Annotated in this window: 107 protein-coding genes, 4 tRNA genes, 1 rRNA gene and 2 pseudogenes (1 of these 114 only partly in view); 70 read left to right on the forward strand and 44 right to left on the reverse strand. The window is 51.7% G+C overall.

Features of this window, described 5'->3' with window-relative positions; genetic code table 11:
- Nucleotides 1-9: 9 nt before the first annotated feature.
- Nucleotides 10-125, forward strand: a 5S ribosomal RNA gene (gene rrf, locus BZK41_RS17720).
- Between the two features lie 332 nt (nt 126-457).
- Nucleotides 458-2,179, forward strand: coding sequence for a SulP family inorganic anion transporter (locus tag BZK41_RS17725; protein WP_079939023.1), 1,722 nt, complete (start codon nt 458-460; stop codon nt 2,177-2,179).
- A gap of 219 nt (nt 2,180-2,398) precedes the next feature.
- Here the strand turns inward: BZK41_RS17725 and BZK41_RS17730 are convergent, their stop codons facing one another.
- From BZK41_RS17730 to aspA, 7 genes are all read right to left on the reverse strand, one after another.
- Complete coding sequence (locus BZK41_RS17730) at nt 2,399-4,060, reverse strand: fatty acid--CoA ligase (protein WP_079939024.1); 1,662 nt, start codon at nt 4,058-4,060, stop codon at nt 2,399-2,401.
- A 406-nt stretch (nt 4,061-4,466) separates the two neighbouring features.
- A tRNA-Phe gene (locus tag BZK41_RS17735) sits at nt 4,467-4,542 on the reverse strand.
- A 152-nt stretch (nt 4,543-4,694) separates the two neighbouring features.
- On the reverse strand, nt 4,695-5,270 hold the full coding sequence (locus BZK41_RS17740; protein WP_008785982.1) for a transcriptional regulator: 576 nt from the start codon (nt 5,268-5,270) through the stop codon (nt 4,695-4,697).
- 36 nt (nt 5,271-5,306) lie between these two features.
- On the reverse strand, nt 5,307-7,016 hold the full coding sequence (locus tag BZK41_RS17745; protein ID WP_079939025.1) for a protein-disulfide reductase DsbD: 1,710 nt from the start codon (nt 7,014-7,016) through the stop codon (nt 5,307-5,309).
- Entirely contained in the window at nt 6,992-7,339 is a 348-nt protein-coding gene (gene cutA, locus BZK41_RS17750; protein ID WP_079939026.1) for a divalent cation tolerance protein CutA, read from the reverse strand. Before cutA ends, BZK41_RS17745 begins: the two co-directional genes overlap by 25 nt.
- A gap of 128 nt (nt 7,340-7,467) precedes the next feature.
- A complete protein-coding gene (dcuA, locus tag BZK41_RS17755) occupies nt 7,468-8,769 on the reverse strand; it encodes an anaerobic C4-dicarboxylate transporter DcuA (RefSeq protein WP_003025449.1) in 1,302 nt (433 codons plus the stop codon).
- A gap of 115 nt (nt 8,770-8,884) precedes the next feature.
- Nucleotides 8,885-10,321 carry an aspartate ammonia-lyase gene (aspA, locus tag BZK41_RS17760; RefSeq protein WP_048215096.1) on the reverse strand — a complete coding sequence of 479 codons (1,437 nt, stop codon included), beginning with the start codon at nt 10,319-10,321 and terminating at the stop codon, nt 8,885-8,887.
- A 338-nt stretch (nt 10,322-10,659) separates the two neighbouring features.
- On the opposite strand from aspA, the gene BZK41_RS17765 reads away from it, so the two are divergent.
- The gene (locus BZK41_RS17765; protein ID WP_079939027.1) at nt 10,660-11,136 is read left to right on the forward strand and encodes an FxsA family protein; all 477 of its coding nucleotides are present in this window, start codon (nt 10,660-10,662) and stop codon (nt 11,134-11,136) included.
- A 49-nt stretch (nt 11,137-11,185) separates the two neighbouring features.
- Here BZK41_RS17765 and yjeH read toward each other — a convergent pair whose 3' ends face one another.
- Nucleotides 11,186-12,451, reverse strand: coding sequence for an L-methionine/branched-chain amino acid transporter (gene yjeH / locus BZK41_RS17770; protein WP_079939028.1), 1,266 nt, complete (start codon nt 12,449-12,451; stop codon nt 11,186-11,188).
- A 275-nt stretch (nt 12,452-12,726) separates the two neighbouring features.
- On the opposite strand from yjeH, the gene BZK41_RS17775 reads away from it, so the two are divergent.
- The 3 genes from BZK41_RS17775 (at nt 12,727) to BZK41_RS17785 (ending at nt 15,313) form a co-directional block, all read left to right on the forward strand.
- Complete coding sequence (locus BZK41_RS17775; RefSeq protein WP_000027827.1) at nt 12,727-13,020, forward strand: co-chaperone GroES; 294 nt, start codon at nt 12,727-12,729, stop codon at nt 13,018-13,020.
- Nucleotides 13,021-13,063: 43 nt separating this feature from the next.
- Entirely contained in the window at nt 13,064-14,707 is a 1,644-nt protein-coding gene (gene groL, locus BZK41_RS17780; protein ID WP_003830576.1) for a chaperonin GroEL, read from the forward strand.
- 252 nt (nt 14,708-14,959) lie between these two features.
- Nucleotides 14,960-15,313 (forward strand): DUF4156 domain-containing protein, encoded by a 354-nt coding sequence (locus BZK41_RS17785; protein WP_003025468.1) that lies wholly within the window; start codon nt 14,960-14,962, stop codon nt 15,311-15,313.
- 179 nt (nt 15,314-15,492) lie between these two features.
- On the opposite strand, the gene yjeJ is transcribed toward BZK41_RS17785, so the two are convergent.
- The gene (gene yjeJ / locus BZK41_RS17795; RefSeq protein WP_079939030.1) at nt 15,493-16,356 is read right to left on the reverse strand and encodes a YjeJ family protein; all 864 of its coding nucleotides are present in this window, start codon (nt 16,354-16,356) and stop codon (nt 15,493-15,495) included.
- A 183-nt stretch (nt 16,357-16,539) separates the two neighbouring features.
- A complete protein-coding gene (gene epmB / locus BZK41_RS17800) occupies nt 16,540-17,568 on the reverse strand; it encodes an EF-P beta-lysylation protein EpmB (RefSeq protein WP_079939031.1) in 1,029 nt (342 codons plus the stop codon).
- 41 nt (nt 17,569-17,609) lie between these two features.
- Between epmB and efp the strand changes: the two genes are divergently transcribed.
- The 3 genes from efp to ecnB all read left to right on the forward strand — a co-directional run bounded on the left by efp (nt 17,610) and on the right by ecnB (nt 18,622).
- Complete coding sequence (gene efp, locus BZK41_RS17805; protein ID WP_003025478.1) at nt 17,610-18,176, forward strand: elongation factor P; 567 nt, start codon at nt 17,610-17,612, stop codon at nt 18,174-18,176.
- Nucleotides 18,177-18,233: 57 nt separating this feature from the next.
- Nucleotides 18,234-18,368, forward strand: a complete 135-nt coding sequence (ecnA, locus tag BZK41_RS17810; RefSeq protein ID WP_079939032.1) for a lipoprotein antitoxin entericidin A — start codon at nt 18,234-18,236, stop codon at nt 18,366-18,368.
- Between the two features lie 107 nt (nt 18,369-18,475).
- Nucleotides 18,476-18,622 carry a lipoprotein toxin entericidin B gene (gene ecnB / locus BZK41_RS17815; RefSeq protein ID WP_016151395.1) on the forward strand — a complete coding sequence of 49 codons (147 nt, stop codon included), beginning with the start codon at nt 18,476-18,478 and terminating at the stop codon, nt 18,620-18,622.
- 30 nt (nt 18,623-18,652) lie between these two features.
- Here ecnB and BZK41_RS17820 read toward each other — a convergent pair whose 3' ends face one another.
- A complete protein-coding gene (locus tag BZK41_RS17820) occupies nt 18,653-19,252 on the reverse strand; it encodes a LuxR C-terminal-related transcriptional regulator (protein ID WP_003830562.1) in 600 nt (199 codons plus the stop codon).
- 256 nt (nt 19,253-19,508) lie between these two features.
- Here BZK41_RS17820 and sugE point away from each other — a divergent pair, with 256 nt between their 5' ends.
- Nucleotides 19,509-19,826: a quaternary ammonium compound efflux SMR transporter SugE gene (gene sugE / locus BZK41_RS17825; RefSeq protein WP_000118520.1), complete on the forward strand. Its 318-nt coding sequence runs from the start codon at nt 19,509-19,511 to the stop codon at nt 19,824-19,826.
- Here sugE and BZK41_RS17830 read toward each other — a convergent pair.
- Complete coding sequence (locus tag BZK41_RS17830; protein ID WP_001221666.1) at nt 19,823-20,356, reverse strand: lipocalin family protein; 534 nt, start codon at nt 20,354-20,356, stop codon at nt 19,823-19,825. The two genes, sugE and BZK41_RS17830, sit on opposite strands and share 4 nt — an antisense overlap.
- 93 nt (nt 20,357-20,449) lie before the next feature.
- Complete coding sequence (gene blaCMY, locus BZK41_RS17835; RefSeq protein ID WP_079939033.1) at nt 20,450-21,595, reverse strand: CMY-2 family class C beta-lactamase; 1,146 nt, start codon at nt 21,593-21,595, stop codon at nt 20,450-20,452.
- A gap of 131 nt (nt 21,596-21,726) precedes the next feature.
- Here blaCMY and ampR point away from each other — a divergent pair, with 131 nt between their 5' ends.
- A complete protein-coding gene (gene ampR, locus BZK41_RS17840; protein WP_079939034.1) occupies nt 21,727-22,602 on the forward strand; it encodes a LysR family transcriptional regulator AmpR in 876 nt (291 codons plus the stop codon).
- 43 nt (nt 22,603-22,645) lie between these two features.
- Here the strand turns inward: ampR and frdD are convergent, their stop codons facing one another.
- Genes frdD through frdA form a run of 4 tightly spaced genes read right to left on the reverse strand, consistent with a single transcriptional unit; the run spans nt 22,646 to nt 25,936 of the window.
- Nucleotides 22,646-23,002 carry a fumarate reductase subunit FrdD gene (gene frdD / locus BZK41_RS17845; RefSeq protein WP_032937775.1) on the reverse strand — a complete coding sequence of 119 codons (357 nt, stop codon included), beginning with the start codon at nt 23,000-23,002 and terminating at the stop codon, nt 22,646-22,648.
- Nucleotides 23,003-23,012: 10 nt separating this feature from the next.
- Nucleotides 23,013-23,408, reverse strand: coding sequence for a fumarate reductase subunit FrdC (gene frdC, locus BZK41_RS17850; protein WP_003025537.1), 396 nt, complete (start codon nt 23,406-23,408; stop codon nt 23,013-23,015).
- Nucleotides 23,409-23,418: 10 nt separating this feature from the next.
- Nucleotides 23,419-24,153, reverse strand: a complete 735-nt coding sequence (frdB, locus tag BZK41_RS17855) for a fumarate reductase iron-sulfur protein (protein ID WP_079939035.1) — start codon at nt 24,151-24,153, stop codon at nt 23,419-23,421.
- Entirely contained in the window at nt 24,146-25,936 is a 1,791-nt protein-coding gene (gene frdA, locus BZK41_RS17860; RefSeq protein ID WP_003830519.1) for a fumarate reductase (quinol) flavoprotein subunit, read from the reverse strand. Before frdA ends, frdB begins: the two co-directional genes overlap by 8 nt.
- Nucleotides 25,937-26,260: 324 nt before the next feature.
- Here frdA and epmA point away from each other — a divergent pair, with 324 nt between their 5' ends.
- Entirely contained in the window at nt 26,261-27,238 is a 978-nt protein-coding gene (gene epmA / locus BZK41_RS17865; RefSeq protein WP_079939036.1) for an elongation factor P--(R)-beta-lysine ligase, read from the forward strand.
- Between the two features lie 214 nt (nt 27,239-27,452).
- On the forward strand, nt 27,453-28,955 hold the full coding sequence (gene yjeM, locus BZK41_RS17870; protein ID WP_079939037.1) for a glutamate/gamma-aminobutyrate family transporter YjeM: 1,503 nt from the start codon (nt 27,453-27,455) through the stop codon (nt 28,953-28,955).
- 94 nt (nt 28,956-29,049) lie between these two features.
- Here the strand turns inward: yjeM and mscM are convergent, their stop codons facing one another.
- The 3 genes from mscM to rsgA form a co-directional block, all read right to left on the reverse strand.
- A complete protein-coding gene (mscM, locus tag BZK41_RS17875) occupies nt 29,050-32,364 on the reverse strand; it encodes a miniconductance mechanosensitive channel MscM (RefSeq protein ID WP_079939038.1) in 3,315 nt (1,104 codons plus the stop codon).
- Nucleotides 32,365-32,381: 17 nt separating this feature from the next.
- Entirely contained in the window at nt 32,382-33,350 is a 969-nt protein-coding gene (gene asd / locus BZK41_RS17880; protein ID WP_003830511.1) for an archaetidylserine decarboxylase, read from the reverse strand.
- Nucleotides 33,351-33,442: 92 nt separating this feature from the next.
- The gene (gene rsgA / locus BZK41_RS17885) at nt 33,443-34,495 is read right to left on the reverse strand and encodes a small ribosomal subunit biogenesis GTPase RsgA (RefSeq protein ID WP_172313226.1); all 1,053 of its coding nucleotides are present in this window, start codon (nt 34,493-34,495) and stop codon (nt 33,443-33,445) included.
- 105 nt (nt 34,496-34,600) lie between these two features.
- Here rsgA and orn point away from each other — a divergent pair, with 105 nt between their 5' ends.
- The 4 genes from orn to BZK41_RS17905 all read left to right on the forward strand — a co-directional run bounded on the left by orn (nt 34,601) and on the right by BZK41_RS17905 (nt 35,752).
- Nucleotides 34,601-35,146: an oligoribonuclease gene (gene orn, locus BZK41_RS17890; RefSeq protein ID WP_020996267.1), complete on the forward strand. Its 546-nt coding sequence runs from the start codon at nt 34,601-34,603 to the stop codon at nt 35,144-35,146.
- Between the two features lie 185 nt (nt 35,147-35,331).
- Nucleotides 35,332-35,407: transfer RNA gene (locus BZK41_RS17895), tRNA-Gly, on the forward strand.
- Nucleotides 35,408-35,563: 156 nt separating this feature from the next.
- Nucleotides 35,564-35,639, forward strand: a tRNA-Gly gene (locus BZK41_RS17900).
- Between the two features lie 37 nt (nt 35,640-35,676).
- Nucleotides 35,677-35,752 (forward strand) — tRNA-Gly (locus BZK41_RS17905).
- A 269-nt stretch (nt 35,753-36,021) separates the two neighbouring features.
- Here the strand turns inward: BZK41_RS17905 and queG are convergent.
- Nucleotides 36,022-37,161 carry a tRNA epoxyqueuosine(34) reductase QueG gene (gene queG, locus BZK41_RS17910; protein WP_079939040.1) on the reverse strand — a complete coding sequence of 380 codons (1,140 nt, stop codon included), beginning with the start codon at nt 37,159-37,161 and terminating at the stop codon, nt 36,022-36,024.
- On the opposite strand from queG, the gene nnr reads away from it, so the two are divergent.
- The 15 genes from nnr (at nt 37,160) to BZK41_RS17985 (ending at nt 54,882) form a co-directional block, all read left to right on the forward strand.
- Nucleotides 37,160-38,707, forward strand: a complete 1,548-nt coding sequence (nnr, locus tag BZK41_RS17915; protein ID WP_079939041.1) for a bifunctional ADP-dependent NAD(P)H-hydrate dehydratase/NAD(P)H-hydrate epimerase — start codon at nt 37,160-37,162, stop codon at nt 38,705-38,707. The two genes, queG and nnr, sit on opposite strands and share 2 nt — an antisense overlap.
- Entirely contained in the window at nt 38,679-39,140 is a 462-nt protein-coding gene (gene tsaE / locus BZK41_RS17920; RefSeq protein WP_008786002.1) for a tRNA (adenosine(37)-N6)-threonylcarbamoyltransferase complex ATPase subunit type 1 TsaE, read from the forward strand. Before nnr ends, tsaE begins: the two co-directional genes overlap by 29 nt.
- Before the next feature lie 16 nt (nt 39,141-39,156).
- Nucleotides 39,157-40,488, forward strand: coding sequence for an N-acetylmuramoyl-L-alanine amidase AmiB (gene amiB, locus BZK41_RS17925; RefSeq protein WP_079939042.1), 1,332 nt, complete (start codon nt 39,157-39,159; stop codon nt 40,486-40,488).
- 9 nt (nt 40,489-40,497) lie between these two features.
- A complete protein-coding gene (gene mutL, locus BZK41_RS17930) occupies nt 40,498-42,372 on the forward strand; it encodes a DNA mismatch repair endonuclease MutL (RefSeq protein ID WP_079939043.1) in 1,875 nt (624 codons plus the stop codon).
- The gene (gene miaA, locus BZK41_RS17935; protein ID WP_003830497.1) at nt 42,365-43,315 is read left to right on the forward strand and encodes a tRNA (adenosine(37)-N6)-dimethylallyltransferase MiaA; all 951 of its coding nucleotides are present in this window, start codon (nt 42,365-42,367) and stop codon (nt 43,313-43,315) included. Before mutL ends, miaA begins: the two co-directional genes overlap by 8 nt.
- A gap of 84 nt (nt 43,316-43,399) precedes the next feature.
- The gene (gene hfq / locus BZK41_RS17940) at nt 43,400-43,708 is read left to right on the forward strand and encodes an RNA chaperone Hfq (protein ID WP_003025584.1); all 309 of its coding nucleotides are present in this window, start codon (nt 43,400-43,402) and stop codon (nt 43,706-43,708) included.
- Between the two features lie 74 nt (nt 43,709-43,782).
- Nucleotides 43,783-45,063 (forward strand): ribosome rescue GTPase HflX, encoded by a 1,281-nt coding sequence (hflX, locus tag BZK41_RS17945; RefSeq protein ID WP_003830495.1) that lies wholly within the window; start codon nt 43,783-43,785, stop codon nt 45,061-45,063.
- A gap of 189 nt (nt 45,064-45,252) precedes the next feature.
- Nucleotides 45,253-46,506, forward strand: coding sequence for an FtsH protease activity modulator HflK (gene hflK / locus BZK41_RS17950; protein WP_003025593.1), 1,254 nt, complete (start codon nt 45,253-45,255; stop codon nt 46,504-46,506).
- A gap of 2 nt (nt 46,507-46,508) precedes the next feature.
- Nucleotides 46,509-47,513: a protease modulator HflC gene (gene hflC, locus BZK41_RS17955; protein ID WP_003830491.1), complete on the forward strand. Its 1,005-nt coding sequence runs from the start codon at nt 46,509-46,511 to the stop codon at nt 47,511-47,513.
- An 82-nt stretch (nt 47,514-47,595) separates the two neighbouring features.
- The gene (locus BZK41_RS17960) at nt 47,596-47,793 is read left to right on the forward strand and encodes a DUF2065 family protein (RefSeq protein WP_003025602.1); all 198 of its coding nucleotides are present in this window, start codon (nt 47,596-47,598) and stop codon (nt 47,791-47,793) included.
- A gap of 102 nt (nt 47,794-47,895) precedes the next feature.
- Entirely contained in the window at nt 47,896-49,194 is a 1,299-nt protein-coding gene (gene purA / locus BZK41_RS17965) for an adenylosuccinate synthase (protein ID WP_079939044.1), read from the forward strand.
- A 216-nt stretch (nt 49,195-49,410) separates the two neighbouring features.
- Nucleotides 49,411-49,836 carry a nitric oxide-sensing transcriptional repressor NsrR gene (gene nsrR, locus BZK41_RS17970; RefSeq protein WP_003830485.1) on the forward strand — a complete coding sequence of 142 codons (426 nt, stop codon included), beginning with the start codon at nt 49,411-49,413 and terminating at the stop codon, nt 49,834-49,836.
- Between the two features lie 38 nt (nt 49,837-49,874).
- Nucleotides 49,875-52,337 (forward strand): ribonuclease R, encoded by a 2,463-nt coding sequence (rnr, locus tag BZK41_RS17975; protein ID WP_079939045.1) that lies wholly within the window; start codon nt 49,875-49,877, stop codon nt 52,335-52,337.
- A gap of 70 nt (nt 52,338-52,407) precedes the next feature.
- Entirely contained in the window at nt 52,408-53,139 is a 732-nt protein-coding gene (rlmB, locus tag BZK41_RS17980) for a 23S rRNA (guanosine(2251)-2'-O)-methyltransferase RlmB (protein ID WP_003830482.1), read from the forward strand.
- A gap of 120 nt (nt 53,140-53,259) precedes the next feature.
- Complete coding sequence (locus BZK41_RS17985) at nt 53,260-54,882, forward strand: isovaleryl-CoA dehydrogenase (protein ID WP_079939046.1); 1,623 nt, start codon at nt 53,260-53,262, stop codon at nt 54,880-54,882.
- An 86-nt stretch (nt 54,883-54,968) separates the two neighbouring features.
- On the opposite strand, the gene yjfN is transcribed toward BZK41_RS17985, so the two are convergent.
- Together yjfN and bsmA are read right to left on the reverse strand one after the other, a co-directional pair.
- Complete coding sequence (gene yjfN, locus BZK41_RS17990) at nt 54,969-55,244, reverse strand: DUF1471 family protease activator YjfN (protein WP_079939047.1); 276 nt, start codon at nt 55,242-55,244, stop codon at nt 54,969-54,971.
- A gap of 147 nt (nt 55,245-55,391) precedes the next feature.
- The gene (bsmA, locus tag BZK41_RS17995; RefSeq protein WP_008786010.1) at nt 55,392-55,721 is read right to left on the reverse strand and encodes a biofilm peroxide resistance protein BsmA; all 330 of its coding nucleotides are present in this window, start codon (nt 55,719-55,721) and stop codon (nt 55,392-55,394) included.
- Nucleotides 55,722-55,902: 181 nt separating this feature from the next.
- Between bsmA and yjfP the strand changes: the two genes are divergently transcribed.
- Nucleotides 55,903-56,652 (forward strand): esterase, encoded by a 750-nt coding sequence (gene yjfP, locus BZK41_RS18000; protein ID WP_079939048.1) that lies wholly within the window; start codon nt 55,903-55,905, stop codon nt 56,650-56,652.
- Here yjfP and ulaR read toward each other — a convergent pair.
- The gene (gene ulaR / locus BZK41_RS18005) at nt 56,649-57,404 is read right to left on the reverse strand and encodes an HTH-type transcriptional regulator UlaR (protein WP_003025646.1); all 756 of its coding nucleotides are present in this window, start codon (nt 57,402-57,404) and stop codon (nt 56,649-56,651) included. The genes yjfP and ulaR overlap by 4 nt on opposite strands.
- A gap of 106 nt (nt 57,405-57,510) precedes the next feature.
- Nucleotides 57,511-58,575, reverse strand: a complete 1,065-nt coding sequence (gene ulaG / locus BZK41_RS18010; RefSeq protein WP_079939049.1) for an L-ascorbate 6-phosphate lactonase — start codon at nt 58,573-58,575, stop codon at nt 57,511-57,513.
- Between the two features lie 367 nt (nt 58,576-58,942).
- Here ulaG and ulaA point away from each other — a divergent pair, with 367 nt between their 5' ends.
- From ulaA to BZK41_RS18040, 6 genes are read left to right on the forward strand one after another with little or no spacing between them, the layout of a single operon-like run.
- Nucleotides 58,943-60,340 carry a PTS ascorbate transporter subunit IIC gene (gene ulaA, locus BZK41_RS18015; RefSeq protein WP_003830456.1) on the forward strand — a complete coding sequence of 466 codons (1,398 nt, stop codon included), beginning with the start codon at nt 58,943-58,945 and terminating at the stop codon, nt 60,338-60,340.
- Between the two features lie 15 nt (nt 60,341-60,355).
- A complete protein-coding gene (gene ulaB, locus BZK41_RS18020; protein ID WP_003025655.1) occupies nt 60,356-60,661 on the forward strand; it encodes a PTS ascorbate transporter subunit IIB in 306 nt (101 codons plus the stop codon).
- Nucleotides 60,662-60,672: 11 nt separating this feature from the next.
- Nucleotides 60,673-61,140 carry a PTS ascorbate transporter subunit IIA gene (ulaC, locus tag BZK41_RS18025; RefSeq protein WP_079939050.1) on the forward strand — a complete coding sequence of 156 codons (468 nt, stop codon included), beginning with the start codon at nt 60,673-60,675 and terminating at the stop codon, nt 61,138-61,140.
- A gap of 12 nt (nt 61,141-61,152) precedes the next feature.
- Nucleotides 61,153-61,803 (forward strand): 3-keto-L-gulonate-6-phosphate decarboxylase UlaD, encoded by a 651-nt coding sequence (gene ulaD, locus BZK41_RS18030; protein WP_003025660.1) that lies wholly within the window; start codon nt 61,153-61,155, stop codon nt 61,801-61,803.
- 9 nt (nt 61,804-61,812) lie between these two features.
- Nucleotides 61,813-62,667: an L-ribulose-5-phosphate 3-epimerase gene (locus tag BZK41_RS18035; RefSeq protein WP_079939051.1), complete on the forward strand. Its 855-nt coding sequence runs from the start codon at nt 61,813-61,815 to the stop codon at nt 62,665-62,667.
- Nucleotides 62,667-63,353 carry an L-ribulose-5-phosphate 4-epimerase gene (locus tag BZK41_RS18040; protein ID WP_079939052.1) on the forward strand — a complete coding sequence of 229 codons (687 nt, stop codon included), beginning with the start codon at nt 62,667-62,669 and terminating at the stop codon, nt 63,351-63,353. The genes BZK41_RS18035 and BZK41_RS18040 overlap by 1 nt, the downstream gene beginning before the upstream one ends.
- A gap of 131 nt (nt 63,354-63,484) precedes the next feature.
- On the opposite strand, the gene yjfY is transcribed toward BZK41_RS18040, so the two are convergent.
- Nucleotides 63,485-63,760, reverse strand: a complete 276-nt coding sequence (yjfY, locus tag BZK41_RS18045) for a DUF1471 family protein YjfY (RefSeq protein ID WP_079939053.1) — start codon at nt 63,758-63,760, stop codon at nt 63,485-63,487.
- Between the two features lie 299 nt (nt 63,761-64,059).
- Here yjfY and BZK41_RS18050 point away from each other — a divergent pair, with 299 nt between their 5' ends.
- The 7 genes and pseudogenes from BZK41_RS18050 (at nt 64,060) to BZK41_RS18075 (ending at nt 67,488) form a co-directional block, all read left to right on the forward strand.
- Nucleotides 64,060-64,824 (forward strand): TSUP family transporter, encoded by a 765-nt coding sequence (locus BZK41_RS18050; protein WP_079939054.1) that lies wholly within the window; start codon nt 64,060-64,062, stop codon nt 64,822-64,824.
- Between the two features lie 10 nt (nt 64,825-64,834).
- Nucleotides 64,835-64,912: pseudogene (locus BZK41_RS27575) on the forward strand (hypothetical protein); the annotation flags it as partial.
- A gap of 70 nt (nt 64,913-64,982) precedes the next feature.
- A complete protein-coding gene (gene rpsF, locus BZK41_RS18055; protein ID WP_003025672.1) occupies nt 64,983-65,378 on the forward strand; it encodes a 30S ribosomal protein S6 in 396 nt (131 codons plus the stop codon).
- A gap of 6 nt (nt 65,379-65,384) precedes the next feature.
- Entirely contained in the window at nt 65,385-65,699 is a 315-nt protein-coding gene (gene priB, locus BZK41_RS18060) for a primosomal replication protein N (RefSeq protein WP_003025674.1), read from the forward strand.
- Nucleotides 65,700-65,703: 4 nt separating this feature from the next.
- Complete coding sequence (rpsR, locus tag BZK41_RS18065; protein ID WP_000135199.1) at nt 65,704-65,931, forward strand: 30S ribosomal protein S18; 228 nt, start codon at nt 65,704-65,706, stop codon at nt 65,929-65,931.
- A 41-nt stretch (nt 65,932-65,972) separates the two neighbouring features.
- Entirely contained in the window at nt 65,973-66,422 is a 450-nt protein-coding gene (gene rplI, locus BZK41_RS18070; RefSeq protein ID WP_003025676.1) for a 50S ribosomal protein L9, read from the forward strand.
- Nucleotides 66,423-66,564: 142 nt separating this feature from the next.
- Entirely contained in the window at nt 66,565-67,488 is a 924-nt protein-coding gene (locus tag BZK41_RS18075; protein WP_079939055.1) for a DMT family transporter, read from the forward strand.
- A gap of 64 nt (nt 67,489-67,552) precedes the next feature.
- Here the strand turns inward: BZK41_RS18075 and BZK41_RS18080 are convergent, their stop codons facing one another.
- Nucleotides 67,553-68,203, reverse strand: a complete 651-nt coding sequence (locus BZK41_RS18080) for a LysM-like peptidoglycan-binding domain-containing protein (RefSeq protein WP_079939056.1) — start codon at nt 68,201-68,203, stop codon at nt 67,553-67,555.
- 219 nt (nt 68,204-68,422) lie between these two features.
- Between BZK41_RS18080 and fklB the strand changes: the two genes are divergently transcribed.
- Nucleotides 68,423-69,043 (forward strand): FKBP-type peptidyl-prolyl cis-trans isomerase, encoded by a 621-nt coding sequence (gene fklB, locus BZK41_RS18085; protein ID WP_032934269.1) that lies wholly within the window; start codon nt 68,423-68,425, stop codon nt 69,041-69,043.
- Between the two features lie 308 nt (nt 69,044-69,351).
- Complete coding sequence (cycA, locus tag BZK41_RS18090) at nt 69,352-70,761, forward strand: D-serine/D-alanine/glycine transporter (RefSeq protein ID WP_003830438.1); 1,410 nt, start codon at nt 69,352-69,354, stop codon at nt 70,759-70,761.
- Between the two features lie 164 nt (nt 70,762-70,925).
- Here cycA and ytfE read toward each other — a convergent pair whose 3' ends face one another.
- Nucleotides 70,926-71,588: an iron-sulfur cluster repair protein YtfE gene (ytfE, locus tag BZK41_RS18095; RefSeq protein ID WP_003025690.1), complete on the reverse strand. Its 663-nt coding sequence runs from the start codon at nt 71,586-71,588 to the stop codon at nt 70,926-70,928.
- A gap of 244 nt (nt 71,589-71,832) precedes the next feature.
- Between ytfE and BZK41_RS18100 the strand changes: the two genes are divergently transcribed.
- A complete protein-coding gene (locus BZK41_RS18100) occupies nt 71,833-73,386 on the forward strand; it encodes a methyl-accepting chemotaxis protein (RefSeq protein WP_079939057.1) in 1,554 nt (517 codons plus the stop codon).
- Between the two features lie 61 nt (nt 73,387-73,447).
- Here BZK41_RS18100 and BZK41_RS18105 read toward each other — a convergent pair whose 3' ends face one another.
- The 3 genes from BZK41_RS18105 to BZK41_RS18115 all read right to left on the reverse strand — a co-directional run bounded on the left by BZK41_RS18105 (nt 73,448) and on the right by BZK41_RS18115 (nt 76,244).
- Complete coding sequence (locus BZK41_RS18105; RefSeq protein ID WP_048236274.1) at nt 73,448-74,413, reverse strand: DMT family transporter; 966 nt, start codon at nt 74,411-74,413, stop codon at nt 73,448-73,450.
- A 76-nt stretch (nt 74,414-74,489) separates the two neighbouring features.
- A complete protein-coding gene (locus BZK41_RS18110) occupies nt 74,490-75,314 on the reverse strand; it encodes an AraC family transcriptional regulator (RefSeq protein WP_079939091.1) in 825 nt (274 codons plus the stop codon).
- 81 nt (nt 75,315-75,395) lie between these two features.
- A complete protein-coding gene (locus BZK41_RS18115) occupies nt 75,396-76,244 on the reverse strand; it encodes an SDR family oxidoreductase (RefSeq protein WP_060682842.1) in 849 nt (282 codons plus the stop codon).
- 90 nt (nt 76,245-76,334) lie between these two features.
- On the opposite strand from BZK41_RS18115, the gene BZK41_RS18120 reads away from it, so the two are divergent.
- Complete coding sequence (locus tag BZK41_RS18120; protein ID WP_032934267.1) at nt 76,335-76,715, forward strand: helix-turn-helix domain-containing protein; 381 nt, start codon at nt 76,335-76,337, stop codon at nt 76,713-76,715.
- Between the two features lie 47 nt (nt 76,716-76,762).
- On the opposite strand, the pseudogene BZK41_RS18125 reads toward BZK41_RS18120, so the two are convergent.
- Nucleotides 76,763-77,083: pseudogene (locus BZK41_RS18125) on the reverse strand (2',3'-cyclic-nucleotide 2'-phosphodiesterase); the annotation flags it as partial.
- A 427-nt stretch (nt 77,084-77,510) separates the two neighbouring features.
- Here BZK41_RS18125 and BZK41_RS27770 point away from each other — a divergent pair.
- Nucleotides 77,511-77,678 carry a CZB domain-containing protein gene (locus BZK41_RS27770; RefSeq protein WP_172313229.1) on the forward strand — a complete coding sequence of 56 codons (168 nt, stop codon included), beginning with the start codon at nt 77,511-77,513 and terminating at the stop codon, nt 77,676-77,678.
- 736 nt (nt 77,679-78,414) lie between these two features.
- Here BZK41_RS27770 and BZK41_RS18135 read toward each other — a convergent pair.
- Nucleotides 78,415-79,881 carry a PLP-dependent aminotransferase family protein gene (locus BZK41_RS18135; protein WP_079939059.1) on the reverse strand — a complete coding sequence of 489 codons (1,467 nt, stop codon included), beginning with the start codon at nt 79,879-79,881 and terminating at the stop codon, nt 78,415-78,417.
- 476 nt (nt 79,882-80,357) lie between these two features.
- Between BZK41_RS18135 and torC the strand changes: the two genes are divergently transcribed.
- Genes torC through torD form a run of 3 tightly spaced genes read left to right on the forward strand, consistent with a single transcriptional unit; the run spans nt 80,358 to nt 84,634 of the window.
- Complete coding sequence (torC, locus tag BZK41_RS18140) at nt 80,358-81,485, forward strand: pentaheme c-type cytochrome TorC (protein ID WP_079939060.1); 1,128 nt, start codon at nt 80,358-80,360, stop codon at nt 81,483-81,485.
- A 31-nt stretch (nt 81,486-81,516) separates the two neighbouring features.
- Nucleotides 81,517-84,030, forward strand: coding sequence for a trimethylamine-N-oxide reductase TorA (gene torA / locus BZK41_RS18145; protein ID WP_079939061.1), 2,514 nt, complete (start codon nt 81,517-81,519; stop codon nt 84,028-84,030).
- Nucleotides 84,017-84,634, forward strand: a complete 618-nt coding sequence (gene torD, locus BZK41_RS18150; protein ID WP_079939062.1) for a molecular chaperone TorD — start codon at nt 84,017-84,019, stop codon at nt 84,632-84,634. Before torA ends, torD begins: the two co-directional genes overlap by 14 nt.
- A gap of 345 nt (nt 84,635-84,979) precedes the next feature.
- Here the strand turns inward: torD and cpdB are convergent, their stop codons facing one another.
- Nucleotides 84,980-86,923, reverse strand: coding sequence for a 2',3'-cyclic-nucleotide 2'-phosphodiesterase (cpdB, locus tag BZK41_RS18155; protein WP_139762623.1), 1,944 nt, complete (start codon nt 86,921-86,923; stop codon nt 84,980-84,982).
- Between the two features lie 188 nt (nt 86,924-87,111).
- On the opposite strand from cpdB, the gene cysQ reads away from it, so the two are divergent.
- A complete protein-coding gene (cysQ, locus tag BZK41_RS18160; protein ID WP_079939064.1) occupies nt 87,112-87,852 on the forward strand; it encodes a 3'(2'),5'-bisphosphate nucleotidase CysQ in 741 nt (246 codons plus the stop codon).
- Here cysQ and BZK41_RS18165 read toward each other — a convergent pair.
- Complete coding sequence (locus BZK41_RS18165; RefSeq protein ID WP_003830421.1) at nt 87,842-88,399, reverse strand: YtfJ family protein; 558 nt, start codon at nt 88,397-88,399, stop codon at nt 87,842-87,844. The two genes, cysQ and BZK41_RS18165, sit on opposite strands and share 11 nt — an antisense overlap.
- A 328-nt stretch (nt 88,400-88,727) precedes the next feature.
- Between BZK41_RS18165 and BZK41_RS18175 the strand changes: the two genes are divergently transcribed.
- The gene (locus BZK41_RS18175; protein ID WP_003025710.1) at nt 88,728-88,934 is read left to right on the forward strand and encodes a DUF1107 domain-containing protein; all 207 of its coding nucleotides are present in this window, start codon (nt 88,728-88,730) and stop codon (nt 88,932-88,934) included.
- A 67-nt stretch (nt 88,935-89,001) separates the two neighbouring features.
- Here BZK41_RS18175 and BZK41_RS18180 read toward each other — a convergent pair whose 3' ends face one another.
- Complete coding sequence (locus BZK41_RS18180) at nt 89,002-90,342, reverse strand: hemolysin family protein (protein WP_079939065.1); 1,341 nt, start codon at nt 90,340-90,342, stop codon at nt 89,002-89,004.
- Between the two features lie 273 nt (nt 90,343-90,615).
- A complete protein-coding gene (gene msrA, locus BZK41_RS18185; RefSeq protein ID WP_079939066.1) occupies nt 90,616-91,254 on the reverse strand; it encodes a peptide-methionine (S)-S-oxide reductase MsrA in 639 nt (212 codons plus the stop codon).
- 212 nt (nt 91,255-91,466) lie between these two features.
- On the opposite strand from msrA, the gene tamA reads away from it, so the two are divergent.
- The 3 genes from tamA to BZK41_RS18200 are packed head-to-tail and all read left to right on the forward strand — an operon-like array spanning nt 91,467 to nt 97,320.
- Nucleotides 91,467-93,200: an autotransporter assembly complex protein TamA gene (tamA, locus tag BZK41_RS18190; RefSeq protein WP_003025718.1), complete on the forward strand. Its 1,734-nt coding sequence runs from the start codon at nt 91,467-91,469 to the stop codon at nt 93,198-93,200.
- Nucleotides 93,197-96,973: an autotransporter assembly complex protein TamB gene (gene tamB / locus BZK41_RS18195; protein ID WP_079939067.1), complete on the forward strand. Its 3,777-nt coding sequence runs from the start codon at nt 93,197-93,199 to the stop codon at nt 96,971-96,973. The genes tamA and tamB overlap by 4 nt, the downstream gene beginning before the upstream one ends.
- A 2-nt stretch (nt 96,974-96,975) precedes the next feature.
- Nucleotides 96,976-97,320: a gamma-glutamylcyclotransferase gene (locus BZK41_RS18200; protein ID WP_003025723.1), complete on the forward strand. Its 345-nt coding sequence runs from the start codon at nt 96,976-96,978 to the stop codon at nt 97,318-97,320.
- A gap of 58 nt (nt 97,321-97,378) precedes the next feature.
- Here BZK41_RS18200 and BZK41_RS18205 read toward each other — a convergent pair whose 3' ends face one another.
- The 3 genes from BZK41_RS18205 to ppa all read right to left on the reverse strand — a co-directional run bounded on the left by BZK41_RS18205 (nt 97,379) and on the right by ppa (nt 101,269).
- On the reverse strand, nt 97,379-99,388 hold the full coding sequence (locus tag BZK41_RS18205) for a TonB-dependent receptor (RefSeq protein WP_079939068.1): 2,010 nt from the start codon (nt 99,386-99,388) through the stop codon (nt 97,379-97,381).
- An 84-nt stretch (nt 99,389-99,472) separates the two neighbouring features.
- Nucleotides 99,473-100,543, reverse strand: coding sequence for a YncE family protein (locus BZK41_RS18210; RefSeq protein ID WP_079939069.1), 1,071 nt, complete (start codon nt 100,541-100,543; stop codon nt 99,473-99,475).
- Between the two features lie 198 nt (nt 100,544-100,741).
- Complete coding sequence (gene ppa / locus BZK41_RS18215; protein WP_004098041.1) at nt 100,742-101,269, reverse strand: inorganic diphosphatase; 528 nt, start codon at nt 101,267-101,269, stop codon at nt 100,742-100,744.
- A gap of 309 nt (nt 101,270-101,578) precedes the next feature.
- Between ppa and ytfQ the strand changes: the two genes are divergently transcribed.
- The 5 genes from ytfQ (at nt 101,579) to BZK41_RS18240 (ending at nt 107,399) form a co-directional block, all read left to right on the forward strand.
- On the forward strand, nt 101,579-102,535 hold the full coding sequence (gene ytfQ / locus BZK41_RS18220) for a galactofuranose ABC transporter substrate-binding protein YtfQ (RefSeq protein WP_008786033.1): 957 nt from the start codon (nt 101,579-101,581) through the stop codon (nt 102,533-102,535).
- Between the two features lie 121 nt (nt 102,536-102,656).
- A complete protein-coding gene (ytfR, locus tag BZK41_RS18225) occupies nt 102,657-104,159 on the forward strand; it encodes a galactofuranose ABC transporter, ATP-binding protein YtfR (protein ID WP_079939070.1) in 1,503 nt (500 codons plus the stop codon).
- A gap of 13 nt (nt 104,160-104,172) precedes the next feature.
- Nucleotides 104,173-105,195, forward strand: coding sequence for a galactofuranose ABC transporter, ATP-binding protein YtfT (gene ytfT, locus BZK41_RS18230; RefSeq protein WP_008323019.1), 1,023 nt, complete (start codon nt 104,173-104,175; stop codon nt 105,193-105,195).
- A complete protein-coding gene (yjfF, locus tag BZK41_RS18235; protein ID WP_008786036.1) occupies nt 105,182-106,183 on the forward strand; it encodes a galactofuranose ABC transporter, permease protein YjfF in 1,002 nt (333 codons plus the stop codon). Before ytfT ends, yjfF begins: the two co-directional genes overlap by 14 nt.
- 103 nt (nt 106,184-106,286) lie before the next feature.
- Nucleotides 106,287-107,399 (forward strand): methyl-accepting chemotaxis protein, encoded by a 1,113-nt coding sequence (locus BZK41_RS18240; protein WP_079939071.1) that lies wholly within the window; start codon nt 106,287-106,289, stop codon nt 107,397-107,399.
- A gap of 76 nt (nt 107,400-107,475) precedes the next feature.
- Here the strand turns inward: BZK41_RS18240 and fbp are convergent, their stop codons facing one another.
- Complete coding sequence (gene fbp, locus BZK41_RS18245) at nt 107,476-108,474, reverse strand: class 1 fructose-bisphosphatase (RefSeq protein ID WP_003830390.1); 999 nt, start codon at nt 108,472-108,474, stop codon at nt 107,476-107,478.
- Between the two features lie 175 nt (nt 108,475-108,649).
- Here fbp and mpl point away from each other — a divergent pair, with 175 nt between their 5' ends.
- On the forward strand, nt 108,650-110,026 hold the full coding sequence (mpl, locus tag BZK41_RS18250) for a UDP-N-acetylmuramate:L-alanyl-gamma-D-glutamyl-meso-diaminopimelate ligase (protein ID WP_079939072.1): 1,377 nt from the start codon (nt 108,650-108,652) through the stop codon (nt 110,024-110,026).
- Between the two features lie 32 nt (nt 110,027-110,058).
- On the opposite strand, the gene BZK41_RS18255 is transcribed toward mpl, so the two are convergent.
- The 3 genes from BZK41_RS18255 to yjgA all read right to left on the reverse strand — a co-directional run bounded on the left by BZK41_RS18255 (nt 110,059) and on the right by yjgA (nt 111,804).
- Nucleotides 110,059-110,424: a hypothetical protein gene (locus BZK41_RS18255; RefSeq protein ID WP_139762624.1), complete on the reverse strand. Its 366-nt coding sequence runs from the start codon at nt 110,422-110,424 to the stop codon at nt 110,059-110,061.
- A gap of 185 nt (nt 110,425-110,609) precedes the next feature.
- Complete coding sequence (locus BZK41_RS18260; RefSeq protein ID WP_079939074.1) at nt 110,610-111,053, reverse strand: DUF2628 domain-containing protein; 444 nt, start codon at nt 111,051-111,053, stop codon at nt 110,610-110,612.
- A gap of 199 nt (nt 111,054-111,252) precedes the next feature.
- A complete protein-coding gene (gene yjgA / locus BZK41_RS18265; protein ID WP_079939075.1) occupies nt 111,253-111,804 on the reverse strand; it encodes a ribosome biogenesis factor YjgA in 552 nt (183 codons plus the stop codon).
- A gap of 95 nt (nt 111,805-111,899) precedes the next feature.
- Between yjgA and pmbA the strand changes: the two genes are divergently transcribed.
- From pmbA to BZK41_RS18290, 5 genes are all read left to right on the forward strand, one after another.
- Complete coding sequence (gene pmbA / locus BZK41_RS18270; RefSeq protein ID WP_003830385.1) at nt 111,900-113,252, forward strand: metalloprotease PmbA; 1,353 nt, start codon at nt 111,900-111,902, stop codon at nt 113,250-113,252.
- Nucleotides 113,253-113,338: 86 nt separating this feature from the next.
- Complete coding sequence (gene cybC, locus BZK41_RS18275) at nt 113,339-113,725, forward strand: cytochrome b562 (protein ID WP_003025756.1); 387 nt, start codon at nt 113,339-113,341, stop codon at nt 113,723-113,725.
- Nucleotides 113,726-114,057: 332 nt separating this feature from the next.
- Nucleotides 114,058-114,366: a glycine dehydrogenase gene (locus BZK41_RS18280; protein ID WP_049002370.1), complete on the forward strand. Its 309-nt coding sequence runs from the start codon at nt 114,058-114,060 to the stop codon at nt 114,364-114,366.
- A 10-nt stretch (nt 114,367-114,376) separates the two neighbouring features.
- On the forward strand, nt 114,377-114,739 hold the full coding sequence (locus tag BZK41_RS18285) for an SFCGS family glycine-rich protein (RefSeq protein ID WP_003830384.1): 363 nt from the start codon (nt 114,377-114,379) through the stop codon (nt 114,737-114,739).
- Nucleotides 114,740-114,741: 2 nt separating this feature from the next.
- Nucleotides 114,742-114,924 carry the 5' portion of a DUF4312 family protein gene (locus tag BZK41_RS18290; protein WP_003025762.1) on the forward strand. 117 nt of this gene lie beyond the right edge of the window, so 183 of the gene's 300 nt are visible here — the first part of the coding sequence; it begins with the start codon at nt 114,742-114,744; its stop codon lies off the right edge, out of view.

Genomic DNA, 114,924 nt, shown 5'->3' on the forward strand with positions numbered 1-114,924 from the left:
CAGAATTTGCCTGGCGGCTGTAGCGCGGTGGTCCCACCTGACCCCATGCCGAACTCAGAAGTGAAACGCCGTAGCGCCGATGGTAGTGTGGGGTCTCCCCATGCGAGAGTAGGGAACTGCCAGGCATTAATTAAAGTGAAGAAGCCCATCCTGACGGATGGGCTTTTTTGCGTCTGTGCGGGATAAAAACCGCCGGATGCGGCGTGCCGCCTTATCCGGCCTACAGCCGTTGTTACCTGGGTGTAGGCGCTGATAAGCGCAGCGCATCAGGCACATCACGACACCGCACCATCGGGTGCAAAGCCATATTCTGAGCCTCCGTAACACAAGCCATCCTGCGGCATACGCGGTAAACCCCCAATATGAATTTTCTGTATTACCTCCCGAAAATATCAGGATCTCCTGCGACAGTTACGTGTACCTTTATCTATTAGTAAGGGTCTATCCGGAGAATAAAGTGTTCGGAAAAATGGTATTAAACTACATGCCGGGACTGAAAAATTTATTAGCGTACGATAAAAGCTGGCTAAAATATGATGTTAAAGCCGGGTTATCCGTTGCTGCCGTAGCACTACCGGTTGCGATTGCTTACGCTGAGTTGGCGGGAGTCGGGGCAATCGTCGGGTTATATTCCTGCGTTTTGCCAATGCTAGCTTATGCGCTGTTTGGTTCTTCCCGCCAATTGATTGTTGGCCCTGATGCCACGACCTGCGCGGTGATTGCGGCCGTTGTGGTTCCTCTTTCTGCCGGAAACCCAGAACTTCACTGGCAGTTAACAATCGTCATGACCGTGATGATGGGGGGATGGTGCCTGCTTGCCAGTAAATTTCGCCTGGGCGCGCTTGCTGACCTGCTTTCGCATCCCATTCTAACGGGTTTGCTTAACGGCGTTGCCGTGACGATTATTGTCGGGCAACTCGGTAAAGTGTTGGGGATTACGCTTGATGAAGAGCAAGTGATTGAGAAGATCATTGCCCTGCCAGGCCGACTCTCAGAAATTCATTTATTAACCTTAGGGATCTCCATCCTAACTTTAGCGATTTTAATTGCTATCAAAACGTTTCGTAGTCAATGGCCAGCACCGTTGATTGCTATTGTGATAACAACGGCACTGGTATGGATCACATCTGCGCAGCAGTATGGGATTGCTACTATTGGGGGATCGGGCTTCCAGCCTGGTTTGCCTGTCGTTCACTGGGGATCGTTTCAGCCTGGTCTGGCGCGTGATTTATTGATCCCTGCGCTGAACTTGGCATTAGTCAGTTTTGTTAGCCTGATGCTAACCGCTCGCAGTTTTGCCGCGAAAAATGGATACGAAATAAATGCTGATGCTGAGTTCAGGGCTTTAGGGGTCGCGAATCTGATGTCTGGCTTATCTCAGGGGTTTGCGATTAGCGGAGCCGATTCCCGGACTGCGGTAAATGATTCCTCTGGAGGAAAAAGCCAGCTGGTTTCCGTTGTTGCAGCCTTAATCATCGGAATCGTTGTAGTATTTTTCACGCAGCCATTACCATTTATTCCGGTATCTGCATTAGGTATTGTTCTAATTTATGCATCGTGGTCATTGATTGATTTACGCGGACTCTGGAATCTGAGACGAAGAAATAAGTCCGCATTTCGCCTGGCATTCTTCACCTTTGGTTGTGTTCTGATTATTGGTGTTATTCAGGGGATTGGCCTTGCGGTATTGCTGGGTCTGTTGCAGTTCCTGCGCACAGTTTTTCGTCCTACTGAACACTTATTGGGAATTGACGAAAATGGGATGATTCACTCATTAGGTAATTCAACTGATGTGAAAATGATCCCTGGCGTGTTGATGTACCGATTTAACTCACCGCTGACCTATTTTAATGTGGCCTATTTTAAGCGCCGTGTTTTAAATTTAGTCGATGGTGCAGTACTACAACCTAAATGGGTGGTCATTGACGCCGTTTCTTGCTTTACCTATTCAGATATCAGCGTTCTGGCAACCATTAATGAGTTAAAACGGGACCTGAATGGGCGGCAGATTAAGTTAATTCTTGCGGGCCGGAAAACGGAGTTAACACGCTGGTTTAAGGAGAGTCGACCGACAATGAAAGACGACGACATGATTCTGGCACCAGACCTTTATTTGGCGCTCCGGTTCATTCAAAGCAAAGAAAGCATGAGTGAGGATGAATCTGGCGTTGTTGAATAAAGCAGATTTAGGTAAGTGATCAGGCTGGATGGAAGGGTTGGGGGCGGATTTTTCATCCAGCAGGACCTGACATCGACCGGAACCCCAAGTTACTAAAAGGGGGAACAGCATCCGCGCGGGGACGGTGAGTTCCCCGGCAGAGCATTGATATTGGCAAGCTACCTGAAATATAAGCAGTGTGACTGTTGTTAACCTTACGCAGTGAATGCGACAAATCACTTAAATGCTATCCTTCCCATTGCTGGCTTCAAGCTCCCGAATCAGGCGCTTGTTGATCTTGCCGACGCTGGTTTTGGGAATATCTGGGACTATCCTTATCTGTCGTGGGATCGCCCATTTAGTGATGTGGCCGCGGTCGACGAATCCTTGTAGATGTGCCGCTATGGTCTGCGGCTCCAGGTCTTCCCCTTCCTTGCACACCACCAAAGCCAGGGGGCGTTCGCCCCACTGTTCATCAGGTATCCCGACGACGGCTACCGACCTGACCGCCACGTGTGAGCTGATGAGGCTCTCCAGCTCCAGCGTGCTTATCCACTCACCGCCTGTCTTGATTACGTCTTTGATGCGATCCTTGATTTCTACTATCCCATGGGGATCGATAGAGGCTATATCGCCGGTGTGCAGCCAACTGCCATTCCATAGCTCAGCCCCTTTTTCGGGTTCCTTCAGGTAGCCCTGAGTCAACCAAGGGGCTCGCACCACTATTTCGCCCAGGGTTTCTCCGTCGTGCACCACCTCCCGGCCTTCACTATCGACGATACGCAGATCCACCAACGGGACAGGCAGGCCGGTCCGAATCCGCAGGGGTAACTGTTCATCCATGGGAAGGGCCAGCTCGGCATCGCTTAAGTGGGTCATACAGAGCAGGGGACAGGTCTCAGACATGCCATAGCCGGCGTGAATGCGTATGCCTCTATGGTGGGCTTGTGTCGCCAGTCCAAGGGACAGTGAACTGCCACCCAGCAACATCTTCCATCTCGATAGATCGGTCTGTGTGGCTTCGTCGCACTCAAGGATCATCTGCAAAATGGTTGGTACACAGTGCGAGAAGGTTACACCCTCATCGTGATACAACCGCACCAGCTTGTTGGGTTCGTAACGGCCGGGGTATACCTGCTTCACGCCCAGCATTGTTGCGACATAGGGGGCGCCCCAGGCATGCACGTGGAACATAGGAGTGATCGGCATGTAGACATCGTGCGATCGTAGCAGCGACTGTCCCTCGTGGGCTGCCAGGAGGCCCAGCTCATTGAGCGTGTGCAGGACCAGCTGGCGATGGCTGAAGTAGACACCCTTGGGATTCCCCGTGGTTCCTGTGGTGTAGAACAAGGTAGCTATCGAGTTTTCATCGAAGTCGGGGAAGTCAAAGCGATCCCCCGCTGAGGCCAGCAGGGTCTCATATTCCCCTTGCACAGGCAGGTTGGTCGCCTTCGATTCTTCGTCGCTAAGCTGGATGTATCCCCGGGCAGTGGTCAGCGTCTCTGCCAGTGACTCGACAACCGGTAAGAAGTCGTCGTGCACCAGTACCAGGTTGTCCTCGGCATGATTCATGGTGTAAGCGATTTGGTCCGCCGAGAAGCGGACGTTCACCGTGTGTAGCACGGCGCCAATCATGGGCACCGCGAAGAAGCACTCGAGGGCGCGATGGCTGTCCCAATCTAGCAGGGCGACGGTGTCCCCAGGCATGACACCGGCCGCTGTCAGCATGTTTGCCAGGCGATGGATGCGCAGTTTGAGGGTGCGATAGTCGTAACGCAGTTTATCGGCGTAGACGATTTCTCGCTCTGGATGAGAGCGCCCACCCGACAGCAGTAGGCTCTTGATCAGCAGCGGATAGGCATGGGCTCCCTGCGCTGACTGTATGATTCTTGTTTTCACCATCCAGATTCCTCGTTGACTCACTATTTGCTCGGTATGATGGCAATTGTAGATGAAGGTTGGCCTTTGCTCCCTGGCGTTTGCTTCAGATGTCGAGGCGGCGCACCAACTCCAGCCCCTGGGGATGAATGTGCGTACCCTGTAACGCCATCTGGAAGAGAGCGGTGCGACCTGGCGCTTCCGCAACAGTATTGTGCCCAAGGTTGTTCAGATATGGCCTACGGTTAAGCACGCCAGAAAAAGAGGTGTTCCTGATACCGCTATATTTTTTACAGTACCATCGTGGTGCCAGTGAAAGGTTTAAGTGTCGTGATGAGGTAGGGTTGGAGTCGCTGTGGACAAAACAATCAGAAATCTGGCGGACCCCAGAAAGCAAAAAACCAGCCCTAAGGCTGGTTTTTCTAAATAGTGGTGCCCGGACTCGGAATCGAACCAAGGACACGGGGATTTTCAATCCCCTGCTCTACCGACTGAGCTATCCGGGCAACGGGGCGCATTAAACCGTATTCACGTCTGTCAGTCAATCAAATTTCTGGAAACATTGTTCAACCGCTTAATATTGCGGCAATCCGCATGGTTGTGCCTGAAGTTTGCACAAATCTTTCCGACAGATGCGACGAAAACAGATAATGCTCACTTAGGTTAGTGCACCGCCCATTCGGCACTGGGCAAAGCGCAGGATATCTTCAGCCAGACGGTGTGCCGTTTCGACATCAGCATGGCTACGATTAACCAGCATGCGGCTCAGGCAGCCCTCCAGCACCAGTTCCATCTGTTTGGCGACCATTGCCGGGTCGTCAACTTCCAGCGTCGTCAGCAGTTCATGGGTGAAGTCATGTGCTGCCTTTTTTTGCTGATCGGCTAACTGATGGATCGGATGCCCGGGATCAGGGTAAAACGTACAGGCGGCGATGAACAGACAGCCGGGATAGCGATTATTGCTCACGCATTCGGACAGCGCAGTGTAGCGCGCCAGTAATTTCTGCTCAGCGCTCAGCGTGTCATCCAGCAAAAGCTGACGCCGCCAGATATCCACCCGCTGGCTGAGGTAACGTAACGCATCGTACAGAATGGCCTCTTTATCGGGCCAAAAGCGCTGCAGTTCATCCAGAGGATAATCGATACGTTCGGCCACCATTTCCAGCGTGGTATTGGCTATCCCTTGCACCTCAAGTAATTTCAGGGCTTCTCCCAGGACATCTTCACGTTGCACGGTATTCTCCTCCGTATTTCCTGTTGCAAGTGTCGCTCACGGTTGGCGATCGCGCAAATGTGCGCTGAAGGTCGCGGCATCCATAAAGCCCGTAACCCGAGCTTCCGGGTGCTCTTTCCCCTCGGCATCAAAGAACAAGATAGTCGGCAAACCTAAAACCTGTAGATGTTTTAGCAAAGCGACATCCTGGGCATTGTTTGCCGTTACATCCGCCTGCAACAGCACTGTGTCGCCTAGCGCTTGCTGAACCTGTGGATTGCTGAATGTATACTTCTCAAACTCTTTACAGGCTACGCACCAGTCGGCATACAGATCCAACATCACGGGCTTGCCTTTGGCTTGCGCCAGAGCCTGATTTAACGCATCCACCGATGCCACTGGCGTGAAGTTAAGGTGTGTCTGGGTTTGAGCATGCGGCGCGCCGAACGCCCAGTCCTGCAATGGACGCACGCTTACCAGTGCTGCGGCTAACAGGACAATCTGTGCGATACGCATCCAGGCGTGCTTTGCCTGTAGGCTGGTGATGAACGCCCAGCCAAAGAACGCGACGCCTAACAGTGACCATAAGCGAACGTCCCACTCGTCGCCAACGATACGTTCGAGTAAGAAGACGGGAAGCGCCAGAATGACAAAGCCAAAAGCGGTTTTGACATGTTCCATCCATGGGCCACTTTTAGGCAGCAGGCGGTTGCCAAATACGGTAATCAGCATCAGGGGTAATCCCATCCCCAACGCATACAGATACAGTGTGCCGCCTCCCAGCCACATGTTCCCGCTCTGAGCGATATACAGCAAAATCGCGCTTAGCGGGGCCGTTGTGCAAGGAGAACAGATGAGGCCAGCAATTGCCCCCATCGCAAAGACGCTGCCGGGAGATCCACCTTGCTGGCGGTTACTCATTAGCGTGAGACGCGTTTGCAGCGATGAAGGCAGTTGCAGTGTGAACAGGCCAAACATCGACAGAGCCAGCAGCGTAAAGATGACGGCAAGGCCAATCAGGACGTAGGGATGCTGAAGCGCTGCCTGGAACTGTAAACCGGCGGCTGCAACAACCAAACCCAGCGCGGTATAGGTGAGCGCCATCCCTTGAACGTAGATAAACGTCAGCAGCAGTGCCCGTCCGGTTGATAAGCGTTGCTTACCACCCAGTACGATACCGGAAATCAGTGGATACATCGGCAGTACGCAGGGCGTAAATGCGATACCAATTCCGATCAGCAATGCCCACAGCGCGGAGAAGGGGAGTTGGGCCGTGGGCTGCGGTTTCTCTTGCGGATCTGCAGTGGCTGGGGCTGGTGCAGGGGCTGCCGCGGAACCGGCAGACACTTCACTTAATGGCACCGTTTTTGTTTCTGGTGGATAGCAAAATCCGGCGTCGGCGCAGCCCTGGTATGTGATCGTTAATGTTGCGCCAGACTTAGCCTGATTGACCGTGATCGGGACAGCCAGCTGTTTACGGTAAATCTCACTTTTGCCGTAAAACTCATCTTCATGCCAGACGCCTGGCGGCAGTTTTACCTCGGCAATATCGGCCTGAGATGGCGTAATGCTTATTTGTTTGCGATACAGATAGTAGCCATCTTTAACCTGCCATGTGAGGTTTAGATCGTGTTGGTTTTGCTGAAAATCAAAAACAAACGCCCGATCGGCAGGAACAAACTGCGAGCGGCCAGGCGCGTCAAATAATCCGGCAAAGGTAGATGTGCTGCACAGCAGCAGGATCAGCGTAAGGATGCGTTGAGCCATGAGCGGTAATCAAAGTCTCCGTGAGTGACGGGTAAAACCAGAAGTTCAGGCGTTTGATACGGATGATGTGACTTCAGGCAATCGAGAAGGGCTTGCTGGTGTGTGACGGTGGTTTTTAAAATCATCTGGACTTCATATTCCTGTTCCAGTTTGCCTTCCCAATAGTAGAGGGAGGTCGCACCGGGTAGCAGGGTCACGCAGGCAGCCAGCTTTTCCGCCAGCACTTTGGCGGCGAGATCCTGGGCGGTTGCTTCATCCGGAGCGGTACAGAGCACCACAACGGTATCGGGGATGGCAATATCCTGACTCTTTACATCAAGCATAAACACCTCGAAAGAACAGAGTAACCAGCAAAAGAATGGTCACTATACAACGGACGAGGGAAGGATGTTAGTTAAAGCGGGGTGGGGAGGAGGAACTGCAGGGCGCCCAGGCACCCTGCAGGAAAAACTTACAGCATGAAGCTGCCCAGCAAGAAGCCGAAGCAGACAGCCAGAACCACACCCAGGGTGCCTGGGATGAAGAACGGATGGTTAAAGACGAATTTACCGATGCGGGTTGTACCGGTGTCATCCATCTGAACTGCCGCAACCAGAGTTGGGTAGGTTGGCAGAATGAACAGGCCAGAAACAGCTGCGAAAGACGCAACAGCGGTCAGTGGGGAAACGTTCAGAGCCAGAGCCATCGGCATCAGTGCTTTAGCGGTTGCAGCCTGAGAGTACAGCAGCGCAGAAGCAAAGAAGAAGATGACAGCCAGCAGCCACGGATGACCCTGAATTACGCTACCTGCAGTATCTTTGATCCAGTCAATGTTGTGAGATACGAAGGTATCACCCAGCCATGCAACACCCAGGATACAAATACAGGCGCTCATACCGGCTTTGAAGGTGCTGGAGTTCAGGATGGAGTCAGTTTCAACGCGGCAGACGATCGTGGTCAGCGTTGCGACGCTCAGCATGATGATCAGAATTGCGTTGGTGGTGTTCATCAGCGGTTTAGCGACCAGGCCAAGGCTTGGGCTGTTGATGATGGCGTATACAACGACGCAAACCACGCCCAGCAGGAACAACCAAACGGAGGTTTTCGCGCCAGCTTTGATTTCAACTTGTCTTTCACCGCGCAGTTCAACCAGGCCTTCTTCCAGACGCTTACGATAAATCGGGTCGTCAGACAGTTTGGAGTTGAACAGTGCAGTGATCAGGAAGGACATAACCAGAACAGCCAGCAGGGTGGACGGAATGACCACGGACAGCAGGTGAATGTAGCTGATGCCATGACCTTCCATTACAGAAGACATGTAAACTACGGCTGCGGAGATTGGAGAAGCCGTAATTGCAATCTGTGCAGAAACCACTGCGGTAGAGAGCGGGCGGCAAGGTTTGATCCCTTGTTCCTTCGCAACTTCAGCGATAACCGGCAGCGTTGCCAGAGAGATGTTGCCGGTACCTGCGAAGATAGTCAGGAAATAGGTCACGATAGGTGCAAGGATCGTGATGTATTTCGGGTTCTTACGCAGCAGTTTTTCAGTTTGATGAACCAGATAGTCCAGACCACCTGCAATCTGCATAGCTGAAATGGCAGCGATAACCGCCATGATGATGGAAATAACATCGAACGGGATATTACCGGGTTTTACGCCGATAGCGGCGAGAACCAGGACACCCAGCCCACCTGCAAATCCAATACCGATACCCCCAAGTCTGGCACCTAAAAAGATTGCCAGCAAAACGATGATAAGTTCTAAAACTATCATATTAGCCTTCCTTGTTGTTTAACAAGTTGATATTAAATTGTTGTTTTTAAGTAACTTCGAGTAAGAAAAAAGGCACGTCATCATGACGTGCCTTCTCCGGTACTACCCTACACGATTACTGTTCGCTTTCATCAGTATAACGTTTTGCTTTATAAGCAGGGTGCATCAGGTTCTGTGCAGAGAAGATATCGTCCAGTTCAGACTCGGTCAACAGACCGCGCTCAAGGACAACTTCACGTACGCTCTTACCGGTTTCGGCACAAATTTTACCGACGATGTCGCCGTTGTGGTGACCGATGAACGGGTTGAGGTAAGTAACGATGCCGATGGAGTTGAATACAAACGCTTCACAGACTTCTTTGTTAGCAGTGATACCACTAACGCATTTTTCCAGCAGGTTGTAGCAAGCATTGCTCAGAATGTGAATGGATTCAAACATTGCCTGGCCAATGACCGGCTCCATTACGTTCAGCTGCAGCTGACCAGCTTCAGATGCCATGGTAACAGTGATGTCGTTACCGATGACTTTGAAGCACACCTGGTTTACTACTTCCGGAACGACCGGGTTCACTTTAGCTGGCATGATAGAAGAACCAGCCTGCAGTTCCGGCAGGTTGATCTCGTTCAGACCCGCACGCGGACCAGAGGAGAGCAAACGCAGGTCGTTACAGATTTTGGACATCTTCACAGCCAGACGTTTCAGTGCGCCGTGCACCATAACGTATGCGCCACAGTCAGAAGTTGCTTCAATCAGGTCTTCTGCCGGAACACAGGCGAAGCCGGTGACTTCAGCCAGTTTCTGTACTGCCAGCGGAGAGTACTCTTTCGGCGTGTTCAGACCAGTACCGATTGCAGTCGCGCCGAGGTTAACTTCCAGCAGCAGCTCAGCGGTACGGCTAATGTTTTTCACTTCTTCTTTCAACAGTACGCTAAAAGCATGGAATTCCTGACCGAGGGTCATCGGTACAGCATCCTGCAGCTGGGTACGACCCATTTTCAGGATGTCCTGGAATTCAACAGCTTTTTTCTCGAAGCCTTCACGCAGCTGGTTCAGTGCATCAATCAGTTTGATGATGGATGCGTATACAGCGATACGGAAGCCAGTTGGGTATGCGTCGTTGGTAGACTGACATTTGTTAACGTGGTCGTTCGGGTTCAGGTACTGATATTCACCTTTCTGGTGACCCATCAGTTCCAGACCGATATTGGCCAGAACTTCGTTGGTGTTCATGTTGACGGAGGTACCCGCACCACCCTGGTAAACGTCTACCGGGAACTGATCCATGCATTTTCCGTTATTCAGGACTTCATCACACGCCGCGATGATGGCATTTGCCACACTCTTAGGAATGGTTTGCAGCTCTTTGTTGGCCATTGCCGCTGCCTTTTTAACCATTACCATACCGCGAACAAATTCAGGAATATCGCTGATTTTGTTGTTGCTAATGTAGAAGTTTTCAATCGCTCTCAGAGTGTGGACACCGTAGTAGGCGTCCGCTGGAACTTCCCTGGTACCCAACAAGTCTTCTTCGATACGAATGTTGTTTAACATGTGAACCTTCTTTTTCAAGCTGCCAATGATTTGACTAAACACACAGGATATATGTGATTTCGATTGTTTCTCGACCGACGATTATCCCCTGCATCGGTCTGATACCCGAGATCATATGCTGGTTAAGGATTTCTACCGTAATCTGGATCACTTAAAGCGTGGAATTTACCCCTTATTTATTATTCTGTGAAATGGATCACCCCTTTGTGATTAACCCCAAATATTAGTGTACAAGCCACTTGAAATTTTGCTAACCACCACAATATCAAATCGATGCGATTAACATAATTTTTCGAACAGAAGTTGAACAAAACGGCTGTTATTAACAGGAGATCCCTTTGCGCTGGATACCATTACTTGCCATTTTTCTCTATGTTTATATAGAGATATCCATTTTTATTCAGGTTGCCCATGTGATGGGTGTCCTGATGACGCTGATTTTGGTTATTTTTACGTCGGTTATCGGTATGTCTCTGGTTCGTAATCAGGGATTTAAGAACTTTTTACTGATGCAACAAAAAATGGCGGCTGGTGAAAGTCCGGCTGCAGAAATGATCAAAAGTGTATCGCTGATTATCGCTGGCCTGCTGTTGGTGCTGCCTGGTTTTTTCACCGATTTCCTCGGTCTTCTTCTTTTATTACCCCCGGTGCAAAAACATCTGACGATGAAACTGCTGCCACATTTACGTTTTTCGCGTATGCCTGGCGGTGGTTTTAGCGCCGGAACGGGTGGCGGTGAGACTTTTGATGGTGAATTTCAGCGCAAGGATGACAAGCACGACAGCATCGAACATAAAGACGATCGTCGGGATTAAGCATCAGTATGAAGGCCGGATAAGCGTTAGCGCCATCCGGCAATAGTATTTATAGGCCGGATGATGGCGTCAACGTTGCCTTATCCGGCCTGCGGGGTAAAAACAGCCACAGTCCTGCCAGCATAATCAACGCGTACAGGCTCTTCCAGCCGACCATCGCCAGTAGCAGTAGGCACAGCAGACCTCCAATGACCGCCAGTGCGCGATAATGCCCTTTCAGTAATCGACACCCCGCCAACATGCACAGCAAATAAATCATAATAAAGATGCCGTTGGCGTAGACGATTAACGCATCGAGATTGATTTGCAGCATATAGATGCACAGAGTACTGACTACGCAGCAGCCCAATACGGCGTTTAGCGCATTGCGCGGAAGGTGGCGGGGGGACAGGCGAGCCAGATAACTCTCCGGCTTATACTGCGCTTGCGACCAGACCAGTCGGGCGAAACTTTGAATATAAATGTTGAGGCTGGCAAAACAGGCCAGATAACCAATGATGCAGGCGACCCACAGTGCCTGCACACCAAACAGTTGCACGACGATTTCTGGCAGCGACGCTGCGGCCGCCATTTGCTCGCCATAGGCACCAAAATGGAGAACGACGACGGTGCATGCCCAATAAACAGACCCTGCCAGCAGCAGGCCAATCATCAGTGCGCGTGGGAAGTCTCGTTCCGGATTTTTGAATTCAGACGCCAGGTGGGCAAACGCTTCAAGGCCGACAAAACACCAGAACATCACCGACAGCGCGGCGAACAGGCCGGGAAACTCGATATCGGTAATCGCAGGGAAGGGGATTTCGCCTGGTTTCAGATCGCCTGCCCACCAGATAGCGACTATGAGGGCAACAATCAATCCGGCAATGACCGTTTGCAGATTAGCGCTTGAGCTTGCGCCGCGGGAGCCGATGTACCAAACCAATGCCAGCGTACCGAGCTCAGCCAGCAGAAGCTGCTCGTCATGCCAGCCAAACATCGCCTGACCGAATCCGGCGGCGATATGCAATGCTGCAGGCAAACCGACAGGAATGACCGACAAAAATAACCATCCGGTGACGCGCTCCAGACGTGAACCAAAGGCCATGCCGACAAAATGTGCCACACCGCCTGCACTGGGAAAATGACGCCCCAGTACGGCGAAGACAATCGCCACGGGAAAGACCAAAACAATCAGCGCCGGCCATGCCCACAGGCTGTTGTTGCCCGCAACCAGTGCGGCCAGCGCGGGGACGGCAAAAACGCCTGTACCTAACAATGATGTCGACAACAGGCCAACGCCCTGAGCCAGTCCCAGCTCTTGTTTCAGTCCGCTCATAAATTGTTATCCGGTTATGCCCATTGACCGGGCTACAGCGCAGATTTTTGATGGTATCACAATCAGATTTGCTTATGACGACGTGGCTGAAATCGTTATGAAATGTGAGGTGCGTCGGCGTTTTGACGGGATTTTCTGCTGATAAAAAATTTTTTTCGCTTGCCCCCTTGAAGGCACAAAACCCCATCCCCATCTCTCTGGTCACTAGCCGGGAAACCGTTTACGGGCCGGCGTCACCCATAACTGATAAAGACTTTCTCAAAGGAGAGCTATCAATGAGTATTCGTCCGTTACATGATCGTGTGATCGTCAAACGTAAAGAAGTTGAATCAAAATCTGCTGGCGGCATCGTACTGACTGGTTCTGCAGCAGGTAAATCAACTCGTGGCGAAATCATCGCTGTCGGTAAGGGTCGCATCCTGGACAACGGTACCGTACAGCCGCTGGACGTGAAAGTCGGCGATATCGTTATTTTCAACGATGGCTACGGAGTTAAATCTGAGAAGATCGACAATGAAGAAGTGTTGATCATGTCTGAAAGCGACATCCTGGCAATTGTTGAAGCCTAATCCGCGAACGACACTGAACATACGAATTTAAGGGAAAGAGAAAATGGCAGCTAAAGACGTAAAATTCGGTAACGACGCTCGTGTGAAAATGCTGCGCGGCGTAAACGTACTGGCAGATGCAGTGAAAGTTACCCTCGGTCCAAAAGGCCGTAACGTAGTTCTGGATAAATCTTTCGGTGCACCGACCATCACTAAAGATGGTGTTTCCGTAGCACGTGAAATCGAACTGGAAGACAAGTTCGAAAACATGGGTGCGCAGATGGTGAAAGAAGTTGCCTCTAAAGCGAACGACGCTGCAGGTGACGGTACCACCACCGCAACCGTACTGGCTCAGTCCATCATCACTGAAGGTCTGAAAGCCGTTGCTGCGGGCATGAACCCGATGGATCTGAAACGTGGTATCGACAAAGCTGTCGCTGCTGCTGTTGAAGAACTGAAAGCACTGTCCGTACCGTGCTCCGACTCTAAAGCTATTGCTCAGGTTGGTACCATCTCCGCTAACTCCGACGAAACCGTAGGTAAACTGATCGCTGAAGCGATGGACAAAGTCGGTAAAGAAGGCGTGATCACCGTTGAAGACGGTACCGGTCTGCAGGACGAACTGGACGTGGTTGAAGGTATGCAGTTCGACCGTGGCTACCTGTCTCCTTACTTCATCAACAAGCCGGAAACTGGCGCAGTAGAACTGGAAAGCCCGTTCATCCTGCTGGCTGATAAGAAAATCTCCAACATCCGCGAAATGCTGCCGGTTCTGGAAGCTGTAGCGAAAGCAGGCAAACCGCTGCTGATCATCGCTGAAGATGTTGAAGGCGAAGCGCTGGCAACTCTGGTTGTTAACACCATGCGCGGTATCGTGAAAGTCGCTGCGGTTAAAGCACCTGGCTTCGGCGATCGTCGTAAAGCAATGCTGCAGGATATCGCAACCCTGACCGGTGGTACCGTTATCTCTGAAGAGATCGGTATGGAGCTGGAAAAAGCAACTCTGGAAGATCTGGGTCAGGCGAAACGCGTTGTTATCAACAAAGACACCACCACCATCATCGATGGCGTGGGCGACGAAGCTGCAATCCAGGGTCGCGTGACTCAGATTCGTCAGCAGATCGAAGAAGCAACTTCTGACTATGACCGTGAAAAACTGCAGGAGCGCGTAGCGAAACTGGCAGGCGGCGTTGCAGTTATCAAAGTTGGTGCTGCGACTGAAGTAGAAATGAAAGAGAAGAAAGCCCGCGTTGAAGATGCCCTGCACGCTACCCGTGCTGCGGTAGAAGAAGGCGTGGTTGCTGGTGGTGGTGTTGCGCTGATTCGCGTAGCGTCTAAAATTGCCGGCCTGAAAGGTCAGAACGAAGACCAGAACGTAGGTATCAAAGTTGCGCTGCGCGCAATGGAATCCCCACTGCGTCAAATCGTACTGAACTGCGGCGAAGAGCCGTCTGTAGTGGCTAACACCGTGAAAGCTGGTGACGGTAACTACGGTTACAACGCTGCAACTGAAGAATACGGCAACATGATCGACATGGGTATCCTGGATCCAACCAAAGTAACTCGTTCTGCTCTGCAGTACGCGGCTTCTGTTGCGGGTCTGATGATCACCACCGAGTGCATGGTTACCGACCTGCCGAAAGGCGATGCGCCTGACTTAGGTGCTGCCGGTATGGGTGGTATGGGTGGAATGGGCGGCATGATGTAATTGCCCACCCCCTGCATCCTTCAGGCTGCAGATGCGTTGGCTGCGTTTGCTAACCCCAGTCACTTACTTGAGTAAGCTTCTGGGGATTAACAAACTGGCCGCCTTCCTGCAACCAGAATGATTTGGGTGCTCATCTCCCAGAATTGAGAAACCCTCGGGCAGAAATGTCTGGGGGTTTTTCTTTTGGTCATCTTTTTAGTATATGATTCAGCTACGGACATAACGTCCAACTAATTGATTATGGGGAATGACATGCACGTGAAATATTTAGCAGGGATCGTTGGTGCCGCGCTACTGATGGCGGGTTGTAGCTCCAGCAATGAACTGAGTTCAGCCGGGCAAAGCGTACGCTTCGTCGAAGACAAGCCTGGCGCAGAGTGCCAATTGATAGGCACTGCAACCGGTAAGCAAAGCAACTGGCTTTCTGGCCAGCACGGCGAAGAGGGCGGCTCAATGCGTGGCGCAGCAAACGATCTGCGTAACCAGGCTGCGGCAATGGGCGGTAACGTGATTTATGGCGTCAGCAGCCCATCACAGGGAATGCTGTCCAGCTTTGTTCCTACCGCCAGTGAGATGATTGGACAGGTTTATAAGTGCCCTAACTGATTACACTTCATCCTTCAACCAGCCTCTTTGTTGGCTGCGCTGTGAAACCCCAGTCACATAGTTATCTATGCTCCTGGGGATTTTCTTCGCTTGCCGCCGCGATGCAGATTGAATGATTTTGTGTAATAAAGTGGCCTGGACAGGCTCATACAATCGTAGGCCTGATAAGCGCAGCGCCATCAGGCATTCTGAGTCTTATGCGCAGACTGAACGCGTAAATGATGCAGCGCGCGCAGGCACTGATCCTGATTGAGCTTTTGTGTCTTATCACCCGTCAACGTTCTGACAAACACCTGGCACGGTACACCGGCAAGTTTTTTCAGCCGCGGGCTGAAGTCGAGAAGACGGCGAGTAATGGCTTCGGCTTCTTTGCTACCGGAAAGGGCGCGAGTTTTCACTACCGAACCACAGAACTGAGCTTTTCCTTTATCATCCGTATAGAGGTAAATAACTGCCAGATAATGATTAAACAGGTTATGTTTCCATTCGGGGTGTGTATAAGCGTCGTATTCCAGATTGTCGTTTTGCTGACAATCAACATCGTACAGCGGCAGGAAATCCAGCAGCGATGTTATTCGTAACGCGAGTTCTCGCATGCCAGCATTATTTATTGCGTGAATAATTGCATGTGCCAACACCTGAATCTGTAATTCATTAACCCGTAATTCGTCTGTTTTCCCGTCATGCAGCGTCAGAGAAAATGCTAAGTTTTCCCCTTTGTCATCCACTAACATCAGTGAATTTATGCGACGGTTAATATCCGCATTTTTTAGTTCGTCCTCCTGAATTAATGGAATATTTTCGTGCATTTTTTTGCTGGCTTTTTCGCATTCTTTCTCATATTGCGCACGCTCGTTTTCGCTAAGCTGATGTTTAGCAGAGAGCCTGCTTTCCAGGGCGATAAGCAAGTCTCTTAACCCAAGCGGAGAAAGAAAAAACAACGATTCCTTATTTCTTGGCTCTTTTATCTTTAATGCCAGAGCAATGAATTCATTCTTTTGGCGAATCACGCCGGTATTAATACCCTTAATACTTATAGCCATAACAGGTTCTCCCTAACCATATATTTATTAATATTCTGCATTTGAAACTATTGATAAAATCTACGAATGAATAATTTAACAGAGCTAATTAAAATAGCACAGATTAAAAGTGTGACTCCACTTGCGGGGATTTAAATAATAAGTAATCGTGGAGAGTGTCCGGAATCGGACACTCAATAATGGTTATTGTTGGCGTAACTGCAGGTCCAGCGGCGTTTTACTTGGCTCTCCGCCAATTTCTCGCGCCAGTTTGGGGACCATGTAACCGGAAACCAGCGTTAGCAGTTCACGCATAATTTGACGCGCTTCATCATCGCTGACCATAAAGTGGGCGGCACCCTGCACTTTATCCAGCACGTGCAGGTAATAGGGCATCACACCCGCATCAAACAGTGCGTTGCTAAGGTTGGCGAGCGTTTGTGCGTTATCGTTCACACCACGCAGCAATACGCTTTGGTTGAGTAGCGTAACGCCCGCGGCGCGCAGACTGCTCATCGCCTGGCGAAACGTCTCATCAACTTCATTGGCATGGTTAATGTGATTGACCAGCAGAATCTGCAAGGAGGAGTGTGCAAAGCGCTCGACCAGTCCTTCTGTAATGCGAGCCGGGATAACAATCGGCAAACGGCTGTGAATACGCAGACGCTTAATGTGCGGAATAGCTTCCAGTTGCGTGAGCAACCAGTCCAGTTCGTGGTCCTTGGCCATTAACGGATCGCCACCGGAGAAGATGATCTCATCCAGCTCAGGATGCGCGTTAATGTAGTCGAGGGCGACCTGCCAGTTGCGCTTATTGCCCTGGTTTTCGGCGTATGGGAAGTGGCGGCGGAAGCAATAGCGACAATTTACCGCGCAACCGCCTTTGACCAGCAGCAGTGCCCGATTGCGATATTTATGCAGCAGACCGGGAACCACGCTGTGCTGTTCTTCCAGCGGATCGGTCGAGTAGCCAGGTGCGGCAACAAACTCTTCCTGTGAGGTAAGCACCTGACGCAAAAGCGGATCGTCCGGGTTGCCTTTCTCCATGCGGGCAATAAACGCGCGCGGCACGCGCAGGGCGAAAAGCCGTCTCGCGTCGCGTCCGGCCAACAGTTTTTCATCTGCGTCTATATTCAAAAGATGCAGAAGTTCATCAGGATCGGTCACAACATCGGCAAGTTGCGATAACCAATCTTCTCTGGATGGGGTATTTAGGGTTACAATATGCGCCATTTTGTGGCTTAGCTACCAGTTAACAATTTTCAGAGGGCCTTATGGCAACGTACTATAGCAACGATTTTCGTGCTGGTCTTAAAATCATGTTGGACGGCGAACCTTATGCGGTTGAAGCCAGCGAATTCGTTAAACCAGGTAAAGGTCAGGCGTTTGCGCGCGTTAAGCTGCGTCGCCTGCTGACCGGTACTCGCGTAGAGAAAACCTTCAAGTCTACTGACTCCGCTGAAGGCGCAGACGTAGCCGACATGAACCTGACCTTCCTGTATAGCGACGGTGAGTTCTGGCACTTTATGAATAACACCACTTTCGAACAGCTGGCTGCAGACGAGAAAGCGGTAGGCGATAACGCTAAATGGCTGCTGGACCAGGCTGAATGCATCGTGACCCTGTGGAACGGTCAGCCGATCTCCGTAACTCCGCCGAACTTCGTTGAGCTGGAAGTTGTTGAAACCGACCCAGGTCTGAAAGGCGATACCGCTGGTACTGGCGGCAAACCGGCTACCCTGTCTACCGGCGCAGTCGTTAAAGTTCCGCTGTTCGTACAGATCGGCGAAGTGATCAAAGTGGATACCCGCTCCGGCGAATACGTTTCTCGCGTAAAATAAGTCTTCTATTTGATCTTATGGCGCAGGTTGCTGCGCCATACTTTTTCCAGGGCAGGAATGATGAAACGTCTTCTCGGTCTTGTAATACTACTCCTTTTCACCAGCACCCTCCTGACGGGTTGCAATACCGCGCGCGGCTTCGGTGAAGACATCAAACATCTTGGCAATTCAATCTCTCACGCCGCCAGCTAATCCTTTCATATAGTCTTAAAAACGGTTGTTTATCCATCACACTCCCAGATCTTGTCTATTATTAAGTAGCTATACACAAACAATATTGGCTAGAAAAGGAAGACGTTATGGTTAAGAAGACAATTGCTGCGATCTTTTCTGTGTTGGTTCTTTCTTCAGTGTTGACTGCGTGCAATACAACAAAAGGTGTTGGGCAGGATATCTCTGAAGGCGGTAGCGCAATCTCTGGTGCAGCGACAAAAGCTCAGCAATAATCATGAACGGTACGACGTCGTGTCGTACCGTTAATCTCCCTTCCCAGGGAGTGAAAGGAACGGCGAGAAGCGGTTCCCCAGGTGCAGTTTCATACGGATATTCCGCTTATAGGTGTAGACCGTTTTGCCATGAATGCTGAGCGCGGCGGCAATGGCATTGTTACTCACACCATCCATCCACATTGATAATACTTTCTCCTCTTGCGGCGTAAGCAAAGGCGTGGCGTTTTTGGCTATTTCTAATGCGGGGCGAACCTGAAGCGCTTCCTGAATTGTGTGGGAGAGTGTGTTCAGCGTGGTGTGCTTGGTTAAGACCGAATGGGCGACGGATTGAGAGGGCACGATAGGGGCATGCTGTCTGTCTGCTGATTGCAGTAAAATCAGTGGGATGACGCCACAACTCATAAAAAAAGGTTTAATTGGCGGACTGGAGTGCGTCTCGCTAATAAAACTGTATAAATCCGCGATCACCAGATGCGGTTTCCATTGCAAAATATGCTCTTTTGCTAACAGGAGATTATTGATTCCTGATACCAGAAATGAAGAGCTGAACCTGCCAGAATGATTAAGCAAGGCCTCTATCCCTGTGCGGGTAAAGTGGCACCGGTCAATCACTAAAATTTTAAGCATAAACGTTTCGCATTCAGAAGAGGAGCAATCGACTTTCTGGTTTCAGAAAGCCCTTCATCATAGAGAACTCCGATGAGTGCCAAATGCGGGAACTACGCCGCTAATTATGCTTAATTCTTGCTTTTAGCAGGCAGTGAATAAAAAGGTTGAAATTCATTTTCTTCCGGGCAAAAATGCCATTTCACACATCAGCTTTGTAGGACGACCTGCAAACGCTTCTTTCACCGGGGACGGCCCCATAGTTCTGGAGCCTGATATGTCCTGGATCGTTTTATTAATTGCAGGTTTGCTCGAAGTCGTCTGGGCGATTGGCCTGAAATACACCCATGGTTTTACGCGTTTGACGCCAAGCATCATCACTATTGCGGCTATGATCGTCAGTATCGCCATGCTCTCCTGGGCAATGCGCACATTACCTGTAGGAACCGCTTATGCGGTCTGGACCGGTATTGGTGCTGTTGGGGCGGCCATTACAGGGATTTTACTGCTGGGTGAGTCTGCCAGCCCGGCGCGTTTGCTGAGCCTTGGGCTGATCGTTGCTGGCATTATTGGTCTGAAGCTGAGTACTCACTAAGCGCCAGGCTGTTTCACCCAAATAAGTTTATTCACCTCAAACCCTTCCCGGGTCGCGATGGCTAACATTTGCTGTTTCATTTCATCTGAAATAGTCGGGGTCCGTGAAAGGATCCACAGGTAGTCGCGATCCGGACCGCAAACCAGTGCGTGACGATATTCCCGGTCGAGTGCAATTACGTTATATCCGCCATAGAAGGGGCCGAAGAACGAAACCTTAAGCGCGGCTCTGCTTGGATCTCCAGTGAAATAGGCTTTCCCTTCCGTTTTCTGCCACATCTCCCTGTCAGGGTTATAGCCTTTATTGATCACGTTGATGCCGCCGTCGTCGCGCAAACTGTACGTTGCGGTCACTTTATCCAACCCGCGCTCGAAACGATGGTCGAAACGCGCTATTTCATACCAGGTGCCCAGATAACGTTTGGCATCAAAGTTGTTCACCACGGTAACGCCTTTCGGCGGTGTCGGGGAACTACACGCGACAACCAGAAATGCAGCCGTAACTGCAGCAACGACGGGCAAAATGCGCATGGGATTTTCCTTGCTGTATTTTTGTTAAGTGTAGATGACAACAGGAAAAAAAGAGAAAGAAAGGAGGCCCAATATCCTGGGCCTCCTTGTCAGTTATTGCAGTTTTTCAAGAATACGCCAGGCTGCATCGACGCGGGCAGGGTTAGGATAGCTTTTGTTTGCCAGCATCACGATGCCAAGGTTTTTTTCTGGAACGAAGGCAACGTAGCTGCCAAATCCACCAGTGGATCCCGTTTTATGTACCCATGAGGCTTTCACTGCGGGGGCGGGCGGGTTTACCTCAACGGCGGGAAGCGCTGCCAATGCCACTTTGCTGTCGCTACCGTTGATGATCGAATCAGCTTTCAGCGGCCAGTTCAGCATCTCCCAGCCTAATCCCTGGTACATATCGCCAATACGCCAGTAGCGAGACTGCGCAAGCTCAATGCCCTGCTGGAGTGTTTTCTCCTGAACCTGGCTGGCGTCCATGTTGGCCTGAACCCAGCGGGCCATATCAATAACGCTGGATTTCACACCATAGGCTTCGGCGTCAAGTTGTCCCGGAGAAACGTGTACGGGCTTCCCTTCGCGATAGCCCCAGGCATAATCTTTTTGTTCGCTTTGCGGGACCGTAATCCAGGTATGCGCCAGTTTTAATGGTTGCAGGACGCGTCTGGTCATCGCCTCTTCGTAGCTCATACCTGAGGGTTTCACCGCCAGCGCGCCAAACAGACCAATGCTGGAGTTAGCGTAAAGACGCTTAGCGCCCGGAGTCCATTGTGGCTGCCAGTTTTGATAAAAGCGCAGTAATGCGGCTTTATCCGTAACGTCATCGGGGATCTGCAGCGGCAGGCCACCTGCCGTATAGGTGGCTAAGTGCAGCAGGCTGATACCCTGCCACTGTTTGCCTGTCAGTTCTGGCCAGTATTTCGTGACCGGATCGCTGAGCTTAATTTCGCCGCGGGCGATAGCGTCGCCGCCCAACACGCCGTTAAACGTCTTACTGACCGACCCTAGCTCAAACAGCGTTTGCTGCGTGACTGGGTGGTTATTGGCGATATCGGCTTTACCCCAGGTGAAATAATAGGGTTTACCCTGGTAGATAACCGCAACGGCCATACCCGGAATAGCCTGCTCCTGCATCAACGGGGTGATGGTGTGATTAACGATATCGGCAATCTGTTGTTCTGTTTTTGCGGCGGCAAACGTGGAGAAAGAGGCTGTCAGCAGCAGAGCGCAGCATAACGATTTTTTCATCATGAAATCAGTTCCGTAATTAAAAGCGAAAGGGTGTCCGGGCCCGTCAGACGCAATCAGTGTGTTTGATTTGCATCGTGTTGACAAACGGTTAAATTTAGCAGCAGATATAAGTTTTTCTAACAGGCCGGATGATGACGCGTAGCTATATCCCTCTTAACTCGCTGCGGGCTTTTGAAGCCGCGGCCAGACATCTCAGTTTTACCCGCGCCGCGATTGAGCTCAACGTGACGCATTCTGCCATCAGTCAGCATGTAAAAGCGCTGGAGCAGCAGCTAAATTGTCAGCTTTTTGTGCGGGGCTCTCGTGGGTTAATGTTGACGACAGAGGGAGAAAGTCTGTTACCTGTACTTAATGATTCTTTCGATCGTATGGCGGGGATGCTGGATCGTTTTGCCACCAAACAGACCCAGGAAAAACTTAAAATTGGCGTGGTGGGGACTTTTGCGATCGGTTGTCTTTTCCCTCTGCTGAGCGATTTTAAGCGCAGTTACCCGCATATTGATTTGCATATTTCTACCCATAATAACCGCGTGGATCCCGCTGCCGAAGGGCTGGATTATACCATTCGTTACGGAGGGGGAGCCTGGCACGATACCGATGCGCAATATTTATGTAGTGCGCTGATGTCTCCGCTGTGCTCGCCAACATTGGCTTCGCAGATTAAAGCACCTGCGGACATCCTGAAATTTCCATTATTGCGATCGTATCGACGTGATGAATGGGCGCTTTGGATGCAGGCGGCCGGAGAGGCGCCTCCGTCACCGACGCACAACGTGATGGTGTTTGATTCGTCCGTCACCATGCTGGAAGCCGCTCAGGCGGGGATTGGTGTGGCAATTGCACCAGTCAGAATGTTCACGCATTTACTCAGCAGTGAACGTATCGTTCAGCCGTTTTTAACGCAGATTGATTTGGGAAGCTACTGGATAACGCGTTTGCAATCGCGCCCGGAAACACCGGCGATGCGTGAATTTTCCCGTTGGTTGACCGGGGTGCTGCACAAATAAAAAAAGGCCCGCCAATGGCGGGCCTGATCATTAACGCATGTACTTAGATGGTCAGAATACCAATCGCCGTTACAACGGTCAGGATAGCTGCCAGTCCGTAGAATACCCATTTGCCAGCAGGCACGTGGATTTTCAGGTCATGCATCGCGTGGTGCATACGGTGTAAACCACACCACAGCGGCAGAACGATCATCAGGAACAGAAACGCACGTCCGATGAAGCTCTGAGCGAATGCCAGTATGCGTTCATAGCTGAAAGCATCAGGAACAAAGCCCAGCGGCAGCATAATGCCTACCAGCAGGATCATTACCGGCGCAATGATTGCGCTCCACATACCGCCTGCACCAAACAGGCCCCAGAATACGGGTTCGTCAGAGCGTTTTGGATTTGGATTAATCATTCCGGACTCCTTACCAGAACAGGGCAACAAACAGTATGACTACTGTCGCAACCACAGTAACTGCCCAGAGACCTTTGATGATCGGCTCTGGCCCCATTTTTTCGTCTTTTACGATGATGTTGGCTGCTTTTGGCGCCAGCTCAAACCAGGTTTTGGTATGCAGCAGCGCTGCAGCTAGGGCGATAATGTTAAGGATTACCACCACCGGGTTTTGCAAAAAGGCGACAAAGCCCATCCAGGACTCTGCACCATGCTTGAGTGCAAACAGGCCGATAATCAGTTCAATGCTGAACCAGACTGCCGGAACTGCCGTGCCTTCACGCAGCATGTAAAAACGATAAAATGGCAGCTTTTTCCACCAGGTGGACGTCATTGGCCGCACATAGGCTTTACGTTTAGTCGTCATCGTGCACTCCTTAGCGTGGTTTCAGGGTAGCGATAAGAAAGTCTTTTGAACTTTCAACTTTACCCTGCTGAATGGCCGCAGCCGGATCGACGTGTTTCGGGCAGACTTCGGAGCAGTAGCCCACAAAAGTACAGGTCCACACGCCGTTCGGGCTGTTCAACTGAGCCATACGCTCCTTCTTACCGTGGTCGCGGCTATCTTCGTTGTAACGATGCGCCAGCGTAATCGCAGCCGGTCCAATGAACTCAGGGTTCAGGCCGAACTGCGGACACGCGGCATAGCACAGACCACAGTTGATGCAACCGGAGAACTGATGATACTTCGCCATCTGCGCCGGAGTCTGGGTGTTTGGACCCTGATCCGGTGTACGCGGGTTACCGATAATGTACGGTTTGATCGCTTCCAGGCTTTCGATAAAGTGCGTCATGTCGACGACCAGATCGCGCTCAATCGGGAAGTTGCCCAGCGCTTCAATCTTCATGCCGTTGGTGTAATCACGCAGGAAGGTTTTGCATGCCAGTTTCGGTACATTGTTGACCATCATGCCGCAGGAGCCGCAGATCGCCATACGGCAGGACCAGCGGTAGCTCAGGTCCGGTGCCAGGTTATCCTTGATGTAGCCCAGCGCATCCAGCAGTGACGTGGTTTCATCATAAGGAACTTCGTAGAAAGCACTGTGCGGCGCGGTATCGGTTTCCGGGTTATAGCGCACCACCTCAACTTTCAGGTTTTTCATCTCAGCCATTCGCCTTCTCCTTCTTATCGGCTGCTTCCGCTTCGCCACCGTAAACACGTTTAGCCGGTGGCAGAGTGGTGATTTTCACGTCGCTGTATTCCAGGCGAGTCGTGCCGTCAGCATCGCGGAAGGCGAGGGTGTGTTTGAGGAAGTTCACATCGTCACGCTCGGTGCAGCCTTCATCCAGACGCTGGTGCGCGCCGCGGGATTCTTTACGCGCCAGAGCAGAGTGCGCCATACATTCAGCAACGTTCAGACCGTGACCCAGTTCGATGGTATACAGCAGGTCGGTGTTGAAGACGCTGGAGGTATCAGTGATACGTACGCGCTTGAAGCGTTCCTGCAGTTCCGCCAGCTTATCAACGGTTTTCTGCATGAGTTCCGGCGTACGGTAGATACCGCAACCTTCTTCCATGGACAGGCCCATTTCGTCACGGATCTTAGACCAGTTTTCGTTACCTTCCTGGTTAACCAGATCTTTCAGACGTTTTTCAACGCCAGCAACCTGTGCGTCAAGAGCGGCACTGTTTGCAGCGCCAGCCGTTGCAGCGCGTTCTGCAGCCTGCTCACCGGCCATACGACCGAAGACCACCAGTTCTGCCAGGGAGTTAGAACCCAGACGGTTAGCGCCATGCAGACCAACAGAGGAACATTCGCCGACAGCGAACAGACCTTTAATGCGGGTTTCACAGTGCTGATCGGTTTCGATACCGCCCATGGTGTAGTGCGCGGTCGGACGTACCGGGATCGGTTCTTTAACCGGATCGACACCCACGTAAGCTTTCGCCAGTTCGCAGATGAACGGTAAACGTTCGAGCAGTTTTTTCTCGCCGAGGTGACGCAGGTCGAGGTGAACCACATCGCCACGCGGAGTGGAAATGGTGTTGCCTTTGCGCCATTCGTGCCAGAACGCCTGAGAAACTTTGTCGCGCGGACCGAGTTCCATGTATTTGTTTTTTGGCTCGCCCAGCGGGGTTTCCGGACCCATGCCGTAGTCTTGCAGATAACGGTAGCCGTTTTTGTTGACCAGAATACCGCCTTCACCACGGCAGCCTTCCGTCATCAGGATACCGGAACCTGGCAGACCTGTTGGGTGATACTGAACGAATTCCATATCACGCAGCGGAACGCCGTGGCTCAACGCCATGCCCATACCGTCGCCGGTTACGATGCCGCCGTTGGTGTTGTAACGGTAAACACGACCTGCGCCGCCCGTTGCCATAACAACAGCGTTAGCACGGATCTGCACCAGAGTGCCTTCCATCATGTTCATGGCAACCAGGCCGCGAGCATGACCGTCGTCAACCAGGATATCCAGAACGAAGTGTTCGTCAAAGCGCTGAATCTGCGGGAACTGCAAAGATGTTTGGAACAGCGTATGCAGCATGTGGAAGCCGGTCTTATCCGCGGCAAACCAGGTACGCTCGATTTTCATGCCGCCGAAGCGACGTACGTTGACGCTACCGTCTTCACGACGGCTCCATGGGCAGCCCCATTGTTCCAGCTGCGTCATTTCAGTTGGGCAGTGGTGGACAAAGTAATCCACGACATCCTGCTCACACAGCCAGTCTCCGCCTGCTACCGTATCGTGAAAATGGTAGTCAAAGCTGTCATGATCCTGCGCGACAGCAGCAGAGCCGCCTTCGGCAGCAACGGTATGGCTGCGCATTGGGTACACTTTTGAGATCAGTGCGATTTTAGCGTTGGGATTTGCTTGTGCGGCAGCAATTGCAGCACGTAATCCCGCGCCACCGGCGCCTATAATGGCAAGATCGGCTTGAAAGGTTTGCACGACATTCCTCCAGATTGTTGTTATTTCATCCCTGCCTGAAATCAGATGCTTCATCGGCTTCAAACAGGTTATGAACGCGTTTCCACTGCTCCTTTATAGGTACAATAGTATAGTCTTAGGGATGTGCGGGAAATTTGACGTGTTCGATTTTTTTAGCGTGTCACAGGGGGGAATTATCATTGAATTTGATTAATTTAATTACTAAACCACCCTATGTCGCTTTTTTTATCCAATTGCCAGCGCTGATTACTGCTGCCTGAAATTTGTCTCGTTAGCGCGATACGAGTAGACTTCGTGCCCTTGTCTTAAATCGGAGAAACAACCATGAGCGAAACGGCAACCTGGCAGCCGAGCGCGTCCATCCCCAATCTGTTGAAACGTGCAGCAATTATAGCGGAGATTCGCCGCTTTTTTGCCGATCGTGGCGTGCTTGAGGTTGAGACCCCTTGTATGAGTCAGGCAACGGTAACGGACATCCATCTGTTCCCGTTCGAAACGCGTTTCGTCGGCCCTGGACACTCCCAGGGAATGAATCTCTATTTAATGACCAGCCCTGAATACCATATGAAGCGCCTGCTGGTGGCAGGATGCGGCCCGGTGTATCAATTGTGCCGCAGCTTCCGTAATGAAGAGATGGGGCGTCATCACAACCCTGAATTCACCATGCTTGAGTGGTATCGTCCGCATTACGATATGTATCGCCTGATGAATGAAGTGGATGACCTGCTCCAGCAGGTGTTGGACTGTTCACCTGCGGAAAGCCTTTCTTACCAGCAGGCCTTCCAGCGTCATCTGGAGATAGACCCGCTGTCTGCGGATAAAACCCAACTGCGGGAAGCAGCGGCGAAATTGGATCTCAGCAATATTGCCGATACCGAAGAAGACCGGGACACCTTACTGCAATTGCTGTTTACGATGGGCGTTGAACCGCATATTGGTAAAGACAAACCGACGTTTGTGTATCATTTCCCGGCCAGCCAGGCATCACTGGCGCAAATCAGTACCGAAGATCACCGCGTGGCTGAACGTTTCGAGGTTTATTACAAAGGTATTGAGCTGGCGAATGGTTTCCATGAGTTGACCGACGCGCGCGAACAGCAGCAACGGTTTGAACAGGATAACCGCAAACGAGCCGCACGAGGCTTACCGCAGCAACCTATCGATACCAACCTGCTGGAAGCGCTGAAAGTGGGCATGCCGGATTGCTCAGGCGTGGCGCTGGGCGTTGACCGTCTGGTGATGCTGGCGCTGGGCGCAGAGAGCCTGGCCGAGGTTATCGCATTCACCGTCGATCGCGCATAATTTACTCTTCTGCAATACAAAGTGGCGACTTAATCGCCACTTTGTAGCATATTTTTTCATTTCCCCTCTAATAGCCACAATTTACACCTGGATATTTGATATCGTTTAGGTATCAATTCTGTGTTGATTTTTTTATCGCTGAACTCTGCAAAGAGAGCAGTGCCAACCGGTGAGCGGCATTTGTTAAACGCTTGCCAGAGTAAGGGATGGTTTAATGACCCAAACAATAAAAAAGATGAGCCTGATAGGTCTCATTCTCATGATATTTACGTCTGTTTTCGGTTTTGCTAATAGCCCCTCCGCGTTCTATTTAATGGGGTATAGCGCGATTCCGTGGTATATATTTTCTGCATTATTATTCTTTATTCCATTTGCTTTAATGATGGCGGAAATGGGTTCTGCCTATCGGAAAGAAGAGGGTGGAATCTATTCGTGGATGAATAATAGCGTTGGACCGCGCTATGCGTTTATCGGCACGTTTATGTGGTTTTCATCTTATGTGATATGGATGGTAAGTACTGCGGCGAAAGTCTGGGTACCTTTTTCAACCTTCTTGTTTGGCGCAGACATGACGCAGCACTGGCGTGTCGCGGGGCTTGAGCCTACGCAGGTTGTCGGACTGCTCGCCGTCGGCTGGATGATTCTGGTGACCTGCGTAGCCTCCCGGGGTATTAATAAGATTGCGCGTATTACGGCTGTAGGTGGAATTGCCGTAATGTGTCTTAATTTAGTTCTGTTGTTAGTGAGTGTCGCTATTTTGTTATTAACTGGTGGCCACTTTGCACAGGATATTAATTTCATCTCCTCGCCTAATCCGGGATATCAGTCCGGGCTGGCTATGTTGTCATTTGTTGTGTTTGCTATTTTTGCTTATGGCGGAATTGAAGCTGTGGGTGGACTGGTTGATAAAACAGAAAAACCAGAAAAGAACTTTGCTAAAGGCATTGTCTTTGCCGCTATTGTCATTTCTGTTGGTTATTCACTGGCCATCTTTTTATGGGGCGTTAGCACCAACTGGCAGCAGGTATTAAGTAATAGCTCAGTTAACCTCGGGAATATTACTTATATCCTGATGAAAAGCCTCGGAATGACGTTGGGTAATGCGCTGCATCTTTCCCCTGATGCCGCAATGGTGATGGGCGTATGGTTTGCACGTATTACCGGGCTTTCCATGTTCCTTGCCTATACCGGCGCTTTTTTCACCCTCAGCTACTCACCGCTGAAAGCGATTATTCAGGGCACGCCGAAGGCGTTGTGGCCCGCACCGATGACCAAACTGAATGCCGTAGGGATGCCGACGACGGCAATGTGGTTACAATGCCTGCTGGTGAGCCTGTTTATCCTGTTGGTTTCATTTGGTGGCGATACGGCTTCAGCGTTCTATAACAAACTGACGCTGATGGCGAACGTCTCGATGACGCTGCCGTATCTCTTCCTGGCGCTGGCGTTTCCGTTCTTTAAATCCCGTCCGGGTCTGGAAAGGCCGTTTGTGGTCTTTAAAACCCGAGCAGCGACGCTGCTGGCAACGGGTGTGGTCGTGCTGGTGGTGACGTTTGCCAACGTGTTCACCATCATCCAGCCGGTGATTGAAGCCGGGGACTGGAACAGCGCACTGTGGATGACCGGCGGTCCGATCTTCTTCTCACTGCTGGCGATGGCGATTTATCAGAACTACAGCCGCCGCATGGCTAACGAGCCTGAGTGGGCGGTGGAATAAACGACCTGCCTAATCCGGCCTACAAAGAAGCATCTTCGTAGGCCGGATAAGACCCAACGGGTCGCCATCCGGCATTTCTTGCCAACATCATGCGCTACAAACTTCCCGCCGGGCGACTGCCTCTGCCCGCAGAACTTAGCGTTCTCCCTGTTTGCTTACCGCCGAGGCTCTCCAGACGCATCTGGAATGGTGGGAACGGCATATCAATACCGTGCTCGCGGAAGCCTGCCAGAATCAGCTGGTGGATTTCATGGCGCAGCGGCATGCGATGCCCCATTTCAGCGGCATAAATACGCAGTTCGAAGATTTGAATCCCCTGCTGCAGGTCAACCAGGAAGACTTCAGGTGCCGGATTATCGATAACCAGCGAGCAACGGTGTGCGGCAGTCAGCAGGATCTGCGTAACCTCCTCGCTGTTAGCCTCCGACGGTGCCGGGATGGTTAACACCACACGGGTAACGGAATCGGATAACGACCAGTTGATAAACTGTTCGGTGATAAAGGCTTTGTTGGGCACGATGATCTCTTTGCGGTCCCAGTCGCTGATAGTGGTGGCACGGGTATTAATTTTCGTCACGCTACCGGTAAGATCGCGAATCGTCACCGTGTCGCCAATGCGGATTGGTTTTTCAAACAGGATAATCAGGCCGGAAATAAAGTTGGCGAAGATCTCCTGCAAACCAAAGCCCAAACCGACACCAAGAGCCGCCACCAGCCATTGCAGTTTGGACCATTCAATACCGATCATCGAGAAGCCAACCAGACCGCCAATCAGCATCAGCAGATACTTGGTGATGGTGGTGATGGCGTAACCAGTGCCGGGAGTTAAATCCAGATGTTGCAGCAGCGCCAGCTCCAGCAGTGCGGGTAGGTTACGCACCAACTGGGTGGTGATGATGAATACCAGAATCGCGATAAGCACCGCGCCCAGCGTTATTGGTTCTAAGCTTTCCACACCCTGCACTGTGGAGGTCACATCCCACAACGAGATGTTTTCCAGGAAGCCGAAAGCGGAATGAATTTCTGACCACAGTACAATGACCGAGAGCAGGGCGATAAGCATCAGGATTGAGCGCACCAGGCGCAGCGATTGCGCGCTGATAGCATCCAAATCCACTTCGCTTTCATCAACGTCAATCGCGCCTTCAAGGCTGGTGGAATGCGGTGGTTCTTCTTCGCCCCGCGCGCGCTGTGCCAGCATTTCAGCGCGTCGATGCTTGGCGCGGTCAAACGCCAGGCGGCGGCGCTGGATCAGCATCCAGCGGCGGATGACGTGGTAAACCACCAGTAATAAGAACCAAATCGCCACGGACGTTTCCAGACGCGCCAACAACGCTTGTGACGTGGCAAGATAACCTACTGCCGCGGCGAGAATAGCAATCAGCGGCGCGCCCATCAGCATATTCCACAGCATGCTGTTGACCATGTTATCGCTGTTGCCCTCTTTATCGAGGTACAGCGGTATCCCGGCGCGTTTCAGGCTCAGGGTTACGACCGCCAGCGCACCGCAAATCAGAATAAAGCACAGACGTCCCAGTGAGGCAGAGAATTCCCGGTCATTGAGGTTATCAAACATAATCACCGCCATGATCAGCGGGACAATCAGCCCGATGCTCATCAGGTAATAGTGCATGGCTTTCGCGACGCGGTTCCGTGGCCAGCCAAAGTGAGCAATGAACAGACCATTGGGGCGTGCAAAGGTGGCGCAGATCATTACCGCCCACAGCATAGGCACCGTGGCGGTAACGCCATCACCGATCGCGACAGCCAACGGATAAGGCCAGGCTTCCTGCAATCCGTAACCGAGCGTTGCCCACAGCACTGGCAACGGTGAAGCGACGAGTATTGACCAGAATACCGTGCGTATTGTCAGCCAGAAATGGTCCTGGGTGACTTTCCCGACCCGCGCGGACGAGCGTTCAAGGAAACGGGTGAAGTGTTTGCGCGAAGAGAGGCTAAAGCCAACTAACACCAACGCCGCGAACAGCGGTAGCAGCGTTTCTTTGCTGGTCAGCATCATGATGCTGGCTTGGCCCAACTGATTAAACGTATCTAATGAGATCAGACGCCGCAGATCCTGAACGATGTCGACAGGCCAGGAGAGCGAGATAGGGCTAACGTCTGACGTCCAGAACAGATAGCGGTGCGTCGCTTCATTGACCTCTTTTAGCGCATCTTCCAGTTGGCTGTTGGAAACTTTGAGCTTGGTCAGCTCAAGGATCAGCGTATCACCGCCCTGTAACAATGAGTTCAGCAGCTCACGCTGGGTGCGTAGCTGGGCGTTGAGGATGCTGCTCTGTTCAGCGGTCAGCGGTTGTCCATCGGCCTGATGAATCTGACGCAGCTGCGGCTGTTTGTTGAGGAGGTCCTCATAGCGCATGCGATGCACGCGAAGCTGCGCCATTTCGGTATCCAGTTGCTGAGGTTTGGGCATTTCCGGCAGACGGGATACCTGCGCTCGCAGCGCTTCTCCCAGCATATTTGAAACCCCAAGCCACTGAGACTGCTCTCTCAGCGTATTTAATGCCTGACGCACCTGCAGCGTTTGGCTGGCGGCCTGACGCTGTTGCGAGGCGACCAGGTCCATACGCTGTGCTTGCTGGTTTAAGGCCTGAGACAGCTCGCGGTTCACCTTGAACTGGTCGACAATACCTTCCGGCAGTCCCGCGCTGTTTTCCGCCAGCAGTTCGGTGCTTTCCAGCGCTCGCTCGGCTTCACGCTGACGTTGACTGTTGAGTTGATTGCGCAAAGCCTGCAGGTAAGCGTCGAGTTGTTGACTCTGTTTTTCCGCCAGTTCGGAGCGCATACGCGCCAGTTCCTGACGGTTATTGGCGGAAAGCTGCGCCAGCTCCAGTTCATCGACCTGGGCTTTAAGTTTGGCGGATTCAGCCTGCATCGCTTGATTCTGCGCGGAATTGCCGTTGGCGGTACCAATGCGTCGCTCAAGCTCATTGAGCTGGCGGCGGGCATCGGTTTGCTGTTGAGGAAGCTGGCTTAACGAGTCGGCGATTTCCCGGGCGCGATCCTGCTCCTGCTGGGCTTGACGACTCTTTTCCAGCAGTTGGCTGCTAACCTGGAGGATCTCCTGGTTTAACGCATCGGTAGTGAGCCCGGTTGGCACATTGCGCGGTTCATCGCGCAGGTTGCTAAGCTGCGCGCGTAACGTTGCGGACAGCTTGGGGAAGTTATCAATAACCTGCTGATATTGCTGGGCACGCTCGAGAGAGCCTTTACGCTCCTCAAGGGCATTCAGCGCGGACTGGAGCGCCTCGACGGTTTCTGGCTGAGCGGGTTTTGCCGCTTTTGCCTGCTCCAGTTCCTGGGTGAGTTGTTTGGCATCGGGGGCCGTCGCAGCGTACGCCCCCAGGCTGAGGCACCAGGCCATCAGAAAAGTGATAATCAGGCGCACAGCAGCGATTCCTATGTTTAACTTTCGTCTTTTTTGTCGTCAACCAGCGGGCTGGCATCGTGTTCTGCTTCGATCTCTTCTTTTGCCAGCGGGGCCGGTTCTGCCTCTGGCGTCACGAAAGTCTCGGTCGAGATGGCCATTGGTTGGCCGATTTTGGTCACGGAAAGATCCTGCAACTGCTCAACCAGGTTAACTTTGCCAGGTGCGAACAGATTGATGACGGTGGAACCGAGCTTAAAGCGGCCCATTTCCTGACCTTTCAGCAGCGCCACCGACCCTTCGCTTTCGCCTTCCGGCCAGGTCCAGCGCTTGATAACGCCTTCACGCGGAGGGGTAATGGTGCCAGCCCATGTGGTTTCAATGCTGCCGACGATGGTCGCGCCGACCAGAATCTGCACCATCGGGCCAAATTCGGTATCAAACAGACAGATTACACGTTCGTTGCGGGCAAACAGGTTCGGTACGTTTTGCGCAGTCAGGATGTTTACAGAGAAGAGATCGCCCGGCACATACATCATTTCACGCAGGATACCGTTACACGGCATGTGTACACGGTGGTAATCGCGTGGAGATAAGTAAGTGGTTACAAACGTACCGTTGCGGAATTTATCCGCCATCTGGTAGTTGCCTGCCAGCAGCGCTTCAAGGGTATAGCTGTGCCCTTTAGCCTGCAGCAGTTTGTCTTCTTCGATGTTGCCTAACTGGTTGATCACGCCGTCAGCGGGCATGACCAGTACGTTTGGATCAGTGTTAATCGGGCGTGCATCGTCGCGCAGTGGGCGAACAAAGAAGTCGTTAAAGGTGCGATAGCTGGCGGTGTCCGGCTTTTGCGCCTCTTTCATATCGACCTTGTAATATTTCACGAACAGATCGATAACCAGTTTGGTCAGCCATCCCGCTCGTTTGCTCGCACCCCAACCCGCCAGGCGAGTGAGCCATAGTTTCGGCAGAATGTATTGTAGCGAAAGCTTAAATGAGTTTAACAAGGTAGCCTCCAGGCCATAATTTGTTCCCGATCCGGCATGTGGGCCGGATCCTGAAAAAAGGGGGACGATTCTAGCGATGCTTAGCTTAGTTGTCAGTTGTCTGTATCAGAAAAGTTTTTACGCGTTTTTACCTGCGCCATGCTTTCCAGGATGCGGTGATAATTTTCAAACCGGGTTTCGGCTATGCCCCCTTGTTCTACAGCCTCACGGATAGCGCAGCCTGGATCGGTATCATGTTTGCAGTCGCGGTATTTGCAATGGCCCAGGTAGTCATGGAATTCGACAAAGCCATGCGTGATTTGTTCCGGCTCCAGATGCCACAGTCCGAACTCACGTACGCCAGGGGAGTCGATAACGTCGCCGCCGTGCGGGAAATGATACAGGCGAGAGGCCGTGGTGGTGTGCTGTCCAAGGCCGGAGTTGTCGGAGACATCGTTGGTCAGGATCTCTTCCTGCAGGCCGAGAAGATTATTGAGCAGGCTGGATTTACCTACGCCTGACTGACCGGCAAAAATGCTGATGCGATCGGTTAATGCTTCTTCAAGCGGTTTCAGGCCGTCTTTAGTGCGGCTTGATACCATCAACACCCGATAGCCAATGTTGCGATAGATATCCATCTGTTCGTTAACGAAGGCCATGCCTTCATCATCCAGCAGATCGATCTTATTCAGCACGATAATCGGTTCAACGTGTAGCGTTTCGCAGGCTACCAGATACCGGTCGATAATATTAAGTGACAGCTCGGGTAAGATGGCTGAGACAATAACGATCTGGTCGATGTTGGCGGCAATGGGTTTTACCCCGTCGTAAAAGTCGGGGCGTGTCAGTACCGAGGTACGATCGTGTACCGCTTCAACGATACCTTTGACATTCACGCCTTCAGCTGCCGCTTTACCCGGGCGCCAGACTACGCGATCGCCAGTAACCAGCGAGCGAATGGTACGGCGGATGTTGCAGCGGTGAATTTCACCGTCAGCAGACTCTACGTCGACATGCATGCCAAAACGGCTAATAACGATGCCTTCAGCGGTTTCGCCAAACAGGTTGTCGTCGTAGTCAGGCTTCTCCGTGGACGTTTTAAGACGACGCTGGTGATTGGCGTTCACACGGCGCTGTTGGCCTTTGGAGAGTTTATTCTTACTCAATCGGACTGGCTCCTGGTCGCCCATGATGGGCAAAACATTTATGATACACACAATTTTAGATCAATGTAGTCACACTGAATGTGACGCTGAAGGGTGGAAAATAGCATGAGTGCCAATGAAAACAACCTGATTTGGATCGATCTGGAGATGACAGGTCTGGATCCCGAGCGCGATCGCATTATTGAGATCGCCACGCTGGTGACGGATGCCAATCTGAATATTCTGGCTGAAGGGCCGACAATTGCGGTGCACCAGTCCGACGAACAGTTGGCATTAATGGATGACTGGAACGTACGTACACATACCGGTAGCGGGCTGGTGGAGCGCGTGAAGGCGAGCACCATGGGCGATCGTGAAGCTGAACTGGCCACGCTGGCTTTTTTGAAAGAGTGGGTTCCGGAAGGGAAATCACCTATCTGTGGCAACAGCATCGGTCAGGATCGTCGTTTCCTGTTTAAATACATGCCGGAGCTGGAGGCGTATTTCCATTATCGCTATCTGGACGTCAGCACGCTCAAAGAACTGGCGCGTCGTTGGAAGCCGGAAATCCTTGCGGGCTTCACCAAGCAGGGAACACATCAGGCGATGGACGACATTCGTGAATCTGTTGCTGAGCTTGCTTACTATCGCGAACATTTTATTAATCTTTGATTTTGTTCTCCGGTGGCTTGCGTCACCGGGTTTTTGACGCTAAATTGTTCAGCTTGATTGTAAATTAATCACTTGAACGAATTTTCGAAAAAAACGCTTTCAGGGGGGTTGCAGCTAAACGGATTTCTCGTATAATGCGCCTCCCGTAACGACGCAGAAATGCGAATTACGACAGCAACAAATTTGCGGGAATAGCTCAGTTGGTAGAGCACGACCTTGCCAAGGTCGGGGTCGCGAGTTCGAGTCTCGTTTCCCGCTCCAAAATTTGAAAGTGCTTGTTAAGCACAGACCACCAATCGCAGAATTTCGAATTGCGACAAGGCGGCAACTGAATGAGTCCTTAGGAGCTTACTAAAGTAAGTGACTCAGGCGAATGAAGGCAGCCAACGCAGTAGCGGTTCGAAAGACGAAGATTATGCGGGAATAGCTCAGTTGGTAGAGCACGACCTTGCCAAGGTCGGGGTCGCGAGTTCGAGTCTCGTTTCCCGCTCCAAAATTTGAAAGTGCTTATTAAGCACAGACACACCCAAGCGGGAATAGCTCAGTTGGTAGAGCACGACCTTGCCAAGGTCGGGGTCGCGAGTTCGAGTCTCGTTTCCCGCTCCAAATTCTTACCCCAATAAAAATATCCACAACGAATAATCGCGTTGGGGACGTTTTGTTTCGTCGTTGACATACTATTGTAAACAGACTTATCCACAGGATCAGGTATTATTCCCGTAATGCAAAAAACTTCGCCGGGTGAATAGTATCATTTTAACCAGTTGAAATTACTGCATTAATTATCATTTCAAATTGTTAGTGCGATCACTTGACGATTTTTTCCCTCTTGAATATCAATGTGTTTTTATTTTTATACACAAGCTGTGGATGACTTAAGCGTCGCGCGGCAGACCTTTCTCAATGACCCTAACCAAACGTTGTTTCTTCGGTAACTGAACCTCAACTACGCAGGCATTTCGCTTCTCGATTTGCTGAGCAACCGCCCAGTCTATGTGTTCGTCGAGAAGTGGGTGCTCACCTCTGCGACTTTCCAGTGCGTGCAGAATGGCTTCATCCCAGGGAGCATTACCCAGCGCAACGGCGATATTTCGCAGCCAGCGCAGGTGGCCAATACGACGAATGGCAGACCCCTCCGTGACTTTTAAAAACCACGCTTCGTTCCAGCTAAATAGCTCTATCAACTCCGGAGCATGAAGCTGCTTGCGCGGGTTGAAGTCATCCTCTGCCGTCAACTGTGAATAGCGGTTCCACGGGCAAATGAGCTGGCAATCATCACAGCCGTAAATTCGATTTCCCAACAATGGACGAAACTCTTCCGGGATCGCGCCTTCCAGTTCGATAGTGAGATAAGAGATACAGCGGCGCGCATCTACGGTGTAGGGCTCAACGATGGCCCCGGTGGGACAGATGGTCATGCAGGCAACGCATTTCCCGCATCCTTCTTCTACCGGTTGGTCGATCGGCAGGGGTAAATCGATCAGTAATTCCCCGAGGAAGAAAAATGAACCGGCTTCGCGATTGAGGATAAGTGAGTGCTTACCTGTCCAGCCAAGCCCGGCTTTTTCCGCTAACGGACGCTCAAGAATGGGCGCAGAATCGACAAAAGGTCTAAAATTCAGCGAAACGCAGTGCTGTTGAATCATCTCTCCCAGCTTTTTTAAGCGGTTACGCAGCAGCTTGTGGTAGTCGCGGCCAAGCGCGTAACGGCTGACGTAACCCAGAGAAGGGTTCTTCAACGTGCTGGCGAAGGCTGCATTGGCAGGAAGATAGTTCATACGTACGCTGATGACACGTAGCGTACCGGGCAATAATTCGTGAGGGCGGGCGCGCATCATGCCGTGACGGGCCATCCAGTCCATCTCGCCGTGGTATTGTTTATCCAGCCAGGCCTGCAGTTTGGGCTCCGCTTCGCTGAGGTCGGTATCGGCAATACCGACCTGCTGAAAGCCAAGCTCCAGCCCCCACTGCTTAATATTTTGCGCTAACTGATTGAGATCGAGGGGCTCTGACATGACGGACCATACAATGAAGAAAAACCCCGCAAGTATACCACACTCCATCTGGCCCGCCGATGACATCAGGCGGATGGAGCGAGAGGCGGCAGACAGTTCAGGGCTTACGCTGTACGAACTGATGCAACGGGCGGGAGAGGCGGCGTTTCAGGTCACTCGTGAGGCTTATCCGAACGCCCGGCACTGGCTGGTGCTATGCGGTCATGGCAACAACGGCGGTGATGGTTACGTAGTGGCAAGACTTGCCAAAGCGCTGGGTCTTGAAGTCACTTTGCTGGCGCAGGAGAGTGATAAACCGCTCCCCGAGGAGGCGCAGCAGGCACGTGATGCCTGGCTTAACGCGGGTGGCGTCATTCACGCGGCTGATATCAATTGGCCAAATAACGTGGACGTTATTATCGACGCACTGACCGGCACTGGCTTAAAACATGCGCCGCGTGAGCCTCTCTCAGTATTGATTGAACGTGCCAATTCTCACTCAGCCCCCACCGTGGCGATAGACATTCCCTCTGGCCTGCTGGCGCAGACGGGGGCGACGCCGGGCGCGGTCATCAACGCAGCGCATACCATTACCTTTATTGCACTCAAGCCGGGCCTGCTCACCGGTAAAGCGCGCGATGTCACCGGGCGTCTGCATGTTAACGCACTTGGGTTGGACGACTGGCTGGCGGGGCAGAACGCGCCATTGCAACGTTTTGATGCTCAACAACTTGCACATTGGCTAACGCCGCGTCGACCCACCTCACACAAGGGCTCCCACGGTCGGCTGGTGATTATCGGTGGTGACCACGGTACGGCAGGCGCAATACGCATGGCCGGGGAAGCCGCGCTGCGTGCTGGTGCCGGTCTGGTCAAAGTGCTGACGCGTAGTGAAAACATTGCACCTATTTTGACAGCCAGACCGGAACTGATGGTCGATGCGCTGACGCCGCAAACGCTGGAAGAGAGCCTGGCATGGGCAGATGTAGTGGTGATAGGCCCCGGGCTTGGTCAGCAGGAGTGGGGCAAAAAAGCGCTGCAAAAAGTGGAGAATTTTCGCAAACCGATGCTCTGGGATGCGGATGCGCTGAACCTGCTGGCAATCAACCCCGATAAACGTCACAATCGCGTGATCACGCCGCATCCAGGTGAAGCCGCGCGACTGCTGGGTTGTTCCATTGCAGAAATTGAAGACGATCGCTTACTTTGTGCACAACGTCTGGTAAAACGGTACGGAGGCGTGGTGGTGCTGAAAGGCGCGGGTACGGTTGTTGCTGCTGAACAGGCGGAGTTGGGTATTATTGATACTGGCAATGCCGGGATGGCCAGCGGCGGAATGGGGGATGTGCTTTCCGGTATTATTGGCGCATTGCTCGGACAGAAGCTTACCCCGTATGATGCAGCATGTGCGGGATGTGTTGCGCACGGAGCGGCGGCGGATGTGCTGGCGGCGCGTTTTGGTACGCGCGGCATGCTGGCGACAGATCTCTTTACCACGCTACAGCGTATTGTTAACCCTGATGTGATTGACGTTTATCATGATGAATCGAGTAATTCCACTACCTGATGAGCAGGCGACTTTAGACCTGGGACTTCGGGTAGCCAAAGCCTGTGACGGTGCGACGGTTATATATTTGTACGGCGACCTGGGGGCGGGTAAAACCACCTTCAGCCGGGGATTTCTGCAGGCGTTAGGTCATAAGGGTAATGTAAAAAGCCCCACCTACACGCTGGTTGAACCCTATTCACTCGATAACTTGATGGTATATCACTTCGATTTATACCGACTTGCGGACCCGGAGGAGCTGGAATTTATGGGGATCCGCGATTATTTTGCCAATGATGCCATCTGCCTGGTGGAATGGCCGCAACAAGGTAAAGGTGTACTGCCGGACCCGGACGTCGAAATACACATTGAATACCAGGCGCAAGGTCGAGAGGCGCGTGTAAGCGCAGTCTCCTCATCAGGTGATTTATTGCTGGCGCGTTTAGCCGATTAACCTTAAGGGTGGCGGGATGATTTATCGCATCAGAAACTGGCTGATGGCAACCCTGGTCCTGCTGTGCGCGCAGGCAGGGGCCGCCAGCCTCTCCGATCTTCAGGTGTCCAATGGCGATCAACAGGCGCGGATCACGCTGAGCTTTATTGGCGATCCTGAATATGCCGTTTCGCAGGACGGGAAACGAACCGTTGCACTGGATATTAAACAAACCGGAGTGATTCAGGGATTACCGCTGCTGTTTAGCGGCAATAATCTGGTGAAATCTATCCGTTCCGGCACGCCAAAAGATGCGCAGTCTCTGCGCCTGATGGTGGATTTAACCGAGAACGGTAAAGCCGAAGCTGTAAAACGCCAGAACGGCGGCAATTATACCGTCGTGTTTACCATCAACGCTGATGCACCACCGCCGCCGCCTCCACCTCCCGTGGTTGCAAAGCGTGTTGAAGCGCCGATTGTGGCCCCACGTCCTGTCGAGCCTGCGCGCAATCCATTTAAAGCGGAAAACGATCGCACTACGGCTGTGACTAACAGCAATACCTCCACGCGCCCTGCGGCGCGCGCCAGTACCAGCAACGGCGATAAAGTGGTGATTGCCATTGATGCCGGACACGGTGGACAGGATCCTGGCGCTATTGGTCCTGGCGGCACGCGTGAGAAAAACGTCACGATTGCTGTGGCGCGCAAACTGCGCAGTTTGCTCAATGATGACCCGATGTTTAAAGGCGTACTCACCCGTGATGGTGATTACTTTATCTCGGTGATGGGGCGTTCAGACGTCGCGCGTAAACAAAACGCGAATTTCCTGGTTTCTATTCACGCGGATGCCGCGCCAAACCGTGATGCCACAGGTGCTTCCGTTTGGGTGCTGTCAAACCGTCGGGCGAACAGTGAGATGGCCGGCTGGCTTGAACAGCACGAGAAGCAATCGGAGCTGTTGGGCGGCGCTGGCGACGTGCTGGCAAACAGCCAGTCCGATCCTTACCTCAGCCAGGCTGTACTGGATCTGCAGTTCGGTCATTCGCAACGCGTCGGGTATGATGTGGCGACCAGCATGATCGGCCAGTTAGAACGTATTGGTTCGATGCATAAGCGTCGCCCGGAACACGCTAGCCTTGGCGTACTGCGTTCGCCTGATATCCCGTCAGTGCTGGTTGAAACCGGCTTTATCAGTAACAACAGCGAAGAACGTCTGTTGGCGAGCGATGATTACCAGCAGCAACTGGCTGAGGCGATTTACAAAGGATTGCGTAACTATTTCCAGGCGCACCCGATGCAAACCGGGCCGCAGGGCGCACCGGCGCAAACCGCCAGCGCCATATCGCCGGGTAACACGTTAACAAATTAAGGATTAGCCATGCCGATTCAGGTTCTACCGCCACAGCTGGCGAACCAGATTGCCGCAGGCGAGGTGGTAGAACGACCTGCGTCAGTGGTGAAAGAGCTGGTGGAAAACAGCATCGATGCCGGTGCGACGCTCATTGATATCGATATTGAGCGCGGCGGCGCGAAGCTTATCCGTATTCGTGACAACGGCTGCGGGATTAAAAAAGACGAGCTGGCGTTGGCGCTGGCGCGTCATGCCACCAGTAAAATAGCCTCGCTTGACGATCTTGAAGCCATCGTGAGCCTCGGATTTCGCGGCGAAGCGCTGGCCAGTATCAGCTCCGTGTCTCGTTTAACCCTGACGTCGCGTACGCAAGAACAACCCGAAGCCTGGCAAGCCTATGCCGAAGGGCGTGACATGGATGTGACGGTCAAACCCGCTGCGCATCCGGTGGGAACCACGCTGGAGGTGCTGGATCTGTTCTACAACACCCCAGCGCGGCGCAAATTTATGCGCACCGAGAAAACCGAATTTAATCATATCGACGAGATTATTCGCCGCATTGCGCTGGCACGTTTTGATGTGACGATTAATTTGTCGCACAACGGCAAAGTGGTGCGACAGTACCGGGCAGTGGCTGCGGATGGGCAGAAAGAGCGCCGACTGGGCGCGATTTGCGGCACGCCGTTTCTGGAGCATGCGCTGGCGATCGAATGGCAACATGGCGATTTAACATTGCGCGGCTGGGTGGCAGATCCTAACCATACAACGGCAGCACTGGCAGAAATCCAGTACTGCTACGTGAATGGTCGGATGATGCGAGACCGGCTGATCAACCATGCTATCCGCCAGGCCTGTGAAGATAAGCTGGGAGCCGATCAACAGCCCGCTTTCGTGCTGTATCTGGAAATCGATCCGCATCAAGTGGATGTCAACGTACACCCAGCTAAACATGAGGTCCGTTTCCATCAATCCCGCCTGGTGCACGATTTTATTTACCAGGGCGTGTTGAGCGTCCTGCAACAGCAGCTTGAAACGCCGCTGCCGTTGGCTGATGACGACGAACCTGCCCCAAGGCACATCCCGGAAAACCGCGTTGCTGCCGGACGCAACCATTTTGCCGAACCGGCTCCCGCGCGTGAACCTGCGACACCACGGTACTCGGCATCCGCTGGCGCTGGAAGTGGCAGTAGTGGTGGCGGTGGCCGTCAGGCGGGGGCCAGTTGGCCTCATGCCCAACCCGGATACCAAAAGCAGCAGGGCGAAATTTATCAGCAACTGATGCAGACGCCGGCTCCAACGCGTAAAACGCCGGTCTCTGAAACGTCATCGACGCCTCTGACTGGTAGTAGTCAGGGCTTTGGCCGGGTGCTAACGATTGTTGGTGCAGACTGCGCGTTACTCGAGTGCGATGGCCATATTCGGTTGTTGGCATTACCGGTGGCTGAGCGTTGGCTGCGTCAGGCGCAGTTAACGCCGGGTCAGGGAGCGGTTTGTGCTCAACCGTTACTGATCCCTTTACGTCTAAAAGTGACCGCCGATGAAAAAGCGGCACTGCAAAAAGGACAGAGCCAACTGGCTGAGTTGGGCATTGAATTTCAGCTGGATGCGCAGCATGTGACCATCCGGGCGGTGCCTTTACCCTTACGCCAACAAAATTTACAAATCTTGATTCCTGAACTGATAGGCTACCTGGCGCAGCAATCCGTATTCGAGCCGGGCAATATTGCACAGTGGATCGCACGTAACCTGATTAGCGAGCATCCACAATGGAGCATGGCACAGGCGATTACGCTGTTAGCGGATGTTGAGCGGCTCTGCCCACAACTCGTGAAGGCACCGCCGGGTGGTCTGTTACAACCTGTTGATTTACATTCGGTAATGAATGCCCTGAAACATGAGTGATACCCGTAAGGCGAGCCTGCCAAAGGCGATTTTTTTGATGGGGCCAACGGCCTCCGGTAAAACGGCATTAGCAATTGAATTGCGTAAAGTTTTGCCTATAGAGTTGATAAGCGTTGATTCCGCCCTTATTTACAAGGGGATGGATATCGGTACAGCCAAGCCTGATGCAGCTGAATTACAGGCCGCGCCGCACCGATTGTTGGATATCCGCGATCCGTCGCAAGCGTACTCCGCTGCGGATTTTCGTCGCGATGCGTTAGTCGAGATGGCCGACATCACCGCCGCGGGGCGTATCCCGTTGCTGGTGGGCGGCACAATGTTATATTTCAAAGCCTTGCTTGAAGGACTGTCGCCGTTACCGTCGGCGGACCCGGAAGTCAGGGCCAGAATTGAGCAGCAGGCGGCAGAGCAGGGTTGGGACGCGTTACACCGACAGCTTCAGGACATCGATCCCGTGGCTGCGGCGCGTATTCATCCAAATGATCCGCAAAGACTTTCCCGGGCACTGGAAGTTTTTTTCATTTCGGGTAAAACTTTAACGGAGCTGACGCAAACGTCAGGAGATGCTTTGCCGTATCAGGTGCATCAGTTTGCAATCGCCCCGGCGAGCCGTGAACTGCTCCATCAGCGAATTGAGCAGCGTTTTCATCAGATGTTAGCTTCAGGTTTTGAAGCAGAAGTCCGGGCGCTTTTTGCCCGTGGAGATTTGCATACGGATTTGCCTTCCATTCGTTGTGTAGGGTATCGCCAGATGTGGTCATACATTGAAGGTGAAATTTCATACGATGAAATGGTTTATAGAGGTGTTTGCGCCACGAGGCAGTTGGCGAAGCGGCAGGTAACCTGGTTGCGTGGTTGGGAAGGGGTGCACTGGCTTGACAGTGAAAAGCCTGACCAGGCGCGAAACGAAGTATTACAGGTTGTTGGTGCTATCGCGAACTGAATGTGTACAATTGAAACGTATCGTGCGCAATTTTTCAGAATCGAAAGGTTCAAAGTACAAATAAGCATATAAGGAAAAGAGAGAATGGCTAAGGGGCAATCTTTACAAGATCCGTTCCTGAACGCACTGCGTCGGGAACGTGTTCCAGTTTCTATTTATTTGGTGAATGGTATTAAGCTGCAAGGTCAAATCGAGTCTTTTGATCAGTTCGTGATCCTGTTGAAAAACACGGTCAGCCAGATGGTTTATAAGCACGCGATTTCTACTGTTGTCCCGTCTCGTCCGGTTTCTCATCACAGCAATAATGCCACCGGCGGCACTGGCAGCAACTACCATCACGGTAGCAACGCGCAAGGTTCATCTGCGCAACAGGACAGCGAAGAAACCGAATAAGGTTATTAGCTGTTTTACATACGGGGAGCCAGCGATCCTGTGTTCCCCGTTGATTTATATTAAGGGGTTGACGCTTGTTTGACCGTTATGATGCCGGTGAGCAGGCGGTACTGGTACACATCTATTTTTCGCAAGACAAAGATATGGAAGACCTCCAGGAGTTTGAATCTCTGGTTTCTTCCGCCGGTGTCGAAGCAATGCAGGTGATTACCGGGAGCCGTAAAGCACCGCACCCGAAGTATTTTGTTGGTGAAGGTAAGGCAATCGAAATTGCCGAAGCCGTAAAAGCGACTGGCGCTGCGGTGGTGATTTTTGATCATGCTCTAAGCCCTGCCCAGGAACGTAACCTGGAACAGTTGTGCCAGTGTCTTGTTATCGACAGGACTGGTCTCATTTTAGATATTTTTGCCCAGCGTGCGCGAACCCATGAGGGTAAGTTGCAGGTTGAGCTGGCGCAGTTGCGCCATATGGCTACGCGTCTGGTCCGTGGCTGGACTCACCTTGAACGGCAAAAGGGCGGGATTGGTTTGCGCGGTCCGGGTGAAACCCAGCTCGAAACCGACCGTCGTTTGCTGCGTAATCGCATTTTGCAGATACAGTCGCGCCTGGAAAAAGTTGAAAAGCAACGTGAGCAGGGGCGACAGTCGCGCAAGAAAGCGGATGTCCCAACCGTATCACTGGTGGGATATACCAACGCCGGAAAATCCACCCTGTTCAACCAGATCACCGAAGCCCAGGTCTACGCAGCGGATCAGCTGTTTGCGACCCTGGACCCGACGCTACGCAGAATAGACGTGGCGGACGTGGGTGAGACCGTGCTGGCGGATACCGTTGGGTTTATCCGTCATTTGCCGCACGACCTGGTGGCTGCGTTTAAGGCCACCTTGCAGGAAACACGTCAGGCGACATTGCTGCTGCACGTTATTGATGCAGCAGATTTTCGTGTGCAGGAAAACATTGAGGCCGTCGACACGGTGCTCGAAGAGATCGATGCGCATGAGATCCCGACCCTGCTGGTGATGAATAAAATCGATATGTTGGATGACTTTGAGCCGCGTATCGACAGAGATGAAGAGAATAAACCCATTCGCGTTTGGGTATCAGCGCAAACGGGGATTGGTATACCACAACTTTTTCAGGCTTTGACTGAGCGACTTTCCGGTGAGGTGGCGCAGCATACGTTGCGTTTGCCGCCGCAGGAAGGGCGTTTGAGAAGCCGGTTTTATCAACTTCAGGCAATAGAAAAAGAGTGGATGGAGGAGGACGGCAGCGTAGGTCTGCAGGTTCGTATGCCGATCGTAGACTGGCGTCGCCTCTGTAAACAAGAACCGGCACTGGAAGACTATGTTGTCTGATCTGACGGATATGGCCTGAAGATTTTTTCGCCTCTATACCTTGTGGATTTTGTGCGGCAGGAAGGCGGCAAGTCCTGAAATCTCCAGGAGCATAGTCAACTATGTGACTGGAGTTGAGGGACGCAGCCAACGCATCGGCAGCGCAAAAGACGCAGGTATAGCATCGCATAACAAATATGGAGCACAAAAATGGCGTGGAATCAGCCCGGTAATAACGGACAAGACCGCGACCCCTGGGGAAGCAGCAAACCTGGCGGCAACCCTGAGGGAAATGGAAACAAAGGTGGTCGCGAGCAGGGACCTCCCGATCTGGACGATATCTTCCGCAAACTGAGTAAAAAGCTCGGTGGTCTGGGTGGCGGTAAAGGTACTGGTTCTGGCGGCGGTAGTTCATCGCAAGGCCCGCGTCCGCAACTGGGCGGTCGAGTCTTTACTATCGCAGCGGCCGCTATTGTCATTATCTGGGCGGCCAGCGGTTTCTATACCATTAAAGAAGCGGAACGTGGCGTGGTGACACGCTTCGGTAAATTCAGCCATTTGGTTGAACCGGGTCTGAACTGGAAACCGACCTTTATCGACGAAGTGACACCGGTCAACGTTGAAGCCGTGCGTGAACTTGCCGCATCCGGCGTCATGCTGACTTCTGACGAAAACGTCGTGCGCGTCGAAATGAACGTACAGTACCGCGTGACCGATCCGCAGCGTTACCTGTTTAGCGTAACCAGCGCGGATGATAGTCTGCGTCAGGCTACCGACAGCGCCCTGCGTGGGGTTATCGGTAAATACACCATGGACCGTATCCTGACCGAAGGGCGTACCGTTATTCGTAGCGATACCCAACGTGAACTGGAAGAAACGATCCGTCCGTACAACATGGGTATCACCCTGCTGGACGTCAACTTCCAGGCTGCACGTCCGCCGGAAGAAGTAAAAGCCGCGTTTGACGATGCTATCGCAGCACGTGAAAACGAGCAGCAGTACATCCGTGAAGCAGAAGCGTACACCAACGAAGTTCAGCCGCGTGCAAACGGTCAGGCGCAGCGTATTCTGGAAGAAGCACGTGCGTATAAGACTCAGACCATCCTGGAAGCACAGGGTGAAGTGGCTCGCTTCGCAAAAATTCTGCCGGAATATAAAGCCGCACCGCAAATTACCCGCGAGCGTCTGTATATCGAAACCATGGAAAAAGTGCTGAGCAATACCCGCAAAGTCCTGGTTAACGATAAAGGCAGCAATCTGATGGTTCTGCCGCTGGATCAAATGCTGAAAGGTGGTAGTGCGCCAGCAGCAAAGACTGACAGCAGTTCAAACCTGCTGCGTCTTCCGCCAGCAACGACTTCCAGCACTGGAGCAAGCAACACTTCGTCCACCAGTCAGGGCGATATTATGGACCAACGCCGCGCGAATGCGCAGCGTAACGACTACCAGCGTCAGGGGGAATAACGATGCGTAAGTCAGTTATTGCGATTATCATCATCGTTCTGGTAGTTCTGTTCATGTCTGTCTTTGTGGTCAAAGAAGGCGAGCGCGGTATTACTCTGCGCTTTGGTAAAGTTCTGCGTGACGATGAAAACAAGCCGCTGGTCGTTGCACCAGGCCTGCACTTCAAGATTCCGTTTATTGAATCTGTGAAGATGCTGGATGCGCGTATTCAGACCATGGACAACCAGGCCGATCGCTTTGTTACCAAAGAGAAGAAAGACCTGATCGTTGACTCCTACATCAAGTGGCGCATCAGTGACTTTAGCCGTTACTACCTGGCAACGGGCGGTGGCGATGTTTCTCAGGCGGAAGTCCTGCTGAAACGTAAGTTCTCTGACCGTCTGCGTTCTGAAATTGGTCGTCTGGACGTGAAGGACATCGTTACCGATTCCCGCGGTCGTCTGACCCTGGAAGTGCGTGACGCGCTGAACTCCGGTTCTGCTGGCACAGAAGATGAAGTGGCGACTCCGGCAGCAGATAGCGCGATTGCCGAAGCGGCTGAACGTGTTCAGGCTGAAACGAACGGTAAAGTACCGGTCATCAACCCGAACAGTATGGCGGCATTGGGCATCGAAGTAGTTGACGTGCGTATTAAGCAAATCAACCTGCCTGCTGAAGTGTCCGAGGCTATCTACAACCGTATGCGCGCTGAGCGTGAAGCGGTAGCACGTCGCCATCGTTCACAAGGCCAGGAAGAGGCGGAAAAACTGCGTGCAACGGCTGACTATGAAGTCACTAAAACGCTGGCAGAATCTGAGCGTCAGGGCCGTATTATGCGCGGTGAAGGCGATGCAGAAGCCGCTAAGCTGTTTGCCGATGCGTTCAGTCAGGATCCTGACTTCTACGCCTTCATCCGTAGCCTGCGTGCTTACGAGAAGAGCTTTGAAGGGAATCAGGACGTGATGGTCATGAGCCCGGACAGCGATTTCTTCCGCTACATGAAGACACCAAATACCGCGACACGCTAATCGCGTTCCAGCGGTTTTAAAGCAGCAAAACCACCGGCATCTTCAGGGATGCGGTGGTTTTCTTTTTATATAAGGGCGATGGATGAATTCAACAATTTTGCTGGCGCTCGCGCTGGTTTTGGTGCTGGAAGGGTTGGGTCCGATGCTTTATCCCAGCGCATGGAAGAAAATGATCTCTGCAATGGCGCAACTTCCCGAAAATATTTTGCGTCGTTTTGGTGGAGGTCTTGTGGTTGCGGGCGTTGTGGTCTACTACATGTTGAGGAAAACGATTGGCTGAACAATAAGTAGACTAATTTGCGGATTTTCGCATGCAAAAAGTGCTGTATATCTGAAAAAGCGGTGGTAGAATCCATTTTTAAGCAAACGGTGATTTTGAAAAATGGGTAACAACGTCGTCGTACTGGGCACCCAATGGGGTGACGAAGGTAAAGGGAAGATCGTCGATCTTCTGACTGAACGGGCTAAATATGTTGTGCGCTACCAGGGTGGTCACAACGCAGGCCATACTCTCGTAATCAACGGTGAAAAAACCGTCCTCCATCTTATTCCATCAGGCATTCTTCGCGAAAACGTAATCAGCATCATCGGTAACGGTGTTGTTCTGTCTCCGTCCGCGCTGATGAAAGAAATGAAAGGACTGGAAGATCGTGGTATCCCGGTTCGCGAGCGCCTGCTGCTGTCTGAAGCTTGTCCGCTGATCCTTGATTATCACGTTGCGTTGGATAACGCTCGTGAGAAAGCGCGTGGCGAGAAAGCGATCGGTACTACCGGTCGTGGTATCGGTCCGGCTTATGAAGACAAAGTAGCTCGTCGCGGTCTGCGTGTTGGCGATCTGTTTGATAAAGCAACCTTCGCTGAAAAACTGAAAGAAGTGATGGAATATCACAACTTCCAGCTGGTGAATTTCTATAAAGTTGAAGCAGTTGACTACCAGAAAGTGCTGGATGATGTGATGGCTATCGCCGACATCCTGACCTCGATGGTTGTTGATGTTTCCGATCTGCTGGACCAGGCGCGTAAGCGTGGCGATTTCGTCATGTTTGAAGGTGCGCAGGGTACGCTGCTGGATATCGACCACGGTACCTATCCGTACGTAACCTCCTCCAACACCACCGCAGGTGGCGTGGCAACCGGCTCCGGCCTGGGCCCACGTTATGTGGACTACGTTCTGGGTATCATCAAAGCTTACTCTACTCGTGTAGGCGCGGGTCCATTCCCGACTGAGCTGTTTGATGACGTTGGCGAGTTCCTGTGCAAACAAGGTAACGAGTATGGCGCGACCACCGGTCGTCGTCGTCGTACCGGTTGGCTGGACTCCGTTGCTGTACGCCGTGCAGTACAGATTAACTCCTTGTCTGGCTTCTGCCTGACCAAACTGGACGTACTGGACGGTTTGAAAGAAGTGAAAATCTGTGTTGCTTACCGTATGCCGGATGGTCGTGAAGTAACGACTACTCCGCTGGCAGCTGACGACTGGAAAGGTATCGAGCCGATTTACGAAACCATGCCGGGCTGGTCTGAATCAACCTTCGGCGTGAAGGAACGTAGCGGTCTGCCGCAGGCAGCACTGAACTACATCAAGCGTATTGAAGAACTGACCGGTGTGCCGATTGATATTATCTCAACTGGCCCAGACCGTACTGAAACCATGATCCTGCGCGACCCGTTCGACGTATAATTCTGGTTATAGCGTAGCGTCGAATGGCGCTGCGCTTGCAATATCTCAGGCCGGAGAAGGTGCTTTGCATCAGAATCCGGCTTAAAATCACGTAAGTTCCTCGCTTTTTTCCTTCCCGAACTGAAATAAATTAGCGACCTGGCTGGTGGCTGGTTTATCATCAATGTAATTAATACTACCAGGTTTATCCGTTTTATCCCTTTTCCTGAGGTTGATGTGCAGTTAACAAGTTTCACCGATTACGGATTACGTGCGCTAATCTACATGGCGTCGCTTCCCGAAGGACGTATGACCAGTATTTCTGAGGTGACAGAAGTCTACGGCGTGTCCCGTAATCATATGGTCAAAATAATCAATCAACTTAGCCGGGCGGGCTTTGTTACTGCTATTCGAGGAAAAAATGGCGGTATCCGCCTGGGTAAACCGGCTAAGGATATTGGTATTGGTGATGTGGTTCGCGAGCTGGAACCTCTATCGTTGGTCAATTGTAGCAGCGAGTTTTGCCACATTACCCCGGCCTGTCGACTCAAACAGGCGCTTTCTAAGGCAGTGCAAAGTTTTCTCACGGAACTGGACAACTACACACTTGCTGATTTGGTTGAAAAGAATCAACCACTTTATAAATTATTGCTGGTGGAGTGACGAAAATCTTCATCAGAGCTGACAATGGAGGAACCTCGATGTCACAAGATCCTTTCCAGGAACGCGAAGCAGAAAAATACGCGAATCCTATCCCGAGCCGGGAATTTATCCTCGAACATTTAACTAAACGTGAAAAACCGGCTAACCGCGATGAGCTGGCCGCTGAACTCAACATTGAAGGTGAAGAGCAGCAAGAAGCGCTGCGTCGCCGCCTGCGTGCAATGGAGCGTGACGGACAACTGGTCTTCACCCGTCGTCAGTGCTATGCGCTGCCGGAGCGTCTTGACCTGCTGAAAGGTACCGTTATTGGCCACCGTGATGGCTACGGCTTTCTGCGCGTTGAAGGCCGCAAAGATGACCTGTACCTGTCCAGTGAACAGATGAAAACCTGCATTCATGGCGATCAGGTGCTGGCACAGCCGCTGGGCGCGGACCGTAAAGGTCGCCGCGAAGCGCGTATTGTGCGCGTACTGGTGCCGAAAACCAGCCAGATTGTCGGTCGTTACTTCACCGATGCCGGTGTTGGGTTTGTCGTCCCTGACGACAGCCGCCTGAGCTTCGATATTCTGATCCCGCCGGAAGAGGTGATGGGCGCTCGCATGGGCTTTGTGGTCGTCGTTGAACTGACCCAGCGTCCGACTCGCCGCACCAAAGCGGTGGGTAAAATTGTTGAAGTGCTGGGTGACAACATGGGAACCAGCATGGCCGTTGATATGGCCCTGCGTACTCATGAAATCCCATATATCTGGCCGCAGGCTGTTGAGAAACAGGTCGCCGGACTGAAAGAAGAAGTACCGGAAGAGGCGAAAGTAGGACGTGTCGATCTGCGCGACCTGCCGCTGGTGACTATCGATGGCGAAGATGCGCGAGACTTCGACGATGCGGTTTATTGCGAGAAGAAACGCGGCGGCGGCTGGCGTTTATGGGTGGCGATTGCTGACGTAAGCTATTACGTTCGCCCGCCGACTCCGCTGGACCAGGAAGCACGTAGCCGTGGCACATCCGTTTACTTCCCGTCGCAGGTTGTTCCGATGCTGCCGGAAGTGCTGTCTAACGGATTGTGTTCGCTCAACCCGCAGGTAGACAGGTTGTGTATGGTCTGTGAAATGACCATTTCGTCGAAAGGCCGTTTAACCGGCTTTAAATTCTACGAAGCGGTCATGAGTTCCCACGCACGTCTGACCTACACTAAGGTCTGGCACATGCTGCAGGGTGACCAGGAGTTGCGTGAGCAGTACGCACCGCTGGTCAAACACATTGAAGAGCTGCATAACCTCTACAAAGTGCTGGATAAAGCCCGTGAAGAGCGCGGCGGTATCTCGTTTGAAAGTGAAGAGGCGAAGTTTATCTTCAATGCTGAACGACGTATTGAGCGTATTGAGCAGACGCAGCGTAACGACGCGCACAAGCTGATTGAAGAGTGCATGATCATGGCGAACATCTCAGCGGCGCGATTCGTTGAGAAAGCTAAAGAGCCGGCGCTGTTCCGTATTCACGATAAGCCGACGACCGAAGCGATTAACTCGTTCCGTTCCGTCCTGGCAGAGCTGGGGCTGGAGCTGCCAGGTGGCAACAAACCTGAGCCGCGTGATTACGCTGAACTGCTGGAGTCGATTGCTGACCGTCCTGACGCAGAAATGCTTCAAACCATGCTGCTGCGTTCGATGAAGCAGGCGATTTACGATCCGGAAAACCGAGGTCACTTTGGCCTGGCGCTGCAATCTTATGCACACTTTACTTCACCGATCCGTCGTTACCCGGATCTCTCCTTGCACCGGGCGATTAAGTATCTGCTTGCACAGGAGCAGGGCCATAAGGGCAACACCACGGAAACCGGTGGCTACCATTATTCGATGGAAGAGATGCTGCAACTGGGTCAGCACTGTTCGATGGCCGAGCGCCGTGCTGACGAAGCCACGCGCGATGTTTCTGACTGGCTGAAGTGCGACTTCATGCTGGATCAGGTGGGGAATGTCTTCAAAGGCGTGATTGCCAGCGTGACCGGATTTGGTTTCTTTGTCCGTCTTGATGAACTGTTTATCGACGGTCTGGTGCATGTCTCCTCTCTGGATAACGACTACTATCGTTTCGACCAGGTTGGGCAGCGCCTGACGGGGGAATCCAGCGGTCAGATGTATCGCCTGGGCGATCGCGTGGAAGTTCGCGTGGAAGCGGTCAACATGGACGAGCGTAAGATCGACTTCAGCTTGATCTCCAGTGAACGTGCGCCGCGTAATGAAGGTAAAACCGCGCGCGAAAAAGCCAAAAAAGGCGATGCGGGTAAAAATACCGGTAAACGTCGTCAGATGGGCAAAAAGGTGAATTTCGAGCCGGACAGCGCTTTCCGCGGCGAGAAGAAAGGCAGAGCCAAACCTCAGGCGGAAAAGAGTGCGGCTGAGAAGAAAGGCGATAAAAAAGCGAAAAAGCCCTCGGCAAAAACGCTTAAAATTGCTGCCGCCACTAAAGCTAAACGTGCGGCGAAAAAGAAAGTCGCACAATAACTGCCATAAACAGTAAGTCGGGCAACCTCGCGTTGCCCGCGTTACGCATAAACTATTAACGAGTACATTCATGAGTGAAATGATTTACGGCATCCATGCGGTGCAGGCCCTGCTGGAACGTGCGCCTGAGCGCTTCCAGGACGTCTTTATTCTCAAAGGTCGTGAAGATAAACGCCTGCTGCCGCTGATCCATGCACTGGAAGCACAGGGTGTTGTCATTCAACTGGCTAACCGTCAGTTTCTGGATGAGAAAAGCGAGGGTGCGGTACATCAGGGAATTATTGCTCGCGTGAAGCCGGGTCGTCAGTATCAGGAAAACGATCTGCCGGATCTGATTGCTACGCTCGATCAGCCGTTCTTTTTGATCCTCGATGGCGTCACCGATCCGCATAACCTGGGTGCATGCTTGCGTAGCGCCGATGCTGCTGGCGTACATGCTGTAATCGTACCGAAGGATCGTTCCGCTCAGTTGAATGCGACGGCGAAAAAAGTGGCCTGCGGCGCGGCAGAAAGCGTACCGCTGATCCGCGTGACCAACCTGGCGCGCACCATGCGTATGCTGCAGGAAGAGAATATCTGGATCGTCGGAACCGCAGGTGAAGCCGACCATACTCTCTATCAGAGCAAAATGACCGGGCGTCTGGCGCTGGTGATGGGCGCAGAGGGTGAAGGTATGCGCCGTCTGACCCGCGAACACTGTGACGAACTGATCAGCATCCCGATGGCAGGGAGCGTTTCGTCATTGAACGTTTCAGTTGCGACGGGTATCTGCCTGTTTGAAGCCGTCCGCCAGCGCGGCTAATTCATTCTCTATGTCTCTTAAGCCATCCCTCGGGATGGCTTTTTTGTGACCTGAATCCCAGGCACTCTCTTGTCTGGCTGACCATACTTAAGGCGACGGCCATTGACGGAGGGAGACACAATGCACTGGCAAACGCATACCGTTTTTAATCAACCTGTACCGCTCAATAACAGTAACTTATATTTGTCCGATGGCGCGCTGTGCGAAGCGGTTATCCGCGAAGGCGCTGGCTGGGACAGCGATCTTCTCGCCAGTATTGGTCAGCAGCTAGGGACTGCCGAGTCGCTTGAACTGGGCCGTCTGGCCAATGCATTCCCGCCTGAACTGTTGCGCTACGACCCGCAGGGGCAGCGGCTGGATGATGTGCGTTTTCATCCTGCCTGGCATTTACTGATGCAGGGGTTGTGCGCCAACCGCGTACATAATCTGGCCTGGGAAGAAGATGCGAGGCAGGGAACATTTGTTGCCCGGGCGGCCCGTTTCATGCTGCATGCGCAGGTGGAAGCTGGCACGTTGTGTCCGGTGACCATGACTTTTGCCGCCACGCCGCTGTTACTTCAAATGTTACCCGCGCCCTTTCACGACTGGATAACGCCGCTGCTAAGCGACCGTTATGACTCGCATTTACTGCCAGGTGGGCAAAAGCGTGGGCTGCTTATCGGCATGGGCATGACTGAGAAACAGGGTGGTTCAGATGTGCTGAGCAATACCACTCAGGCAGAACGTCTTGCTGACGGCTCGTATCGGCTGGTGGGACATAAGTGGTTTTTCTCCGTGCCGCAAAGCGATGCTCATTTAGTGCTGGCCCAGGCTAAGGGAGGATTATCCTGCTTTTTTGTGCCGCGATTTTTACCTGACGGACAGCGTAATGCTATCCGTCTTGAGCGACTGAAAGATAAGTTAGGCAACCGCTCCAACGCCAGCTGCGAGGTTGAATTCCACGAAGCGATTGGCTGGCTATTGGGTGAAGAAGGGGAGGGTATACGCCATATCCTGAAAATGGGTGGGATGACGCGTTTTGACTGTGCGCTCGGCAGTCACGGTATGATGCGGCGTGCTTTTTCCATCGCGATTTACCATGCGCACCAGCGGCAGGTCTTTGGCAAACCATTGATTGAACAGCCGATGATGCGTCAAGTGTTAGGTCGGATGGCGCTCCAACTGGAAGGTCAGACGGCGTTACTGTTTCGACTGGCGCGGGCCTGGGACCGTCGTGCTGATGCTAAAGAAGCGCTGTGGGCCAGGTTGTTCACGCCAGCGGCGAAATTCTCCGTTTGCAAAAGCGGTATGCCATTTGTGGCAGAAGCGATGGAAGTGCTGGGTGGGATTGGCTATTGCGAGGAGAGTGAGCTGCCGCGCCTGTATCGTGAAATGCCGGTAAACAGTATCTGGGAAGGCTCTGGCAACATTATGTGCCTTGATGTATTGCGGGTACTGACCAAACAACCCGGCATATACGAGATGCTCAGCGAAGCCTTTGCGGAAGTCAAAGGGCAAGATCGACATTACGATCGAATGGTACGTCAGCTCCAGCAGCGTTTACGTAAACCCAGCGAGGAGATGGGACGGGAGATTACGCAGCAGCTTTTCCTGCTCGGTTGCGGGGCGCAGATGTTGCGTTATTCTTCTCCGCCAGTGGCGCAGGCCTGGTGCCAAATGATGCTTGATACGCGGGGGGGACTAAGATTGTCTGAGCAGGTGCTGAACGATTTGCTTCTGCGGGCAACGGGGGGGTTACGATAATAATATGCCTGATGGCGACGCTTTCGCGTCTTATCATGTCTACAGTTCACCGTAGATCAGATAAGTTTACGCCATCCGGCAATGTGTTAAGCATAGAGTATGGCCTGTACGCGCCAGTTGTCGGGCTGCTGATCTTCGTACATTTGAATGATCCGATACCATGAGGCACCTTGTTCATCCGCTTTTAACGCGACTATACGTTCTACATCCTGCGGATTTCCTGCAATGTTACTGACAGATATCTGGCCAATTTCATTCAGGCCCGTAACACAGTCAGCACTGGCGAACTCGGCAGACTGCGCCGTAGTATCTACCAGTCCGGCAGAAAGCAGCAGTGAGGATAAGGCAAGTGATTGTTTCATCGTCAGCTCCATTATTCGTACCCCTACACACGGCAGGGCATTCCATCGCGATAATAAACCTCAAGCTTCCTGCTGTTGGTTTATTGTGCACAGGTAAACGCATAGGGGCGCAAAGCAATGTAAAGCTGACTAAATTTCAACCCAATGTTATTTACGATACAAAATAGCCTGTGAATACCATTGGCCTGTTACGATGGTTTCATCCACTAATAAAACCACGTAGTAATCAGCTTTAGCCGCGGCGGCTTTGGCACGGATCTCTGCCAGCGCATCATCCGGAGAGCCTCTTACCAGCGCGCTAACCGTCCCTAATCGCTGTAACCCATTACTCTGGTCACGGCGGATCTCCTGCGGGTGGTCGGCAACGGGCGGTGCGGGTTGCGGCGTTCCCTGTAGCACGCTACAGGCGCTTAAAAACATAACCAACAACACAGAGGCAAACCGACGCATAACTCTATCTCGTTTCCTGATAGCCATAGTGTAGTGCCTTATTAATTTCCCTTTAGGGGAATGTTCCCGAATTGTTATCTCTCACGCGATTTTCGAATGAAAATGTTGCGAAAGCGTAACCCAGTTCTCAACATTATGAATCATTGCCGAACACATTCGCTTGCGTTAAGTATTGCTGCATGGCATACCAGAAAGAAAGAGGCGACAAATGATCGAAATTGAAACACGACAGTTAGCTGGTATCCCTGTCCTGCACGCCGTTCCGGCTGGCAAACGCGAATCTTCACTCCCTTGTATTATCTTCTATCACGGGTTTACATCTTCAAGTCTGGTTTACAGCTATTTTGCCGTTGCGCTGGCTCAGGCCGGGTTCCGTGTCGTCATGCCAGATGCGCCCGACCATGGCGCTCGCTTCAAAGGCGATGCTCAGGTGCGAATGCACCGCTTCTGGCATATTTTGCAGCAAAATATGCAGGAGTTTACGACGTTACGTGCGGCGCTGGTGGCGGAAAATTGGCTTTCAGATGAGCGGCTTGCCGTCGGAGGGGCATCGATGGGAGGAATGACGGCGTTGGGCATAATGGCGCTCCATCCTGAGGTTAAATGTGTAGCCAGCCTGATGGGTTCAGGCTATTTTACCCGGCTTGCGCAGACGCTTTTTCCCCCTCTACTGGTTCAGACCCCAGAGCAACAGGCGGAATTTGATGCCGTTATCGCCCCGCTTGCTGAATGGGATGTTACACATCAGCTGCCACGCCTCGCCGACAGGCCGTTGCTGCTGTGGCATGGACAGGATGATGATGTTGTACCGGCTGTTGAAACCTTCCGCTTACAGCAAGCGCTGATTCAGGCAGGTTTGGACAACAATCTGACCTGCCTGTGGGAAGCGGGTGTACGACATCGCATCACGCCAGAAGCGTTGGCCGCAACAGTGACGTTTTTCCGCCAGCACCTTTAAACGCGCATAATGCTCACGCCCTGGGCTTCAAGCTGTTGCAGAATCTCAGGGTTTGCATTTTTGCCGGTAATCAGCATGTCGATTTGATCGGCGCGGCTGAACAGCATTCCCGCACGTTCGCCGACCTTACTGCTATCGACCAGCACCACCAATTTACCTACCACGTTAAGCATCTTTTGCTCAGCCATCGCGGTCAGCATATCCGTTTTATACAGTCCATCTGCGGTCAAGCCTTTGCCGCTGGTGAACATCCAGTGTCCGGCATACAGGCTATTTTCACTGCCTTGCGGGCTAAGCGTGATGGACTGGCTTTTGTTATATTGCCCTCCCATGATGATCACGCTGTCATGCTCCTGGTCGATCAGATAGTTCGCCAGCGGCAGATAATTAGTGATGATCTGCACCGGTTTACCGCACATTTCGCGACCCAGCAGGAAAGCGGTCGATCCGCAGTTGATCACCACGCTTTCACCCGCATTCACAAGCTGGGATGCCGCCTTGGCTATGCGAACTTTTTCATCGTGGTTCTGCGCCTGGTGCAGATTCATTGGCGTCCAGCGCGGACGCTGCTGGGTAATAGCTTCTGCGCCGTTGCGTACTTTCTTGAGTTTGCCGCTTTCGTCGAGTTTGTTGATATCCCGGCGTGCTGTGGCAGGTGAAATCCCCAGACGCTCAATCACGTTCTCAACGGTAACAAAGCCCAACTGCGCCAGCATATCCAGCAATATTTGATGTCTTTGTGCTTCAGTCATGAGCTATTCCGATACAAATTGATTTGAAAAGATGATATTTGAAATAGCCTGGAAATACTAAAGTAAATGGGAAAAAATGCCGGGATGGCCCGGCATTTTGTGTGGGTCACAAGAACGATTTAAACGGTAAATCCGGTTCAATCGTGAAGCAGTCGTCAAAGCCGCGCGGGTAGTGATATTCAAAATTATCTTTGTCCAGCGGCCAGGTGAACTTGCCACCCACCTGCCAGATAAAAGGCTTAAAGCCATACTTCAACCGATCCTTTTTCATCTCCCACAGTACGCGGATCTCCTGAGGATCGGCCTGGAAGTTTGACCAGATATCATGATGGAAAGGGATCACCACTTTTGTATTCAGGGCCTCCGCCATACGCAGCATGTCGGAACTGGTCATTTTGTCCGTAATCCCTCGCGGGTTCTCGCCGTAGGAGCCGAGCGCGACGTCGATCTGGTGCTCGTTGCCATGCTTTGCATAGTAGTTGGAGTAGTGTGAGTCTCCGCTGTGATAAAGCGTACCGCCCGGCGTTTTGAACAGATAGTTTACGGCGCGGGCATCCATACCATCCGGCAACACGCCTGCCGCTTTTTGATCGGCAGGAAGCGTGATCAATGCCGTACGATCAAACGCATCAAGCGCATGAATTTCAATATCTTTCACTTTCACCACATCGCCCGGTTTTACCACGATGCAGCGCTCTTTTGGTATACCCCAACCGATCCACAGATCCACACAAGTCTGCGGTCCAATAAACGGCACGTCATCGGCACAGTTCTGCATGACGGCTGCCGCAACATTTACGTCGATGTGATCGTTATGATCGTGCGTGGCCAGCACCGCATCGATCTGACGAATAGCAAACGGATCAAGAACAAACGGCGTGGTGCGCAGGTTTGGTTGCAGTTTCTTCACCCCTGCCATGCGTTGCATCTGGTGGCCGGTTTTCATCAGCGGGTTACCGTGACTCTGTTTACCCGTACCGCACCAGAAATCGACGCAGACGTTAGTCCCGCCTTCCGACTTCAGCCAGATTCCGGTACAGCCGAGCCACCACATAGCGAAAGTGCCAGGTGCGACCTGTTCCTGCTCGATCTCTTCATTGAGCCAGCTTCCCCACTCCGGGAATGTGCTCAGAATCCATGATTCACGCGTGATGCTTTTTACTTTACTCATCGCAATTACCTTCATGTTTGTTCAAGTTGAATCAAATTGTGATTTGTTTTGATTGATACTGACATCATTTTATCAAGAAGGCAATGCGCTGATTTTTGGTGTTGAATGGAAAAGTGTGAAAAAATTACAACGTGACAAGATGGTTTATATGAAATGTATTATTGTACTTTATTGTTTTAAATGGATTTATTTTGACGTGTGTGAATTTGAAATAAATCCACTCTGCAAGTAAGAGAATTATTTGCGTAGTTCATCACATTTAATCAAATTCAATCTTGTTGTGATTACTTTTGAAAATTAGAGTGAGGGCACAATATCCTGGACATCTGTAATGAATGTTCAGCAACTTCGTCTACTGGAGATCGTTATGGAGATCCTCTACAACATCTTTACCGTCTTTTTTAATCAGGTCATGACCAATGCACCGTTGCTGTTGGGTATCGTGACCTGCCTCGGCTACATCCTGTTGCGTAAAAGTGTCAGCGTCATTATCAAAGGCACGATCAAAACGATTATCGGTTTTATGTTATTGCAGGCAGGGTCGGGCATTCTGACCAGCACGTTTAAACCGGTGGTGGCGAAGATGTCTGAGGTTTACGGTATCAATGGCGCGATCTCCGATACCTATGCCTCCATGATGGCAACCATCGAACGAATGGGGGATGCCTACAGTTGGGTAGGGTACGCCGTACTGTTAGCGCTGGCGCTGAACATTTGTTACGTACTACTACGGCGTATTACCGGCATTAGAACCATCATGCTGACCGGGCACATCATGTTCCAGCAGGCGGGGCTGATTGCTGTCTCTTTCTACATCTTTGGTTACCCGATGTGGACCACCATCATCTGTACTGCGGTGCTGGTGTCGCTCTACTGGGGCATTACCTCCAATATGATGTACAAACCGACGCAGGAAGTAACTGACGGCTGTGGTTTTTCCATCGGTCACCAGCAGCAGTTCGCCTCCTGGATTGCTTACAAAGTCGCGCCGTATCTGGGTAAGAAAGAGGAGAGCGTAGAAGATCTCAAGCTGCCTGGCTGGCTGAATATCTTCCATGACAATATCGTTTCCACTGCGATTGTGATGACCATCTTTTTCGGGGCGATCCTGCTCTCTTTCGGCATTGATGTGGTTCAGGCGATGGCGGGTAAAACCCACTGGACGGTGTATATCCTGCAAACCGGTTTTTCGTTTGCTGTCGCTATCTTCATCATCACCCAGGGCGTACGTATGTTCGTTGCTGAACTTTCAGAAGCGTTCAACGGTATCTCTCAACGTCTGATCCCCGGCGCGGTGCTGGCTATCGACTGCGCCGCGATTTACAGCTTTGCCCCCAACGCGGTGGTCTGGGGCTTTATGTGGGGCACCATCGGCCAACTGATTGCGGTAGGTATTCTGGTTGCCTGCGGTTCTTCCATCCTGATTATCCCAGGCTTTATCCCGATGTTCTTCTCGAACGCCACCATCGGCGTATTTGCCAACCACTTTGGCGGCTGGCGCGCGGCGCTCAAGATTTGCCTGGTGATGGGGATGATCGAAATCTTCGGCTGCGTCTGGGCGGTTAAGCTCACCGGTATGAGCGCCTGGATGGGCATGGCGGACTGGTCAATTCTGGCACCGCCGATGATGCAGGGCTTTGCCTCCATCGGCATCGTGTTTATGGCCGTCATTATTCTGATTGCACTGGCTTATATGTTTTTCGCAGGACGCACGTTGCGTGCTGAGGAAGACGCAGAAAAACAACTGGCAGAACACTCTGCTTAATAAGGAGTTCCGATTATGACCGTACGTATTCTGGCTGTGTGTGGCAATGGGCAGGGCAGTTCCATGATCATGAAAATGAAGGTGGACCAGTTTTTAACCCAGTCAAATATTGACCATACGGTAAACAGCTGCGCCGTGGGCGAATACAAAAGTGAACTGAGCGGCGCGGATATCATCATCGCCTCTACGCATATCGCCGGTGAGATTACCGTTTCTGGCAATAAATATGTCGTTGGCGTACGCAACATGCTGTCTCCTGCCGATTTTGGACCAAAACTGCTGGAAGTGATCAAAGCGCATTTCCCACAGGACGTGAAGTAAGGGGGCGGCATATGAAATTACGTGACTCGCTGGCAGACAATAATTCCATCCTTTTGCAAGCCGAGGCCAGTACCTGGCAGGAAGCGGTAAAGCTTGGCGTGGATCTGCTGGTTAAGGCTGATGTGGTTGAACCACGCTACTACCAGGCCATCCTTGATGGCGTTGAGCAGTTTGGCCCGTACTTTGTGATTGCGCCAGGCCTGGCGATGCCGCATGGCCGTCCGGAGGAAGGGGTCAGGAAAACCGGTTTTGCGCTGGTGACGCTGAAAACGCCGCTGGTGTTTAATCACGAAGATAACGACCCGGTCGATATTCTGATAACGATGGCGGCAGTTGACGCCAACACTCATCAGGAAGTGGGCATCATGCAGATCGTGAATCTCTTTGATGACGAATCCAATTTCGACCGTTTACGCGCCTGTCGCACCGCGCAGGAAGTGTTGGATTTAATTGATAACGCCACTGCGGCGGCTGTTTAAAAGGATACCAAAATGTCATTACCTATGTTGCAGGTTGCGCTGGACAACCAATCAATGTCTTCCGCGTATGAAACGACACGTCTGATTGCCGAAGAGGTCGATATCATTGAGGTGGGCACTATTCTTTGCGTGGCAGAGGGCGTGCGCGCCGTTCGTGACCTGAAGGCGCTTTACCCGCATAAAATTGTGCTGGCGGACGCCAAAATTGCCGATGCGGGAAAAATCCTCTCCCGCATGTGTTTCGAAGCCAACGCTGACTGGGTCACCGTCATCTGCTGTGCGGATATCAACACCACCAAGGGGGCGCTGGAAGTGGCGAAAGAATTTAACGGTGATGTACAGATTGAACTGACGGGTTACTGGACCTGGGAGCAGGCGCAAGAGTGGCGTGACGCGGGCATTGGGCAAGTTGTGTATCACCGCAGCCGTGATGCGCAGGCGGCGGGTGTGGCGTGGGGAGAGGCGGATATCAGTGCGATCAAACGGCTGTCCGAGATGGGCTTTAAAGTCACTGTCACCGGCGGTCTGGCGCTGGAAGATCTGCCGCTGTTCCAGGGAATTCCGATTCACGTCTTTATTGCCGGTCGCAGCATTCGCGATGCCGCCTCTCCGGTGGAAGCGGCCCGTCAGTTCAAACGTTCTATCGCCCAGCTGTGGGGATAAGGAGCGACTATGTTGTCGAAACAGGTCCCGCTCGGTATTTATGAAAAAGCGCTCCCCGGCGGGGAGTGCTGGCTGGAACGCCTGCAGCTGGCGAAGGAACTGGGCTTTGACTTTGTCGAAATGTCGGTTGATGAAACCGACGATCGCCTGGCGCGTCTTGACTGGAGCCGCGAGCAGCGACTGGCGCTGGTGGCCGCTATCGCCGAGACAGGGATACGGGTACCGTCCATGTGCCTGAGCGCTCATCGTCGTTTCCCGCTGGGTAGTGAAGATGATGCGGTACGCGACCAAGGGCTGAAGATCATGCGTAAAGCGATTCAGTTTGCGCAGGATATCGGTATTCGCGTTATTCAACTGGCGGGTTACGACGTCTATTACCAGCAGGCCAATAACGAAACGCGTCGTCGGTTTCGCGATGGGCTGAAAGAAAGCGTAGAGATGGCGAGTCGTGCACAGGTGACGCTGGCGATGGAGATCATGGATTATCCACTGATGAATTCGATCAGTAAGGCGTTGGGTTACGCCCACTATCTCAACAATCCGTGGTTCCAGCTGTATCCCGATATTGGCAATTTGTCGGCGTGGGATAACGACGTGCAGATGGAGTTGCAGGCGGGAATGGGCCATATCGTTGCCGTACACGTGAAAGATACCAAACCCGGCGTATTCAAAAATGTGCCGTTTGGTGAAGGGATTGTCGATTTCGAACGTTGTTTTGCGACGCTCAAACAGAGTGGGTATTGCGGGCCATACCTGATTGAGATGTGGAGTGAAACGTCGGACGACCCGGCACGTGAAGTGGCGAAGGCGCGCGACTGGGTAAAAGCGCGTATGGCCAGCGCCGGTCTGGAGGAGGCGGTGTAATGCACAAACTCAAACAGCAGGTTTTTGAGGCCAATATGGATCTGCCGCGCTACGGGCTGGTGACGTTTACCTGGGGTAATGTCAGCGCCATCGACCGCGAACGCGGGCTGGTGGTAATTAAGCCCAGCGGCGTCGACTACCAAACAATGACAGTGGATGACATGGTGGTTGTGGATCTGCACGGCAACGTGGTGGAAGGACGTTATCGTCCTTCTTCCGATACCGCCACCCATCTGGCGCTGTATCGCCGCTATTCCTCTCTTGGCGGCGTGGTGCATACCCACTCAACCCACGCGACGGCATGGGCGCAGGCAGGTCTGGCAATACCCGCGCTCGGCACCACGCATGCGGATTATTTCTTTGGCGACATTCCGTGTACCAGGGCACTAAGCGAAGAAGAGGTTCAGGGTGAATATGAGCTGAACACCGGAGAGGTGATCATCGAAACGCTGGGTGACGTTGAACCACTGCATACGCCGGGGATTGTGGTGTATCAGCACGGTCCGTTTGCCTGGGGGAAAGATGCACATGATGCGGTACACAATGCCGTGGTGATGGAAGAGGTGGCGCGGATGGCGTGGATTGCGCGCGGCATTAATCCGGCGCTCAGCCCCATCGACAGTTATCTGATGAATAAGCACTTCATGCGTAAGCACGGCCCAAATGCCTATTACGGGCAGAAGTAGGAAAAAACGTTCCGGAGCCAACTCTTCATGGGGATGAGATCGGTCTGGCTTCGGGATTGTTTTGCAAAAAAAGCCCCCGGTGAAGGGGGCAAGTCAAACTGTGGCAATGTTCTCGTTGGTTATTTCTGGTGTTAACGATAAATATCTGCACTGGCGTGCATATTTCCGTTACTACCGGGTTCCCTGGTGAGGATCACGTGGTAGTAGGTTGCGCCTTGCGCATCGGTCTCTTCATTCAGGGCCTGAGTGGCTTCACTTTCAGTGGCGAAGTTATGATTTATGTAAATGACGCCTAAGCTCTGCACATCATCCATGTTCCTGGCCTGACGGTTATCAATTTTGATGGCTGCCGTTGCATTTGCACTGAGCAAAAGCACAGCCAGAAGGGTCAAAACACGGGCTCGCATATGTACCTCCTCGACTGCGGTCGCTGGTTGCTTCTCTCCTGTGAGTGATTAGCTTCTGATGTAATTTTAACCGCTGTCGGCGCAGTCGATAGCGACCATTTCTGATGCAGTTGTTCAAAAAATTACCGCATAGCCATCTTTTCTTTAATTAACAGTCTGCTGGTGTATACCGCTGCGGTGAAAAAATACCTGCCTTTCGCGCATAAGCTCTTACCAAATAGTCAATTTAATCGGGGGAGTACGCCGTTTATAGTGAGCCGGATAATTAATATAACTTTATGATAATAAGGCAAAAACTTATGGATACTTCATTCATGGATTTCAGCTACTTTGTGATTATGTTCATGGTCGCACTGGTGGCTGGCTTTATTAACGTGGTGTCGGGCGGTGGTGGTTTTCTCTCTATTGGCGCACTCTTAATTTCTGGTTTACCCCCGGCTAATGCGCTGGCAACCAATAAAATCCAGGCGCTGGGTAGCTCGCTGACCTCCGGAATTTACTTTTTACGCCGGGGGCACATCAACGTGCAGGAGCACAAGTATGTGTTTTTATCTGCCTTTATTGGTTCTGCGATGGGAACGACGCTTATCCAGTTCATTGAACCGGAACTGCTGAAAAAACTGCTCCCAATCCTGATTATCGCAGTCGCCATTTACTTCATTTTTGCGCCAAACCTTAGCGAACCGAAAAGAAAGCAGCAGGTATCCCTGTTTCTCTTCTCGTTGATCTGCGGGGGATGCATTGGTTTTTATGATGGCTTTCTCGGTGCCGGGGCCGGTTCCTTTTATACGCTCAGCTATATACTGCTGTGGGGATACAGTATCGATAAAGCGCAAATCCACTCTAATTTTATTAACCTGGCGTCGAACATCGCCTCGATTTTATTCTTCATTTTCGGCGGTAAAATGATCTGGTCGCTGGGGCTGGTGATGTTTGCCGGGCAATCCCTCGGCGCACGTCTGGGTGCGACAGTCGTACTGACGCGCGGCAAGAAAGTCATCCGACCCATGATTGTCATCGTCTCTATTTGTATCAGCATCAAAATGCTGCTGGATATGTATTAATGGCGACATGATAAATAATCGTACAAGCACCTTGAGTTTACCTGCTGACCCCAGTATTATGACGCGTCATTTTTCAGCCGACCTTTAACACGTTCCTTGCCTCCATGGGCCTCGGCTGACCCAGACAGGAGGCTGAATAATCCGTAAGGAGCAATTCGATGCGTCATTACGAAATCGTTTTTATGGTCCATCCTGACCAGAGCGAACAGGTTCCGGGTATGATCGAACGCTACACTGCTGCCATCACTGGTGCAGAAGGCACGATCCACCGTCTGGAAGACTGGGGCCGCCGTCAGCTGGCTTACCCGATCAACAAACTGCACAAAGCTCACTACGTTCTGATGAACGTTGAAGCGCCGCAGGAAGTGATCGATGAGCTGGAAACTACCTTCCGCTTCAACGATGCCGTTATCCGCAGCATGGTTATGCGTACTAAACACGCTGTTACCGAAGCATCTCCGATGGTTAAAGCGAAAGACGAGCGTCGTGAACGTCGCGATGATTTCGCTAACGAAACCGCAGATGATGCTGAAGCTGGGGATTCTGAAGAGTAATTTCTGATGACCAACCGTCTGGCGTTGTCCGGCACCGTGTGCAGGGCTCCCCTTCGAAAGGTCAGTCCATCAGGAATTCCTCATTGCCAGTTCGTGCTTGAGCATCGTTCTGTGCAGGAGGAAGCCGGGTTTCACCGGCAGGCGTGGTGCCAAATGCCCGTTATTATTAGCGGACACGAAAACCAGGCCATTACTCACAGTATAACGGTCGGTAGCGCAGTGACCGTTCAGGGGTTCATCTCTTGCCACAAGGCAAAGAACGGCCTGAGCAAAATGGTTCTGCATGCCGAGCAGATTGAATTGATAGATTCTGGAGACTAGCCATATGGCACGTTATTTCCGTCGTCGCAAGTTCTGCCGTTTCACCGCGGAAGGCGTTCAAGAGATCGACTATAAAGATATCGCTACGCTGAAAAACTACATCACCGAAAGCGGTAAGATTGTCCCAAGCCGTATCACCGGTACCCGTGCAAAATACCAGCGTCAGCTGGCTCGCGCTATCAAACGCGCTCGCTACCTGTCCCTGCTGCCGTACACTGATCGTCATCAGTAATCGGTCACGGTCCATTAATACGACTTTGAGAGGATAAGGTAATGCAAGTTATTCTGCTTGATAAAGTAGCAAACCTGGGTAGCCTGGGTGATCAGGTTAACGTTAAAGCGGGCTATGCTCGTAACTTCCTGGTACCACAGGGTAAAGCTGTTCCTGCTACCAAGAAAAACGTTGAATTTTTCGAAGCGCGTCGCGCTGAGCTGGAAGCTAAACTGGCTGACGTTCTGTCCGCTGCTGAAGCTCGTGCTGAGAAAATCAACGCACTGGAAACCGTAACCATCGCGTCTAAAGCTGGCGACGAAGGTAAACTGTTCGGTTCCATCGGTACTCGCGACATCGCTGACGCTGTAACTGCAGCTGGCGTTGAAGTAGCTAAGAGCGAAGTTCGTCTGCCGAACGGCGTTCTGCGTACCACTGGTGAGCACGAAGTGAGCTTCCAGGTTCACAGCGAAGTGTTTGCTAAGCTGACTGTAAACGTAGTTGCAGAATAAGTTTTTATTCTGATGACCGCGTAAAAGCGCCGGCCCTGTGCCGGCGTTTTGCTTTTCTGTTCCCCCGCTTTTCTCTCTGGCTATTCTTTATCCTTTTCGGGATAATCACAAAAATAAAACATTATTTCAAAGTGGTGATGGAATGGAACCAACGCACCAACCTCTGTTTGCGCGTAAAAATGTTGTCTACCTGAGCGCAGCGTTCTGCTGCCTGCTGTGGGGAAGTGCTTATCCGGCGATCAAAAGCGGATATGAGATCTTCCAGATTGCCACGGATGACATTCCCTCAAAGATTGTCTTTGCCGGATATCGCTTTCTGTTTGCGGGATTATTGCTGCTACTGCTGGCGTTAGCGCAGCGTAAACCGATTGGCCGGTTAAGCCCGCGTCAGTACGGCCAACTCACGCTGTTGGGACTGACGCAAACCTCGCTGCAATACATCTTCTTCTATATTGGCCTGGCATTCACGACGGGGGTAAAAGGGTCCATCATGAATGCGACCGGGACCTTCTTCAGCGTGCTGCTGGCCCATTTTATCTACCATAACGACAAACTGAGCTACAACAAAGCGCTGGGCTGTATCCTCGGCTTTGCTGGGGTGATGGTAGTGAACTTTAGCAGCGGACTGGATTTTAGCTTCAGCCTGTTAGGAGACGGCTCAGTAGTGATGGCGGCCTTTATTCTCTCTGCTGCCACGCTATATGGAAAACGTATTTCTCAGACGGTGGACCCGACGGTAATGACAGGGTACCAGTTGGGCGGTGGCGGTCTGGCGTTAGTTATCGGCGGCTACGCTTTTGGCGGCACGCTAACCGTACACGGTGCATCTTCGGTAGCGATTCTGGGCTACCTGACGTTACTCTCTTCGGTCGCTTTCGCCTTGTGGAGTATTCTGCTCAAACATAATCGCGTGGGGATGATTGCGCCGTTTAACTTCCTGATCCCGGTTTCGGGGGCGGTACTGTCGGCAATATTCCTCGGTGAAAACATTCTCGAATGGAAATATGCGGTAGCGCTGGTGCTGGTCTGTTCGGGGATCTGGTGGGTGAACAAGGTGAAGCGTTGACGCTTCACCTTGATGCCTGATGGCGCTATCGCTTATCAGGCCTGGAATCACGGGGCCACGGCGCCTAACGGGCGCGGATAAAACTGCCGTTAGGCTGGCGGGTAAACAGTACCTGCTGACCATTCCCGGTATCAATGGTTAATCCCGTCACCACGCCATTGGCATTCTGCCTGATCTGTATCATCTGACCGTCTTTCAGATTGCTCAGCGGTTTTCCGGCACCTTCAACCTGTGCCATCGCATACACATCGGTTGGCGGGAGGTTATGGTCACGGAATACCTGCGCCAGCGTTTTACCTGAGTCTACGCGATAGGAGCGCCACTGCTGGTCAATTCCGCTATCCTGTTGGAAAGGTTGTGTCTGCGGCTGAGATTGCTGGCCCTGAGGCTGTGCATCAGGTTCTCCTTCCTGGATTGGCTCTGGCGCAACCGGAGCGACCTGGCCGGGATCGTTTTGCGGCGGGACAAGCTGTGCCTGCAGCTGAGCCTCGGTCGGCGGCTGCGACTGTGACTGTAAATCCAGCTGGGCAGTACGCGTCACCACAGGGGTATCGCTGGTGTCACTGGAAGGGAGCAGGAAACCTATCACCAACACAATAGCAGCAATAATAATGCCGCGGCGGTGCATAGGCGGTAGCGGGTCCATAATGCGAAAATTGTCCGGTGCATGCCAGATTTTCGCCAGGGTTGGTTTTAATTCAAAGCGCCCGGGCATGGCTTTCCTCCTGCTCCGCGTCTCGTTCCTCGATCATAGAGTATAGATGGCTAACGCTATGATGTTCGTCATATTACCCGCTTTCGTGACGTCAACGCGGGATATTCCTATTGTTTATGTTTCCTCGCGATTTGTCATCTGTTCCCGAGACAAAGTTTTACCGGATGCGGCATGGCTGATATGCTGCCCGCTACTTTACATCCGATGAAAGGAAATATGATGGCTAACCCGACTTTTGACACTATCGAAGCGCAAGCAAGCTACGGCATTGGTTTGCAGGTAGGACAACAGCTGAGCGAATCCGGACTGGAAGGACTGTTGCCTGAAGCGCTGGTAGCGGGTATCGCTGACGCGCTGGAAGGTAAGCACCCGGCAGTGCCGGTTGATGTTGTGCATCGCGCACTGCGTGAAATCCACGAACGCGCCGATGCAGTACGTCGCGAGCGTTTCCAGGCTATGGCGGCTGATGGCGTCAAATATCTGGAAGAAAACCGTGAGAAAGACGGTGTGAACAGCACTGAATCCGGTTTGCAGTTCCGTGTTCTGACCCAGGGTGAAGGTGCTATTCCGGCGCGTACTGACCGCGTTCGTGTGCACTACACCGGTAAACTGATCGACGGTACCGTGTTTGACAGCTCTGTCGCACGTGGCGAACCGGCTGAATTCCCGGTTAACGGCGTAATCCCTGGCTGGATTGAAGCGCTGACCCTGATGCCGGTAGGTTCCAAATGGGAACTGACTATTCCTCAGGAACTGGCTTACGGCGAGCGTGGCGCTGGCGCGTCCATTCCTCCGTTCAGCACGCTGGTGTTCGAAGTTGAGCTGCTTGAGATCCTGTAAGCAGTGACTTCTGTTCCCCCCGCGGCCGGGGGGAACAAAAAAATAGCGTGAAAAGCTATAGTTACGTCGTTGTCGATATTTTATCTTGCAAATGCCCCATCAGCGTGTATTTTTGTGAGCTGATTCGCGCTATCAGAGTGATATGACACTCACTTTAAACATTAAATTAACATTATATCTAAATCTTAGTATTCATCCCGCCAATTCTTACCTAATATCGATGAGTCCTGATCACAGGATCGTCGTATCATAGACACACTAAAGGCCGTAGAGCCTGAACAACACAGACAGGTACAGGAAGAAAAAACATGGTAGATCAGGTAAAAGTCGACACCGCTGAAGAGGCGTCGTCTGAACAGTCGCTACGGCGCAATCTCACAAACCGTCACATTCAACTTATTGCCATTGGTGGCGCTATCGGTACTGGCCTGTTTATGGGCTCCGGTAAAACCATCAGTCTCGCCGGACCGTCGATCATCTTTGTGTATATGATCATCGGTTTTATGCTGTTTTTCGTGATGCGTGCAATGGGTGAATTGCTGCTCTCGAATCTGGAGTACAAATCCTTTAGTGATTTTGCCTCTGACCTGCTCGGGCCATGGGCCGGGTATTTTACCGGCTGGACCTACTGGTTCTGCTGGGTCGTTACCGGGATGGCAGACGTGGTCGCGATTACCGCGTATGCGCAATTCTGGTTCCCCGAACTGTCAGACTGGGTCGCCTCGCTGGCGGTGATTGTGCTGCTGCTGAGCCTCAACCTTGCCACCGTTAAAATGTTTGGTGAGATGGAGTTCTGGTTTGCGATGATCAAAATCGTCGCCATTATCGGCCTGATTGTCGTTGGTCTGGTGATGGTGCTGACACACTTCCAGTCGCCAACCGGTGTTCAGGCATCGTTTACGCATCTGTGGAATGACGGTGGCTGGTTCCCGAAAGGTCTGAGCGGCTTCTTTGCCGGCTTCCAGATAGCGGTGTTCGCGTTTGTCGGTATTGAGCTGGTGGGAACGACCGCTGCGGAAACCAAGGATCCGGAAAAATCTCTGCCGCGCGCCATTAACTCGATTCCAATCCGTATCATCATGTTCTACGTTTTTGCGCTGATCGTGATTATGTCCGTTACGCCGTGGAGCTCGGTAGTGCCAACCAAGAGCCCATTCGTTGAACTGTTTGTGCTGGTTGGTCTGCCTGCTGCGGCGAGCCTGATCAACTTTGTGGTGCTGACTTCAGCTGCCTCTTCTGCAAACAGCGGCGTGTTCTCTACCAGCCGTATGCTGTTCGGCCTGGCGCAGGAAGGCGTTGCGCCTAAAGCGTTTGCCAAGCTGTCTAAACGCGCAGTTCCGGCGAAAGGTTTAACCTTCTCCTGTATCTGTCTGCTGGGCGGCGTGGTGATGCTGTACGTGAACCCGAGCGTGATTGGCGCCTTCACCATGATCACCACCGTATCGGCGATTCTGTTCATGTTCGTCTGGACCATCATTCTTTGCTCGTACCTGGTGTACCGCAAGCAGCGTCCTCACCTGCATGAAAAATCAATCTACAAGATGCCGTTAGGCAAGCTGATGTGCTGGGTATGTATGGCGTTTTTCGTCTTCGTACTGGTACTGCTGACGCTGGAAGATGATACCCGTCAGGCGCTGATCGTCACGCCGCTGTGGTTCATCGCGCTGGGTCTGGGCTGGTTGTTCATCGGTAAAAAACGTATGGCAGGTACGCGATAATCGCTACGCAGTGAGATGTAGGCCGGATAAGGCGTTTACGCCGTATTATGCCGCCGGGATTGCCTGATGCGCTGCGCTTATCAGGCCTACGTTCTGACACAAAAAAGGCCACATAAGCAGTGGCCGAATTCGGACTTCAGGAAGGCGCTCTCAGGCGCCTTTTTTTATTCACCTGCGAGGGCACGCGGGAACAACACATTGTTTTCCAAGCTGATGTGTTCCATCAGGTCGTCGATCATTTCGTTAATGCCGTTATACATGGCTTTCCAGGTGGTGCAGGCCTCTGGTGGCGGCGTTACGTTATGGGTGATGTGTTTGATCACTTCCACCAGTTCACCAGCATCGTCATGTTCGCTTTCCATTACGCTGATTGGCCCCATCGCCTGGCTGCCCATGCCTTGTTTGATCATCGGGAACAGGATCTGCTCTTCTTTCATCATGTGGCTGGACAGCTCTTCATGCAGCATGGTCAGGTTTTTCGCCAGGCCGCGCGGTACGTTCGGTTTGTCTGCGTGAACGCGTTCAACTTTAGTGGCCTGCAGGATCAGTTCCGGCAGCTGTTCGCGGTGTCTGTCGTGATAACGCACAATGATATGGTCGATGATTTCAGCCAGAGCCACGGTACGCCAGTCTTTCTCCAGCGGCTGTTCAGCCAGCTGCGCGAGCTGCGCTTCAATCACGTCTAAATCCAGCTCTTTACGCGCGGCTGCGCGTGCCAGCGTTTGCTTACCGCCGCAGCAGTAATCCATATCGTATTTACGAAACAGGGCCGAAGCGCGAGGAATAGAGAGCGCCAGTTCACCTAAAGGTTGATCGCGATAAGACATTGCCGTTACCTCATTCTCAATAATATAAGGTGTATTTTAAATGCAACTTATGGCGAAGGATATAACCCTTTCGAGGCAGAGGATTTTGTGATGACTGTCACGAAAATTTCTTATCTCTTTAACGTGCTGAATCTTATTGGAAAGGAGTGGTACGGCGAAAAAAGCTGCACCAGAGGATTAAATAAGCGCACGCCGCTGCCGATAGTTAGACCTCAGACAATACCTGCATAATAAAAGGCTACAGATGTTCAAACGAATCAAAGTGATAACCTTACTTATCACCGTGTTACTTGCGCTGGGCGCAATGCAGCTCATCTCCGCGGGCGTCTTTATTGGCGCGCTCAATAACGATAAGCAGAACTTTAACGTATCTCAACTTTCCAGCCAGAACGTGGCTGAGTTTACCGATGCTTGGATTAGCCTGAATCAGGCTCGCGTCACGCTCAACCGGGGCATGCTGCGTTTACAGGGAACAATGGCCAGCGATATTAACGGCGGTCAGTTGCAGGAGCTGGTGAACACGGCAAATCGCCTGTTGGCCGAATCGAAAGAGCATTACGATAAATACTACGCTCTGCCGGAAACTCCGGGGCTGGATGAGCATCTGGCCGATCGACTGGAAGAGCAGTACGGCATCTATTCTGCCACGCTGGCAAAAATGAACGCGCTGCTGGCTGAAGGAAAGCTGGAAGAGATGTTCAAGCAGAATGCCGAGCAAAAGCAAACGGCCATGCAGGAAGTTTATCGGCAATGGCGTAGCGCGCAAACGGCGCTGGCCACTACCGGAGTGCAGGACAATGAGAGTGATTACCAGAAGATAATCTGGCTGCTGTCCGCGGTGATGCTGATTGTCGTCACCGTGATTATCGCCAGTTGGCTGGCGATGCAGCGAGTGCTGCTCAAGCCGCTCCACGAGGTGATGGGACATATTCGCCACATTGCCGCAGGTGATTTGACGCACCGCATCAACGCCGATGGCAGTAATGAAATGGCGCTGCTGGCAAGCAGTGTCCGAGACATGCAGCAGGCGCTGGCGAATACGGTCAGCGTGGTGCGTGACGGGGCCGATACTATCTATACCGGCGCGGGTGAAATTGCCGCTGGCAGCAACGATCTCTCTTCACGTACCGAGCAACAGGCTGCCTCTCTGGAAGAGACTGCTGCCAGCATGGAACAACTTACCGCAACCGTGAGACAGAACGCGGATAACGCGCGTCAGGCGACCAGTCTGGCAAAAAATGCCTCGCAGACGGCGCAGAAAGGCGGAAACGTGGTCGATGGCGTGGTGCGTACGATGGATGAAATCGCCAACAGTTCCAGCAAAATCGCGCAAATTACCAATGTTATCGACGGTATTGCCTTCCAGACTAATATTCTTGCGCTGAACGCGGCGGTAGAAGCGGCGCGTGCGGGCGAGCAAGGGCGTGGGTTTGCCGTGGTCGCAGGCGAGGTGCGCACGCTGGCGCAGCGTAGCGCTCAGGCGGCGAAAGAGATTAAAGCGCTGATTGATGATTCGGGGAATCGAGTCAATGCCGGTACGGCGCTGGTACATGAGGCGGGCGAAACGATGGCGGAAATTGTTAGCGCCGTGACCCGCGTGACCGACATCATGGGGGAGATTGCCTCTGCTTCTGATGAACAAAGTCGGGGTATCGATCAGGTAGGCCAGGCTGTTGCCGAAATGGATCGCGTGACGCAGCAAAACGCCTCGCTGGTAGAAGAGTCCGCTTCCGCCGCTGCCGCGCTTGAAGAGCAGGCCGCGCGGTTGAATCAGACGGTGGCGGTGTTTAAAGTTTAACGTCTGCTCCGGCCTACAAGATATTACCCAGTAGGCCGGATAAGCAGCGCCAACCGGCACATTATGATTGTGAAACCACTACGACGCTCGGTTTCTGCGGCTTGGCCCTGACGGCTATCACCACCCCAACCATCAGCAGTGCTATTCCGCTAACCGTCAGCAGAGGTGGAAATTCCTGACGCAGAATAAAGGTGTACAACAAACCGGCCAGCGTTTCGAAGACAATCAACGGGCCGAGGATAACCGTCGGCAATTTTTGGCTGGCGACGTTCCAGCACAGTGCGCCAACCCACGAACACAAGACAGCAATGGCTATCATCAGGCCGATAAACACACCCGGACGCGGACCGAAGGGCAGAGCGAAGTCCGGCGTTTGCCCGTTCAGCCACAGGCAGGCGGCAATGTAACCGAGCAGAGAAACAGGCAGCGTCACCAATGCCTGGGCCGTCGCCCACATCATCGGGTGCTTATCCGGATTCTCGCGCAGCCAGCGGGCATTACGCAGCGCATACCAGGCCCAACACACCACCGAGACAAGCGCCAGCGCGATGCCGGAACCATAACGCCAGCCGCTAAAGTCTGGTAACCCCTGATTCAGCTCCGAGATATTCACGCACAGCAATCCTATACCAATCAGCACCAGCGCAGGTGACAGACGCCACCATGATAATTTGCCGTCACGCTGGCTGTAGAGCAGGTTAGCGAAGACCGGGATCACCACCGGCAATGTACCAATAATCATTGTGGAGACCGGTGCGCCGGTGCGCTGGATGGCGCTTGCCAGGCAAACGTAATAAATCAGATTCCCCATCATTGTTAGCGTCAGCGCAGTTACCCAGTCTTTCCGCACGAGTTGACGCAGACGCGCACGTCCCAGCCAGGCAATCGGCAATGCGATCAGCCCCAGCGCCAGATAACGCCCCATCGACTGCAATACCGCCGGGTATTCCGGTACGATCAGCGGTCCAACAAAAATTAATCCCCACATCAGCCCAGCCAACAGGGCATACAACACACCGCTAATCATTTTTGACATCCACATCGTTTAACAATGAGTCGAGTGTAGGCAGGAAAAATGCCGCCGTATTGTATGAGATTGCTGATCAACGCCGGACGACTTGTTTCTGATAACGCACCGGTGTAATGCCGTAGCGATGGGTAAACGCGCGGGTAAGATGCGACTGGTCGGTGAGGCCGGTTGCGGCGGCGACATCTGCGGCGGGCATACCGTAAGTGAGAAAACCTTTGGCTCGCCACAGGCGGATAGCCATCAGCATCTGGTGCGGCGTGACGTGGAAATGAGATTTAAACTGGCGCTGAAAATGCCAGGGACTCAGTGATGCAACCCGCGCCAGCTCGTCGAGCGTGACCGGATGCATATAATTATCGTGCAGATACTCGCGTACCCGTTCAAAGCGATGCGCCCCCTCCGGCAATACCGGCGCATGGCGGGCCAGCGGCTGGAACGTGTCGATCAGATCGAGTAGAAGGCCTTTTTGCGCCAGCGGATCCTCCGTGTTCCACAGGCCGTGGATTAGCGAGCAGATCTGGCGCGAGCGCAGCGGATCGTGACGCGTTACGTCATGAAACCACCAGTGGCGGATCCCGGTTACCTCTTCCAGAAGATCGGGTTCAAGATAAATCATTCGATAGCGCCAGCCGTCGGCAGTTTCAGCTTCGCCGGTATGCAGCTCATCGGGATTCATGGTGACGACGGAATGGGCGGGGGCCACGTACTGCGTGCCGCGATAGCGAAAACGTTCAGCTCCGGTTTCTATCGCGCCAATGCCAAACGCTTCATGGGTGTGCGGCTCAAAGGCGTAACGCGAGATGTGCGCATGATACAGCTCAACGCCCGGCACCTGCGCCAGATGGCGAAAGCGGGCGCTGTCTTTCTCATCAATAAATTGCTCAGGTACACCTTGCACGTTTTCTCTCCCCACGCATCATCCTGTCATTATCAGAGAGGATGCGCGGGGATGCCACCACAATTAACTAATTTTTAACACTTACACGATGCCTTTGACGCTGTCAGCCAACGAGGTGGTCGGGCGACCAATCAGTTTGCTCAGCGTATGGCTATCGTCGAACAGACCGCCTTTGGAGGCACCTGTGTCTGAGTCAGCCAGCATGTCTGCCAGTCCGGCAGGCAGGCCCACACCTTTTAGCGCGGCGGCAAAATCAGCTTCGCTCAGGTTCTGATACACCACTTTTTTGCCGCTCTGTTTTGCCAGCTCGGCAGCCAACTGGCTCAGGGTCCAACCTGCGTCGCCCGCCAGCTCATAGGTTTTACCGGCGTGACCATCTTCACTGATGACGCGCGCCGCAGCGGCGGCATAGTCGGCGCGAGTCGCTGAGGCAATTTTGCCTTCACCTGCTGCCCCGATAAACACGCCATGTTCCAGTGCCGCTGGTGCGCTGGCGAGATAGTTTTCGGTGTACCAGCCGTTACGCAGCAGCGCGTACGCGATACCGGATTCAGCCAGCATCTTCTCGGTTGCCACATGCTCATCAGCCAGCCCAAGCGGGGAGGTGTCGGCGTGCAGCAGGCTGGTGTAGGCGATAAATTTTACGTGGGCAGCTTTCGCTGCGTTAATCACGTTGCGATGCTGCGGGGCACGTTGTCCCACTTCGCTGGAGGAGATCAGCAGTAGCTTGTCGATACCCTGTAAGGCAGTTGTAAAGGCGGCTTCATCACTGTAATCCGCCTGACGAACGGTAATGCCCTGCTGGCTAAGCGCCGTCGCTTTAGCGGGATTACGCACAATTGCCACAATCTGGCTGGCAGGAACGGTTTTCAGCAGAGATTCAATAACGTGTTGGCCCAGTTGGCCGGTGGCGCCGGTAATCGCGATCATGGGGTGACTCCTTGGTATTGGTCTTGTGTTTAATCACGCTAACATCTAAACTTACTTTTAGTAAGTACGCACAAAAAGGTTAGTATGAAAATGACAGCTTCGACGCTCTCCCAGCAGTTACGCGATGGCAACTTGTTTGCCGAACAGTGTCCCTCCCGCGAGGTGTTAAAACACGTCACCAGCCGCTGGGGCGTGTTGATTCTGGTGGCGCTGCGCGACGGTACGCACCGTTTCAGCGATTTGCGCCGTAAGATGGGCGGGGTCAGTGAAAAGATGCTGGCGCAATCCCTGCAAGCGTTAGAGCATGACGGGTTTATCAATCGGGTGTCGTATCCGGTAGTACCACCGCATGTGGAGTATAGCCTGACGCCGTTGGGTGAGCAGGTGAGCGATAAAGTCGCCGCGCTGGCGGACTGGATAGAACTGAATTTGCCGCAGGTTTTAGCGCAGCGGGACGAACGGGCTGCGTAGCTTTGTAGGCCGGATAAGACGCTATTGCGTCGCATCCGGCACAAAAGTTACTTACTTAAATCCAGCTGATAAATGGCGAAACCGATGTCATCGGTCGCGACTTTCTTCAGCGGATACTGGCCTTTCTCTTTAATAAACGCAGCGGCTTTATCAGACGGTGATGTTTCAAAGCGAATATCCAGTGGTGTATCGCTGTGAATCGGCGCCAGACGCCAGTTGTTATCTGCCGCCGGGTGAATTTCACCAGCACGCTTCGTCTGTGCACCAATCCAGGCCGCCAGCACCGAGCGGTTTTCATCCGGAGAGGCAAACGCGATGTGGCTGTCGCCGGTTCCGGCAAATTTACCGCCGTAGGCGCGGTAGTTATCTGGAGTTCAGCCGCGATCCTGGCGATTTATCAGCCGGGTGACTATCTCATATTCTGTCAGTGCGTGTTACTTGGTTATGCACCATGCCAATAATTTTGTGTATACGGCAACGCCGATTTTCAGGCGTGGACAACCTTTGTGCACCGGCAGTATGAAGTTGTAGACCCATTAATATATAAGCTGCAAAAGTTGGTGATGCAGACAAGGGGTTTAGTGTAATAGCAAAAGAAGTAAAGCGACTGGCTGATGATGTTCAGCGCAGTTCAGTCGTTGTTCATGACCGGACTACTATGATACTGGATAATTCAGATGACATAAATGAGGCTATTATTGCGCAGAAAAGTCTTGTTTACCAAACAGTAGAAAACATACAAGAAATAACAGAATCAATAAGTATTTTTATATAAAAATCGGAATGTATGGAAAAATGCTTAAGCATATATCAATTACTCAATTTTTAAACATTGTTGATATAGAACATATACTTTGGAAGTTTAATGTCTATCAAACCCTCTTAAATAAAGAAAAGAGTAAACAAGCAACATCATATCATCAATGCCGGCTGGGGAAATGGTTTTACGGTTGCGTCTGGTAAAATATTCTCACAGTTTAAAAATTTCCCCCTCCTGGCAGCGCCTCATAAAAAAGTACATAATTCGGGAAATACAGCCTTAAGGGAGTTTACTGCGGGCAATTTTGATAAAATGTCAAAAGAACTTGGTCTATGGAAAAAGCCAGTGCAGAAGTCATGCATCAGATATCTCAGTTGGTGTATGAACTAAGTCACAGATAACAACTGACTCAATTTTGACCATCAGCCTTGAGGTGCGAATAATAAAAATAAACTTGGCACCATTGTCATTCTGGCGGAGCCAGTCCGGAAACCTTCGGACTGGCTCCATTGTTGAAGTCCTGTATCACCAACCAGACGGATAGTATCTGATTTGTCAGGCCTGTAGGTGACTATTTCACCTTTCAACGGATATTTAGTATTTTTATGGACGCGTAAACAGATAAAAGATTTCCCTAAAGGGGCATAATGCATATATTTTATTCATTACAAACACTTCCAATTTGCAGATGCTCCAGTCTGCAGCATGGGCTACGCCGGTAAATGTTGATGCCAGTGCTAGACTAGGGGTAAGTATAAGTTTAAATGTTATCATTCTCATTATATTATATACTCTTTCAATCGTTAATTAATACGAACGTAATTCACTATGATGAACCTTCATGGATATGAAATTTGCAATCACTCAAATTTCAATGTGGACTATTATGCTGACTAGCAATTGTCCATTCTTACATGTAACAGTTGATGAAGCCGATGTCTATTCTATCTTTTCTCTTTCTATTATAATCAGCATTTGAGATATTTTTTGTATGCTAAGATCGCCAAAGCCAAAAAACATAGCTGAAAATCCATTTTCTTTCCATTTCAATTCAGAACCATTTTGTAATTCATTTAACGTATCGAAGCGTAACCCAGCTTCCAGACAACGTTTACGTAGCTTTTTTACATACTCTTCTGAGTATGGGGAAATTAATGAGAGATGTAGTCCTGAATTGATTCCCCAAACAAAACCCTCTGGAAATAGTTGTTTTAACCCTTTATGAAGATGGTTTTGTCTTTCTCGGTACATAACAGATAGCCTGGATAAGTGGTTATGAAATGCGCGGCTGCGCATAAAGTCTGCTATAAACTGTTGTTGTATCCAGTTACTACCACTGTTGTTTAATGATTTGATATTCTTTATTACTTGCACAAGCGGTTCTGGACAAACAAGATATCCCAGTCTTATTCCTGGCCCCAGGGTTTTAGAAAATGTACCTGCATAAATAACTCTATCTTGATTATCCAGAGATTTAAGTGTTGGTAAATTATTATCGTTGTATGAGAACTCACTATCGTAATCGTCCTCAATTATATAGGCTCCTGTCAATAATGCCCACTGGAGTAGCGTTTTACGCCTGGCGAGTGATAACCGACAGCCTAAAGGGTATTGGTGAGACGGTGTCACATAACACAGGTGGGTTGCTTCTTTTGGTAATTGATTGACACATAATCCATTTTTATCGACATTTACACAAGTGATCTTTGCGCCGTAATAATTAAATACATGCCATGCACCCGAGTAACAAGGTGATTCCGTAACGATATGACATGGTGAAATGTCTGTTGATGACTTTTTAAAAGTAAATAACTGAGCTAATAATGATAAACCCTCTTGTATTCCGTTGGTTATTATAATGCATTTAGATGCTACATTTATATTTCGTGAAGTATATAAGTGGCGAGAAATCTCTTCCTTTAATTCCAAAAGGCCGGACGGAGAGTGATAACGAGTGGCTAATTCTATTTTTTTGATACTTGGTGTGTTATTCCATGTTTTCCAGTTTGCCCATGGATATGCAGTCGAATCAGGAATGCTTATCTGACTGTATATTTCTGTCGACGATTCAACGTATAAATCATCAGGCGTTTTTATTGTATCAGGTATAAAACTGTTTGAATTTTTGGTTCTTGGTGATTTTTGTGAGGCTAATCTTATTGGTTTATCGAAAATAACCTGATAGCCAATTCCACGAACAGATTTAATATAGTTATTAATCAGGAGTTTTTCGTATGCCAGAGTAACTGTTATGCGTGCAACCTTTAACTCTCTGGATAATTCACGAACAGATGGGAGTTTATCACCAGAGAGATATACTCCTTCATGCATTTTTTGGCGATAATATTGATAAATTTGCATCTGCAATGGTAAACCGCATTGCCTGTCAATTTTAGGTAATCCCATGTAAGCCCACCATTATTTATTGTATTAATTTTTTTAATTAACCCAGATTGCCTCCTTATACTACTTATATAATGAAGTGTATACATACGTATTTTAGATATATTAATTATTTTTAAGTGTCACGTATTTTAGATATATTAATGATTTTTAAGTGTCCCTAGGGTAATTGTCATTGATTCTTGTTACCATTTGACTCGTGAGATAATTGCGTTAAGTGTTATTGCAATGGGAGTTATTCTCAAATCTGTATGAAAGTAGTGCTATGTCTATATATTATTCTGTTTTGTGAATGGAATCACACAGCAATAAGTGGGTTTTAAGCAAAAGGAACGTGTGTAAAGAAATGAAAATTTAATATCATCTACGCCTAATGAGCTATGCGGCATGGCTCTATATGCATTGTCTGGTGTATCTATTAGATTGTTCCCTGTACCTGTTAGATTAACAACTGGAGAAAATTATCTGGTAATACAAAAATGTCATTAATACGAAAAAAAATATTATTGGTTTTTATTAGCGGAGCTGTGGCAATGTTAGCCCTATTGTGGGGAGGCTGGCAGGGGATACATTACACCAGTACGACAGAATTTTGCCTATCCTGCCATTCAATGGCTACGGTAGGACAAGAATACCAACGAAGCACACACTTCAAGAATGCTTCTGGTGTACGTGCTGAATGCCGTGACTGCCATATTCCTCCGGGAATTTTCCCCACACTTATACGTAAAGGTGAAGCTCTCAATGACTTTTACCATGAATTTATATCTCCATCTATTGATACTCCAGAGGCTTTTAAAAATAAAAGAGCAGAATTAGCTCAACGTGAATGGAAGCGGATGAGTGAGAATAATTCGGCTGCCTGTAAATCCTGTCATACTTATACTGCAATGGATCACAGCAAACAGTCAGTTACTGCGGCGACACAAATGACGCCAGCTGCAGTGAAGGACAGTAACTGTATTGATTGCCATAAAGGGATTGCGCACGATAAGCCTGATATGAGCAGCGGGTTTCGTAGCCAGTATAAAAATCTTGTCCAGCAAAGCAATTCTCTGCCTGATTCATCCGTGCTCTATACCTTGACAGAGAAACCTCTTATGGCTTCTGTCGAAACCACAGTAGGTAAAGCCATAATAATGCCAGCAACGGAGGTCATTGTACTGAATAAAAAAGAAAATAAAGTTCTTATTAAAGTGACTGGCTGGAGAGAAAGTTCTGGACGAGGTCGCGTTATTGCTCAGTATCCAGGTAAAAGGGTTTTTTCTGCCGTACTGGATGAAACTTTAACTCCGCTTGTGAAAATAATTAAAACCCAGATTGAACCAACGTCACATCAGGAATGGCAACAAGTTAGTTTTGAAGCCTGGACTACCGTTGATGGTTTCACCGATAGTATCGAACCCATATGGCAATATGCCGCACAAATGTATGAAGCAACTTGCAGTGGTTGCCATAGCGCGCCCCCAACTACACGTTATAACGCCAATGGCTGGATTGCCGGGCTTAAATCCATGTCAATTTATTACAGGCTTCAGAAGCAGGAAGAGTATACGTTATTAAAATATCTACAGAACTCAGCCAGTGATACCAAGAATAACCATTAACGTTTAATAATTAATATGCTAGGAGACTGTTATGAGTATAAACGATGTAAATCTTTCGCGGCGGCGGTTTATTAATGGCGTCATGGCCGTAGGCGCTGCAAGTATCCTGGCCCCGCAACCATTATTCAGTCGGGCATGGGCTGCTGGTGAAACCCCGGACATGTGGATACAATCAGGCTCTCAATTTGGTGCTTTTGAGGCTCTGGTCCGTAATGGAGAATGGATTGAGACACGTCCATTTAGACATGATAAACATCCCGGTGACATGCTCAAAGCCTTACGTGAAGTCGTTTATAACCCTTCCCGGGTGCGCTACCCTATGGTTCGTCTGGACTGGTTGCGTAATAAGGAGAAATCCGATCGTAATCAGCGTGGTGATAACAGATTTGTCCGGGTTAGCTGGGATCAGGCACTCGATCTGATGTATGGTGAACTTGACCGTGTTCAGAAAAACTATGGATCCTCTGGGATTTTCACTGGGCTTGCAGACTGGCAGATTGTAGGTAAGTTACACAAAGCTGGTAGCGCAATGAATCGTGGATTAGGGCTGCACGGTAGCTATGTTAAAACACTTGGCGATTATTCCACCGCTGCTGCACAAGTTATTCTGCCACATGTTATTGGTTCTGTTGAGGTTAACGAGCAGCAAACTTCATATCCACTGGTGATTGAAAATACCAATACTATTATATTGTGGGGCTGCGACCCTATTAAGAATCTGCAAATTGAATACCTGGTTCCTGATCATCAGGCTTATGGTTACTGGCAGCAGATTAAAGAACGCGTAGCACAGGGAAAGATAAAGGTTATCAGTGTCGATCCGGTACGTAGCAAGACACAAAATTATCTGAACTGTGAACAACTGGCAATTAATCCTCAAACTGACGTAGCGCTGATGCTTGGCTTGGCTTATACCCTGTATCAGGAAAAGCTATATGATGCCGCATTCATTAAGGATTATTGTGTCGGTTTTGACCAGTTCTTACCCTACCTGCTTGGTGAAAGTGATAAACAACCGAAAGATGCCGAGTGGGCAGCAAAAATTTGTGGTCTGCAGGCAGATGAAATTCGTCAGTTCGCTCGTCTGCTGGTACAGGGACGCACTCAGTTTATGGGTGGGTGGTGTGTTCAGAGGATGCACCATGGTGAGCAGTACCCATGGATGTTAGTCGTACTGGCATCAATGGTGGGGCAAATCGGTTTACCTGGCGGTGGTGTTGGTTTTGGTTGGCATTATAACGGTGGTGGGACTATCACCTCAACAGGCCCGGTATTATCTGGACTGGGTAGCCTCAAAAACCCCCCTGCGCCAATCCACGCAGTAGATTATCGCGGTGCATCAGAGCATATACCAGTATCTCGTATTGTAGACTGTCTGCTCTCTCCTGGTAAAAAAGTACAGTTCAACGGTGAAACCTTAACGTACCCGGATATTCGGATGGCTGTATTCACTGCTGCCAACCCATTTCATGCCCATCAGGATCGTAATCGAATGATTGAGGCATGGAAAAAGCTGGAGACGGTGGTTGTACTTGATCACCAGTGGACCGCCTCATGCCGCTTCGCCGATATTGTACTTCCTGTTACGACTCGTTATGAGCGCAATGATGTTGAACAATTTGGTTCCCATTCTAATAAAGGTTTGATGGCGATCCGTCAGGTCGTTAAGCCACAATATGAAGCTCGTCATGACTTTGATATTTTTGCTGATTTATGCAAGCGTTTTGGGCGTGAGCAGGTATTCAACGAAAATATGGATGAAATGCAATTCCTGAAAATGATTTATCAGGAAGGTGTGACACAGGCGGAAACGTCGGGCATAACGATGCCAGATTTCGATACTTTCTGGAACGGTGAAGGTTATGTGGAATACCCGGCAGGAAACCCTTGGGTACGTCATGGAGATTTCCGTGAACAACCCGATTTAAATCCTCTGGGCACCCCCTCAGGTCTAATTGAAATTTACAGTAAAACAATCGCTGGATTTAATTATGAGGATTGTCCTGGTCATCCGGTATGGATGGAACCGTTTGAACGGAGCCACGGTGGGAATGGTTCGGATAAATACCCGTTGCATTTGCAATCATGCCACCCGGATAAACGTCTTCACTCGCAACTATGTTCAAGCGATGAATATCGTCGTACCTATGAAGTTGCATCACGCGAGCCGCTTTATATTGGTCCAGAAGATGCCAAAGCCCGTGATCTTAAGAATGGCGACATCGCCCGTGTTTTTAATGACCGGGGTCAAGTTCTGGCCGGGGTGGTCATAAGCGAGGACTTTGCACCAGGTGTAGTGAGAATTCATGAAGGGGCCTGGTATTCACCACTGGAGGGTGGCAAAGCGGGTACTTTGTGCACTTACGGCGATCCTAACGTGTTAAGTGCCGATAGAGGCACCTCAAATCTGGCGCAAGGGCCTTCTGCGCACAGTGCACTCGTACAGATTGAACGTTATAGCGGTGAGTTGCCTGCAGTAACCGGATTTGGCGGTCCGACAGAGGTTAAATTAAAAACCGGAGACACCGTAAATGCAGCAAGCTGAAGACATTGCCATGCAACGTGCCGGGATTTACCGCTGGTTCTCTCAGCTATTCTTTCAGGAGTTGTCGGAAGAGGCGTTATTGGGGCTCCAGCATAAAGAGAACTCGTCGCTGATCGATGCATTTAAACTTATTCCAGAGTTGCATCCGCTTAGCTGTGAGTTCGAATATCGTTTGCAAGCAGCCCTCAGTCGTAAATTCAGTCAGCAGGAACTGGCTGCAGATTTTGCGTCTCTATTTTTGTTACCACCACCAGCGGGTATCTCACCTTATGCCGGACACTACCCACATACAACTGTTTCTGAAGAACGGTTGGTAATGGGCGGTCTTTTAATGGTAAACAATTTAGCACCGCAAAATAATGAAGCATGTGATCACATTGCAGTTCAACTGGCTTTAATGGCTACTTTTATAGATTCCATTGCCTATACAGACAGTTCTTTTGAGGATCAGTCTAATTTTCTGCACCATCGTTTACTTATATGGTTACCACTATTTATTGAAGGTTGTAAGCAGCGCGATGAGTTTGGTTTTTATGCGGTAGCTGGGCAGCTACTGATAGAGTACATTCGGCTTGATGCTAAATATATTCTTGAACAGCTGTAAAAGTGATAACATTCATGGCTAAATAACCCGCTTGAAAAGGCGGGTTGTTTAATGCTCCCAGTTTTTTATTCATAAAACTCCTAAAAACTTAGATGCCATAATGCTCTTACATATTTATATACGTATGTATCAGTATGAATAGTTTTTCGATATTATCATCTTCATTACTTTCGTTATGGATGAGATACTGAACAATGGTGCTGATGTTTTGCTAACCTTCAATTTTAGCAGCAGAGTATCAGGCGAATAAGAGCGATACAGTCGCCACGCCAGTACAGCGAGACGAGCGGGCGGCGTATTTTATAGGCCGGATAAGACGCTATTGCGTCGCATCCGGCACAAAAGTTACTTACTTAAATCCAGCTGATAAATGGCGAAACCGATATCATCGGTCGCGACTTTCTTCAGCGGATACTGGCCTTTCTCTTTAATAAACGCAGCGGCTTTATCAGACGGTGATGTTTCAAAGCGAATATCCAGTGGTGTATCGCTGTGAATCGGCGCCAGACGCCAGTTGTTATCTGCCGCCGGGTGAATTTCACCAGCACGCTTCGTCTGTGCACCAATCCAGGCCGCCAGCACCGAGCGGTTTTCATCCGGAGAGGCAAACGCGATGTGGCTGTCGCCGGTTCCGGCAAATTTACCGCCGTAGGCGCGGTAGTTGTTGGTCGCGACGAGGAAGGTGGCATTTAGATCGATTGGTTTGCCGTTAAAGGTCAGATTTTTAATACGTTCCGCTTTCGGGTTAATGGTCTGACATTCACCGTCGTAGCGAGCAGGTTGTGAAACATCAATCTGATAATTCACACCGTCAATCACATCGAAATTATAGGTACGGAAGCCATCCCAGTTAATCAACGACTGTGGTTTGCTGCTGTGGATATCAATCTGATTGAACTGCCCGGCGGAACATTCCAGCCACTCTTTTACCTCTTTACCGCTGGCTTTCACCACCACCAGAGTGTTGGGATAGAGATACAAATCAGCGGCGTTACGGAAGGTTAACTGACCTTTTTCGACTTCTACGAAGCTTGCCGGATCGTTCTTGCGTCCACCGACCTTAAACGGCGCGGCGGCGGAAAGTACCGGTAGTTTTGCCAGATCCGGATCGCCCTGAATAAAGTGTTCCACATAGGCTTTCTGCGCGTTGTTCACCACCTGTACGGTCGGGTCATCCTGTACCAGCGCCAGATAGCTGTACATGTTATCGGCGGATTTACCGATCGGTTTGCTGACAAACTCACGCGTGGTGTCGTGATCGGCTTTCAGGATCTCAACGATTTTTTTGTCTTCTGCTGCCAGTGATTTTTTGGCCGCGGCGTCATAGATCGGGCGCGCCTCGGCTTTCGCCTGAGTGACCTGCCATTTACCGCTGTCGTTATTCAGCACGAGATCCACCACGCCCAGGTGATCGCCCCACATACCCGGCATCACTGCAGGAACCCCGTTCAGCGTACCTTTTGTGATATCTGCGCCTTTAATATTGGCAAAGTCTTTACCCGGGAAGACAGCGTGAGCGTGACCAAACATAATGGCATCCACGCCCGGTACTTCACTGAGGTAATAAACGGAGTTTTCCGCCATCGTTTGATATGGGTCGGCAGAAAGCCCGGAGTGAGCAACCACCACCACGACATCGGCGCCTTTTTCCCGCATTTCCGGAACGTATTTGCGTGCAGTTTCCGTAATGTCGTTCACCGTTACTTTGCCGCTGAGGTTGGCTTTATCCCAGGTCATAATCTGTGGTGGCACAAAGCCGATATAGCCAATCTTCAGCGTCTGCTTGTTCCCTTCCTTGTCGACCACCTCTGTGTCTTTGATTAAGTAAGGCGTAAACAGCGGCTTTTTGGTCTTAACGTCGATGATATTGGCGTTAACGTAAGGGAATTTCGCCCCGGCCAGCGCGTTGTGCAGATACTCCAGACCGTAGTTGAATTCATGGTTGCCGAGGTTACCCACCGCGTAATCCAGGGTATTCAGCGCTTTATATACCGGGTGAGTTTCGCCCGCTTTCAGCCCTTTAGCCGCCATGTAATCCCCGAGCGGGCTGCCCTGAATCAGATCGCCATTATCAACCAGCACGCTGTTTTTGACTTCACCACGCGCAGCGTTGATCAGACTTGCCGTACGTACCAGACCGAATTTTTCTGTTGGTGTATCTTTGTAATAATCGAAATCCATCATATTGCTATGTAAATCAGTGGTTTCCATTATACGCAGATCGACGGTCGCGGCATTGACGCTGGCTGCAATCAGCGTTGCCAGAAGCGTTGCACTAAACTTAATCATCAGGGGCATCCTTTTAAGATCTAAGCCACAAAAGAAAATGTATATAAATCTTCTTGCTTACAGAACTGTGAATCATGACATGAATATAGCGTTTAAAACCGCAGACGCTATCACAGTTGGCGGATCCCCTGACGATCGGGTATAAGTAAAACAACGAGTTAACACCACTGATATAAACGAGGTGGAGAATGCTAGAACATGTATGCCAGCTTGCACGGAACGCGGGCGATGCCATTATGCAGGTCTACGATGGAATCAAACCGATGGAGATTACCAGCAAGCAGGATGATTCTCCGGTCACGGCGGCGGATATCGCCGCGCATACGGTGATCCTCGAAGGATTACTGGCGCTGACGCCAGATATTCCGGTTCTGTCTGAAGAAGCTCCTCCTGGCTGGGATGTTCGCCAGCACTGGCAGCGCTACTGGCTGGTGGACCCGCTGGACGGGACCAAAGAGTTCATTAAGCGTAACGGTGAGTTTACCGTCAATATTGCGCTGATCGAGAAAGGAAGGCCGGTTCTGGGCGTGGTTTACGCGCCGGTAATGAAAGTGATGTACAGCGCAGCAGAAGGTAAAGCGTGGAAAGAAGAGTGCGGCGTACGCAAACAAATTCAGGTTCGTGACGCGCGTCCGCCGCTGGTGGTGATTAGCCGCTCGCATGCCGACAATGAGTTAAAAGAGTATCTGCAACAGTTGGGCGAGCACCAGACCACGTCGATTGGCTCATCGCTGAAGTTCTGCCTGGTGGCGGAAGGGCACGCGCAGCTGTATCCGCGTTTTGGGCCAACCAACGTATGGGATACCGCCGCGGGCCATGCCGTTGCCGCCGCAGCCGGAGCGCACGTTCACGACTGGCAGGGGAAAACTCTGGATTACACCCCACGTGAATCGTTCCTCAACCCCGGCTTCCGCGTCTCTATTTACTGAGTAATTTATGCAGCAGGGCAATCACCTGCTGCACCTCTTCCTGCGTTAATGCGCCATCTTTTGCCCACTGCACGCGTCCGTCCTTGTCGAGTACGACAATAGCGGAGCTCTCTTCATCCAGTTGCCAGGCTTTACGCGCAATGCCATTGCTGTCGACAATGAATTGCGACCACGGGTAGAGCTTCTTATTGCTTTCCAGACTGCTGCGCACAAACATACCTGAGCCGGGAATGGCGTCATCCGTGTTGACGATAGTGGTGGTCTGGTATTTGTCATGCGGCAGGTTGGCGGCTTTGATTGCCTCGATCAGCGTCGCATTTTTCTCTTTGGCGGAGGTGCGTCCGGCAATGTGTTGCACAATTCGCACTTTGCCTGGCAACTGCGCGCTATTCCAGCTTTTGTAGCTAAACTTATCGTTATCGAGAATCAGTTCGCCGCGATCGGCGATCCCCACCGGAGGTACGCGTTGGTCAGTCTCAAACTTATGTGCGGAGGCAATCATCGGCAGCAGTAGGCATGACAGCGCCAGCAGTTTTCGTAAGGTCATAGGTTTTCCTTCTTTCTTTTATTTTGCAGGTGATCCGACCACTTGGGTCTGGAATTTAATCATATGTGCGATTGATGCTTTTTCCCGCAAGCGCGATGCCAGTTTGCGGACGGGCGCACAAATCCTGCGAAAAATGAAGGCTTATACTGAAGACAGCGAAGCGTTGAAAAGATAATTCTGAATAATTGTAACTTGAAGGTAAATAAACTTATACACGCTGGAAACATCAACGAGATAGTCTATAGTCATAGGGCATTAAAATTTGCGCCTGAGGATTGTCGGACCGATTGTGGTACCGCAAAGGCGTAATGCTCAGCAGGAGACAACAATGAAAATTTTCCAACGATACAACCCGCTGCAGGTGGCGAAGTACGTGAAGATCCTGTTTCGTGGACGGTTATATATCAAGGATGTAGGCGCTTTTGAATTTGATAAGGGTAAGATTCTTATCCCAAAAGTGAAGGACAAGCTGCATTTTTCCGTGATGTCCGAAGTTAACCGTCAGGTCTTGCGTCTGCAAACTGAGATGGCTTGATCAAAGTGCTATGCAGTAGTTAAAAAAAACGGCTCCTGATGGGAGCCGTTGATGTTTCTGTAAGGCGTTAAGATGCCTTTGCCTCTTCTTTTGCATCTGGCAGTTTTGGTACCAGAACGGTAGGTTTGCTGTCCAGACGCGTCACCAGCAGCTGATCGATCTTGTAGTTATCGATATCCACCACTTCAAATTTGTAGCCTGAATACTTCACCGAGTCGGTGCGTTTTGGAATTTTACGCAGCATGAACATCATAAAACCGCCAATGGTTTCATAGTTGCCGGACTGCGGGAACTCGTCGATATCCAGCACGCGCATCACGTCATCAATCGGCGTACCGCCGTCGACTAACCATGAGTTTTCATCGCGCGCCACGATCTGCTCTTCCAGACCCTGGCCTACCAGATCGCCCATCAGCGTCGTCATAACGTCGTTGAGCGTGATAATTCCCACCACCAGCGCGTACTCGTTCATGATGACGGCAAAGTCTTCGCCTGCGGTCTTGAAGCTTTCCAGCGCTTCAGAGAGCGTCAGCGTGTCCGGGACGATCAGCGTATTGCGGATCTGTACGCCGCTGTTCAGCGCCATGCTTTGGTTCGCCAGTACGCGGTTGAGGAGATCCTTTGAATCAACATAACCAATGATGTGGTCGATATCTTCGTTACACACCAGGAATTTGGAGTGCGGATGTTCCGCCACTTTGTTCTTCAGGCTTTGCTCATCTTCATGGAGATCGAACCAGATAATATTCTCGCGCGAGGTCATTGAAGACGGGACGGTACGGGATTCCAGTTCGAACACATTCTCAATCAGCTCATGTTCCTGCTTGCGCAGAACACCCGCCAGCGCACCGGCTTCGACCACGGCGTAAATGTCGTCCGAGGTGATGTCGTCTTTACGCACCATTGGGATCTTGAACAGGCGGAAAATGTTGTTTGCCAGACCGTTAAAGAACCACACCAGCGGGCGGAAGACCAGCAGGCAGAAGCGCATCGGGTTGATGATACGCAAAGCCACAGCTTCTGGCGCAATCATACCGATGCGTTTCGGGGTTAAATCCGCGAACAGGATGAACAGGCCAGTAACCAGCGAGAATGACAGAATAAAGCTTAACTGCTCGGACAGCTCTGGAGCGAAGTACTTCGAGAAAAGGCTGTAAAACGCCGGGGAGAATGCGGCATCACCGACGATACCGCCGAGAATGGCGACCGCGTTAAGGCCAATTTGCACGACGGTAAAAAACATGCCGGGGTTTTCCTGCATCTTCAAAACACGTTGTGCGTTTACGTTGCCGTCATCGGCAAGCAGTTTAAGTTTTATTTTGCGCGATGCAGCAAGCGAGATCTCAGATATCGAGAAAAACGCACTCACGGCGATCAGGCAGAGAATGACTAAAATACTGTTTAACATATCTTATCCGACCGTTCAGGTCAGATCCTCGGAAGGGAGAAGTTGATACTCGTCGACTTTCAAGCCGCAGGTGCGTTAGCTGCACTCATTCACCCCAGTCACATAGTTATCTATGCTCCTGGGGATTCACGAGTTTGCCGCCTGCCTGCAACTCGAAATCCATAGAGTATAAATCCAATGGAATATTCAATGAAAACCGGTCCGAAGGGAGTGGACCGGTAATTTCAGAAGCTAGTATAGCGTAAGGCACTGTAAAGTCGCCAGAGGGGGAAATTATCCTTGTGGCGGCAGGCAAACACCAATGCCGCCAATGCCACAATATCCGTAAGGATTTTTGTGCAGATACTGCTGGTGATCGTCCTCGGCATAATAGAACGGCGTTGCCGTAGTGATTTCCGTGGTAATGGTGCGCTCGTCGCCTGCGGCGGTCATTGCTGCCTGAAAACGCTCAAGGCTGGCCTGTGCCGCGGCGGTTTGTTCCGGTGTTAACGGGTAAATGGCGGAGCGATACTGCGTGCCCTGGTCGTTCCCCTGACGCATGCCTTGAGCCGGGTCGTGATTTTCCCAGAACACCTGCAGCAGTTGATCGTAGCTGATAACATGCGGGTCATAGACGATGCGTACCGCTTCGGCATGCCCGGTATCGCCAGAACACACTTCCCGATAGGTTGGGTTTGGGGTGTAGCCGCCGGTGTATCCGGCCGCCGTGCTGTAGACTCCTGGCAATGACCAAAATAAACGCTCAACGCCCCAGAAACATCCCATGGCGAAATAAGCTATCTCCATACCGTCGGGCACGTTGGTCATCGAATGTTGGTTAACCGCATGCAGCGTTGCCACTGGCATCGGGGTGTTGCGTCCAGGTAGGGCATCTGCTTGAGTAACAAGATGCTTTCTATCAAATAAACTCATGGCCGTTCTCCCGAAATCAGTCATTTGGGTTAAGGTTGTAACGAGACGCGTCTTTGCCCACAATAAACGGCGTGAATACGTCTAGAGTTAAACATAAGAAATATTTGGGTTGTCGTCTGTTTTTCAACTCTTATTGTTGATTTTTTGTTAAGCCGAGGAACGGCATAGTATTTTTTTCCAGGGGTGGGAAAAAAGGATATTCAGGAGAAAATGTGCCACATATCCGTCAGTTATGTTGGGTGGGATTACTGTGCTTAAGTGGCTCCGCCGCCGCCGCGAATGTTCGCTTACAGGTCGAAGGATTATCAGGACCGCTGGAGAAAAACGTCCGGGCACAGCTGTCCACGATTCAAAGTGATGAAGTCACTCCAGACCGACGCTTTCGTGCGCGCGTTGATGATGCCATCCGAGAAGGGCTAAAAGCGCTGGGCTACTTTGAGCCGACCATTGATTTTGAACTGCGTCCACCGCCGGCGAAAGGCCGCCAGGTGCTGATTGCCAAAGTGACCCCCGGCGAGCCGGTGCTGATTGGTGGCACCGAGGTGATTTTGCGCGGTGGCGCGCGTACGGATAAAGATTATCTGGATCTGCTGAAAACGCGCCCGGCAATCGGCACCGTGCTGAATCAAGGGGACTATGACAACTTCAAAAAGTCACTCACCAGCGTGGCGTTGCGTAAAGGTTATTTCGACAGTGAATTTAATAAAAGCCAGCTCGGGATAGCGCTTGAGCGTCGCCAGGCGTTCTGGGATATCGATTACAACAGCGGCGAACGCTATCGCTTTGGGCATGTCACCTTTGAAGGCTCGCAAATTCGCGATGAGTATCTGCAAAATCTGGTGCCCTTTAAAGAAGGTGAAGAGTACGAGTCGAAAGATCTGGGCGAACTAAACCGTCGTCTGTCGGCGACCGGATGGTTTAATTCCGTGGTCGTCGCGCCGGAATTTGATAAAGCCCGCAAAACCAAGGTGCTGCCGCTGAAAGGTGTGGTCTCACCGCGAACCGAAAACACCATCGAAACCGGGGTCGGTTATTCAACTGACGTCGGGCCACGGGTGAAGACCTCGTGGAAAAAGCCGTGGATGAACTCCTACGGCCATAGCCTGACGACCAGCGCGAGTATCTCGGCGCCAGAGCAGGTGCTTGATTTCAGCTATAAAATGCCGCTGTTAAAGAACCCGCTGGAACAGTATTACCTGGTACAGGGCGGCTTTAAGCGTACCGATTTAAACGACACCGAGCAGGACTCCACGACGCTTGCGGTTTCTCGCTACTGGGATCTCTCCAGCGGCTGGCAGCGCGCGATTAACCTGCGCTGGAGCCTCGACCACTTTACCCAGGGTAACGTCACCAACACCACTATGCTGCTCTATCCGGGCGTGATGATCAGCCGGACGCGTTCACGCGGCGGCTTGATGCCTGTCTGGGGCGACTCTCAGCGTTATTCCATTGATTACTCCAATACTGCCTGGGGTTCAGACGTTGATTTCTCCGTTTTCCAGGCGCAAAACGTCTGGATCCGTACGTTGTACGATCGCCATCGCTTTGTGATGCGTGGCAATCTCGGCTGGATTGAAACCGGAGACTTCGACAAAGTGCCGCCGGACCTGCGTTTCTTTGCCGGGGGCGATCGCAGTATTCGCGGCTATAAATACAAATCTATTTCGCCGGAAGGTAGCGACGGCAAGCTGAAAGGGGCCTCCAAGCTGGCAACGGGCTCGCTGGAATACCAGTACAACGTGACCGGTAAATGGTGGGGCGCGATGTTTGTCGATAGCGGTGAAGCGGTCAGCGATATTCGCCGAAGCGATTTCAAAACCGGTGCCGGGGTCGGCGTACGTTGGCAATCACCGGTTGGACCTATCAAGCTCGACTTTGCCGTCCCGGTCGGCGACAAAGATGAACATGGTTTACAGTTTTACATCGGTCTGGGGCCTGAATTATGAGTTTATGGAAGAAGATAAGCCTCGGCGTGCTGATTTTTATCCTGCTGTTGTTAGGCACGGTGGCGTTCCTCGTCGGTACCACCTCGGGCCTGCATCTGATCTTCAAAGCAGCTAATCGTTGGGTTCCGGGGCTGGAGATTGGTCAGGTCACCGGCGGCTGGCGGGATTTATCACTGAAAAATATTCGTTATGACCAGCCTGGCGTGGTGGTGAATGCCGGCGAAGTGCATCTGGCCGTGGGGCTTAACTGTCTGTGGGACAGCAGCCTGTGCGTTAACGATCTGGCGCTGAAAAACATCAACGTGGCGATCGACAGCAAAAAGATGCCGCCATCCGCGCCGGTTGAGGAAGAAGAGAGCGGTCCGCTTAATCTTTCCACGCCTTACCCCATCACGCTTTCGCGCGTGGCGCTGAACAACATCAATATCAAAATCGATGACACCACGGTGTCGGTGCTGGATTTTACCTCCGGTCTGAACTGGCAGGAAAAAACGCTAACCCTGAAGCCAACGTCATTACAGGGGCTACTGATTGCCCTGCCTAAAGTGGCGGAAGTGGCACAGGAAGAGGTTGTCGAACCGAAGATTCAAAACCCGCAGCCGGATGAAAAGCCGCTCGGCGAAACGCTAAAAGATCTGTTCTCAAAGCCGGTGCTGCCGGAAATGACCGATGTCCATCTGCCGCTCAATCTCAATATTGAAGAGTTTCGCGGCGAGCAACTGCGTGTGACCGGGGATACGGATTTAACGGTACATAGCATGCTGCTGAAAGTGAGCAGCATTGACGGCAATATGAAGCTCGACGCGCTGGATATCGACTCGAATCAGGGAACGGTAAAAGCCAGCGGCACGGCGCAACTGACCGACGCGTGGCCGGTTGATATTACGTTAAACAGCACGCTAAACATCGACCCGTTAAAAGGCGAAAAGGTGAAGCTGAAGGTCGGCGGTGCGCTGCGCGAACAGCTGGAAGTTGGCGTCAATCTGTCTGGTCCGGTGGATATGGACCTGCGTGCGCAGACGCGTCTGGCGGAAGCCGGATTGCCGCTCAACATTGAGGTGGTAAGTGAGCAGGTTTACTGGCCGTTTACCGGCGACAAACAGTTCCAGGCCGATGACATTAAGCTCAAACTGACCGGCAAGATGACCGACTATACGCTGTCGATGCGTACCGCCGTGAAAGGTCAGGATATTCCTCCGGCTACTATCACGCTGGACGCCAAAGGCAACGAGCAACAGATCAATCTCGACAAACTCAGCGTTGCGGCGCTGGAAGGCAAAACCGAGCTGAAAGCGCTGGTGGACTGGCAGCAGGCGATCAGCTGGCGCGGGGAGCTCACGCTGGATGGTATCAACACCGCAAAAGCGATCCCGGACTGGCCGTCAAAACTGAATGGCCTGGTGAAAACGCGCGGCAGCCTGTACGGCGGAAGCTGGCAGATGGAAGTTCCTGAGCTGAAGCTGACCGGCAACGTGAAGCAGAACAAGGTCAATGTGAACGGTTCGCTGAAGGGGAATAGCTACCTGCAGTGGACGATCCCGGGCCTGCATCTGGAACTGGGACGTAACAGTGCGGACGTGAAAGGGGAACTGGGGGTCAAAGACCTCAATCTCGACGCGACGATTGATGCCCCAAGCCTGGATAACGCGCTGCCGGGGCTGGGCGGTACGGCGAAAGGGCTGGTAAAAGTTCGCGGTACGGTTGAAGCACCACAGCTGCTGGCGGATATTACCGCCCGTGGTCTGCGCTGGCAGGAACTTTCTGTCGCTCAGGTACGCGTTGAAGGCGACGTGAAATCGGCCGAGCAAATCGCCGGTAATCTCAACGTTCGCGTAGAGCGAATTGTACAACCTGACGTAAATATTGGCCTGGTGACGCTCAACGCCAAAGGCAGTGAAAAGCAGCATGAGCTACAGTTGCGCATTCAGGGTGAGCCGGTTTCCGGGCAACTGGATCTTGCCGGGAGCTTTGATCGCAAAGAACAGCGCTGGAAAGGAGAGTTAAGCAATACCCGCTTCCAGACGCCGGTCGGTCCTTGGTCGCTCAATCGGGCTATCGCGCTGGATTACCGTAATCAGGAACAGAAAATTAGTATCGGGCCGCACTGCTGGAACAACCCGAATGCGGAGCTGTGCGTACCGCAAACCATTGATGCCGGCGCATCGGGACGCGCGGTGGTGAACCTTAACCGCTTCGACCTGGCGATGTTAAAACCGTTCATGCCGGAGACAACCCAGGCCAGCGGCGTGTTCACCGGCAAAGCTGATGTGAGCTGGGACACCACTAAAGAGGGGCTGCCACAAGGGCAGGTTACTCTGAGCGGACGTAACGTGAAGGTCACGCAAAGCGTGAATGATGCCCCGCTCCCCGTGGCGTTTGAAACGCTGAATCTGACCGCCGACCTGCACAATAACCGTGCCGAGTTGGGCTGGCTGATTCGTCTGACCAACAACGGGCAGTTTGACGGTCAGGTGCAGGTAACGGATCCGCAAGGACGTCGTAGCCTGGGCGGTAACGTCAATATCCGCAACTTCAATCTGGCGATGGTGAACCCCATTTTCTCGCGCGGCGAAAAAGCGGCTGGGACGATCAACGCCAACCTGCGTCTGGGCGGCGATGTGCAAAGCCCGCAGCTGCTCGGACAGCTGCAACTGAGCGGTCTGGATATCGACGGTAACTTTATGCCGTTTGACATGCAGCCAAGCCAGTTAGCCGTTAACTTCACCGGAACACGCTCCACGCTGGCGGGCGTGGTGCGCACGCAGCAGGGAGAAATTAACCTGAGCGGCGATGCCGACTGGAGTCAGATAGACAACTGGCGGGCGCGTGTCGCGGCTAAAGGCAGCAGGGTGCGTATTACCGTACCGCCGATGGTTCGTCTGGACGTATCGCCGGACGTGGTCTTTGAAGCCACGCCAAGCCTGTTCACCCTCGATGGCAACGTGGATGTGCCGTGGGCGCGTATCGTGGTACATGACCTGCCGGAAAGCGCGGTTGGGGTTTCCAGCGATATGGTCATGCTTAACAATAATCTGCAGCCGGAGAAACCACAGACCGCCAGTATTCCGATCAACAGCAACCTGAACATCCACGTTGGTAATAACGTGCGTCTTGACGCCTTTGGTCTGAAAGCGCGCCTGACGGGCGATCTGAAAGTGGTGCAGGATAAGCAGGGGCTGGGGCTTAACGGGCAAATTAATATTCCGAGCGGTCGCTTCCACGCCTATGGTCAGGATCTGATTGTGCGTAAGGGCGAGCTGTTGTTCTCCGGTCCGCCGGATCAGCCATTGCTCAACATCGAAGCGATTCGTAACCCGGATGCTACCGAAGACGACGTGATCGCTGGCGTTCGCGTCACCGGTACCGCCGATGAACCGAAGGCGGAGATCTTCTCCGACCCGGCAATGTCGCAGCAAATGGCGCTTTCCTACCTGCTACGTGGACAAGGGCTGGATAGCGAACAGAGCGATAGCGCAGCGATGACTTCAATGCTTATTGGTCTGGGGGTTGCACAAAGTGGTCAGGTTGTGGGTAAAATCGGGGAGACATTTGGCGTAAGCAATCTGGCACTGGACACGCAAGGGGTGGGCGACTCATCTCAGGTGGTTGTCAGCGGATACGTACTGCCAGGTCTGCAGGTGAAATATGGTGTGGGTATATTTGACTCCTTAGCGACACTCACGCTACGTTATCGTCTGATGCCTAAGCTATATCTGGAAGCAGTGTCTGGCGTAGATCAGGCACTTGATTTGCTCTATCAGTTCGAGTTTTAGCAATGCGAATATTTGTCTACGGCAGTTTACGAACCAAACAAGGCAACAGCCACTGGATGACCAATGCCCTGTTGCTGGGAAATTTCAGTATCGACAACTACCAGTTGTACAGCCTGGGCCACTATCCAGGCGCCGTTCCGGGAAATGGGACAGTACACGGGGAAGTTTATCGTATTGATAACGCCACGCTGGCAGAGCTTGACGCTCTGCGTACCCGCGGCGGTGAATACGCACGCCAGTTAATTCAAACGCCGTACGGAAGTGCATGGATGTACGTGTACCAACGTCCGGTTGATGGCTTAACGCTGATTGAAAGCGGTAACTGGTTAGACAGAGACCAGTACTGATATATCGCCTACCAGAATAAACAACGCCACCCTTGGGTGGCGTTGTTTTATTCAGGATTTAAAACTCCACGCGCGCGCCGAGGTTATAGCGGCGGCCTTCCACCTGCGCGGATTCATTCCATGCAGTCGTCAGTTTCGGATCCTCATCCAGCACGTTGTAGATCCCTGCCATCAGTTGCGTGTGCTTATTGAGCTTATAACGTACGCCTACGTCGACCATCGTGTAGTCATCGTACTTATAGTTATTGCCGCTGTTGCGGTTACTGCTGCGGTAATTCACCGTACTCCATACGTCCAGGCTCTGCGTTGCCGCCCAGTTCAGCGACAGGTTCGCCATATGGCGCGGATAATCATTGAGCGCGTAGCCTTTGTTCACGCCGCTTTTCTGTTCGCTGTGGTTCCAGGTGTAGTTAGCGTTGGCTTTCACATCGGCGCTAATCTGCCAGTCGGCATTAAGCTCTATACCGTATACGTCCGCCTTGCTGACGTTGAAGTATTTACTGACGGAGTCCGCCTTGTAGCCATTCACGGAGCACTGATTCGTCGATGTGGTTTCGCAAATGGTTTGTTCGGCAATTTTGTCTTTGAACTGCGTGTAGAAGACGGTGCTATCCAGTGACAGCGCATTCCCCGTCCAGTAGAGGCCCAGCTCAGAGTTAACGCTTTGTTCTGGTTTCAGATCGTCGTTACCGACGGTCAGGAAGGGATAAGGTACAGTTGAGCCGTATGGGGTGACAAAGTCGCTGGATGTCGCACGCAGCTCAGGTTTTTTATAACCTGCGGAAACGCCGCCCTTCAGCGCCCAGTCATTGCTGAAGGCCCAGTTACCGTACATTTTCGGCGTAATATGTGTGCCAAAGTTATCATCCTGGTCCATACGCGCTGATGTGGTCAGGATGAAGTCGTCAATGCTCCAGCCGTCTTCAGCAAACAATGCCCAACCGTTACGGCTGATTTTGGTCACTGGCTTAGATCCGGGCAGCGTTTTGTTGGCCACATCAAAGCGGTCATTCAGCTCTTCGCGGGTGAAATTCGCCCCAACGGTCAGTTTATGGTTGTCGAGGGTGAAGGTGGTTTGCGAATTGGCGACATAGTTCTCCATCTGCACATACTGCGGCGACTGGCTGTCATAAACGTACTTCGAACGGCCTTTTTCATAGTTTATGTAGTTGGTCGTTGCGATGGTGTCGTCGGCATACCAGCCGGTATGCGTTAGGGTGGCGGCGTTACGATCGAACAGCCATGACCACGGCGCGCCACGCTTTTGGGTACGGTTTTTCTCCTGCTCACCGGTGACCACATTGAGGTCGAACAGGTTATTTTCGCTGGCGGCCAGGCCCAGCGTCATATCAACGGATTTACGGTTGTGTTTGCCGAAATAGTTATTGCGATCGTCATCGCGACGGTCGAGCCAGTCGGCCGCTACGCTAAGGCCGAGAACATCGGGCACAATCGGCCCCATGGTAAACAAATTCATCTGGCTGGTATTACCCAAATACTGGTGCTCCTGAAGCCAGGTATTGGCGGCAATTGCCGTTGTCCACTCTTTTGCGCCATACGGTTTTTTGGTAATCACGTTGACCACACCGCCGATGGCATCTGAGCCGTACAGCGAGGACATGGGCCCGCGGATAACTTCGATACGCTCAATGGCCTCCATCGGCGGTAAGAAGTTGGCTTCAGTACCGATGTCATGTCCGTAAGGGCGAGATTCACCGGTATTTTGTTTGACGCTGTTGACCATAAAAGCGGTATAGGACGGGTCCATGCCGCGGATCATAATGCTGCCAGCGTTCATGCCGCTGCTGTTGGTAACCGAGACGCCAGGAAGGTTTTTAATCGCTTCACCAATGCTACGGTCCGGCTGAATATCCAGTGTTTTACGATCGATAACGGAAATGGTGGCCGGCGCTTCGCGCTTTTGCTGCGAGAACCCGGATGCGGTGATCACCATTTCATCTTCACTATTGCGTGAGGTTTCGGTGAGTTCTTCTGCCTGAGTGGGGAATATAACACCGCCTGAGAATGCAACGATCCCTGTCAGCGTAATAAGTTGACGCGTTTTCATAATATAGACACCTGAAAAGTAAAAAATAAAAGCATCACCTTGCAGCCCAGAAAAGCTGCAAGGTGTCAGAAACGTTTTTAATTATTAATATTTGGAGAGGTCGATTTTCAGCACGTAGTCGGGCTTCACACCTGCCATTTTTTCCGGCTGTTTTACGCTGACATATAGGGTGTTGGCATCAGACGAGAGCGCCAGGCTATTAGGTAACGCATTGGTTTCAATGCTTTGTTTTACCTGATAAGTCTTGCTGTCCACAATGCTGATGCGTTTTGCATTTCGATGGGTGATATAAACTTCCTGGCGTTTTTCGTTATATATCACCGCCAGCGAGTTGATAACCTTAATGGGGGCAATAACCTTACCGGTATTAATATCAACAACCAGTACATCCGCTAAATCAGGATCGGTCAGGAATGCGCGATTATTTTTTGCATCCAAAGCAATATTCAGGAAAAAATGTTTTTTGCCTGGCTCAATGCTAAAGCGGCTAATAATTTGATGGTTGGTGGTATCCAGCGTAATAAGTTCGTTGCGGCCATTTACGACATACAGGCGGTTCTTATTGGCATCTACGGCCATGCCGGTTGGATACTGGCCCATGTTTTCAAGGGTGGCGATTTTCTCGCGCTTTTGCGTATCCACCACCCAGACAATGCCTTTTTCAGCCACGCCGGAAACGTACAGGCGGTGATGCTGTTTATCGAGCACCATTTCGCGGGTATGGACAATTTCTTTCGGGTTTTTGGCTTCGCTCAGTTGCAGTATCGCCAGCTCTTTCCCGCTGCGGGTATCGATAAGCGTGACCGAACCCTCCAGCGTGTTGCCGACATACAGCACTTGGTTATCTTCATCCAGGGCAGTGGCAAAGGCACGACGGCTGGTTTCGATAACTTCAGTCGTGGTGAGCTTCTCCAGATCGAGTTTATAGATAAGCCCGCTGGTTTTATCTTTTTCAAACGACGGCGACGAGGCTGCAAAAAGCGCATTCTGCTGGCTATCAACCGCCAGTTCATACACGCCGTTGCCAACGTCGTGGGTCAGAAAATCTTTCTCAGGTAGCGTCTGCGCCACGCTGGACAGGCTGGTAAATAACAGTGCTGTAGCGAGAGCCACGCAGGAATAGCGTTTCAGGGACTTCACATTGTGGAGGTTCATTGACTTTTATTCACATTTATTTACATGCTGAGAATGATAATGAGATCTAATCTCATTCGCAATTAAGATAAATGAAATGTGACTACCCAATCTGGTAGGTCAAAAAGAAAACAGCAAAAGGGAGGGGGAAAGAAAGTAGAAATTAAAAAACCCTTACTAACCAGGGGCTGGCGTTCAGGGCTTTACGCAAACGCGAACTTACTTCTTCGCGCGCTCGAAGGAAGCAACGATTTCAGCTTTAGCAGCTTCAGCGTTGTCCCAACCGTCAACTTTTACCCATTTGCCCGCTTCGAGATCTTTGTAGTGTTCGAAGAAGTGGGTGATCTGCGCTTTCAGCAGTTCCGGCAGGTCGTTCACGTCTTTGATGTGATCGTATTCTTTGCTCAGCTTGGTGTGCGGTACTGCAACCAGTTTCGCATCTTCACCGGATTCGTCAGTCATTTTCAGTACGCCAACCGGACGGCAGCGGATCACTGAACCTGGCTCCAGCGGGTACGGAGTCGGGACCAGAACGTCTACCGGGTCACCGTCCAGAGACAGAGTGTGGTTGATGTAACCGTAGTTGCACGGATAGAACATCGCGGTGGACATGAAGCGGTCAACGAACAGGGCGCCGCTCTCTTTGTCAACTTCGTATTTGATCGGATCTGCGTTGGCAGGGATCTCGATAACAACGTAGATATCTTCCGGCAGGTCTTTACCGGCAGGGACGTTGAGTAAGCTCATGTCTGTTTCCTTTAAATAAGCTATGGCAAACAAGTGGCGGGTATTATAGCCAACTCGCGCGGAATGTCTCCGCTTGTTTTCGCTTTCTCTGCGTGCATTTTCTTCTTTTTACCGCTCTCTCGTGACAGAAAAATCCATATCTTCAGCCGCATTTTTCATAGCGAGATGAAAGCGATTACAAAGTTGTGATTAACGTTTTATTTACTTTTTTGAAGTGTGATGTAACGCAATCCGTTACATGCTCAATTGTCTATAGTTTTTTCGCAACGGTTAATTAACCAACAATAATCACCCTACGAGGACGCACTTATGTGGAAGCGCTTACTTTTAGTCACAGCAGTTTCGGCAGCCATGTCGTCTATGGCAATGGCAGCCCCTTTAACCGTAGGATTTTCGCAGGTTGGCTCTGAATCCGGCTGGCGCGCCGCAGAAACCAACGTCGCGAAAAGCGAGGCCGAAAAGCGGGGAATTACGCTGAAAATCGCTGATGGCCAGCAAAAGCAGGAAAACCAGATTAAAGCAGTCCGCTCATTTGTTGCGCAGGGCGTCGACGCTATCTTTATTGCGCCGGTCGTGGCAACGGGTTGGGAACCGGTTTTAAAAGAAGCTAAAGATGCCGACATTCCGGTCTTTTTGCTCGATCGTTCCATCGATGTAAAAGACAAATCTCTCTATATGACCACCGTCACCGCTGACAACGTGCTGGAAGGCAAATTGATCGGCGACTGGCTGATTAAACAAGTGGACGGCAAGCCGTGTAACGTCGTTGAGCTGCAAGGGACCGTCGGGGCCAGCGTGGCGATCGATCGTAAAAAAGGATTTGCTGAAGCTATAGCTAACGCGCCAAACATCAAAATTATTCGCTCTCAGTCCGGCGACTTCACCCGCAGTAAAGGGAAAGAAGTGATGGAGAGCTTTATCAAAGCGGAAAACAACGGCAAGAACATCTGCATGGTTTACGCCCACAACGATGACATGGTGATCGGTGCTATCCAGGCGATCAAAGAAGCGGGCCTGAAACCTGGCAAAGATATTCTCACCGGTTCTATCGATGGCGTACCGGATATCTACAAAGCGATGATTGACGGTGAAGCCAACGCCAGCGTCGAGCTGACGCCAAATATGGCTGGCCCGGCATTCGACGCGCTGGAGAAATTCAAAAAAGACGGCACGATGCCTGAGAAGCTGACCATTACCAAGTCGATCCTCTATCTGCCGGATACGGCGAAAGAAGAGTTAGAGAAGAAGAAAAACATGGGCTACTAGTTTTGCTGTCGGTCTTGCGTAGGCCGGATAAGGCGTTACGCCGCCATCCGGCATTTATTGCCTGATGGCGCTGCGCTTATCAGGCCTACGAAACGCCGTGATTTCGTAACGGAGGAATGCCATGACCACCGACCAACATCAGGAAATCCTCCGCACCGAAGGATTAAGCAAATTCTTTCCCGGCGTCAAAGCGTTGGATAACGTGGATTTCAGCTTGCGTCGTGGCGAGATTATGGCGCTGCTGGGAGAAAACGGAGCCGGCAAATCGACGCTGATCAAAGCGCTGACCGGCGTTTACCATGCCGATCGCGGCACTATCTGGCTCGAAGGCCAACCGATCTCCCCCAAAAACACCGCCCATGCCCAACAACTGGGTATTGGTACCGTGTACCAGGAAGTGAACCTGCTGCCCAATATGTCGGTTGCCGATAACTTATTTATTGGCCGTGAACCGCGGCGTTTTGGCCTGCTTCAGCGCAAGCAAATGGAAAAACGCGCGACGGAGCTGATGGCGTCATACGGTTTTTCCCTCGACGTACGCGAGCCGCTGAACCGCTTTTCCGTGGCGATGCAACAGATCGTCGCCATTTGTCGGGCGATCGATCTCTCCGCGAAAGTGCTGATCCTCGATGAGCCGACTGCCAGTCTTGATACCCAGGAAGTTGAAATGCTGTTTGGTCTGATGCGACATCTGCGCGATCGCGGCGTCAGTCTGATCTTCGTCACCCACTTTCTCGATCAGGTTTATCAGGTCAGCGATCGCATTACCGTCCTGCGTAACGGCGGCTTCGTTGGCTGCCGTGAAACCCGCGAGCTGCCTCAGATCGAACTGGTCAAAATGATGCTGGGCCGCGAACTGGATACCCATGCGCTACAGCGTGCGGGCCGCACCTTGCTGAGTGATAAACCGGTGGCGGCATTCAGCGGCTTTGGCAAAAAAGGCACCATCGCGCCGTTTGATCTACAGGTGCGTCCCGGTGAAATCGTCGGTCTCGCCGGACTTCTGGGATCCGGGCGAACGGAAACGGCGGAGGTGATCTTCGGTATTAAACCCGCCGACAGCGGAAGTGCGCTGATCAAAGGCAAACCGCAGACCTTGCGATCGCCGCATCAGGCTTCGTGTATGGGGATCGGTTTTTGCCCGGAGGATCGCAAAACGGATGGCATTATTGCCGCCGCCTCGGTGCGGGAAAACATTATTCTGGCGTTGCAGGCGCAGCGTGGCTGGCTGCGGCCTATCCCGCGGAAAGAACAAAACGAGATTGCCGAGCGGTTTATCCGCCAGCTCGGAATTCGCACCCCCAACGCTGAGCAGCCGATCGAATTTCTCTCCGGCGGCAATCAGCAAAAAGTACTGCTCTCGCGCTGGTTACTGACCAAACCGCAGTTCCTGATCCTCGATGAACCCACGCGTGGGATCGACGTTGGCGCGCATGCGGAGATCATCCGCCTGATCGAAACGCTGTGCGCGGATGGTCTGGCGCTGCTGGTCATTTCATCCGAACTGGAAGAGTTAGTGGGCTATGCCGATCGGGTCATTATTATGCGCGATCGCAAACAGGTGGCCGAGATCCCACTGGCTGAACTGTCCGTACCGGCGATCATGAACGCCATTGCGGCCTAAGGAGACTATGGTGATGCCTCAATCTCTCCCTCAATCCAATCCGCCTAAACGGCGGTTCCGTTGGCCAAAGGGGATGCCACAGCTGGTGGCGTTACTGCTTGTGTTGCTGGTGGATAGCCTGGTCGCCCCGCACTTCTACCAGGTGATTTTGCAGGATGGTCGTCTGTTTGGTAGCCCGATTGATATTCTCAACCGCGCCGCTCCCGTTGCACTGTTGGCGATTGGTATGACGCTGGTGATTGCCACCGGCGGCATCGACCTTTCCGTGGGGGCCGTCATGGCTATTGCTGGCGCCACTACCGCGGCGATGACGGTGGCCGGGCACAGTCTTCCGGTGGTGCTGCTTGCCGCCTTAGGCTCCGGCATTCTGGCTGGGCTGTGGAATGGGATTCTGGTGGCCATCCTCAAGATCCAACCGTTTGTCGCCACGCTTATCCTGATGGTGGCCGGGCGTGGAGTGGCGCAGCTTATCACCTCCGGGCAGATCGTCACCTTTAACTCGCCCGAACTGTCATGGTTTGGCAGCGGCTCGCTCTTACTGTTCCCCACGCCGGTAATTATTGCACTGCTCACGCTGGTAGTGTTCTGGCTGCTGACGCGGAAAACGGCGCTGGGTATGTTTATCGAAGCGGTGGGTATCAACATTCGTGCGGCAAAAAACGCCGGGGTGAACACCCGCATTATCGTGATGCTCACCTATGTGCTGAGCGGCCTGTGCGCGGCTATCGCTGGCATTATCGTCACGGCGGATATCCGCGGGGCAGATGCCAATAACGCCGGATTGTGGCTGGAACTGGATGCCATCCTGGCGGTGGTTATCGGCGGCGGTTCGCTGATGGGCGGGCGCTTTAACCTGCTGCTGTCGGTGGTAGGCGCATTGATTATTCAGGGCATGAACACCGGGATTTTGCTGTCGGGCTTCCAGCCGGAACTGAATCAGGTGGTCAAAGCCGTGGTGGTGTTGTGTGTGCTGGTCGTGCAGTCACAACGCTTTATCAGCCTGATAAAAGGAGTGCGTGGTCATGATAAAACGTAATTTACCGCTGATGATCACCCTCGGCGTGTTTGTGCTGGGCTACCTTTATTGCCTGACGCAGTTTCCCGCTTTTGCTTCCACCCGAGTCATCTGCAATATCCTGACCGATAACGCCTTTCTGGGCATTATTGCTGTGGGCATGACCTTCGTAATTCTCTCTGGCGGGATCGACCTTTCCGTTGGCTCGGTGATCGCCTTTACCGGCGTATTTTTGGCGAAGGCCATTGGTTATTGGGGTATTTCCCCGCTGCTGGCGTTCCCTTTGGTTTTGCTGATGGGCTGCGCGTTTGGCGCGTTTATGGGGTTACTGATTGATGCGCTGAAGATCCCGGCATTCATCATTACCCTGGCGGGAATGTTCTTCCTGCGCGGCGTCAGCTATCTGGTCTCAGAAGAATCCATCCCGATTAACCATCCGGTTTATGACACGCTCTCAAGCCTGGCATGGAAAATTCCCGGCGGTGGTCGCCTGAGCGCGATGGGATTGCTGATGCTGGCGGTTGTCGTCATCGGCATATTCCTGGCACACCGTACGCGCTTTGGTAATCAGGTTTACGCGATTGGCGGCAACGCCACCTCTGCCAACCTGATGGGCATCTCAACCCGCAGCACCACCATTCGCATTTATATGCTGTCTACCGGGCTGGCGACGCTTGCCGGCATTGTTTTTTCCATTTATACCCAGGCGGGCTATGCGCTGGCGGGCGTTGGCGTCGAACTGGATGCGATTGCTTCAGTCGTGATTGGCGGAACGCTGCTAAGCGGCGGGGTCGGTACAGTGTTAGGGACGTTGTTTGGCGTCGCCATTCAGGGGCTGATCCAGACCTACATTAATTTTGACGGAACATTAAGTTCCTGGTGGACGAAGATCGCGATCGGCATTTTATTGTTTATTTTTATAGCGTTACAGCGTGGTCTGACGGTGCTTTGGGAAAATCGTCAAAGCTCGCCGGTTACCCGAGTGGGTACGGCGGCAACACCAAAGTAACATCCTGATTTTTCACAAAACATTTAAATATCTAAACTTTTTCCGGTTGTAGTCGATAGGTTCTGTACAGGTCTGTTTTAACCCTACAACCGGAAATATAACGATGCCAAAATCCCTTTCAATTCGATCAAGTTTGTTGGTGTTATTGTCTTTGCTGACGTTCCTTCTGTTACTGACCGGTGGTATGGGGCTATATGCCTCTACACGCGTCATTACCTCATTGATCTACCACGGTATTATGAGTACTGCGATGTTGGCTGCTATCGCATTGCTGGCGGTTATTTGGTTTATGCTGCGAAATAAGTTTCTCAAACCGTTGGATACCATGGTTGAGCAACTGGAACGCCTCGCAACGGGGGACTTATCGCCGGTTGCCACGCTGTCGGCCAGCGCCGAATTCAATCGCCTGAACGCGGCAATGGATGACATGCGCCATGCGCTGGGCGACTCGGTACAGCGCGTACGCGATGCCAGTTCGCAAATTGATATTGGCAGTCGTGAACTGACGGCCGGGAACCAGCATCTGGCGCAACGCACTGAATCAACGGCCACTTCGCTGGAGCAGACCGCCGCCAGCATGGAAGAACTCACGGCGACGGTGAAACAGAATGCGCAGAATGCGGAACAGGCGCACCAGCTGGCAAAATCGGTGTCGGATACCGCCGATCGCGGCAGCGAGATGGTGTGCTATGTGATCGAGAAAATGCGCGATATTTCCGGCAGTTCCAGCCGAATCGCCGACATCCTCAGCGTGATTGATGGCATTGCTTTCCAGACCAATATTCTGGCGCTTAATGCTTCCGTTGAAGCGGCGCGAGCTGGTGAGCAGGGGCGGGGCTTTGCGGTTGTTGCAGGTGAAGTACGTAACCTGGCCAGCCGCAGCGCCGAGGCGGCCAAAGAGATCCGTACGCTAATCAGCGACTCGCACACCCATGTGGGGGAAGGCAGCGAACTGGCGCAGCAGGCGGGCGAAACCATGGATGAAATCGCGACCGAGGTTATGCGTATGACCAAACTGATGCGTGAAATTGCCAGTGCGTCCCAGGAACAGAGTCGCGGCATAGAGCAGGTGAATATCGCGGTAATTCAGATGGATGAAACGGCGCAGCAGAACGCGGCGCTGGTACAGCAGTCTTCTGCGGCTACCCGCTCGCTGGAAGAACAGTCTTCAGCGCTAATCGAAGCAATGGCCGTATTTAAGCTACAGAAAGCGTAACCGGACGATAGATTTTGTAGGCCGGATGGCGGCGTAAACGCCTTTATCCGGCCTACGTCCGTGCGATGAATGATACTTACGCGTCCGGGAACTCGCGGATAAAGCGTTCTACATCTTCAACCATATGGTCGTTACCCACGAAGAAAGAGCGGCGCTGGTGCAGGCTTTCTGGGGTGATATCCAGAATGCGTTCTTTACCATCGCTGGCTTTGCCGCCCGCCTGCTCGGCCAGGAAGGCCATCGGGTTGCATTCATACAGCAGACGCAGTTTCCCCTGCGGGTGGCTGGCGGTGCTTGGGTACAGGTAGATCCCGCCTTTCAGCAGATTGCGATGGAAATCCGCAACCAGAGAGCCAATGTAGCGTGAGGTATACGGGCGCTGGGTTGGCTTATCTTCTTCCTGGCAGAATTTAATGTACTTCTTCACGCCGTTCGGGAATTTGATGTAGTTGCCTTCGTTAATGGAGTACGTGCTGCCTTTCGCCGGGAAGCGCATACGTTCCTGGCTGAGGCAGAATACGCCCAGAGAAGGATCGTAGGTGAAGGCGTGTACGCCACAGCCGGTGGTATATACCAGCATGGTGGAAGAACCATAAACAACGTAGCCCGCAGCAACTTGCTTGTTGCCCGGCTGCAGGAAATCCTCTTCTGTGACCGGCGTGCCGACTGGGGTAACGCGGCGATAAATAGAGAAAATCGTACCCACAGAGACGTTAACATCGATGTTGGATGAGCCATCCAGCGGATCCATCAGCACAACATATTTTGCGTGTTCACAGCCTTCGAAGACGACGATTTCATCTTCTTCTTCTGAGGCAATGCCCGCCACAATGTCGCGCGCCTTCAGTGCAGCTTTCAGTTTTTCGTTCGCGAACAGATCGAGTTTTTGCTGAACCTCTCCCTGCACGTTCTCAGCACCGCTGGCACCCAGGATATCGACCAGACCGGCCTTGTTGATATCGCGGTGGATGATCTTGGCGCCCAGCTTTATTGCCGACAACAAAGCAGTGAGTTCACCGGTAGCATGAGAAAACTCGTGCTGCTTTTCGACAATAAATTCACCTAACGTTTTCATAACACTTTCCCTGCAATTTATGTGGAGTAAAGCGACCGCAACAATATTAACAAATATTTCCATTGCTGCGCTTAGGTGAATCGCGCCAGCAAACTGCGGAATATCCTGAAATGCGTTTCTCACTTGCCGGACATGTGCGTAAAATGGCCCCCAGATTAAAAAAGGATAGTGACGTATGCGCATTCATATTTTGGGAATTTGTGGCACTTTCATGGGCGGTCTGGCGATGCTGGCGCGCTCGCTCGGTCATGAAGTAACCGGTTCGGACGCCAATGTGTATCCGCCGATGAGTACCTTACTTGAGAAGCAAGGCATTGATCTGATTCAGGGTTACGATGTCAGCCAGCTCGACCCGCAGCCGGACCTGGTGATCATCGGCAATGCCATGACCCGTGGCAATCCGTGCGTGGAAGCGGTGCTGGAAAAGAACATTCCGTACATGTCTGGCCCGCAGTGGCTGCATGACTTTGTATTGCGCGATCGCTGGGTTCTGGCGGTTGCGGGAACGCACGGCAAAACCACTACCGCCGGAATGGCTACCTGGATCCTCGAAGCCTGTGGCTATAAACCTGGCTTTGTGATCGGCGGAGTTCCGGGCAACTTTGAGGTTTCCGCGCGCCTCGGCGAGAGCGACTTCTTCGTGATTGAAGCGGATGAGTACGACTGCGCGTTCTTCGACAAGCGTTCTAAATTCGTGCATTACTGCCCGCGCACGCTGATCCTCAATAACCTTGAGTTTGATCACGCGGACATCTTTGACGATCTGAAAGCTATTCAGAAACAGTTCCACCACCTGGTGCGTATCGTGCCGGGCCAGGGACGCATCATCTACCCGGAAAACGACATTAATCTGAAACAGACGATGGCGATGGGCTGCTGGAGCGAACAAGAGCTGGTGGGCGAACAAGGTCACTGGCAGGCGAAAAAACTGACCACCGATGCTTCCGAGTGGGAAGTGTGGCTGGACGGTGAAAAAGTTGGCGAAGTGAAGTGGGGCCTGGTCGGCGAACACAACATGCACAACGGCCTGATGGCGATTGCAGCCGCGCGTCATGTTGGCGTCGTACCTGCGGATGCGGCCAATGCATTGGGCTCGTTCATCAACGCCCGTCGCCGTCTTGAGCTGCGCGGTGAAGCCAATGGCGTGACGGTGTATGACGATTTCGCCCATCACCCGACGGCCATTCTGGCAACGCTTGCCGCACTGCGCGGTAAAGTGGGCGGCACGGCGCGCATCATCGCGGTGCTGGAACCTCGCTCGAACACCATGAAAATGGGCCTGTGCAAAGATGACCTGGCGCCGTCGTTAGGGCGTGCAGACGAAGTGTTCCTGCTGCAACCCCCGCACATTCCGTGGCAGGTAGCAGAAGTCGCGGAAGCCTGCGTTCAGCCTGCGCACTGGAGTGGCGATGTGGATGCACTGGCAGATATGGTGGTGAAAACCGCACAGCCTGGCGATCACATTCTGGTGATGAGCAACGGCGGGTTTGGCGGCATCCATCAAAAACTGCTGGATGGCCTGGCGAAGAAAGCTCAGGCAGAAGAAGAGTAAAAAAATGCCCGGTGGCGCTACGCTTACCGGGCCTACAACGGATCGTAGGCCGGATAAGGTGTTTGCACCGCCATCCGGCAAGCTCGTTTCGCTAAACTTTGTTTCTCTAAATAAAAAAGAAAGCTAATGTCGTCAGCTTTCTTTTTCCTGTTCTGATAGGTCATTGCAATAAATATAATTTTTCTGCATATTGAAAACATTATTTTAATATTCAATACAAGGATCAGTCTCATTAATATGACAGCGAGTATAGTCTCTTCATGCGATGGTAACAGAGAGATGGTAACGGTTTCTCTATGGGTAAGTTTCATTGGGTTAATTCTTGCAATTTGCTTTTTCTTGTATCTCATAACCGCAGGTATTGATGATGGTGATGGTATGGCGATATTTTTCGTCATGGTTGGAATACTCTTTTTTGTTATTGGTTTTTCGATGAGTATTGCCGGAATGATATCGTCAAATTATCGTTTAAAGGCGTTTTGTGCTTTCATTATCACCTGCTTATCAGCTGCGATGTACATATCTACTACATTATTATTTGCTTTTTAATAATAGCAGGGAGCCAAATATGCTCCCTGTGAGATTAATACTGACGTGATGGCAGGTTCGACACCGCTTCTGCGCTTTTTCGGGTTAACCCTTGGAACGGATTCCAACTTTCAACACCTTTCACCATGCGCAGGTAGTAGGCAGTATTGACTAAATAAGAGCATACACAGGAGTATCCAATATTTATGACTTTGGCAAAGGCATTCATATCAATATCTGCCACAGTTTCTATTGCGATCAGTGCGGCCTGTATGGCCGCTACGCCCAAAAATAATACCAGTCCCTTTTTCCATAAGCCCAGGACGCAGAAGTAGACGAAACCGAAGAAAAAAGCATATAAGTTGGCTCCTATACTTATCCTCTGTCCAAACTTCATTGTTCTATAAATTTTTTTATAAGATGATGTTCCTGGCAATCCATGTGTGCTCAGAAAGTCAAAACGTTCTCGCCATTTTTCATTAATTGATTTTTTCTCCATTTTATAATCCTTGTGAATATAAATATTATCCGAAGCGCTTCCGTTCAGAATTTAGATTCAATCACTTTCGGGTGCTGACTGCAACAATATTTGAGTACTATTAAAAATAGCTAGAAAGAATAGTGTTGATTATTATATTGATAATATAAATGTCTTATAAGGGTAATTTATTACCCTTATAAGAGTCATAGCCGAAGAATTACTCTTCGTTTTCCGCCAGTTCGCGCAGATATTGGAAGATCTGGCGGGAAGATTTTGGCGGCTTGTTGCCCGCTTTTTCTTTCCTGGCGTTACGCACCAGCGAACGCAGTTGCTGACGATCGGCGTCAGGCCACAGGTTCATCACTTCTTCGATAGCTTCATCGCTACCGTCAACCATACGGTCACGCAGTTGCTCCAGCTTATGGAAAACAACGACCTGCTGGTTGTGACGGTTTTTCAGCTTGTCCAGCGCCTGACGGATAGGATCAACATCGCGCTGGCGCAACATTTTGCCAATCAGCTGCAGCTGACGACGGCGACCTTCCATCTTAATACGCTGGGCCAGCTCAATCGCGGCACGTAAATCCGCATCGAGCGGGATTTTGTCCAGCGCGTTTTTCCCCAGTTTTACCAGTTCCACACCCAGGTGTTTTAACTCCTCGGCGTCACGTTTTATTTCACTTTTACTGACCCAGATAATTTCATCGTCTTCGTCTTCGATGTCATCACCGGGAACGTCGTCGAGCCAGTCTTCGGGCTGCTTAGTCATGTCAGGCTCCTTAAAAAAAGAGGCTAATGTTACCAGTTAAGATGCGCACTGAAAAACGGTTCTCTGTTAGACTTCAGAGAAACTCTCTCTACATTATGGCATTTGCGATGAAAGTAATCTCACAAGTTGAAGCGCAGCGTAAGATTCTGGAAGAAGCAGTCTCGACGGCACTGGAATTAGCGTCAGGTAAGTCGGATGGCGCGGAAGTCGCTGTGAGCAAGACCACGGGTATTAGCGTCAGCACCCGTTATGGTGAAGTGGAGAACGTCGAATTCAATAGCGATGGTGCACTGGGGATTACGGTTTACCACCAGAACCGTAAGGGCAGCGCATCGTCCACCGATTTAAGCCCGCAGGCGATTGCACGTACCGTGCAGGCCGCGCTGGACATTGCACGTTACACTTCGCCGGACCCGTGCGCGGGCGTGGCAGATAAAGAACTGCTGGCCTTTGATGCGCCCGATCTGGACCTGTTCCACCCGGCGGAAGTTTCCCCTGACGAAGCTATCGAACTGGCTGCTCGTGCTGAACAGGCGGCACTACAGGCCGACAAACGCATCACCAACACCGAAGGCGGCAGCTTTAACAGCCACTATGGCATCAAAGTGTTTGGCAACAGCCACGGCATGCTGCAGGGCTATTGCTCCACGCGCCATTCCCTTTCCAGCTGCGTAATCGCAGAGGAAAATGGCGATATGGAGCGTGATTACGCCTACACCATTGGCCGGGCGATGGGCGATCTGCAAACGCCGGAGTGGGTGGGGGCTGACTGTGCTCGCCGTACCTTATCTCGCCTGTCTCCGCGTAAGCTTTCCACCATGAAAGCGCCGGTGATTTTCGCCAATGAAGTGGCGACCGGACTGTTCGGACACCTGGTCGGCGCGATTGCCGGTGGTTCTGTGTACCGCAAATCCACCTTCCTGCTCGACTCGCTGGGCAAGCAAATTCTGCCGGAATGGCTGACCATTGAAGAACATCCGCACCTGCTGAAAGGGCTGGCGTCGTCGCCGTTCGACAGCGAAGGCGTACGGACCGAACGCCGCGACATTATTAAAGACGGCGTGCTGACTCAGTGGCTGCTGACCAACTATTCCGCACGTAAGCTGGGGCTGAAGAGCACCGGTCATGCAGGCGGGATCCACAACTGGCGAATTCCGGGACAGGGTCTAAGCTTCGAGCAGTTGCTTAAAGAGATGGGCACAGGTCTTGTGGTTACCGAGCTGATGGGGCAGGGCGTAAGCGGCATTACCGGCGATTACTCGCGCGGCGCGGCGGGCTTCTGGGTCGAAAATGGTGAAATTCAGTATCCGGTGAGTGAAATCACCATCGCCGGTAACTTAAAAGAGATGTGGCGTAATATCGTCACCGTCGGCAACGATATTGAAACGCGCAGTAATATTCAGTGTGGTTCGGTCCTGTTGCCGGAGATGAAGATCGCCGGGCAATAATACCCGTCATACTTCAAGCTGTGGCGTGAATTATTGAGGGTATCTGGCGTTTGTTTATTTTTGAATAATAAAAAAGGAAGTGAGCAATGCGTAAACACCTGTTAGCGATCGTCGCAGCTTCAACGCTGGTTCTTGGTTCTTCTGCGTTTGCAGCCGATCTTGAAGACGATATGGGGATCCTCAACGACAACCTGAAAATCGTCGAAAAAACGGATAATGCGACTGAACTGAAAGATGCGTTAACCAAAATGCGTGCAGCCGCGCTGGACGCGCAAAAGGGAACGCCGCCGAAGCTGGAAAACAAATCTCCGGACAGCCCGGAGATGAAAGATTTCCGCCACGGCTTTGACACGCTGATCGGCCAGATTGACGGCGCGCTGAAGCTGGCGAACGAAGGTAAAGTCAAAGAGGCGAAAGCCGTTGCGGAAGAGCTGAAAACCACGCGCAACGAAAACCACAAGAAGTTCCGTTAATCTACGCTATCCGGCCTGCATACCCGCAGGCCGGATAAAATACCCCGTTACTGCCCGCCCCATAAGTAAACGCTATCCCCATCACATTTTTTCATTTTTATCGTCCATTCATTATTCGCACTTCCTTCCATTTTGCTGCTCGCTCTTGCGATCTCAATCACATTCTTCCAGTGATAAATCGTGGTTCCAGCCCTTTTTGCGGCACAGATCACTATCGCTGCACACCTTTCCACTTCGAAGTGGAAAACAACTCGCTACAAACTTATAACCTCCGTCGCTAATTTACCCTCAGAGACATTAACGGGGTAAGACGAGTGAATAACGGAGCTGTAATGAATGACATGGGGGAATCGGTGGAACTGGCCGACCGCATGCTGGCGCAGGTGTATGCCTTGCTGCGTGAACGCAACATTATTCCCAACGCCGTACAGGAACAGATGCTGACGTCGCATGTTCGCGCCATGGCGCACCGCTCGGTAACGGGTGAACCCTTACCAGAAGTCGATGCCAGCTTGTTTGATGAAATATCTGCCGATTCAATGGCGCTTGCCCGCGACGTGGTCGCCGAGTTTGGCAATCTTCCTGAGGAAGAGGCCTGGCTGCTGTCGGTGCACTTCGAAGTCGCGAAAGACAACCTTTAAGGAGCAAAAGATGGAACAGATTACCGTAGTGATTGGCGATCGTCTGGGTAAAGGCCAGAAAGTGGCGGCAGGCGTAGAGAAAGCGGGTGGCCGTGCCGTTGTGGTGCCGGGTGTTGCGGCAGATATGAAGCTGGGTGACGTGATGAAAGCAGAAAACGCCACCTTTGGCATCTCGTTTTGCGGCAGCGGTGGTGCGGGGGCGATTACCGCGCAGACCAAATACGGCTACAAGGCGAAATACGGCATGCGCTCGGTCGATGAAGGGGTAACCGCCATCAACGAAGGGTGCAACGTACTGGGATTCGGTTTTATGGACAAAGAAGAACTCGGTGAGCGCCTGGTGCAGGCGTGGCAAAAGAAACACGGCGCTTAAGCATGAAAGAGCAATTCACCACCACGGTGAGAGTCACGGGTAAGGGCGAGACTAAAGCTCGCGCCTTTGCCGATGCCCTGAACCACGTTCAGGCGGCGGTGATGAAAGCGTCGCCGCATATCTTACTGCGTATTGAGCCACAGGATGTGCAGGTTGTTCAAGCGCGTGAATCGGTACGCAAAGAG

It is taken from the genome of Citrobacter sp. A316, from assembly GCF_002042945.1.
Lineage (GTDB): Bacteria > Pseudomonadota > Gammaproteobacteria > Enterobacterales > Enterobacteriaceae > Citrobacter > Citrobacter portucalensis.

Excerpts from the sequence above, each read along its gene's own strand:
- BZK41_RS17775 (WP_000027827.1), top strand. The coding sequence starts at position 12,727 with ATGAGTATTCGTCCGTTACATGATCGTGTGATCGTCAAACGTAAAGAA.
- ulaD (WP_003025660.1), top strand. The coding sequence starts at position 61,153 with ATGTCATTACCTATGTTGCAGGTTGCGCTGGACAACCAATCAATGTCT.
- torD (WP_079939062.1), top strand. The coding sequence starts at position 84,017 with ATGCAGCAAGCTGAAGACATTGCCATGCAACGTGCCGGGATTTACCGC.
- BZK41_RS18180 (WP_079939065.1), bottom strand. The coding sequence starts at position 90,342 with ATGTTAAACAGTATTTTAGTCATTCTCTGCCTGATCGCCGTGAGTGCG.
- ecnB (WP_016151395.1), top strand. The coding sequence starts at position 18,476 with ATGGTTAAGAAGACAATTGCTGCGATCTTTTCTGTGTTGGTTCTTTCT.
- mpl (WP_079939072.1), top strand. The coding sequence starts at position 108,650 with ATGCGCATTCATATTTTGGGAATTTGTGGCACTTTCATGGGCGGTCTG.
- rpsR (WP_000135199.1), top strand. The coding sequence starts at position 65,704 with ATGGCACGTTATTTCCGTCGTCGCAAGTTCTGCCGTTTCACCGCGGAA.
- torA (WP_079939061.1), top strand. The coding sequence starts at position 81,517 with ATGAGTATAAACGATGTAAATCTTTCGCGGCGGCGGTTTATTAATGGC.
- frdC (WP_003025537.1), bottom strand. The coding sequence starts at position 23,408 with ATGACGACTAAACGTAAAGCCTATGTGCGGCCAATGACGTCCACCTGG.
- rnr (WP_079939045.1), top strand. The coding sequence starts at position 49,875 with ATGTCACAAGATCCTTTCCAGGAACGCGAAGCAGAAAAATACGCGAAT.
- ytfR (WP_079939070.1), top strand. The coding sequence starts at position 102,657 with ATGACCACCGACCAACATCAGGAAATCCTCCGCACCGAAGGATTAAGC.
- BZK41_RS18210 (WP_079939069.1), bottom strand. The coding sequence starts at position 100,543 with ATGAACCTCCACAATGTGAAGTCCCTGAAACGCTATTCCTGCGTGGCT.
- hflK (WP_003025593.1), top strand. The coding sequence starts at position 45,253 with ATGGCGTGGAATCAGCCCGGTAATAACGGACAAGACCGCGACCCCTGG.
- BZK41_RS18050 (WP_079939054.1), top strand. The coding sequence starts at position 64,060 with ATGGATACTTCATTCATGGATTTCAGCTACTTTGTGATTATGTTCATG.
- cycA (WP_003830438.1), top strand. The coding sequence starts at position 69,352 with ATGGTAGATCAGGTAAAAGTCGACACCGCTGAAGAGGCGTCGTCTGAA.
- ulaC (WP_079939050.1), top strand. The coding sequence starts at position 60,673 with ATGAAATTACGTGACTCGCTGGCAGACAATAATTCCATCCTTTTGCAA.
- BZK41_RS18280 (WP_049002370.1), top strand. The coding sequence starts at position 114,058 with ATGAATGACATGGGGGAATCGGTGGAACTGGCCGACCGCATGCTGGCG.
- BZK41_RS18080 (WP_079939056.1), bottom strand. The coding sequence starts at position 68,203 with ATGCCCGGGCGCTTTGAATTAAAACCAACCCTGGCGAAAATCTGGCAT.
- yjfN (WP_079939047.1), bottom strand. The coding sequence starts at position 55,244 with ATGAAACAATCACTTGCCTTATCCTCACTGCTGCTTTCTGCCGGACTG.
- BZK41_RS18135 (WP_079939059.1), bottom strand. The coding sequence starts at position 79,881 with ATGGGATTACCTAAAATTGACAGGCAATGCGGTTTACCATTGCAGATG.
- BZK41_RS17745 (WP_079939025.1), bottom strand. The coding sequence starts at position 7,016 with ATGGCTCAACGCATCCTTACGCTGATCCTGCTGCTGTGCAGCACATCT.
- cybC (WP_003025756.1), top strand. The coding sequence starts at position 113,339 with ATGCGTAAACACCTGTTAGCGATCGTCGCAGCTTCAACGCTGGTTCTT.
- yjeH (WP_079939028.1), bottom strand. The coding sequence starts at position 12,451 with ATGAGCGGACTGAAACAAGAGCTGGGACTGGCTCAGGGCGTTGGCCTG.
- BZK41_RS18105 (WP_048236274.1), bottom strand. The coding sequence starts at position 74,413 with ATGATTAGCGGTGTGTTGTATGCCCTGTTGGCTGGGCTGATGTGGGGA.
- msrA (WP_079939066.1), bottom strand. The coding sequence starts at position 91,254 with ATGAGTTTATTTGATAGAAAGCATCTTGTTACTCAAGCAGATGCCCTA.
- torC (WP_079939060.1), top strand. The coding sequence starts at position 80,358 with ATGTCATTAATACGAAAAAAAATATTATTGGTTTTTATTAGCGGAGCT.
- ulaA (WP_003830456.1), top strand. The coding sequence starts at position 58,943 with ATGGAGATCCTCTACAACATCTTTACCGTCTTTTTTAATCAGGTCATG.
- rplI (WP_003025676.1), top strand. The coding sequence starts at position 65,973 with ATGCAAGTTATTCTGCTTGATAAAGTAGCAAACCTGGGTAGCCTGGGT.
- hflC (WP_003830491.1), top strand. The coding sequence starts at position 46,509 with ATGCGTAAGTCAGTTATTGCGATTATCATCATCGTTCTGGTAGTTCTG.
- BZK41_RS27770 (WP_172313229.1), top strand. The coding sequence starts at position 77,511 with ATGCTTAAGCATATATCAATTACTCAATTTTTAAACATTGTTGATATA.
- ecnA (WP_079939032.1), top strand. The coding sequence starts at position 18,234 with ATGATGAAACGTCTTCTCGGTCTTGTAATACTACTCCTTTTCACCAGC.
- BZK41_RS17730 (WP_079939024.1), bottom strand. The coding sequence starts at position 4,060 with ATGGTGAAAACAAGAATCATACAGTCAGCGCAGGGAGCCCATGCCTAT.
- BZK41_RS18035 (WP_079939051.1), top strand. The coding sequence starts at position 61,813 with ATGTTGTCGAAACAGGTCCCGCTCGGTATTTATGAAAAAGCGCTCCCC.
- amiB (WP_079939042.1), top strand. The coding sequence starts at position 39,157 with ATGATTTATCGCATCAGAAACTGGCTGATGGCAACCCTGGTCCTGCTG.
- dcuA (WP_003025449.1), bottom strand. The coding sequence starts at position 8,769 with ATGATAGTTTTAGAACTTATCATCGTTTTGCTGGCAATCTTTTTAGGT.
- blaCMY (WP_079939033.1), bottom strand. The coding sequence starts at position 21,595 with ATGATGAAAAAATCGTTATGCTGCGCTCTGCTGCTGACAGCCTCTTTC.
- orn (WP_020996267.1), top strand. The coding sequence starts at position 34,601 with ATGAGTGCCAATGAAAACAACCTGATTTGGATCGATCTGGAGATGACA.
- yjeM (WP_079939037.1), top strand. The coding sequence starts at position 27,453 with ATGACCCAAACAATAAAAAAGATGAGCCTGATAGGTCTCATTCTCATG.
- queG (WP_079939040.1), bottom strand. The coding sequence starts at position 37,161 with ATGTCAGAGCCCCTCGATCTCAATCAGTTAGCGCAAAATATTAAGCAG.
- BZK41_RS18205 (WP_079939068.1), bottom strand. The coding sequence starts at position 99,388 with ATGAAAACGCGTCAACTTATTACGCTGACAGGGATCGTTGCATTCTCA.
- BZK41_RS18240 (WP_079939071.1), top strand. The coding sequence starts at position 106,287 with ATGCCAAAATCCCTTTCAATTCGATCAAGTTTGTTGGTGTTATTGTCT.
- ytfT (WP_008323019.1), top strand. The coding sequence starts at position 104,173 with ATGCCTCAATCTCTCCCTCAATCCAATCCGCCTAAACGGCGGTTCCGT.
- yjfF (WP_008786036.1), top strand. The coding sequence starts at position 105,182 with ATGATAAAACGTAATTTACCGCTGATGATCACCCTCGGCGTGTTTGTG.
- epmA (WP_079939036.1), top strand. The coding sequence starts at position 26,261 with ATGAGCGAAACGGCAACCTGGCAGCCGAGCGCGTCCATCCCCAATCTG.
- ytfE (WP_003025690.1), bottom strand. The coding sequence starts at position 71,588 with ATGTCTTATCGCGATCAACCTTTAGGTGAACTGGCGCTCTCTATTCCT.
- groL (WP_003830576.1), top strand. The coding sequence starts at position 13,064 with ATGGCAGCTAAAGACGTAAAATTCGGTAACGACGCTCGTGTGAAAATG.
- purA (WP_079939044.1), top strand. The coding sequence starts at position 47,896 with ATGGGTAACAACGTCGTCGTACTGGGCACCCAATGGGGTGACGAAGGT.
- yjeJ (WP_079939030.1), bottom strand. The coding sequence starts at position 16,356 with ATGGCTATAAGTATTAAGGGTATTAATACCGGCGTGATTCGCCAAAAG.
- hfq (WP_003025584.1), top strand. The coding sequence starts at position 43,400 with ATGGCTAAGGGGCAATCTTTACAAGATCCGTTCCTGAACGCACTGCGT.
- BZK41_RS18120 (WP_032934267.1), top strand. The coding sequence starts at position 76,335 with ATGACAGCTTCGACGCTCTCCCAGCAGTTACGCGATGGCAACTTGTTT.
- BZK41_RS17985 (WP_079939046.1), top strand. The coding sequence starts at position 53,260 with ATGCACTGGCAAACGCATACCGTTTTTAATCAACCTGTACCGCTCAAT.
- BZK41_RS18115 (WP_060682842.1), bottom strand. The coding sequence starts at position 76,244 with ATGATCGCGATTACCGGCGCCACCGGCCAACTGGGCCAACACGTTATT.
- ppa (WP_004098041.1), bottom strand. The coding sequence starts at position 101,269 with ATGAGCTTACTCAACGTCCCTGCCGGTAAAGACCTGCCGGAAGATATC.
- BZK41_RS17785 (WP_003025468.1), top strand. The coding sequence starts at position 14,960 with ATGCACGTGAAATATTTAGCAGGGATCGTTGGTGCCGCGCTACTGATG.
- BZK41_RS18285 (WP_003830384.1), top strand. The coding sequence starts at position 114,377 with ATGGAACAGATTACCGTAGTGATTGGCGATCGTCTGGGTAAAGGCCAG.
- ytfQ (WP_008786033.1), top strand. The coding sequence starts at position 101,579 with ATGTGGAAGCGCTTACTTTTAGTCACAGCAGTTTCGGCAGCCATGTCG.
- ampR (WP_079939034.1), top strand. The coding sequence starts at position 21,727 with ATGACGCGTAGCTATATCCCTCTTAACTCGCTGCGGGCTTTTGAAGCC.
- BZK41_RS18200 (WP_003025723.1), top strand. The coding sequence starts at position 96,976 with ATGCGAATATTTGTCTACGGCAGTTTACGAACCAAACAAGGCAACAGC.
- epmB (WP_079939031.1), bottom strand. The coding sequence starts at position 17,568 with ATGGCGCATATTGTAACCCTAAATACCCCATCCAGAGAAGATTGGTTA.
- cysQ (WP_079939064.1), top strand. The coding sequence starts at position 87,112 with ATGCTAGAACATGTATGCCAGCTTGCACGGAACGCGGGCGATGCCATT.
- tamB (WP_079939067.1), top strand. The coding sequence starts at position 93,197 with ATGAGTTTATGGAAGAAGATAAGCCTCGGCGTGCTGATTTTTATCCTG.
- yjfY (WP_079939053.1), bottom strand. The coding sequence starts at position 63,760 with ATGCGAGCCCGTGTTTTGACCCTTCTGGCTGTGCTTTTGCTCAGTGCA.
- aspA (WP_048215096.1), bottom strand. The coding sequence starts at position 10,321 with ATGTTAAACAACATTCGTATCGAAGAAGACTTGTTGGGTACCAGGGAA.
- sugE (WP_000118520.1), top strand. The coding sequence starts at position 19,509 with ATGTCCTGGATCGTTTTATTAATTGCAGGTTTGCTCGAAGTCGTCTGG.
- nnr (WP_079939041.1), top strand. The coding sequence starts at position 37,160 with ATGACGGACCATACAATGAAGAAAAACCCCGCAAGTATACCACACTCC.
- frdD (WP_032937775.1), bottom strand. The coding sequence starts at position 23,002 with ATGATTAATCCAAATCCAAAACGCTCTGACGAACCCGTATTCTGGGGC.
- BZK41_RS17960 (WP_003025602.1), top strand. The coding sequence starts at position 47,596 with ATGAATTCAACAATTTTGCTGGCGCTCGCGCTGGTTTTGGTGCTGGAA.
- BZK41_RS18175 (WP_003025710.1), top strand. The coding sequence starts at position 88,728 with ATGAAAATTTTCCAACGATACAACCCGCTGCAGGTGGCGAAGTACGTG.
- fklB (WP_032934269.1), top strand. The coding sequence starts at position 68,423 with ATGGCTAACCCGACTTTTGACACTATCGAAGCGCAAGCAAGCTACGGC.
- ulaB (WP_003025655.1), top strand. The coding sequence starts at position 60,356 with ATGACCGTACGTATTCTGGCTGTGTGTGGCAATGGGCAGGGCAGTTCC.
- yjfP (WP_079939048.1), top strand. The coding sequence starts at position 55,903 with ATGATCGAAATTGAAACACGACAGTTAGCTGGTATCCCTGTCCTGCAC.
- BZK41_RS17820 (WP_003830562.1), bottom strand. The coding sequence starts at position 19,252 with ATGCTTAAAATTTTAGTGATTGACCGGTGCCACTTTACCCGCACAGGG.
- BZK41_RS18260 (WP_079939074.1), bottom strand. The coding sequence starts at position 111,053 with ATGGAGAAAAAATCAATTAATGAAAAATGGCGAGAACGTTTTGACTTT.
- rlmB (WP_003830482.1), top strand. The coding sequence starts at position 52,408 with ATGAGTGAAATGATTTACGGCATCCATGCGGTGCAGGCCCTGCTGGAA.
- BZK41_RS18075 (WP_079939055.1), top strand. The coding sequence starts at position 66,565 with ATGGAACCAACGCACCAACCTCTGTTTGCGCGTAAAAATGTTGTCTAC.
- pmbA (WP_003830385.1), top strand. The coding sequence starts at position 111,900 with ATGGCATTTGCGATGAAAGTAATCTCACAAGTTGAAGCGCAGCGTAAG.
- fbp (WP_003830390.1), bottom strand. The coding sequence starts at position 108,474 with ATGAAAACGTTAGGTGAATTTATTGTCGAAAAGCAGCACGAGTTTTCT.
- miaA (WP_003830497.1), top strand. The coding sequence starts at position 42,365 with ATGAGTGATACCCGTAAGGCGAGCCTGCCAAAGGCGATTTTTTTGATG.
- priB (WP_003025674.1), top strand. The coding sequence starts at position 65,385 with ATGACCAACCGTCTGGCGTTGTCCGGCACCGTGTGCAGGGCTCCCCTT.
- tsaE (WP_008786002.1), top strand. The coding sequence starts at position 38,679 with ATGATGAATCGAGTAATTCCACTACCTGATGAGCAGGCGACTTTAGAC.
- BZK41_RS17830 (WP_001221666.1), bottom strand. The coding sequence starts at position 20,356 with ATGCGCATTTTGCCCGTCGTTGCTGCAGTTACGGCTGCATTTCTGGTT.
- frdB (WP_079939035.1), bottom strand. The coding sequence starts at position 24,153 with ATGGCTGAGATGAAAAACCTGAAAGTTGAGGTGGTGCGCTATAACCCG.
- BZK41_RS18100 (WP_079939057.1), top strand. The coding sequence starts at position 71,833 with ATGTTCAAACGAATCAAAGTGATAACCTTACTTATCACCGTGTTACTT.
- BZK41_RS18255 (WP_139762624.1), bottom strand. The coding sequence starts at position 110,424 with ATGACGAAAAATATCGCCATACCATCACCATCATCAATACCTGCGGTT.
- ulaR (WP_003025646.1), bottom strand. The coding sequence starts at position 57,404 with ATGACTGAAGCACAAAGACATCAAATATTGCTGGATATGCTGGCGCAG.
- yjgA (WP_079939075.1), bottom strand. The coding sequence starts at position 111,804 with ATGACTAAGCAGCCCGAAGACTGGCTCGACGACGTTCCCGGTGATGAC.
- cpdB (WP_139762623.1), bottom strand. The coding sequence starts at position 86,923 with ATGATTAAGTTTAGTGCAACGCTTCTGGCAACGCTGATTGCAGCCAGC.
- efp (WP_003025478.1), top strand. The coding sequence starts at position 17,610 with ATGGCAACGTACTATAGCAACGATTTTCGTGCTGGTCTTAAAATCATG.
- bsmA (WP_008786010.1), bottom strand. The coding sequence starts at position 55,721 with ATGGCTATCAGGAAACGAGATAGAGTTATGCGTCGGTTTGCCTCTGTG.
- rpsF (WP_003025672.1), top strand. The coding sequence starts at position 64,983 with ATGCGTCATTACGAAATCGTTTTTATGGTCCATCCTGACCAGAGCGAA.
- cutA (WP_079939026.1), bottom strand. The coding sequence starts at position 7,339 with ATGCTTGATGTAAAGAGTCAGGATATTGCCATCCCCGATACCGTTGTG.
- BZK41_RS18165 (WP_003830421.1), bottom strand. The coding sequence starts at position 88,399 with ATGACCTTACGAAAACTGCTGGCGCTGTCATGCCTACTGCTGCCGATG.
- mutL (WP_079939043.1), top strand. The coding sequence starts at position 40,498 with ATGCCGATTCAGGTTCTACCGCCACAGCTGGCGAACCAGATTGCCGCA.
- BZK41_RS18040 (WP_079939052.1), top strand. The coding sequence starts at position 62,667 with ATGCACAAACTCAAACAGCAGGTTTTTGAGGCCAATATGGATCTGCCG.
- ulaG (WP_079939049.1), bottom strand. The coding sequence starts at position 58,575 with ATGAGTAAAGTAAAAAGCATCACGCGTGAATCATGGATTCTGAGCACA.